This window comes from Candidatus Omnitrophota bacterium, assembly GCA_028716565.1.
GTDB lineage: Bacteria > Omnitrophota > Gorgyraeia > Pluralincolimonadales > Pluralincolimonadaceae > Pluralincolimonas.
Genome location: JAQUPL010000006.1, coordinates 1 through 101,325, shown reverse-complemented (window position 1 = coordinate 101,325; position 101,325 = coordinate 1). Strand labels below are relative to the sequence as shown.

The following is a 101,325-nucleotide window of genomic DNA, read 5'->3' as shown; positions in this document are numbered from 1 at the left end:
CTCCCACCTATCCTACACATACTGGACCAAAATCCAATACCAGAGTACAGTAAAGGTTCTGGGGTCTTTTCGTCTATTCGCGGGAAGACGGCATCTTCACCGCCACTACAATTTCGCCGAACCCCTCTTTGAGACAGCGATCAGATTGTTACACCATTCGTGCGGGTCGGAACTTACCCGACAAGGAATTTCGCTACCTTAGGACCGTTATAGTTACGGCCGCCGTTTACTGGGGCTTCAGTTCTAGGCTTCGTTCGATTGCTCGGACTAACCCTTTCCCTTAACCTTCCAGCACCGGGCAGGTGTCACACCCTATACATCGTCTTGTATCGACGACTTAGCAGAGTGATGTGTTTTTGCTAAACAGTCATCTGATCCTCTTAACTGTGATCCCCGTCAGCTTGCTTGTACAGCTTACCAACGGAGACACCCCTTTTCCCTAAGTTACGGGGTCATTTTGCCGAGTTCCTTAAAGAGGGTTCTCTCGATCACCTGAGCATATTATGCCCGTCTACCTGTGTCGGATTGCGGTACGTGCATCTACTTGACTCGTAACAGAGGTTTTTCTTGGCAGTATGGTGTGGGCCAGTTCTCCCGTTCCGTAGATTGGGATCCTCGCGCCCCTTGTATCCCGCTTGCGCGGAATACTACGAGCGCAACCCCGGATATCCAAAACCGGGTAGACTTAACCTCCTGCGTCGCTCTGTACTGATAGCGCCAAATAGATGGTGTGGGAATATTTTGCCCCACTGTCCATCGCTTACGCCTTTCGGCCTCAGCTTAGGCACGACTAACCCTGGGCGGATTAACCTTCCCCAGGAAACCTTAGACTTTCGGTGAGCACGTTTCGCACGTGCTTTTTCGCTACTCATTCCTGCATAATCTCTTCCACTTCGTCCAGTAGTCCTCTCGGTCTACCTTCACTCTAACGTGGAATGCTCCCCTACCACTACATCATCCGAAGATGATATAATCCGCAGCTTCGGTTATACGTTTAGCCCCGATCATTGTAGGCGCGGACTCGCGATCGACCGGTGAGCTGTTACGCACTCTTTAAATGATGGCTGCCTCTGAGCCAACATCCCGGTTGTCTGTGTAAATCCACATCCTTTGCCACTTAACGTATATTAGGGACCTTAGCTAGCGGTCTGAGATGTTCCTCTCGCGTCCACGAGGCTTATCCCTCGTAGGCTGACTCCCGTGATAAGGTACGACAGTATTCGGAGTTTCGTTGGGTTCAGCAACCTGGTGGGGTCCTTAGCCCATCGAGTACTCTACCCCTGTCGCCCATTTACACGAGGCTAACCCTAGAGTTATTTCGGGGAGAACCAGCTATTTCTGGGTTTGATTAGTCTTTCGCTCCAATTCTCAGCTCATCCCATAGTTTTTCAACACTAACGGGTTCGGCCCTCCACGTGATTTTACTCACGCTTCAGCCTGGCCAAGAATAGATCACCCAGCTTCGGGTCTACTGCATGCAACTGGACGCCCTATTCGGACTCGCTTTCGCTACGGCTCCTCAGCTTAATGCTGATTAACCTCGCTGCACACAAGTAACTCGCAGGATCATTATGCAAAAGGCACGCCCTTAGACATTTCTGCCTTGCGGCAGACATAGTCCTCAGACAGCTTGTAGGCTTACGATTTCAGGTACTATTTCACTCTCCTTAAAGGAGTTCTTTTCAACTTTCCCTCACGGTACTTTTGCGCTATCGGTCACAAACTAGTATTTAGCCTTGGCCCGTGGTCGGGCCGGATTCCAACAGGGTTCCACGTGTCCCGTTGTACTTGGGTGCCAAATCCAGCCTCGGTATATTCATTTAATTTACAGGACTATCACCTTCTTTGGTCAGCCTTTCCAGGCTGTTCAACTATGAATATACACAAAGCCGGCCTTACGGCCAGATTTGGTCCCGCAACCCTCCGCATTGCTGCGGAGTTTAGGCTATTCCCCTTTCGCTCGCCGCTACTGAGGGAATCAATGGCTTTTTCTCTTCCTCGGGCTACTGAGATGTTTCAGTTTGCCCGGTTTTGCCTCCCGCCCCTATTTTTAAATTTTCAGAGCGGGATACTGGGAGATGAATCCCAGTGGATTGCTCCATTCGGAAATCCTCGGATCAGAATCTGTTTGCGATTACCCGAGGCTTATCGCAGCTTACCACGTCCTTCGTCGCCTGTTTGTGCCAAGTCATCCACCATAAGCCCTTTGTAGCTTGACCACAATTCTCGAAATTGTAGCCAAAAAGACCTTACTACTATGCAGTTGTCAAAGAGCATATTCGTAAGCTAATGCTTACGAAACTAAATCCGCTCTAATTCATATATTTTGGTGGACCTGAGGAGGATCGAACTCCTGACCTCCTGAATGCAAATCAGGCGCTCTCCCAGCTGAGCTACAGGCCCGATAATTGGTGGGCCCAAGTGGATTCGAACCACTGACCCCAGTCTTATCAGGGCTGTGCTCTAACCAACTGAGCTATGGGCCCAATTCGGTTATCGTATGGTTCACCAAAATATGGATAAAATTGAACAGCCAAGTCCTCGCGGACGAAAAAGCAAAGGATTATTTACTGCATTATAACTTTCTTAGGACAATTCTCCTTAGAAAGGAGGTGATCCAGCCACACCTTCCGGTACGGCTGCCTTGTTACGACTTAGCCCTCCTCACCAGTCACACCTTCGATCCGCTTGCGCGGGTCTTCGGGTGCAGCTGACTCGGTTGGCTTGACGGGCGGTGTGTACAAGGCCCGGGAACGTATTCAGCGCGGCGTAGCTGATCCGCGCTTACTAGCGATTCCGGCTTCAAGAGGGCGAATTGCAGCCCTCTATCTGAACTGGGGAATGCTTTAGAGATTAGCTCCGCCTTACGGACTTGCATCTCTCTGTACACTCCATTGTAACACGTGTGTAGCCCAAGGTATAAGGGCCGTACTGACTTGACGTCGTCCCCACCTTCCTCCTCCTCATCGGAGGCAGTCTCGTTAGAGTGCTCTCTTGCGAGTAGCAACTAAAGATAGGGGTTGCGCTCGTTGCGGGACTTAACCCAACATCTCACGACACGAGCTGACGACAGCCATGCAACACCTGTGTAAGCTCCTCTTGCGAGGTCGTTCCGCTTTCGCTTCACTACCACTTACATGTCAAGCCTTGGTAAGGTTCTTCGCGTAGCGTCGAATTGAACCACATGTTCCACCGCTTGTGCGGGCCCCCGTCAATTCCTTTGAGTTTCAACCTTGCGGTCGTAGTCCCCAGGTGGAGCACTTAATGTGTTAACTGCGGCACCGGCCCAATGAAGGACCAACACCTAGTGCTCATCGTTTACAGCGTGGACTACCAGGGTATCTAATCCTGTTTGCTCCCCACGCTTTCGCTTCTCAGCGTCAGAAACGGGCCAGAGAATCGCCTTCGCCACTGGTGTTCCTCCCGATATCCACAGATTTCACCCTTACACCGGGAATTCCATTCTCCTCTCCCATCCTCAAGTCGCGCAGTCTTGAATGCAGTTCCACGGTTAAGCCGTGGGATTTCACATTCAACTTACGTAACCGCCTACACGCCCTTTACACCCAATGAATCCGAGTAACGCTTGCCACCTCCGTATTACCGCGGCTGCTGGCACGGAGTTAGCCGTGGCTTCCTTCAAGGGTACTGTCAACCTTTTGGGTTATTAACCCAAAAAGCCATCATCCCCCTCGACAGAGGTTTACGATCCGAAAACCTTCATCCCTCACGCGGCGTCGCATTGTCAGGCTTTCGCCCATTGCAAAAGATCCTCGACTGCAGCCTCCCGTAGGAGTCTGGGCAGTGTCTCAGTCCCAGTGTGGCTGACCGACCTCTCAGTCCAGCTACCCGTCGTCGCCTTGGTAGGCCATTACCCCACCAACTAGCTGATAGGACGTGGGCTCATCTTCAAGTGGCAGGACCTTACGGTTCCCCGCCTATTCTCACAGCACCATGCGGTGCCGTGGTCTTACCCGGAATTAGCACCCGTTTCCAAGTGTTATGCCAGTCTCGAAGGTAGATTACCCGCGTGTTACTCACCCGTTTGCCGCTAATCTAGACCAACTCTTGCAGCCTTGCGGCCACTCAAGTCAATCTAGATCCGCTCGACTTGCATGCCTAAACCACGCCGCCAGCGTTCACTCTGAGCCAGGATCAAACTCTCCAAAAAATAAGAGTTAACCCCAACTTTCTCGCTCGGTTGAACTTGGCTATTCAATTTTCAAAGATCGGAAAATTTAGGCAACAAAAAAGGCATCGAAGACGATGCCTGAATTTACAGGGACGACTGCATCCTCTCTTTTTCTACTTCATCCAGATCTGTCAAAGAGTTTTTTCAAACTCTTTTTTCTCCTTCCTGGCAGCGAAGTGCAGTTATTTTGCCATCCCAAAAAACCGGTAACAAATACAAGTTGCCGCTTTGGTAACTGACAAGGATACCATCATAGGAGAAGCTTGTCAAGCACTTTTTTAATTATTTTTCCCTACGAAAGATCGACATTAAGGAAATGGCGGCCTATCTTCAGGAGATGGCGCTTGCCGGGCACGAAAGACGGGCTGGCCGCGTCGCTTACCTTCTCCCCGTCGAGCTTTATGGCCCCCTGCCCCAATAAAGAGAGCAGCTTGCTGCGGGAGTCTATGCCCATGGCCTTGAACTCTTCCCTCGCGCCGTCAAAAACCTGGTTCAGGCTAAGCGGCCCGCCGGAAAGTTTTTTTACCGGAGCGTCGGCCGGGTCCTTCCTTTTCTGGAAAACATCCTCAAAGCTTTTCTTCTCCGCCGCCGCGGCTTCTTCACCATGGTAATCTTTTACGATAAGATACGCCAGGTTCTTCTTCGCATCCATCGGATGCATAGCTTTGACCTTCTGCATATCCTCATCGGTCAACAGCTCATAATAGCCGAACATCAGCTCATCCGAGACCGACATCACTTTCCCGAAGATCTCTTTAGCGGTCTCGTTTATGCCGATATAATTACCGTAGGACTTGGACATCTTCTGGACGCCGTCGGTCCCGACCAAAAGCGGCATCGTGATGACGACCTGCGGCTCCTTGCCGTAGGCCTCCTGAAGGTCGCGGCCGACGAGCATATTGAACTTCTGGTCGGTGCCGCCGATCTCGATATCCGCGTCAAGAATGACCGAATCGTATCCCTGCATCAGGGGGTAAAAGAGCTCGAGAAAGCTTATAGGCTTGCCCTCTTTCAGCCTCTTCTGGAAATCATCCCTTTCAAGCAGGCGCGCCACCGTATAGCGCTGGGCGAGCTGGACGAGGTGCTCAAAACCGAACTTCGCGAACCACGAGCTGTTATGCATGCGCTCGAAGAGTTCCTTATCGCCGGTCTTGAGTATCTTGCTGACCTGCTTCTCGTAGGTCTTGGCGTTCTTCTCTATCTCTTCCCTGGTGAGGACCTTCCTCGCCTGGTTTTGGCCCGATGGGTCTCCGACCAGGGCGGTCGCATCCCCTATAAGGAAGATGACCTTGTGGCCGAGGTCCTGGAAATGCCTCAGCTTCCTTAATAAGACGGTATGGCCGAGGTGGATGTCCGGCGCAGTCGGGTCGAACCCCGCCTTGATGACAAGCTGTTTCTTCTTTTTCAGCTTACCGGCCAAGGCGGATTCGTTTATTATCTCTACCGCGCCGCGCTTAATTATCTCAAGCTGTTTTACTGTGTCCATTTTAGGCCTTCAGGCTTAAAGCGATCCTTCTTTCGGCATCATCGACGCGCAGGACCTTGACGGTCACCTTGTCGCCGACTTTATATGACTCTTCAAGCTTGCCTGTCGCCTCGACCGGGAGCTCGGATATATGGGCAAGGCCCTCGAGGTCCGGAGAGAGTTCGACAAAAAGCCCGAAGTTCGTTATCTTCGTTATCGTCCCTTCGGCGACAGTGCCGGGTTGGAACTTCGCGACGAATTCCGGCCAAGGGTCCGGCACCAACTGTTTCATACCTAGCGCCAGTTTCCTGTTCTCGGCGTCGACAGACATGACCACCGCGTCTATCTTCTGTCCCTTCTTCAATACTTCCGAAGGATGGTTGATCTTCCTGGTCCAGGAGATATCGGTATTATGGAGCAGCCCGTCTATCCCCTCTTCCAGTTCTATGAACGCGCCGTAATCGATGAACGAGCGGACCTTGCCCTTGACCTGCGTGCCGACGGGATACTTTCCGGCGACCTCGGTCCAGGGATTCATCTCGGTCTGTTTGATGCCGAGCGCGATCTTCTGGCTGTCCTTATCTATATTGAGGACTACCGCCTCTATCATATCCCCGATAGCGAGGACTTCGGAAGGATGTCCTATCCTCTTGGTCCACGAGAATTCGGAAATATGGACGAGTCCTTCGATGCCTTTCTCGAGCTCGACGAACGCGCCGTAAGGGACGAGGTTTACCACTTTGCCCTTGACCCTGCTTCCCACGGGATACTTGGTGACGACTTGTTCCCATGGGTTCGGCGTCTTCTGCTTGAGGCCGAGAGAAAGCTTGCCGGTCGTCTTATCGAGCGACAGGAGCACAACCTCTATCTTGTCGCCGACAGCGACCAACTCGCTAGGATGGGATATCCTTCCCCATGACATGTCGGTGATATGCAATAGCCCGTCGACACCGGGAGCTATATTGATGAACGCGCCGAAGTCGGTGATGTTCTTCACGACGCCGGGGATCAATTGTCCCGGTTTGAGCTCTTCCATCATCTTGCCTTTGGCTACGTCCCTTTCCCTGATTATGGCGTCTTTACGGGAAACGACGATGTTCTTCCTGGGCTTGTTGATCTTTACTATGACAAAATTAAGGACCTGGCCTAAAAGCTGGTTCAAGTTGCCGAAGCCCTTTAAAAAGACCTGGCTCGCCGGCAGGAACGCCTCTACTCCGATATCGACCGTGAGTCCGCCTTTTACCTTCTTGGTGACGCGGCCAGGGACCATATCGCCTTCCTTGCGCTCGGCGATTATCTTCTCCCAGACCTGCATGCGCTCGGCCTTCCTCTTCGAAAGGACGACCATGCCCTCGTCATTCTCCTTCGCCTCGATGAGGACATCCAGCTCGTCCCCGACCTTTATCGATTTCGGGTCGTTGAACTCCTCGAACGAGATAACGCCTTCGGACTTGTAACCGATATCGATGACAAGATCCTTCGCCGTGATGCCGATCACCCTGCCTTTTACGATATCGCCTTCCTTTATGTCTTTAAAACTGTCCTCGTAGATCTTGGACATTTCTTCATGCTTCTCATCAACCATTTCCGTGTAACTCCCTTCTTTCTTTTGGATTTTTTAGTTCTTATTGCTTTTCGGTTTTACTTCTTTACTGAGTCTCCCAGGCGCTTGATCTCCCCGGCGACGTGATCGGCCAGTTTTTGCGCGGCCTCCTTCTTGTCGCGCGGAAGATCGAGTTTTTTGGGATCGATCAGATCTCCTATATGTACGGCTATTGGCGTACGTATTATGCGTTTCGCGCCCTTGGGCAGGGCCTTATCCGTTCCCTCTACATAAGCCGGAACGATAGGCGACCCTGTCATTAGGCTCAAATAACCGATGCCGGGTTGGGCCTCGTTCATCTGTCCGGTCTCGCTTCTCGTCCCTTCCGGGAATAGAAAGACTGCCTTACCGGATCTGAGGAGGCGGATCGCCGTCTTCATAGCTCCGATATCCCCCTTGTCCCTGTTTACAAGGATCAAATTGCACCTGCCGACCACCTGCCTGAACAACCAGTTATCTGACAAGGTACGCCTCGCCATAAAACGAAGCCTGCGCGGCGAAGCGGCCGACATAGCCGGCGGGTCGAGATGGCTTACGTGGTTACTGGCCAGGATAAAAGCCCCCTTCTTAGGGATATTCTCCTGCCCGTAAACCCTGAAACCCATATACATGGAAAGGAACAGCTTGCAAGTATTTCTTACAAGGAAATACATCATTATCTATAAGGCCTTTATAATACTCAAGACTTTATCCACGACGCCTTCTATCGTCAGGTCTGTCGTATCTACGACTATCGCGTCATCGGCTTTCTTCAACGGGCCGATAGCGCGGTTGAAATCGCTCTCGTCGCGTATTTTAAGGTCTTTTCTTACTTCCTCTTCGGTTAAGGCGGCGCCGTTCCCGTTCAATTCCTTGTGCCGCCTGGCCACCCTGACGTCAAATGAGGCGTCGATATAAAACTTTTTGTCCGCGTCCGGAAGGACTACAGTCCCGATATCGCGGCCCTCCATCACCGTGCCGCCTTCTTCTCCAAGCTTGCGCTGTTTGGCGACCATGCATTCTCGGACGGGTTTCGCGCGCGCGATATATTTGACTTTGTTCGTGATCTCAGGCGTCCTTATTTCGGAGGTCACGTCCTCGCCGTCAAGATAGACCCTCGCACTAAAATTTTTGGTGTGAGGGTAAACTTTCAATGAACCGCTGGACTGCTCTAACTTTATATCGGTCGCCCTTGCGAGCGCGCCGAGCTTCGTTTCGTCGTTTAAGTCAGTTTTTGTCTGCAGCGCCTTAACGGTGAGCGCGCGGTACATCGCCCCGGTATCTATATATAGGAAGCCGAGCCTCTGCGCTACGAGTTTCGCTACGGTGCTCTTCCCTGAACCGGCAGGGCCATCGATAGCGATAACTGGACGCCTCAACTTAGCTTCTCCCTCCTCGCTTTAGAACGCTCGAATTCCCTGCTCAGGCGGGAGGCCGAGCCGCTCTTTATCAGTTTCTTAAGCCTGGCGATATTGCGCTCATATCTTTCAAGCGCCTTTAATATCTCTTTCCTGTTCGTCACGCATATATCGCGCCATATGACGGGATCGCTCGCCGCGATGCGGGTCGTGTCCTTGAATCCGCTCGAGGCGAATTCCAGCGACTTGTCGCTTGCCGTATTGATGATCGCGGCGGCGGCAATATGCGGAAGATGGCTTATCTCCGCGACTATCCTGTCGTGTTCCTCAGGTGATTTTATTACGACCCTCTCCACGCCGAGGGACTTCCAGAACCTGCTCAATTTAGCCAGCGCCGCTCTTTTTGTCTTCTTTGTCTTGGTCATTATGACGATCGAACCCCTAAATAAATTATCCTGCGCGAATACGATGCCCCGTTTCTCCGAACCGGCCAAAGGATGCGAGCCGACAAAATCCACGCCCTTCGGTAAAATACGTTCAAGCGAGGCGACTATCTCGGCCTTAGTGCTTCCGGCATCGGTGACGATACAGCCTTTTTTCAGGGAACGCGATATCTTCTTCGCGGCCCCGGGTATAAGGCAGACCGGAGTCGCTATTATCACGAGATCGGCACCGGCGACGCCCCTAACTGCATCGAGCGTCCCTTTATCTATCGCGCCGCGGGCCAAGGCCTCATTTATCGAGGAAGCCCTGTGCCCTACGCCCACCACTGTCCCGGCCAGGCCCTTCTTCTTCAAGGCCTCGCCGATGGAGCCGCCGATAAGGCCGACCCCGATTATCGCCACTTTTTTAAATATCACGCCCGACCGCCTTAGCTACGGACTTAAGATCTTTCATCATCTTGTTAAAATTATCCGGGACGAGCGACTGCGCGCCGTCCGAGAACGCCTCTTCGGGTTTAGGATGGACCTCCACTATCAGCCCGTCGCAGCCGGCGGCTATAGCGGCCCTAGACAAGGCGGGGACATATCCCCACTTGCCCGCGGCATGGCTGGGATCGACTATGACCGGCAGATGCGTCAGTTTCTTAAGGACCGGGACGGCGCTCAGGTCCAGCGTGAAACGCGTCTGGTCCTCAAAAGTCCTTATCCCCCGCTCGCAGAGCATGACGTTGAAATTCCCGTTAGACAATATATATTCGGCCGACATCAACAGCTCGATTATGGTCGACGACATGCCGCGTTTCAGGAGCACCGGCTTCTTCGATAATCCCACTTCCTTTAATAGATTGAAATTCTGCATATTCCTGGCGCCGACCTGGAGGATATCAACGTATTTCTCGATCAGGGCGATGTCGCGGATATCCATTACTTCGGTGATGACAGGCAGGCCGGTCTTCTCGCGCGCTTCTTTCAGGTATTTGAGCCCTTCCTCGCCTAATCCCTGGAAACTGTAAGGCGAAGTGCGGGGCTTGAAGGCGCCGCCGCGCAAAACCGAGGCGCCGGCCTTCTTTATATCCTTCGCTATATGGATAAGCATCTCGCGGTTCTCGATAGAGCACGGCCCGGCCATGACCGCTATCTTCTTCCCGCCCACTTTGACTTTGCCCACGTTTATTACGCTGCTCTCGTGCTTGAATTCCCGCGAGACGAGCTTATACGGCGCGAGGATCGACATGACCTTCTCGACGCCGGGAAAGACATCGAGCGGAGTGGAGCGGAGCACGTCTTCCTCGCCTATCAGGCCTATGATGGTGCGCTCGACGCCCTTCGATATCATCGGCTTCAGGCCGAGCGCCTTGACCTTCTCTACTATATGCTTTATCTGCGATTCTGTAGCTTCGGGTTTTAAGACGATTATCATCCTATATCTCCTTCGATACCTTCTTAAGAGCTTCCAAAAATTTCTTGTTCTCTTTATCGGTCCCTATCGTGACGCGGATATAGCTCTCCAGCTTATACGGCTTCATATCCCTGACTATCACGCCGTATCTCAGGAGCTTCTGGAAAAACTCCCAGCTGTCGCGCTTTACGTCTACGAGCACGAAATTAGTCTGGCTCGGGACATACGCGACGCCCATCTTATCCAGTGCGCTACAGATAAACTTCTTACCTTTAAGGACCGTCTCCCTGGTCTTCTTCAGGTGATCCGCATCATCGATGGCTGCCTGCGCCGCGACCTGCGCCAATGAGTTCACGTTAAATGGCTGCCTGACCCTGTTCATACATTCTATAAGTTCGGTACTCGCCAGGGCGTAGCCGACCCTAAGGCCTGCGAGCCCGTATGCCTTCGAGAAGGTCCGCAATATAATGAGGTTCTTGTCCTTCAGGTGCCTCATCGTGTCCGGATAATCCTTCGCGTCGACAAAATCATAATATGCCTCGTCCATCACGGCGATGACATTATCCGGGATATTCTCGAGGAATCTCGTTATCTGCTTGTCGCTGATATACGTCCCGGTCGGGTTGTCAGGATTCGCGATAAAGACAAGCTTTGTCTTGCCGTCTATCGCCTTCCGCATCCCGTCGAGGTCGTATTTGAGGTTGACGCACGGGACGACTTTTACCTCCCTGCCGTATGCCTCGGTTATCAGCCGGTATTCAAGGAACGTGGGATCCGCGATGACCGCGTTCTCGTCCTCGTTCATAAATGCCTGGACCATCACGGCTATCAGCTCGTCCGAGCCGTTGCCAAAGGTGATGTTCTCCGGTTTTACCTTGAGCTTCTTCGCAAGTTTAGTCTTGAGGTAAAAGCAGTTGCCGTCAGGGTAACGGTTCAGGCTTTTGAGCGCCTTGGTTATCGCGGCCACCGCCTTGGGCGAGGGGCCGAGCGAGTTCTCGTTTGAGGCGAGTTTATAGACCTCCTCCAGCAAGAGCTCCCTCTTGACCTCGTCTATAGGTTTGCCCGGTTGGTAGGGCTCTATATTCATTACGCCTTTTTTAGCTAACCTGCTCATCCTCTTCCCTTTTATGGTATCGGGTAAGACCCGAGTATCTTTAAGTTCGTGCAGACGCGCTCAAGTTCCTTAAGCGCCTTCTTTATGGCCGCGTCTTCATGGTGGCCTGTCATATCGACGAAGAAGCGGTACTCCCACGCCCTCTTCTTCGACGGCCGCGACTCTATCTTCGTCAGGTTTATCCTGCTCTTCTTGAACGGCACCAGCATATCGTGAAGCGCGCCGACCCTGTCCTTTACCGCGAACATTATCGACGTCTTGTCCTTGCCGGTCTGTTTGTTCTCGACTTTTCCTATTACCAGGAACCTTGTCATATTATGCGGGCTGTCCTCTATCGAACGCGCGAGGATATTGAGCCCATAGCAATCGGCGGCCAGGCTCGACCCTATCGCGGCCGTGCCCCTCTCCTTGACCGCCATCTCCGCCGCCTTTGTAGTCGATGAGACCTCTATCAACTCAACGCGCGGCAGGTTCGCCTCGAGCCACATCCTGCATTGCCCGATGACGCTCGGATTGGAATATATCTTCTTTATCCGGTCCATCCGGCACTTCGCCAAAAGATTATGCGATATCTCTATCGAGATCTCCGAGCATATCTTTAAGTCGGATTCCATGAACATGTCGAGGGTGTAGTTTATCGCGCCCTCTATAGAGTTCTCTATCGGGACGACACCGTAATCCGCCCTGCCGTGCTCGACTTCGGCGAAGACATCCGTGATCGTATTTACCGGAAGGTACCGGACCGATGAGCCGAATTTCTTGAGCGCCGCGATATTGGAGAAACTTGCCGGCGGCCCCATATAAGCTATCTTCAGCGGCTTCTCGAGCGAGAGCGAGCCTGACATTATCTCCCTGTATATCGCCTGTAAAGACTCGTTCGAGAGCGGCCCTCCGTTATGCGCGGAGATCCCCTCGTATACGATCCTCTCCCTGTCCGGCGAATAAACGGCCTTACTTGCTTTCGCCTTCAGGCGGCCTATCTTCTGGCTTAGGCTCGCCCTCCGGTTCAGCAGGTTGACCAGTTTCGAGTCCAGCAGGTCTATCTGCTTGCGCAACTTCTCCAGTTCCATCATTTACCTCCTGGCTTTCGGTTCCTTCGATTCCTTCTTTTGCCAGTCCCTGTTTCAATTCGTTTACATCGATGTCGGCTTCGGTGAATTCGCCGAGCTTCGGCAGCTCGTTCAACGAACTCAACCCGAACCTGTCCAAAAATTCCTTCGTCGTGCCGTAGAGTATCGGCCTGCCCGGCGCGTCCTTCCTGCCGGTTATCCTTATCATCATCCTGTCCGCGAGCGTCTCGACCACGCCGTCTACGTTGACGCCGCGGATGTCCTCTATCTCGGACTTGGTTATCGGTTGGCGGTAAGCTATTACCGCAAGGGTCTCGAGGGCAGGCTTGCTGAGCTTATCCTTCGACTTGACCCTGTAAAACTTCTTCAGGTAATCCGCGAACTCGGGCGCCGTGACCATCTGGTAACCGCCGGCGACCTCGTAGACCTTAAAACTCCTGCCGAGCGTCTCGTATTCTGTCATAAGCTCGACGAGGGCGGCCCTTATATCCTTCGTTTCGACTTCCTCAATGACCTCTTTCATCTGCTCTACGGCTATCGGCTTCTCGGAAGCAAAAAGAAGCGCCTCTATTATTTTTTTCAGCTCACTCGATTCCACTCTGTGTGGCCTCCCCCTCGCTTTGCGAGGGACCTTGCCCTCCGCCTGCTATCGCCTTCAGTTTCGGGTTGATCTTGTCCGCGTTTCGGACGACCTCGATCTCGCCGAACATGCTGCGCTGCCTTACCGAAACTTCCTTGACCCTTATGAGCTCTAAAAGCGCCAGGAAAGTCGCTATAAGCTCGAGCCTGTTCTTCGACCTCTTGAACAGGTCCCTGAAATTTATTACCGGCTGTTCGACGAGGAGGTGGAATATCTCATGGACCTTCTCCTCGACCGTGTATTCATCCTTAACGACCTCGAGGAAAGCCTCCCTCGATACCGACTTCAGTATCGTCGAGAAAGCGTTTATGAGGTCGAATATCGACGCCTCGAAATACGGCCCCTCGGTCTTGTCGATATACTGGGCCTCATCCACCGAGCGCGGGAATACCAAAGACCTTCTCCGCTCCATCTCCGAAAGTTCGCCGGCCGCTTCCTTGAACTTCTTATATTCGATGAGCCTGCGCACGAGTTCGGCGCGCGGGTCCTCTTCTTCCTCTTCAAGCGGCGGCTGCTCATCCGGCGGCAATAAGAGGCGCGACTTGATGTGCATCAATGTCGCGGCCATCACGATAAATTCGCCGGCGATATTAAGGTCCAGCAATTTCATGTACTCGATGTACTGGAGGTACTGCTCGGTGATCTTCGCGATCGGGATGTCAAAGATGTCGGCTTCTTCTTTTTTTATCAGATAAAGCAGAAGGTCGAGCGGGCCTTCAAAGACATCAAGTTTTACCTTATAGGTCATATACCGACTGCCTTCTTTACCTCGTCCATTGTGCCGCGGGCGAACTCACGGGCTTTCCTGTCGCCTTTCTCAAGGACGGCTTCGATCTCTTTCCTGTCTTTGATAAGCTTATTACGTTTTTCCTGTATGGGCCTCAGTAGCTCGACTATGCAGTCCGCGAGCTTGCCCTTGTCCTCTACACAGCCGATATTGCCGGCCTTGCACTCCTCGGACAGGTTCCCTATCTCTTCGGGGAAGAAAAATTTATAATACGAATATACGTTGCATATGTCGGGATGGCCCGGGTCATCCTTCCTTATCCTCTTCGGGTCGGTTATCATCGACTTTATCTTCTTCTTTATCTCTTCCGGGGAGTCCGAGAGGTTGACCGCGTTGCCGTAGCTCTTCGACATCTTCCTGTTGTCCACCCCTAACAACCTTGGTGTGGCGGTCATTATCGCCTCCGGCTCCGGGAATATCTCCTTCTTGTAAAAATGCCGGAACCTGCGCGCTATCTCTCTCGTGAGCTCGAGGTGAGGCAACTGGTCCTCGCCCACAGGGACCGCATTTGCTTTATATATCAAAATGTCGGCCGCCTGTAAGACAGGGTATCCGAGGAACCCGTATGTCGCGAGGTCTCTCCCCTCGACTTCCCTCAGCTGCTCCTTATATGTCGGGCAGCGCTCGAGCCACGATAACGGCGTTATCGCCGAAAGTATCATATCCAATTCAAGATGTTCCGGCACGTGCGATTGAACGAAGATCACCGACTTGTCGGGATCGAGGCCGCACGCGAGAAAATCCGCGACGTTATCTATCGCGTTCTCCTTCATGGCGGATGGATCCGCATACTCACTCATCAGCGCATGATAGTCCGCCACCATGTAGAAGCAGTCGTATTTCTCCTGCATCCCGACCCAGTTCTTAAGCGCGCCTGCCAGGTGCCCCAGGTGTAATTTTCCGGTCGGGCGCATCCCGCTTAAGATGCGTTTCTTCATCCTTACAATTTCCTCGCTGTCTTTTTCAACTCGTATATCTCTATCACGTCGCCGGCGTTTATGCCGCTGAAGTTATCGAGGGATATGCCGCACTCGAAACCTTCGGCGACTTCCTTGACATCGTCTTTAAACCGCTTCAATGAGCCGATCCTTCCCTCATAGACCTTATCCTTGTCCCTCCAGAGGCGGCACAACGCGCCTCTTACCGCCTTTCCCTTGGCAAGGAAGCAGCCGGCTATCGTCCCGGCCTTGCTGACCTTGAAGACCTGCCTGACGTCGGCGCGGCCCATGAAGACCTCGGAGATCGTCGGCTCGAGCATACCTTCCATGGCGCTCTTTATGTCGTTGATCGCCTCGTAAATTATCCTGTATAACCTGACATCGACCTCCTCGAGCTTCGCCTTCGGCGCGGCCTCGGGCGTAAGGTCGACGTGGAAACCGATTATGATGGCGTTTGAAGCCGCGGCGAGCATGATATCCGACTCGTTTATGCTGCCGACAGCGGAATGTATCACATCGAGCTTGATGTCTTTAGTCTCAAGGTTCTTTATCGATTGTTCGAGAGCCCCGGCCGAACCCTGCACGTCGGCCTTGAGGATCACCTTTAATTCCTTGGCTTTCCCTTCCTTTACCTGTTGGGAAAGTTCCTCGAGGGTTATCCTCTTTACAGGCTGCAAGTGGTTAGCTTTCGCAACGTCCAGGCGCCTGTTGACGATCTCCCTCGCGGCCTTCTCATCGGCCACTACGAAGAATACATCGCCGGCCTCAGGTACACCGGCCAGGCCCAATATCTCTACGGGTTTTGACGGCGGCGCTTCATTTATCCTGTGGCCGAGGTCGTTTATCATAGCCCTGACCTTGCCGTAATGCTGTCCCGCGACGACCGTATCGCCGGGGCGCAATGTGCCTTTCTGGACGAGGACGGTAGCGATAGGCCCGCCGCCCTTCGATAACCTTCCTTCGATGACGACGCCCTTTGCCGCCCTGGTAGGGTCGGCCTTGAGCTCGAGCATCTCGGCTTCAAGCAGGAGCATCTCCAAAAGCTCATCGATGCCCTTGCCGGTCTTCGCCGAGACTCCGACGGCGATAGTCTTGCCGCCCCAGTCCTCGGTCATGAGGCCTATATCCATCAACTGCTTCTTGACCCTGTCCGGGTTCGCTTCCGCCTTATCTATCTTATTCATCGCGACGATTAACGGCACTCCGGCCGCGCGCGCGTGGTCTATGGCTTCTTTTGTCTGGGGCATGACACCGTCATCCGCCGCGACGACTAAAATTACGATATCGGTCGCCTGCGCGCCGCGCGCCCTCATGGCTGTAAACGCTTCATGTCCCGGAGTATCTAAAAATGTGATATGGCCCTTTCCGACAGCCACTTCATACGCGCCGATATGCTGGGTGATACCGCCGGACTCCTGCTCTGTCACGCGGCTCTTCCTTATCGCATCGAGCAGAGACGTCTTGCCGTGGTCGACGTGGCCCATCAATGTGATGACCGGCGCGCGGAAGACCAATTTGGCCTTATCCTCGACATCAAGCGCCTTTGTCAATTCCTCTTCCTGCGTCAACGGTTTTACAAATTCAAATCCGTAATCGGCGGCGATAAGGCTCGCCACGTCATAGTCGACCGCCTGGTTTATCGTCGCCATGACCTTAAGTTTCATTAGTTTCATTATCAATTCATTGGGCCTGGCGTTCAATTTCACGGCGAGGTCTTTTATGGTTATGGGGAATTTGCATTCTATCTTTACGGGTTCTTTTTTGACCGGAGGAGCCGCTGGTACCTGCTTAATCTCAGTTTTAGGTACGGGGGGAACAGGCGGAGCCGGAGGAGTTACTTCTGGCTTCCGGACCGTTTTTTCTTCTGCTTTTGGAGACGGCCTTTCGGCCCTCGGTGCCTCAAGCTTCGGAGCAGGCTTTGGCGCCTCAACTTTCGGCGCAACCGGAGGCTGCACAGGCGCGGGCTTGACCTCTGGTTTCGGGGCCTCAAGCTTCGGAGCTGTGATCTTGGCCTTAACGACTTTCTTTTCCTTGGCCGGAATCGCGAGCTTGATCTTCTTAACCGCGACCTTTGGTTTAGCCGACGCCTTGACAGGCTTCTTTTTTACTTCCTTTTTCTTCTCTTCTTTAGCCTTCTTCATATTTTATTTTGCCAGCCCCTTCGCGCTTTTTAATATTTTTTCTGCCGTTTTCTCGCCTATGCCTTTTATCTTGGTAAGTTCCTCTACGGAGGATGCGGCTATCTTCTCTATTGAATCGAGGCCGGCTTCCTCAAACAACCCTTTGGTCTTCGGCCCTACTCCCTCGAGCGATGATATATCCGGAACTCCCTCTTTCTCTTCTTTACCCGCTTCCTTCGCTTCTTCCGGCTCCGCCGCCTTCTTCTCTTGCGCGAGCGCACCTTCAAGGAGCGCGGCCTTCGGCTTGATATCTATCTCCCAGCCGGTCAGCTTCGACGCCAGCCTGACGTTCTGGCCTTTCTTCCCGATGGCGAGGCTTAATTGGTCATCGTCGACCGTCACCTGCGCCCGCCTCGCCTCTTTATCCAGCTTTACAGTGGATATCTTCGCGGGATTGAGCGCCGCCAGTATATATTCCTTTGTGTCATCGCTCCACCGGACGATGTCTATCTTCTCGCCCTGGAGTTCCTTGACTATATTCTTTACGCGCGAACCTCTCATGCCGACGCACGCTCCCACGCAGTCTATCTTCTCGTCTTTTGAGAATACGGCGATCTTCGTCCTGTCCCCGGCTTCCCTCGAGATGGACTTTATCTCAACTATGCCCTCGTATATCTCGGGTATCTCGAGCTCGAAGAGTTTCTTCACAAGGCCGGTATTGGCGCGCGATAAGACTATCTGCGGGCCTTTGCCGGTCTTCTTTACCTCAACGACATACGCCTTAATGCGGTCGCCCTGCCTGAAATTCTCTTTGGATGACTGCTCGCTCTTAGGGATGAAACCCTCTGTCTTGCCGAGGTCAACGATTATGTTCCCCTTCTCGAACCTGTATACGGTGCCGGTCACGACGTTGCCGACGCGGCTGGTGTAATCGGTGAATATGACGTCGCGCTCGGCCTCGCGGATCTTCTGGATGATGATCTGCTTGGCTGTCTGCGCGGCTATGCGGCCAAAATCCCCGGATTTTACCTCTTTCCCGCCCGAGAATACCGTTACCTCGCCGGACTTCCTGTCCATCTTTACCTCGACGTCCTCGGTCTGCGATCCGAGCGCCTTCTTTGCGGCGCTCACCAAAGCGCTTTCGACGGCCGCTATCAGGACCTCGCGGTCGATGCCTTTTTCTCTTTCCAGATGGTCCAAAACCGACAAAAGTTCTCCGTTCATATCTTTTCCTTTTCTAAAATTCGAAGTGAAGCTTCGCTTTCGCTATCATGTTACGGGGGATCGTCACCTCACCGCCCGCAGGAAATTCTAACTTTATGCTCTCCTCGCCTACCCACTTCAGTTTCCCGGTGAACTCCCTCTTGTTCTCTACCGGGCCGTAAGTGACCACAAATATATCCTTGCCTATCGTCCTCTCGAAATCGCTCGTTTTGACGAGCTTCCTGTCGAGGCCCGGAGACTGCACCTCGAGCACATAGGGACCGTCTATCGGGTCCGCCTCGTCGAGGATGTCCGCTATTTTACGGTTCAGGGCGCCGCACTCGCCGACCGTTATCCCGCCGGCCTTGTCAACCGTGAAGCGCAGGATCATCCCGCCCGTCTCCCTGCGGTAAATCAGGTCGACCAGCTCTATACCCGCTCCGGACAGCAGCGGCGCGGCAAGCTCAATTACCTTTTCCAGTATAACTTTCTCTTCCATGGCTATTTGGGGCTTTTTTCAGGAAAAAGACAACAAAAAAAGCGGGTAGTTTTTTACCCACTTCTCCTTTTAAAAAGTGGTGCTAAATGTAAGGTTAGTATACTACGGCTAAGCTATGGTGTCAAGGGGATTTTTGGCGTAGACCTCTCGGGTCGCGGCCCCGATACCCTTCATTTGACGCTGAATATCACGTGCCTTTCATCAAGTTTGTCTATCTCGATAAGCTTATCCCTAAATGCCGGATATTCCTCTTTCTTTATCAAGGGTTTCTTTATCGAAAATACGCATTTCAGTTTTAAGACGTTGCCTTTCAGCTCGTAAGACCTTTCGAAAGAAACTATTTCATTGTCGATCTTGACGTCCTCCGGGGTAGAGACGATCTTAAAGTTCTCGGGCATAGTTAAATTTTCTTCATTAACCTCGGTAAAGGCATAATAAATATCCAGGTCGTTCACCCTTTTTTCCAGAGGCGCATAATCCTGCATCGACCTGAGGGCGAATACGGGCGCCAACTCATATTTTCCCGCCTCAGCTTTTTTAAAAGGCGATGCGGCTGAAAATTCGGCATACACCGTAAAAGGCTTGGTCATGTCCGATCCGTTATCGGTCCGGTCCTTCAACGACGATATCCCCTGTATATATTTGCCCAGATAATGAGACGAGACAAGGCGGTCGCTCCAATTATCCTTACGCGCTTCCGGTCTTAGCATGCCTGCTGCCTGGCCGTAGCACTTTATCTCCACCTTGAATTTGCTTTGGTCCCCTTTTGACAGGATAATATCCGCCTTCGTGATGAACGCATTATCATCCGCTCTTGACCACGGTATCCGGGCTAATTCATATCCGGGCCGCTTAAGGATTATGGCCGTTACCCCCTCGTCCCACCACGGGACCGTGCCGTAATTATATGATGAGGCGGCCGTGACATCGATAAATAATCCCGTTTTTTTGCCGTCGAGCTCGGGAATGTAGACTATAGCGTGATTCGCTACGGGGATCGGGATGTCCGTGATCATGTCATAATACGGCTTGGTGTCTAAAAGCGCCAAATACGCGTCTATTCCTAAGCTCTTCAGCATCGCTATCATCAAAGTAGCCATATCTTTGCAATCGCCGTACCCGTCTTTGAATATCTTTGTGGCCCTGTTCGGTTTCCAGCCAAAAACCGCGTGTTTAAGGGACAGGTAATGGATATTATTGCCGAGATAGCTGTATATAGCCGTCACCTTTTCTTCCTGGGTCTTTTTATCTTTTGTAAGCTGGTCTACCTGCGCTTTGATCGAAGGGTCCAGTTCCAGCTGGTCATCTATAAGATTATTTTCCCAATCCGCCAAATAGTCCCACGAGGGGATATCCGATACCGCGATTATCGAACAATAGCTGTTGAAAACCGGCATGAAGGGTTCCAATTTTATGGGATCCCTGTAATCGCCCCGCCACACATGGGCTATTTTATCTTCGAGCGCCTCCGTAGAGTAACCGACGCTTTCATCCTTTTTATATACTTTAACTTCTTTTCCCTTCGGGACGATGACGACTACTTCCGCCTTGTAGACCGGAAAGAGGTTGTTAAAAGGAAGGAACGTGTAGTACCGGCCCCTGAGGAGGCCGCCGGAATGGTTGGCCCTGCATTTAAACTCGATTATCGACCCTTCTTTCAGGCCGGCGGGGTATAATTTCCCTTTTTTGAAATCTATCTCGGTGATCTCGGTATCCGTCTTGCCCGGGTTCCTGACCACTGCTTTTTCTATCTCCAGGTTGCTGCCCCCAGGCAAGTCGATGGCCGTAAATTTGTCGATCCCCTCTTTGGTCATTATCTTGATTATGCGATGCGTCAGGATTTCGCTGGAGCCGTCATCGTGGACATCGTGGATACTCTTATCCAGGATAAACACCGCGTCCGCGAGAGGGTATTTCTTTGAAATATCACCGGCCTTAAGCAGGTCCTCCGCTGAACCCTCGGTTTCGGCATACTTGTCAATTACGGTCTTTTCTTCCCCTTTGACAAATTTTATTTTATCCCTTAACCAGGTGTAACCCGGGTTCAGTTCCAGGGCTTTCTCCCATTCCCGTATCGCTTCTTCTTTTTTGCCCATCAAATAATAAGTCGATCCCTTCGTCACATAAAACACATAGTTATCCGGCGATATCTCCGATCCTTTATCGCAATATTCTATGGTCTTTTGATAATCCCCGGCTTTCCGGGCAATATCGGCCAACTCATCATAAAATGAGGAATCGAAGGTATAAAGGGCGGCCCTTCCTTTATAGATCTCTTCGATCTTCGGCAACTCCCCCCTTGAAACGCACAGATCGACAAAATCCCGATACCGGCTCGGCCAGTACCAGGCATTCAATTCCATGATCTTTTCGTAATATCTCATCTCTTCGTCCACTTTAAAAAGATCGGCGGCGCAGTTTGCCATGCGGGCTAACAAGCGCGTCGACTCGGGATATTTCGCAAGCCCCGTCTTCGCCGTATCGTAAGCGTCCTTGTACCAATCTTTGTCGGAATATATCAACGAGGTCAGGATGTAGTTTTCTATGTATCCGGGAGAGGCGCTTTCGGCCTTTTTTATGTAGTCAAGGGCCTGTTCGTTCATTTCGTTGTGATAGAAGTGATGCGCCATATCTATCAGGGCTTCCGCGTGTTCGGGGTTATCGGTTATCGTTTCTTTATAGTTTGCCAAGGCTTTCTCGTCATCGCCGTAGTTCGATTCCGCCTTCGCCAACCCGAACCTGAAGATAGCGCAATGGGGCTCTTTCTGGACGAGGGGCGCGAATTCGTCTATCGATTCTTTCTTTAGATCAAGGGTGCGCAGCCATTCCCCGAGCATGTAAGCGCTAAAATAATTACCGGGATCTTTGTTTGCCTTTTCCCTTAAAATATTTTTTATCGTCCTTATAACGGGTGTTTTGCCGGGAAGCGTAAGCGCGGCAGCCTCGCTCGTATAAGGTTTCGGTTCGGCGGAATAACCCAGAGCTTCCAGCGGACGCCCGTTGACATCGGTGATGCGCAGTCCGAACATCCAGTCTCCCCATCCCTCGCAGACCTTTACTAAAATTTTATTCCAGCCTTTACGCAGGATAGCGCCGGCCTCGCTCTGGTCGGGGAACCAGGCCTGGTATTTCTCGTTCTGTATGATCAACTTATCATTAAGCCATACCTTGACGCTGTCATCGCTTCCTACCCTTAACGCGACATCACGGTCCTCGCCGGAGAAAACATAAGTCAGGGCGTATCCTGTCGCCGACTCGTTCGGATAGCACACGCTGTCAAAATCCACCAACTGCGAAGTAGACAGCCCCGCCAGTTTGCGCCATTTCACTTTTACGCTTTTTCCGTCGTACTCTTTTACGAGGTCGATCTCGGTTTCCGGAGGGTAGACGGCGTTAAACCCGGTATTCTCCTTATTATCGAACGACCCTATCACGAGCCAGTCCTTGATGTAACCCAGCTTCCCGTAGGCTTCTTTCGCTTTGGCCGCGTCCCCGAGGACGGCGTAATAATACCCCAGCCAGCAATATGCGTGGGGCTTGATCAACTCTTCTTTGGTAGACCCTATAATACGCTCATATCCGGCCATTATCTTCCTGACGTTATCAAGAGAAAACATGAAGGAGTGCACATAATAGACCAGTACGGCGTTTTCCGGGCGGTCAGAATCGAAGCACTTAAGCCAGTGTGGGAGGGCCTTTTCGTATTCCCCTTTAGACTTATAAAGCAAGCCTAAGAGGAGATGCGCCTCGTAGAGGCCGGGGTCTTTTTCAAGCGCTTTTTCAAGGTTTGCCGCGCCTTCTTTCACGTCGTTCTTAAAAGCGTAATACGCCCAGCCCAATGTCAGATAATCGTCCGCTGTCTTGTTTTCTTTCTGGGAGAGTTTTTGGATAGTCGAGGAGGCAGTGCCAGAGGTGACGTTAAAATCGAAAGACTGTGCGGAACCGGATGTCGAAAAAATAAGTACGGAGACAAGAACGGCTTTTAATATATTTCTAAGCATGATTTTATGACCTGTTTACCATAACGGGTACTTTGCCTTTTTGGAACGTCCCCTAATTATATAAGCCGGCTTACGGCATCAAGCGTATCATCGGCGTAAGCCATATGGTAAAAATGCCCCTGTCCGGGTATTAAATTAAGTTTTGAGTCCGGGAGGGTCTTTGACAGGTATTCGCTGAACATCGGGGGGATCCAGCGGTCCTCAGTCCCCTGGCGTATCTCTACGTGCGTCTTTATATTACGCAGGTCGAAACCCCAATCGAGGTAGATCAATTGCGCGTCGAACGCAGCCCCTTTCGCCCCCTGCCGGAACAATTCCTGGAAATCCCGCATGAAGATATAAGCCATTTCCGGAATGACAAATAATTCCGAATCGGCCGGGCACATGCTCGAGCCCATCATCTTGACGAACGCCTGGGGATTTTTCATGACCTTCTGCTGGAACCCAAGGAGCGAGAAGGGTATCTGGAAGAGCCATAGCGGGAGTTTTGCGCCGATTTTCGCGTAAAAACGGTCCATGGCCCCCAGTTTGCTGAGCGCCTTAGGGTCGGTATAGAGCGGGACCGCGCCGGCAAGGTCAACGGCGAATAAAAGACGGTCTGCCAAAGCGTAAGCGCACGCCAATACTGTCGGCCCGCCTCCGGAGATCCCCATTACGCCGAATTTCGCGATGCCGAGGTGGTCCGCGAGGGCCGCGATATCTGCCGCGCCGTCGAGCAACTTACGGCCGGGCTGGAAATCCGACTGCCCTACCCCCGGGCGGTCCGGCACGATTATACGAAAATTATGCCGTTTGGCCGAGTAGTGCAGGAGCATGACGTGGACATGCGAACCGGTTCCATGGCAAAAGATCACCGGCAAACCGGAAGGGTCGCCGTATTCGTAAAACGCGATACGGCGGCTGTCTTTCAGGGGCAGGAATTTTACCTGCGCCTGGAGCGCCTCGATCTCTTCGCGGCCTATTATGTCGGGTTTAGTGTTCATGGCCTGACAAACCCCAGATACATCAGCCCGAGGCCGATCGCCAAGGGTATAACGGCGTAGAGACGGATGTTCTTGACCTTCTTCGTCAGTTCCTTTGAAAATTTCATCAATTCCCTCGGGAAGAGGAGAATGCCAACCGCCTTTATAAGGATAGCGTAACCGACGATGGTAATTATCACCGGCCAGCCCGCGACCCAAACATTATGGAAGGTCACAAGGACAAACCCCGCCACGATCATTATCAACGACGTGATATAGATCAGCGCGGGATTATTATCAAAAGAATCAACTATCTTCTTATAATAGTCGGGATTGATGAGCATCCCGAGCCCTGCCGCCGTATAGACAACGCCCATTAACTGGAATAACTGCGAGTCGGTCATATTTGCCTCCTATTTTAGCCGAAAACTTAAAAACAGTCCAATTATGGCTGGCAGCAAAAGAACTACCCACCCCACAAATGCAATTAAGAACGCCGGGGTTTTATTAGTAAGCGGAGCTGCTCGTGTCACCGGACCGGTATAATTGCCTATCGCCTCGCTGAACCAGATGAATCCGATAGGAATGATAAGGAAGGCAAAAATTTTGAACGCCATCTTCGCCCCTCCCGCTGAATATGCGAGAACGATATAACAGGCCGCTATTGCCGCAGATATTATCTTTCCCATTGTCATTTTACTTCTTATCAAGTGTACCACGCGTCTGGTGAAGGTCAAACAGCAATTTTACTGCGGGATATTAGATCGGCGTGTTCGCAGGGCGTCCTCTATTTAATCCCTTGCTGTTTATATTGCTGCGCTTTGTCCCGGTACATCTTGGCCTTTTCGGCTTCGCCGTCTTTTGCGTACATCTCGCTTAAATAATAGTAACACTCATAACATACGGAACCCAACTCCGCTGCTGTTTCAAGCGACTCTTTCGCCATTAAATATCTCTCCGTCAGGTAATACGATATACCTATATTATCCCAGGCATCCACGTCATAGGGATTAAGTTCAAGGGCCGCGGAATAGTCTTTTATCGCGGATTCATTATCGCCTTTCAGGAAGTAGCCGTATCCCCGGTTATTATAAGCGGCGTTATCACGCGGATTCTCCCTTAACAATTTGTCGTACTCGGATATCCCCCTGTCGATGTCTCCTTTATTTAAATAGGCGCTCGCGCGCTCAAAACGCGCTTTGTAGTACTTGGGCGATAAGCTCAGTGCACTGTTAAAATTCGCGACGGCCTTGCCGTATTCCCCTTTAGCGCTGTAAGCCTTGCCGCGGCGATAAAAAGCGCGGGCGTTATCGGGCTCAAGTTCGATTATCTTCGTAAAATCCGCTATCGCCTTGTCGTATTCGCCGACATCCGCGTATACCATACCCCGGCCTTCATAGACCATAATAAAGTTGGGGCTGATCTCCAGCGCTTTGGTGTAATCGGCAAGGGCTTTTTCGGTATCACCCTTGTTGCGATATGCGGAACCGCGGTCTAAATAGAGGTTCGGGTATTTAGGATTAAGTTCTATCGCGTAGTCGTAGTCCCAGATCGCGCGGTCGTAATCACCCAATTTAAGGAATGCGTTCCCCCTCTGCTTGAAGGCATCGGCAAACTGTGGGTTCATCTGGATGGCTTTGGTGAACTGCAGGATTGAGTGGTCGTAATTATGCCTGTTATAATAAACCATGCCCTTGTTAAAATGCTCACGGGCGGTCAACTCCTCGTCTATCTCGTATTCCGCATAGCAATTACAAACTATCGAGGATATGGCTAAAGTCAAAATGAATATTCTTTTCATGGATACCATTTCGCCTCGAAACGTTTTTAATGCCATGAGAAAAAAATGGCTAATTCAGCCGCTGTTCTTTCCTCTAAAATACGCTCTCGTCCCCTATTTATCCTCTATTATTAGGCGCCGTTTACCATAGCCCAGGCAGCAGCTAAAAATAACCATAAAAAGAGTGAACAGACTAGGCCGCCAATTGGAAAATATAAATAATTCCTGGGTATTTTTCGATTAGAAATCTCAATAATTCCCGCAATTGATGAGAGCACGCAAAGAATAAGTGCCAAGGGACTAACTGTCCAAAAGATTTTAGCTGGTAAGGCAGTACTTCTAATAATAAAACAAAAAGCGAATGATATTAATGGCGTTAAAGCTCCAACGGCAAAAAAGTACATACTGAATAATCGGATTTTCGATTTTACTATTATAAGTATCATAATAATGGTTGCCAGTAAAAATAAAATGAACATTTTCTCCATATTAATTTGCTCCTTCTGCTCTAATTTAGATCACGCTCTCCAAACAAAAACATGTAAGCTCCTGTTCCTTGCGCCACTCCCTGCAGGTGGACTTGTTCCTGCATTCGGGGCACAACCGGGCAATGTCGTCCCTATTTATATCAAGTGTACCACGCGTCTGGTGGAGGTCAAACAGCAATTTCAGGTACTTGCCGGCCACGAGGCGGTGGAGGCCATCCTTCTTCTTGAGCCCCAACCATTGGAAGACGCCGCTGTCGCCCCGCGAGGCGTTGCAGGCGGGACACGACAGGACCGAATTATCCGCCGAATCAGGGCCGCCGCGGCTTCGCGGGATGAGGTGGTCGACCTGCAGGCCTTCGAGCGCGCCGCAAAAGACGCACTCCTTATCCATCTCCTGCTCCCTCTGCCACTCCCTTATCGTGCCGGACATCGTAGCGTTGCCGTCGCGCAGGGCTTTGAACCGGTCCGTGACAAATCCGTAGTTGATGCTGCCCTTGAACGCGCTGCGGGATATGAGCTTGGCGTATTCGTAGAGGATTTCTTCTTTTATGGTCTTAACGTAGCGTGGGGGCATGTTATTATTTCGGTTAGGGAATTAGGTATATTGTCACCGAAATTATCTATTTATTTGAAGGTTCAGATAATGCAAGATTTATAGTTTCTACAATAAAATAACTCGGTACCACAGCTGCAAGCTTACCGCCTGTTGGATCCGAAAGTGTTCCATGCATAATACCAACTAATTTTGTACCAGAACCAGTAGTAGATAATGCCCCGATTTTATACATGGAAACATCAAAAACCGGGCCACCACTGTACCCTGTAATGCTTGGATCTTCTAATATATAAAATGTAGTCACCTTGCCATTGTCGAATCGAGAAAGCTGCATCAAACTACTTGCTGTATGACTTGTTTTTGTTAATGGAGAAAATGTATCTACAGCACCAAAACCAAGAGGAAATCCAAAAACAGTTAGGGGAATATCTCTTGAAGGCGGAACCTTTTCAGATGAAATAAGACTTTGCGGAAGAAAGTGGTTTTTGAAATACTTTATTAAAATAACATTCTCAGGGAATAACGGTAACACCGCAACATCTGCTTCTGGATGATAAACCCAAGGCAATTCTTTTTTAAAACCACTTGCCTCTGATAGAGCTAAACTAATTGGGGCATCATTTTCTCCCTTGAAAGTAATCTGCGCTGACGGTGTCATTGTAAGCGCTACATGGGCTGCTGTTACTAGGAAAAGTTTATTATTTTCAGAAGAAACCAAAAATCCAGTACCCTGAAAAAACTCATAACGCGGTTTAGGTTCAGCGCTACCTGGTTCTTTATACCACAATTCTGATTTTACTCCGTTGATACTGATTGAAGCAATATTACTTTTTTGCTCTAATAAAACAACGCAGGGAACAATATTTTCTCTTGAACAAATTTCACCAGCATAACAAAAGGATGCTGAAGTAAAATAGATAACACAAAGTAGGCTAATTCTTTTTTTCATAATACCCCCTTCTCTATGACTAACAATTAATAGACGAAATGCATAATATATGCTTTTTGCTTAAGATTTCTTCGGAGCTCAGAGCCTAAGGCTACGAACCTAGAGCCGATAAAAATTCCTTAATCGCGGAAACGATCTTGTCACTCATTAGTATTTTTACCTCTTTCGTCTTGCGGTCTTTAATCTCGACTTCGCCGTTGGCGATTCTTTTTTCACCTATGATTATTTGGATCGGGAAGCCGATGAGGTCGGAGTCTTTGAACTTTACGCCGGCGCGTTCGGGGCGGTCGTCGAGGATGCATTCGATTCCGGCGGAGGCCAGCTCGGCGTAGATCTTCTCGCCTGCCTCCATCGATGCTGGATGTGCGGTGTTGAGCGGGAGTATTGCGACTGTGTAGGGCGCTATCGACGGGCACCAGATGATGCCGTCCTTGTCGTGGCTCTGCTCGATCAAAGCGGCGATTATCCTGTTGACGCCGATGCCGTAGCAGCCCATTATATATATTCTTTCCTTGCCGTCCTCGCCGAGGAAATTGGCGGACATCGCCTTTGAATATTTAGTGCCGAGCTTGAATACGTGACCGACTTCTATCGCCTGTTCAAGCTTTATCTCGGTGCCGCATTTAGGGCATTTGTCGCCTTTGTCTATCTTCTTGATATCGTCAAGAGTCTCTATCTTGAAATCCTTCTTTACGTTAAGATTTAAAAGGTGCTTATCCAAACTTGCCGCGTAGCCGCATTTCGCGCAATGGGCGAGCGTATCTTCGCCGCTCTCGGATAAGACCATGAACTCGTGCGAGACATCGCCGCCCATTACGCCGGTATCGGCCTCGACGGCCAAAAATTTCAGGCCGCAGCGGGTGAATATCGCGCAGTAGGCGTCGTACATTTTTTTATAGTTTTTGTCTAGGCCGGCGGTGTCGCGGTCGAATGAATATGCGTCCTTCATAATGAACTCGCGCGAGCGCAAAACGCCGGAGCGCGGGCGTATCTCGTCGCGGAATTTGACCTGTATCTGGTAAAGTATAAGAGGAAGTTCTTTGTAGGACTTGACACTGCCCCTGACGAGGTCGGTTATTATCTCCTCGTGGGTCGGGCCCAGGATAGTCTCCTTGCCGTGCCGGTCGGTGAACTTGATCATATCTTCGCCGAGGGCAGTATATCTTCCGGATTCCTTCCATAATTCGGAGGGCTGGAGCGCGGGCATCAGGATCTCCTGCGCGCCTTTGGCGTCCATCTCTTCGCGGATTATATTTTCCACTTTGTTGAGGACGCGCCATCCGAGCGGCAGGTAGGTGTAAGCGCCGGCGGTGAGCTTGCGGATAAGCCCGGCGCGGATCATTAGCTTGTGGCTTATTATTTCCGCCTCTGCCGGGTCTTCTTTAAGCGTCGGGATCAGTGCCTGGGTCCATCTCATGTTGTCAACCCCTCAGTATTTTATTTATCTCGGTGACTATCGCGCTGACGAACTCGCTCTCTTTTATTTTACGCGCGGGCTTGCCTTTAATAAAGAGAAATCCGCTGCCCTTTCCCGCCGCGATGCCGAGATCCGCCTCTTTCGCTTCACCCGGGCCGTTGACTACACATCCCATCACGGCGACGCGCAGGCCCGAGAGCTTGCCTTTTTCGTCTTTAATCTTGCCGAGCGCCTGCTCGACTTTATTCGCGATGCCGATAATGTCTACCTCTGTCCTGCCGCAAGTCGGGCAGGAAAGGACCTCGGGGCCGAACCTGCGAAGCCCGAGCCCCTGGATTATATTTTTCCCGACGATGACTTCCTGGACCGGGTCGCCGGTAAGCGATACGCGTATCGTATCTCCTATCCCCTCTGCAAGCAGGATACCGATACCAAGTGTGGACTTGACCGTCCCGGAAAGTTCAGGGCCTGCGGCAGTTACGCCCAGATGGAACGGGTAGTCACATTTCTTGGCCATGAGCCGGTAAGCATCTATCGTTTGCCCTACGTCGGAGACCTTAAGCGATACCATCAAATTCCTGAAATTGAGATCTTCGATCATCTTGATATAATCGAGCGCGGCCTTGACCATAAGCGCAGGGAACTTCTCTCTCGATACGCCGCCCTTCGGGATGCGCACCGAACCGGAGTTTACGCCGACGCGCACGGGAATACTGCGTTTTTTCGCGAGATTTATTACCGCGGCGACTTCGTCTTTCTTACAGACGTTGCCGGGGTTGAGCCTGACGCCGTCGACACCCGCCTCTATCGCTTTTATAGCGAGCCGGTAATCGAAATGTATATCGGCTTCGAGCGGGATGTTTATCTTTTTCATTATCCTGGCGAGGGCATCGCAGCACGAGGCGTCCTTGACCGCGGTGCGCACGATATCGCAGCCGGCGAGCTCAAGCTTTTTTATCTGCGCGACTGTCGCGGCGACGTCGAGCGTATCGGTCTTTGTCATCGACTGCACCGATACCGGGCTCGTCCCGCCTATCTTCACCCCGCCCAAGTTTATAGTCCTTGTCTTGCGTCTTATTATCTTCATTTACCCATCATCCTGAATATGTCGCCGTATGTCGCAAAGAGCATCAAGGCGATGAAGAACATCCAGCCTGCCTGCATAGCTACCTCCTGCACCCTCCTGCTGAGAGGCCTGCCCATTATTTTTTCTATGCCGAGAAATAATATCAGCCCACCGTCGAGCGGCGGGACCGGAAGCACGTTGAACATCCCGAGCAGGGCGCTGATCAGGGCGGTCAGCAGCAGGAACGGGACAACGCCGATCTTCGCAGCCGCGTTCATCGTCCCGAAGATGCCTACCGGGCCCATCACATTCTCCTTGAACGGGAGTTTGCCGGTTATCAGGCTCCAGAGGCCCTTATAAGTCATATAGGTAAAATTGACGAGTTTCTTTCCGCCCGCCGCGAATGATCCGAAGAAACCGTATTTCTGGACGCTGCGCTCGTCGGAGTTCATTATGCCGACCTGGGCGATGCGGACCTTGTTGCCGAAGACATCCTTTGTCTCGCGGACCATGGGCCTGATGACAAGGTCTAATTTCTTCCCGTCCCTGTCGATGATCAGCTTGACGTCGCCTTCGGTCTTCTTATGCATAATACCGGTGAGCTCCTCCCAGTCGCCGACGGCTTTGCCGTCGATGGCAAGGACCCTGTCGCCGACCTGCATCCCGGCTTTTTTGGCCGGGTAATCCTCGACCAGCGCGCCTACTTTTGTCGTTATTACAGGATAACCTATCATGAACACGACCGAAAGGAGCACGTAGCCGAGAAGGTAATTGAGGGCCGAGCCAGCGGCAAATACTTTGAACCTGTTGCCAACAGGTTGGGAGGCCAATTCGCTTTTATCCCCTGTCAGCTTTTCCGAAGGGTCTTCCCCGAGCAATTTTACATATCCGCCGAGGGGCAAGGCGCCGATCCTGTATTCGACCCCGCCCTTTTTGACGGAAAAGATCGGCGGGCCGAACCCGATCGAGAATGTCTCGACTTTTATCCCGACCCTCCGGGCGACCAGGAAATGCCCCAACTCATGTATGATTATCATCACGGAAAACGCGAGTACTACAAGTATCCAGGATAGCATCAGATCAAGCTCCTCGCCTGTTGTCTTGCCCAGGCGTCTATTTGAAGTATCTCATCGAGCGAAGGATCCGCCTTTGACCTGTGCTTGGCCAGAACTCCGCCGATGATCTTCGGTATCTGTGTGAATTTTATCTTCTTGCCGAGGAACGCCAACACGGCTTCCTCGTTCGCGGCATTTAACACTGCGGGCTGAGAGCCGCCGTTCTTTGCCGCCTCGTATGCCATTTTAAGGCACGGGAATTTCCCAAAGTCCGGCGGAGAGAACGTGAATTTTCCGAGCTTCACGAAATCGAGCGCGGGAAGCGTCGATTTCACGCGGCGCGGATACGAGAACGCATACATTATAGGCAGGCGCATATCCGTCTGCGACAACTGCGCCATTATCGAGCCGTCGATGAACTCGACCATCGAATGTATTATCGCCTCGGGATGTATCAGGACGTCTATCTTGTCGACGCCGACGCCGAAGAGCCATTTCGCCTCTATTATCTCGAGGCCCTTGTTCATAAGCGTGGCCGAGTCTACCGATATCTTCTTGCCCATCTTCCAGCGCGGGTGGTTTACGACCTCCTCGGGAGAAAGGGCTTCAAACTTTTTCGCGTCCAGGTTCTTTAGCGGCCCGCCCGAACCGGTAAGGTATATCTTCTTCAGGTCTTCCCTGTCGTGGCCGTTCAAGCACTGGAATATCGCGCTGTGCTCGGAATCGACCGGGATTATCTTCGTGCCGCGTTTTTTCGCGCGCGCTGTTATTATCCCGCCGGCCATGACGAGCGGCTCTTTGTTCGCGAGCGCAACGGTCCTGACCGAATCTATCGCGTATAATGTCGGAAGCAGCCCTGCCGCGCCGACTATCGAGACGAGCGTGATATCGGCATCCTTATGCCCGGCGAGCTCGTTTATGCCTTCGTAGCCGCCTAATACCCTTATCCCGGCGCCGGATAGCGCCTTCCTGACACCGTTGACCTTCGCTTCGTTGCATATCGCGACGGCCCTTGGGCGGAATCTCTTCGCTTGGCGGACGAGCAGTTCGGCATTGGAATGCGCCGCGAGCCCAACCACAGAAAATTCGCGCGGGTGCCTGCCGATGACATCCAACGCGTTAGTGCCGATAGAGCCCGTTGAGCCCAGTATATTTATCTTTTTCATGTGAGGAACTTAAGGGCGTAAAAATATAAGGTCGGCGCCGTGAACAAAATGCTGTCGATGAGGTCCAGCATCCCGCCCATCCCCGGAATAAGCACCGCCGAATCCTTGACCTGGCTGTCGCGTTTTATCAATGACTCGGTCAGGTCGCCTACCTGCGCCAGCACCCCCAGGATACAGCCCAGAATAAACAGGTGGTGCAGCGGGACAGACGGCAAAAACGACTTGCTTATAAGGGCGGCGGCAACACTGCATACGAACCCGCCTATCGCCCCTTCCACGGATTTCTTCGGGCTTATCCTCGCTATGAGGGTGTGCTTGCCGAAATACGTCCCGACAAAATAAGCGCCTATATCGCCGATCTTCGTGACCAGGAGCAGGAACGCTACCAGCAGGCTCCCGTCCGGCAGGCCGTCAGGCTCTATGAGTTTCAACTTCATGAGGAAACTGAACGTCCAACTGATATAAAGGATGCCGAATATCATCGTCGAGACGCCGACTATCGCCTGGTCGCTCTCCCTGCGGGTGAACTGCAGGATGAATATGATAAGGAGTACGGCGATGATGAAAAGCAGTTCCCATCCTTTCGTGGGCTCGAAGGTGAAGTATATCGACGTCGGGACGAGGATGGCTATCGAGATCCCGCTTATCTTGAATATCGGTATCCCCTTCTTCTCGACGAGCGTGTAGAACTCGTTGAGCGCCATCGCTATCATGACGGTGAGGACGAGGCAGAAGAACCAGTCCGGCCAGACGAGGACGGTAAACAGCACGAATAATATTATCAGGACCGAGCTTACCAGCCTCGGTATAAGGTTGTTATGGCTATCGTGGTTTTTGTCCGACTGTCCGGTCATGCCCCGAACCTTCTTTCGCGTTTTTGGTATTCCTTTATAGCGTCTACCAGGTCGCCGTTCTTGAAATCGGGCCAGAGTTTCGGCGTCACGTATAATTCGGCATAAGATATCTGCCAGAGGAGGAAATTCGATATCCGCATTTCGCCCGAGGTGCGGATCAGCAGGTCCGGGTCGGGCTGGCCGGCGGTATACAGGAACCCGCCGAATGAATCCTCGTCGAGATCGTCGACGCCGAGCTTTCCGGCCTTTACCTGCGAGGCGAACCTTTTAGCCGCGTCCACGATCTCGCCCCTGCCGCTGTAATTGAGCGCAACGTTGAGCGTCATTTTTCCGCAATCGGCGGTCGCTTCCATCGCCTTTTTCAATTTAGGGCGCACGAAATCCGGCAGGGCGCCCATCCTGCCGATAAAATTAAGCCTTATGCCGTTCTTTAAAAAGGACTGTAATTCCTTTTCTATATATTCGTTGAGGAAGCGCATGAGCGCGTCGACTTCCGCTTTAGGGCGTTTCCAGTTCTCCGAGGAGAACGCGTAGAGCGTCAGGTGTTTTATGCCCAGTTCGCGGCACGACTTTATGACTTCCCTGACGGCCTTCATCCCGGCGCGGTGGCCCATGACCCGCGGCAGCCCGCGCTTTTTGGCCCACCTGCCGTTCCCGTCCATTATGACGGCGATATGCAAAGGAAGAGTGTTCTTATCGGGCATCTTTAGGTATGGACTCTATAGTCTATCTCCGGAAAGATATTGTCCTTCCATTCGATATCGGCGAGCCATCCTTCGTTGATGCGGTCCGCCTTTATATCCTCATAGAGCCGGGTAAATCTCAATATATGGTCTTTGGTCCTCTTGACGGCGTACTGGACGACCGTGCCGGTCTTCATTATGAACGCCCAGTCGCTCGACTGCGCGAGCAGAAGTTCGCGCAGCGCCTGGTTTAGGGCGCGGCGCTGCAGGCCAGTCGCGTCCTTGTAAGTACCGGCCAATTCCGTCATGCGGTCCGAGGCCTTATGCAGGTGCCTGTATATCCAATCGTTAGAGCCGTCGAGCCAGTGCTCGGCGTATCCCTTATAGCCCCAGCTCGACATCGACGGGGTCGAGACCTGGTTCCGGGGATTCTGCTCGAGGTACTCCGAAGGCGTTATCGGCTTGACGGTCTTCTGGTCGTAATGCAGTTTCCTGAAAAGGAAATCGAGGAACATCGGCCCCTCGTACCACCAGTGGCCGTATAGTTCGGCGTCGTAAGGGGCCACGATGACCGGCTTCTTCCCCATCACGTCGAAGAGGTACTCCGCCTGCTTCTCCCTGTTGTGCATGAAATTCCCGGCGTGCGCGCCGGCAGAGTCGCGGGCCCAGTCGGGATTATACGGCTCCTTCTGGTCGGTCTTGCCGGTTATCCTGTAATATTTTATGCCCGTGTTTATGCGTATGCCGGCCTCGTGGATGTAGGGCTTTATGTAGTCGAAGTCGAGGTCAAAACCGATATCGCGGTAGAAGTCGCGGTAATTAAAATCGCCGGGATAACCCTCGATCGAGCTCCAGACCTGTTTTGACGACTCGAAATCCCTTCCGAAGGCGGCGACGCCTGACTTGCAGTATATCGGCGCGTAGACGCCGTATTTCGGGCGCGGGCTGGCGTGGAGTATCGCGTGCGTATCTACGAAGAAATACCTTATCCCCGCCTCTTTCACGTACCGGTCGACGCCGGGGTAATATCCGCATTCGGCGAGCCACGTGCCGCGCGGGCGCCTGCCGAAAAACCTCTCGTAATTGTTCGCGCCGACCTGGACCTGCGCCTGGACCGATTTCGGGTTTACCTCCATAAGCGGCAGGAAGCCGTGCGTGGCGTTGCAGGTTATGATCTCGAGTTTGCCCATATCCTGGAATTCCTTGAAAGCGGCGAGGATGTTCTTGTGGTACTTGTCGGCGAATATCTGCCGCGTCTCGATGAATTTTGCCTGGTACATCAGGGCGAGCCGGTTGAAGGCGGGTTCCCATCTGGTGCGTTCGATCTCTTTATTGGAGAGTTCTATGAGGGATTCGATATGCTTTAAGTACCTGTCCTGCAGGAGCGGGTCGGCGAGCATCGAACAGAGCGTCGGCGTGATCGACATAGTTATGCGGAAATCCACGCCGTCTTTGACCAGCCCGTTATAGACGCTGATGAGCGGGATGTAGGTCTCGGTTATCGCCTCGTAAAGCCAGTCCTCCTCGAGGAAGTCCTTGTACTCCGGATGCCGGACATAAGGAAGATGGCTGTGCAGGACTATACAGAGGTAGCCTTTTTCCATTTATTTTGTGTATTTCTTGACTATTGGTGTTATCGTGCGCTCTTCAGCCTTGTCGTGCGAGACGCCCTTTACCGGTATCACCTGCTCCCCGTCGGGAAGCGCGAAACGCAGGGAAAACGACCCGTCGCGATTGAGCTTTATGGGCCTGCCCTGGACCGTGACCGCCGCGTCAGGCTCGGTCGCGCCGTATACTATCAGCTCTGTGTTGACGACCATCCAGAAGCCGCGGAATTTCTCCGGGCGGACGAACGAGCTGATGCCGCCGGAGGCGAGCGCCTGCTGGAGGCGTTCCTTCATTATCTTTTTTATCCGGGCCTTGCCCGGCGACGCGCCGGCGAACCCGCCCCATAGGCCGTAGAGCTTCAGGAACTGTTCCTCGATCGACATCCACTCTTCGTCGATGACGTCCGAGGCGCTGTCGCGCGGCGTGGAAACGATATTCGAACGGGCTATGAGTATGAACTTCCCGCTCGAGGTAATGACGCCCAGGTCCACGCACCAGGACCTGTCCGCCTCGCCGACGTTTATGTACCAGTTGGCCGCGGCCGAATTTATGTCTATATCAAAAAACCTGTTGGCGTTCGAGCCGTTAAAACCCTTGCCGGTGACGTCATAGACGCGCAGGACCTTCCTGAGGTTGTCCCAGGATGCGCTTGCCTCGCGCTCTATCTGCATGCGCCTTTCGTCGCCGACCTCCCAATAAGCGAATATCCAATGGGGGTCCCTCGTCATCACGACGATGCGCGTATCGCCGTATTTTGACGGCAGCTCTTCATGCTCCCATTGCCGCGGAGGCAGATACGGCGTTGGGCGCGGATAATATTTTGACTCCTCGGCCCTGTCGCGGCCCAATTCGACCCTTTGGGCCACGCCCGCAGTTATTTTCCTGACGGCGCGCGCTTTTTTGGCCTTTTTTAAGACGGGCCTGGTTTTCTTTCCCGCGGCCTTCACCGTTTTTTTCTTCTTTTTCACGATCTTTTTGACGGCCCTGGTTCCGGCCTTTGCCTTCTTCTTCATGAAAATCCGCCTCCCTTCCAATAATCAAACGTCGTCCCCGGATGATGAGGACGACGTTTTTTTCGCTTCCGCTATCTAAAGCCGTCCTATTTAGTGTATTCCGACTCCTTCTCGTGTTCCTTCAGGAATTCGGATTCCGCTTTCGACATCCTGGGCAGTATTATTATCTCCACCCTTCTGTTCTCCTGCCTGCCTTCGATCGTATCGTTGGAGGCCACGGGGCGGTATTCGCCGTAACCGGTAGCCTGCAATTTCTCGGGCGCGATACCCTTCTCCTCCAGATAATGGAGGACGGACGTCGCCCTCGCCGTAGAGAGTTCCCAGTTCGATTTCCAGCCGGATTTCTTTATCGGCTCGTTATCGGTGTGGCCCTCTACCGCGATGTTCCTGTCCGGGGCCTTCTCGGTTATTACCTTCGCGACTTTATCCAGCACTTCATGCGCCGGCGTCTTTACCTTCGCCTTGCCGGAATCGAAGAGCACTTCGGCGAGGAACGTCACGACGAGGCCGCGTTCGCTCATCTCCACGCTGACGCCTTGTTCGCCCTTCAATCTCCTCTCGAGCTCGGCCCTGGCCGCATCAAGTTCCCTGTTCTCCTGGTCCCTTAATAACTTGAGGCGCTCGACCTCGGCCTTGAGGTCCTCTATCTTCCGCATATCGTTGGGGCTGCGCTTGTAGAAACCTACCGCGCAACCGGAGGCCGCAAATACCGCGGCCAATAATAACGCGACGACGCCTAATCTCGATATCTTAAACATTATCTGCCTCCTTTTTTCGGGGTGCCCTTTTCGAAATTGGTATCCGGGGCCGAAATGTTATCGGCGGAGCCGGCCTGCAAAATATATGTGCTTAACTTCGCCCACGTCTTAGCGCCGACTTTTCCGTCTGCCTTAAGGCCGTTCGCGGACTGGAATTCCTTTATCGCCTTCTTGGATTTAGCTCCTAATTTCCCGTCTATCGCGCCGGGATCGTAGCCTGCATTTTTAAGGGCGGCCTGTATCTGCCTGTTCTTCGTAGCTTCATCGGGGGCCAATTTGATGCCGGCTTCCTGGGGCCTGATCTCTTTCATCTCTTCGGTTATCGGGGGATTGGGCTCGAGTTGTTCGGGTTTTACGAGTTCTATCTCCGGCTGCGAGGTGCCGAGCGACGCGGGCTGCTGTTCTGCGGGTTTTACTTTCCTGCCCATCGCCAAGACGACGCTGGACAGCAGAAATATCGAGATCACGGCCACTAAGGCTACTACGGTTCTTCTTGACATACCCTCTCTCTCCTTTAGTTGTTAGGCCCCTTCGCGGGTACCAAACTTTGTTTTATATTTTTCGACGGAACAAAACGCGTAAGGTCCCAGTTCGCCTTTCCGCCATAGACCGCGAATGAAATACCCGTTATCCTGGTGCCGTTGAGATCGAGGTCTTCCGGGTCGATCGTCCATTTTTCCCACTTGCCCGCCTCCGGCAAAGTGCCGTCGTATATCACCGGCTCGTCCTCGTTGAAGACAAATACCTCTTCCTCTCCCTCACGGTAGAGGCCGATCTCGCCTTCCCTGCCCTCCGCCTCGAACCTGAACGTCAACATTATGCCGGACGGGGGATCGTTGGGATCGAGATATACATATTGTTCCAATACATAGCCGTCGGGGACGTCGACCGGGGCGGACCTGTAAGAATGCTCGGCCAAACCTTTTGCCGCCGGCTGCGTGTGGGACTTTTCACCCCTGTATTTTACCGCAGTATCCCAATCCCATGTCCCCTGGGTCACCGCTCCGGCGGGAAGAAAATCGTCGAAGATGACTATTACTTCTTCTTCTGCGGGTCTCGCCTGCGGGAACTCGGCCGGCTTCTCAGGCTGCGCTGCCGCCGGTGTTGCCTGGGGCGGCACGATCGCCTCTGCGGCCTCCGCCGTCGACGATGTCGCGGCCAAGGGCTCAGCATTCATTGCCCTATCTTCAGGATTTGCCGAATTGAAAAAAGAAATCAAAGTGAGGGCTAAAACCGCTGAATAGAAAGGCCTCCGCACCGTAAACTCCTTTTTTAATCTTATCAAAAAAGCGCATCTATGTCAATTAAAAGCGGGTTCTTGCCAGGTGTGTAACGTAATAAGTCAATGCTGATATGGCCGCAGAGCAGGGAATGGTCAGTATCCATGCCCAAATTATCTGGCCCGCAACGCCCCATTTGACCGCGCTCAATCTTTTTAGCGAACCGACACCCATTATAGCGCCGGTGATGGTGTGAGTCGTGCTCACCGGGATGCCGAACGCCGAAGACATGAATAACGTCGCCGCCGCGCCTGACTCGGCGCAAAAACCGTCGACCGGCTTAAGCTTTGAGACCTTCTGGCCCATAGTCTTGACGATGCGCCATCCGCCGAACATCGTGCCGAGGGCAATGGCCGCATGGCATGCCAGCACGATCCAGAGAGGGATGTGAAATGTCGGTCCCAGGTAGCCCGCGCTGAAAAGAAGGCTTGCGATGATACCCATCGTTTTCTGCGCGTCGTTGCCGCCGTGGCCTAAACTGTAAAGGGCGGCCGATACCAACTGCCCTTTCCTGAAAACGTGGTCGACCCTTGTCGGGGAACTTCTGCTGAAGAGCCAGTAGACCGCCACGCCGAAGGCCAGGCCCAGGAAAAACCCGAGTATCGGCGACACAAAAATAAAAGTCACCGTCTTAATAATACCTTTCCATACGAGCGCGCCGGTGCCGGCTTTTACCAATGCCGAGCCGACCAATCCTCCGATGAGCGCGTGGGAAGAGCTTGTCGGAAGCCCGAAATACCAGGTGATGATATTCCAGCCGCAGGCGCCCACGAGCGTCCCGAAGATGACCGTCTTATCTATGATCGCGATATCGATTATACCCTTGCCGATCGTGTTGGCGACGTGCAGGCCGAAGAAGAGGAACGCGATGAAATTAAAGAACGCCGCCCACATTACCGCGAAACGCGGGGAAAGCACTCTCGTTGAGACGACCGTTGCTATCGAATTTGCGGAATCGTGGAAACCGTTCAAAAAATCGAAGATAAGCGCAAAAGCGATTACCGGTATGATGAGCAGGAGGCCGTCATGCATGCTTAAGGACTATACCCTCTATGATAACAGCTATGTCTTCGCATTTATCGGTGGCTGTCTCGAGATATTCGTAGATATCCCTCCACTTGATGACTTCAAGCGCGTCGGCCTTCTCGTCGAATAATTTCGCTACGGCTTCCCTCTGTATCCTGTCGCCCTCGTTCTCGAGGCGGTTTATCTCGATGCAATGCTCCATGACCTGGGAGTGTTTCAATTGCTTGAGTTTCGGCATCACGTAATTTATCTCTTCCGCCTGCCTCAGGATGACATCGGCCATCTCTTTTATCTCCGGCGTAGGGGCCTTTAATTTATACAGGACCATACGCTCGGTAGCGGCCTCGATGAAGTCCATGACGTCATCGAGGGCCGCCGTGAGCTCGTGTATGTCTTCCCTGTCCAGGGGGGTCACAAACGTCATGTTGAGTTTTTCCATTATCTCATGCGTGATCTGGTCGCTGTCGTGCTCGAGCCTTTCGAGCTTCGCGGCGTCCTCAGCCAAAGTGCTGAAATCATCCGATATCTCCTTCAAGAGTTTCGCGCCCCTTAACAGGTTCTCGGCGCTTCTGACGAACATATCGAAGAACTTCGCTTCTTTAGGTATCAGGCTGAACATGAGATTCCTCCGCGATGAGTTTGTGGTTTATCGTTGTTCTATTGTGTGTCGCCCAGGGACATCTCCTTTGAATCTCTTCTAGACCTCAAAATGACCCAAAGTATGACCGATATCCCGGCGATGCCTATAACTATGATGCCGGGGGTCAGGGCCTCGTTCTTTATCATGATGCCTACGATCAATAAAGCGACCATGTTCATGACTTTGATAAGCGGGTTCAGGGCCGGGCCGGCCGTATCCTTCAAAGGATCACCTACGGTGTCTCCGGTTACCGATGCCTTGTGCGCCTCTGATCCTTTCCCGCCGTAAAGCCCGTCCTCGATCGTTTTCTTGGCATTATCCCAAGCGCCTCCTGCGTTAGACATGAATACCGCCAACAGCTGGCCCGAGAGGATCATTCCGGCCAAGAAACCGCCGAGCGCCTCTTTATGGAGCAAAAGGCCGACAAGTATGGGAGCGAGTATCGCCAAAAGTCCCGGGCCTACGAGTTCGCTCTGCGCGGCAGCGGTGCAGATGTCTACCACGCGCCCGTAATCCGGCGTCTTCTTGCCTTCCCAGATCTCTTTATCCTTGAATTGGTTCCTTACTTCATGGACTATGAGGAAAGCGGCCCTTCCGACAGCCCTTATCGTCATCGAACTGAACAAGAACGGTATGGCGCCGCCGATCAAGAGGCCGATGAAAACGTTCGGTTCCGATATCGAAAGTGAAGCCGCTATCTGCTCGTAAGTAGAATGAGTGGCTTTCGCGATGTCCGTGATATAAGCATTAAAAAGCGATACCGCGGCGACGACCGCCGAACCTATCGCGATACCTTTTGTGATCGCTTTCGTGGTATTGCCTACCGCGTCGAGGTCAGCAAGGGTCTGGCGCGCGCCCTTATCGAGGTGCGCCATCTCGCCGATGCCGTTCGCGTTATCCGCGACCGGCCCGAAGACGTCCATCGAGATATTGTTCCCGGTCAACGTCAACATGCCGATACCGCACATCGCGACGCCGTAAGCAATATACGTCGGGTTCGTGCCGGCGTAGATCAGGACCGAAGCGCCGATGGCAGCCGCGATGATCAGGATGGCCCACACCGTCGACTCGTATCCGACGGCGATGCCGGTGATGATCGTGGTCGCGTGGCCGGTCTGCGTCGCTCTCGCGATGGACTTTACAGGCGCGGCTTCGGGTTTCGTGAAATATTCCGTCACGCGGTTTATGGTGATGGCCAGGATGATACCGACCATTGTCGTGTATACGGGCCTCATGTCAAGTCCCGGCACGCCGAGACTCGCCCAACTCGCAAGCTGCGTCTTCTCCGGGAACCTTAGATAATAGAACCCGATGGCGCAGAAACCGATGATCGAAACAGCGGCAGATGACCAGAAACCGATATTAATAGCGCGCATGGCGTTCCTGACCTTATCGCTCGTGCGAACAAGGTAGGTGCCGAATATCGAGCTCAACACGCCGACCGCGCGGACCAACAGCGGGAATATGACGCCTTTATGCCCGAACGACGCCCATCCGAGGATCATCGCTGAAACGATCGTGACTTCATATGACTCGAAGATGTCAGCCGCCATGCCCGCGCAGTCGCCGACGTTATCTCCGACGTTATCGGCGATAGTCGCGGCGTTCCTTGGATCGTCTTCCGGGATATTTTTTTCGATCTTTCCGACGAGGTCCGCGCCGACGTCAGCGGCTTTAGTGTAGATACCGCCGCCGACCCTCATGAACAAAGCCAGGAGCGTGCCGCCGAAACCGAAACCGAGCAACACCTCATACGCCTGCTCGCCGTATATCATGAATATCACCGTGCCGCCTAACAGCCCGAGGCCGTCGGTGAGCATACCGGTGATCGTTCCCGTGCGATAGGCGATCTTAAGCGCCTGGCCGAAGCTCGTCCTCGCGGCCGCGGCTACGCGGACATTCCCCTGGACAGCCAGGTTCATGCCGACGAAACCGACCATCGCCGAGAAGAACGCGCCCATCAAAAACGCGCACGACCTTCCTATCTGTATGTGCGTGGCGCCCGCGGTGAAATACAGCGCGGCCGTCAGGATGAACATTAAAAATACTACCGCCTTGAACTGGCGGCTTAAGTACGCGTTCGCGCCGACGCGGATGGCATCGGAGATCTCCTGCATCTTCGGCGTTCCTTTGTCATAGCGGAGCACCTGAGCCATCAAAAACCCTGCATAGAGAAGGCCGAGAATGGCGACGCCGAGGATCGACCATAGCGCGAATTTTTCCATCACCGAAAAAGCCGGGCTGTACATGAAAGCGAACGCCTTGAATCCCTCGACCGCGGGCGCAGCGGCTTCCTGCGCCAGCGCCATATTGGACAATAATACCAGAGCGGCCACAACTAAGAATAACTTAGACGACCTTTTCATTTTATTACTTCTTTCCTCCCATCTTGAATACCTGCTCACGCCTGCTACCAACAGAGACGAGTTCTATCTTTACGCCAATAAGGCTCTCGAGCTTCCTGAGGTACCTCTTGGCGTTAGTTGGTAATTTCGAGAAGCTCCCGGTGCCCGAGGTATCCTCTCCCCAGCCCGGAAGTTCTTCATAGACCGGCTCGACATCCCACAGCATCTCGATGTTCGCCGGAAAATCTTTATATGTCTTTCCTTTATACTTGTACGCAACCGCGATCTTTATTGTCTCCAACTCGTCTAAAACATCGAGTTTCGTGACCACGATGGCATCGAGGCTGTTGACCAGCGCCGAGTGCCGGACTATCAGGCTGTCGAACCAACCGCATCTCCTGGGCCGGCCGGTCGTCGCGCCGAACTCCTTGCCCTTCTGCCTTATGACTTCCATCAGGTCCGGGCCGAATTCGGTGGGAAAAGGCCCTTCCCCGACGCGCGTAGTATACGCCTTTACCACGCCGACTACTTTGTCGATCTTCGACGGGCCGAGGCCTGTGCCGGTGCACGCGCCGCCGGCTGTCGCGTTGGAACTCGTGACATACGGGTACGTGCCGTGGTCGACGTCAAGGAGCGTCCCCTGCGCGCCTTCGAGCAGGAGCCTTTTTTTCTTCTTGACCGCCTCGTTTAAGATTATGGTGGTATTGCAGGCGTACTTCGCTATCTTCTTCCTGTATTCGACGAACTGGTTATAGATCTCGTAGAATGAGAACCCCGAATGGCCATATAATTTCTGCAGGGTCTCGTTCTTTGCCGCGATATTCTCGCTTAATTTCTTTTTGAATAACTCGTCATCTAAAAGGTCTGCGAGCCTGATGCCGCACCTGCCGACCTTGTCGACATAACACGGCCCGATACCGCGGCCTGTCGTGCCGATCTTCTTGCGGCGCTCGCTTAAGCGGTCGATCTCCTTGTGATAAGGAAATATCAGGTGGACCTGGTCGCTAACCTTAAGGTTATCATCGACTTCTATCCCTTTGGAGCGCAAATTTTCTATTTCGCTTATGAGCGCCTCCGGGTCTACGACGACGCCGTTGCCGATGACGCAGATCTTGCCTTTATGCAGTATACCGGACGGGACAAGATGCAGGATGAACTCCTCGTTGCCGATGACCACGGTGTGGCCGGCGTTATTGCCGCCCTGGTACCGCACGATATAATCGGCGTCGCGGGAGAAGATATCTATTATCTTCCCCTTGCCCTCGTCACCCCACTGCGCGCCTACTACGACTGTGTTTTTTTCCATATTAGAATTTTATCAACCTTGCGTCCAATACATGTTTCGCCGACCGTATCTCTTTCATGACCGGCGCCGGGACTTCCTCATCGAGGTTAAGGACGGTCATCGCATGGCCGCCGATCTTTGTCCTCCCGAGAGTCATGCCGGCTATGTTTATCTTGTGCTGCCCTAGTATCGTGCCTATTTGGCCGATGATCCCCGGCTTATCTTCATTGGAAAGTAGCAGAAGGTACCCGACCGTCGAGGCCTCGACATAGAAATCGTTTATCTTGACTATGCGCGGGTTCTTCCTCGGCGAGAGCGTGCCGGCGACCACCACCTTGCCCTTATCGGTCTGAGCCTCGGCGATGATGAGATTGGCGAACTCTTCGGTCTGCGAGGTCTTCGTCTCGACGATCTTTATCCCGCGCTCCTTGGCTATGAACGAGGCGTTGACGAAATTTACCGTCTCCTGGAGAATGGGCGTCAGGAGGCCTTTAAGGAATGCTATAGTCACCGAAGCAAGGTCGTGTTCGATGATGTCGCCCGAATACTGGACCTTCACTTCCCCTATCCGCGCATCGGCCATCTGGCCGATGACAAGCCCCATCTTCTCGGCGAGGGTGATGTACGGCCGTATGACCTTGTATATCTCCGGATCGACGCACGGGACGTTTACGGCGTTCCTGCAGCCGCGGCCCAGGAGCGCGTCGGCGACCTGCTTGGCGACCTCGATAGCGACGTTTACCTGCGCCTCCTCGGTGGACGCGCCCAAATGCGGCGTCGCGACGAGCTTTTCGTTCTTGAACATCGTGAAATCTTTCGGCGGCTCCTCCTCGTAGACGTCGAGGGCCGCGGCCGCGACCTTGCCAGACTCGAGGGCCTTGATGAGCGCCTTCTCGTCGATTATGCCGCCACGCGCGCAGTTGACCAGACGAACCCCTTTTTTCATCTGCTCGAATTCCTTTTCGCCTATCAAGTGTTTCGTCTCGCTGGTTATAGGCGTGTGGACGGTGATGTAATCCGATTCCGTAATAATATCTTTTATTTCGACCAGCTCGACGCCGAGGTCGTTTGCCCTCGCGACCGTAAGGAACGGGTCGTAAGCGATGACCCTCATGCCGAACGCCATGGCGCGCTTGGCGACTTCCGTGCCGATGCGGCCAAGGCCGATGATGCCGAGCGTCTTTCCGTAGAGCTCGACGCCCATATATTTATTCCTGTCCCATTTGCCTTCTTTTAACGAGGCGTTCGCGTTCGGGACGTTGCGCGACATGGAGAGCATCAAAGACCACGTGTGCTCGCAGGTGGATATCGTGTTTCCTGCCGGCGTATTCATAACGATGATGCCATGTTTCGAGGCGGCATCCGCGTCGACATTATCCAATCCTACGCCCGCGCGCCCGATGACCTTAAGTTTCGTCGCGGCTTCTATAATATCCTTGTTCACCTTCGTGCTGCTGCGGACGACGAGCGCGTCATAATCTTTTATGATCGCCTTCAATTCCTCCGGAGGAAGTTTTAACTTCACATCCACCTGGAGCTCTTTCTCGTCTTTTAGTACTTTTAATCCTTCTTCAGACAGCGCGTCGCTTACGAGCACTTTGTACATAGTCACGCTCTCCTAATTATATTATGCTGCTTCTACGGGCCCCCTGTCGCGGCCCTCAAGCAGGACTTCCTCGGCAGCCTCGACTCCTACTCCGGGTTCGCCCCTGAATCCCATCTCCGCGAGCGCCATGCCGAGCACGGCGATCGTCATGAGTATATCCGTATCTGTTATATAACCCATATGCGCGATGCGGATAACCTTGCTCTTGAGCTCGGCCTGTCCGCCGGCTATGCCAACGCCGTATTTATCCCTCATATGTTTTACGAGTTTCTCGCCGTCTATCCCTTCGGGGACGCGCACGGCCGTCACACCGTTCGAAGGCGCGGTCGGGGCGAATAGCTTAAGCCCCATCGCTTCCATCGCCTCGCGGGTCGCGAGAGCCAGTATCTTGTGGCGGTTGAATATGACGTCAAGGCCTTCCTTCTTCATCATCCTCAGCGTCTCGCGCAGCGCGATGACGAGCGATATCGCCGGTGTAAAAGGCGTATCCGCGGCATCAATGGCCTTCTTCGCCTTCTTGAGGCTCAGGTAATACCTCGGGCTCTTGGATTTCTCGACCTTCTCCCACGCCTTTTTGCTCAAAGATATGAATGCGAGACCCGGGGGTATCATGAGCCCCTTCTGAGAGCCCGACACCACGACGTCTATTCCCCATTCGTCGGTCTTTATCTCTTCTGCTCCGAGGCCGGAGATCGCGTCTACGGCCAGGACCGCGTTATGGCTTTTTGTCACCTGCGCGATAGCTTTTATGTCAGTCAGGACGCCGGTCGAGGTCTCGCACAGCGTCGTAAAGACCGCCTCTATGCCCGCGTCCTTCTTTAATTCCGCTTCAATGGCTTTCGGGTCGACTGCCTTGCCCCATTCAACGTTTATTATTATAGGAGTAATGCCGTATGCTTTGCAGAGTTCGGTCCACCTCTCGCCGAATTTACCGCCCTGGACGCATATCGCTTTGTCGCCGGGTGAAAGCAGGTTGGCGACCGCGGCTTCCATGGCGCCGGTGCCCGAGGAGGTCAACGTTATTACGTCATTTTGCGTCTGAAAAACAAACTTCAGCAGTTCGCATACTTCCTTGAATATCTCCATGAATTCCGGGGTCCTGTGATGGATTATCGGTTCTGCCATGGCGAGCAATGCCTGAGGCGGGACAGGCGTTGGTCCCGGCGTCATAAGATAATTCTTTTTCATTCCTTACCCTCCTAGGTTTGTATTGGTAAACGTTGGTACACGGTCGGCTTCGGAGCCATCTTCCCCGGCGCAACCTTCGGCGCCTTACTGCATTTCTTCTCGAGCGCTATGTCCAGGACCTGGTCCATATACTCGACGGGTATTATCTTTAAATCCTTTAATACGGCCTTCGGTATCTCAACGAGGTCCTTTTCGTTCTCTTTCGGTATTATGACCGTCTTGATGCCGACCATGTGCGCGGCGAGTATCTTCGACTTGAGCCCGCCTATCGGCAGGACTTTGCCTCGCAGGGTTATTTCACCCGTCATCGCGACGTCTTTTTTTACCGGGCATTTCGTCAGGCTCGATACAAGCGCGGTCGCCATCGTGATCCCGGCCGACGGGCCGTCCTTCGGTATCGCGCCCTCGGGTATATGTATATGGATATCCAGTTTCTTATAAAAATTATCGTCTATGCCGAATTCCCTGGCGCGCGAGCGGATATAGCTCAACGCCGCCTGCGCCGATTCCTGCATGACCTCGCCGAGTTTTCCGGTCAGGGTCAATTTCCCTTTTCCGGTCATGAGGGTCGATTCTATGGAGATGATATCGCCGCCCGCCTCTGTCCAGGCAAGCCCCGTGGATACACCGACCTCGTTCTTCTCTTCCTTCTTCGGCTCGGTAAACTGGACCGGGCCGAGATATTTCTCGATCCGCTTTCCGGTAAGGCGAAGCTTCAGGTCCTTTTCTTTCTTCACGACATCCTTGGCTATACGCCTGCAGACGCGCGCTATCTCGCGTTCGAGATTGCGGACGCCCGCTTCGCGCGTATACCTGCGCACTATCCTTAATATGGCATCCGCGGTAAATTTTATATTCTCTTCCTTGAGGCCGTGCAGTTTTATCTGCTTAGGGATAAGGAACCCCTGCGCGATCTTCACCTTTTCGTATTCGGTATAACCCGAAAGCTTTATCATCTCCATCCTGTCCTGAAGCGGGATGGGTATATTGTCCTGGAAGTTCGCGGTCGTGATGAACATGACATCCGATAGGTCGAACTCCACTTCGAGATAATGGTCGGAAAAGGTCGAATTCTGCTCCGGGTCGAGCACCTCGAGCAGCGCCGCGGCCGGGTCGCCCCTGAAATCCGTGGACATCTTGTCGACCTCGTCGAGCAAAAAGACCGGGTTCCTCGATTTTGCTTTCCTTATGGATTGTACGACGCGGCCCGGGAGCGAGCCGATATATGTCCTGCGGTGGCCGCGTATCTCGGCCTCGTCGCGCACGCCTCCGAGGGAGACGCGGACGAAATTGCGGCCGAGCGCCCGCGCGATGGATTTCGCCAATGAGGTCTTTCCAACGCCGGGAGGCCCGACGAAACAGAGTATCTGGCCCTTCATTGACTTTACGAGCTTGCGGACGGCAAGGTATTCGAGGATCCTTTCCTTCGGTTTCTCGAGGCCGTAATGGTCCTCGTTCAATATCTTCTCGGCGTTCTTGATGTCGAGGTTGTCGTCGGTCCTGACAGACCACGGCAGCGCGACTAGCCAGTCGATGTAATTACGCGAGACGGTCGCCTCCGGGGAGGTCGGGTACATCCTCGAAAGTTTTTCGACCTCGCGCAGCGCTATATCCAGCGCCTCCTTCGGCATCTTCGCCTGTTTTATCTTCTCCTTGAGGTCATCGAGCTCGTTCTTGTAATCGTCCTTCTGGCCGAGCTCCTTCTCGATGGCCTTGAGCTGTTCCTGGAGGAAATATTCCTTCTGCGCCTTCTCTATCTGCTTCCTGACGGTAGATGATATCTTTTTTTCTATCTGGAGTATACCGATCTCGGAATTGAGGACTTCGGTAAGCTTCTTTATCCTTTCGACCGGGTCTATGATCTCGAGTATCCCCTGCCTCTCCGCGACCCTCATCGTGAGATATGAAGCGACCGTGTCCGCCATCTGGTCCGGGTCCGGGATGTTCGCGATCGTCGCGAACGCCTCGGTCGGGACGCGCTGGTTCAGCTTGACATACTCCTCGAACTGGTTGACCAGCGAGCGCATCTGCGCCTCGACCTCGATCGTCTTCTCGACCGGCACTGAGGCGTATTCGATCCCGGCATTAAGATATTCCTTGGTAGGCAGGAGTTTCTTTACCTTCGCGCGGTAGAGCCCCTCGACGAGCAACTTATATGAGCCATCCGGCAGTTTTACCGACTGGATTATCTGGCCGACCGTGCCGGACTGGTAGATATCGTCAAGCGAAGGTTCCTCTACCTTTACCGATCTCTGCGCGCAGAGGAGGATCGTCTTATCTTTGGATAAGGCCTCCTCGACCGCCGCGATGGACTTCTCGCGCCCGACCACAAGGGGGACGACCATAAAAGGGAATACTACCATGTCCCTCAATGGCAAAAGCGGCAATGACTCTTTTATCTGGTGTTCTTTTTTCATGTCCTATTTCTATATATCGGGAATAAAGTTATTTCTTCTTTCCGGTTATGACTTCATCGACCAGGCCGTAGGTCTTCGCCTCCTCGGCGCTCAGGAAATAATCCCTGTCCGTGTCTTTCTTTATCTTGTCGAGCGGCTGGCCGGTGTGCTTGGCGAGTATCTCTTCTATCCTGTCGCGCATCCTCAATATCTCTTTCGCCTGGATGCTTATATCCGCGGCCGCGCCCTGCGTCCCGCCCCAGGGCTGGTGCATCATTATGCGCGCGTTCGGGAGGGCGAACCTCTTGCCCTTCGTGCCGGCGGCTAAAAGTATCGCGCCCATAGAGGTCGCCTGTCCGATGCAGTAAGTGCAGACATCGGGTTTCAAGAACTGTATGGTATCGTAGACCGCGAGTCCGGAAGTCACGACCCCGCCCGGCGTATTTATGTATACGCTGATGTCCTTATCAGGATCTTCCATCTGCAGGAAGAGCAGCTGGGCGATGACAAGGTTGGCAACGACATCGTCTATCGGAGTGCCGATAAATATTATCCTGTCCTTAAGGAGCCTCGAATAGATGTCATACGCGCGTTCCCCGCGCCCTGACTGCTCGACTACCATGGGAACAAGCGTCTGCGACCGTTCTCTGTCTGCCATTTTAAGCCTCCTCTATTTTCGCGTTCTCTATGAGGAATTCCATAGCCTTGTCCTGCGTTATCTCGGCCCTGATGTCTTCCATGAGGTTATTTTCTTCGAGATATTTTTTCGCTTCCTCTGCCGTCTTCTTGGAGCGCGCCGCCAAAAGCTCGACGCGCTTGTTGATATCCTCCTCGGAAGCGGTAAGTTTCTCGAGTTCTGCCACCTTATCGAGGATAAAATACGACTTCACGCGCCTGACCGCTTCGTCCCGGAACTTCTGTTTCATGGCGGCCTCTTCCTTCTCGATATCCTCTTTCTTATATCCCATATACTGGAGCCTGTTCTGCGCGTCTTTTAACAGGTGCTCGGCCTCCGTGTCCACCATCATCTCCGGGGCCTCGAAATTCGCGCCCTTGATGAGCTGGCCTACGAGGTCCTCTTCCACCTTGAACCTCGCCTCCTGTTCCTTCGCCTTGGTGAGCTCTTCGCGGATATTCCCGCGAAGCTCGAGCAGGGACTTGAACCCGCCGACGTCCTTGGCAAACTCGTCGTCGATCGCCGGCGCTATCTTCTCCTTGACCTGGTTGACGGTTATTATGAATACGGCCTGTTTTCCAGCCTGCTCCTTGCGCGGATAATTCAGCGGCATTATGGTATTGACCGTCCTCGTATCGCCGGGGACCGCGCCCAAAAGCTGGCTCATGAACTCGGGTTTCGTAGATTTCGGGTTGAGCGGGAACCACACGTTCTCGTTCTTCTCGCCGGGCTTGGCCTCTACCGATATCTCGACGTCGCAAAGGCACCAGTCGTTCTCCTTCGCCGGGCGCCCCTCGACATCCTTAAGCTGGGAGTGCCTCTCCTGGAGGTCCTCTATCACCTTATCGACATCTTCGGTCGCGACCCGGGCTTTCTGCCTCACGGCCTTGAGGCCTTTATAGTTCTTCAATTTCACTTCGGGACGCACGTGGACCTCCGCCTTGAACGAGAGCTGCTTCTCCGCCTCGAAAATTATATCGGTAACCGACGGCATGCCTATCATGTCGATGCCGGCGTCTTTTACCGCTTTCATCACCGCCTCGCCGATGAGGCGCTTCTTGACCTCCTCGCCGGCCTTGTCCTTATAATGCGTCTCCACGAGATAGCGCGGGGCCTTGCCTACCCTGTAACCCGGCACCTCGGCGTATTTCTCGATCTCGCCGATTATCTCTTCGTATTTATTTTTTATATGGTCCGCGGGGACCTCTATCTCGAAACCCCTGCGCGAACCTCCAAGGTCTTTGCTTTTAACTTTCATAATGATCTCTTCAGGTCTTTATCAGACCGAAGTCACCGTCCTTTCTCTTATATATTACATTTATCCTGTTGTCCTCGGCGCTCCTGAATACAATGAATTCGCTGTTCGATATCTTCAACTCCTCCACGGCCTCCTCGACCGACATAGGTTTCTCGGCGACGCGCTGGGTCTCGACTATCCTCGGACCGGCGGCCTCCCTTTCAGGCCTGAAGACACCCCTTATCGCGGATAGCGACCTGGCCGCGAGCTCCCTGATCTTGCCGGAAGAGCCTTTTACCCTGTGCTCCTTTATCTTGTCGTGGAGTTTCCTCAACTGTTTTTCGAGGGAAGCGATCGCTGCGTCGATCGACGCATACATATCCGAGGTCGTCTCGGTCGCGGTCAACTTAAAGTGCTTGCCGATGACCGTCAGCTCGGCTACGTGGCGGAACTTCTCGACCGAAAGGATGACGTGCGACTCGAGAATCTTGTGGTAGAATTTGTCCAGCTTCGTTATCTTATCGTTTACGTGGGCTTTCATGCCTTCCGTGACATCAAAATGCCTGCCTGTGATGACTACGTCCATTTTGCCTCCTTATTATCGGCTGCTCACCTTCTTCTTCCTAAAACATTTTTAGGGTGAGCAACTTCTTTGCTCACATCCTGAACTTTTCGCCCAGATAGATCTGCCTCGCCTTCGGGTCGGAGATGAGTTCTTCCGCGGTGCCGGATATAAGGACCTTTCCGTCGGACATTATATAAGACCTGTCGGTTATGGAAAGCGTCTCTCGGACATTATGGTCGGTCAAAAGTATGCCGAGCCCTTTCTCCCTCAGCGAACAGATTATCTCCTGGCACTCGGCGACAGCTATCGGGTCGATACCCGAGAACGGTTCATCCAACAATATGAAAGTGGGTTCGGTCACGAGGGCGCGGGTTATCTCCAGGCGCCTTCGCTCGCCGCCGGACAAAGTATAGGCGTAGTTCCTGGCGAGATGCGATATCCTTAATTCACCCAGGAGCATCTCAAGCCTCTTGCGGCGCTCCTTTTTAGATATCCTTAGCGTCTCGAGGATGGCCATGATATTCTCCTCAACGGTAAGTTTCCTGAATATCGACGGCTCCTGCGCAAGGTATCCTATTCCGCAGCGGGCGCGCCTGTGCATCGGCAGGCCGGTTATCTCCTGGTTATCAAAGAATATCTGGCCGCTATCCGGCTCGACAAGGCCGACTATCATATAAAAGGTCGTAGTCTTCCCCGCGCCGTTAGGCCCGAGCAGTCCCACTATCTCTCCGCGCCTGACCGATATATCGACCCCGTTGACAACGCGGCGGCGGTTATATGTCTTTTGGAGACCCTTCGTCTCGAGGAGGTGCATCAAAGATCCTTATTTTTTCTTTTCTTTCTTATCTTCGGGATATATCATTACCTTGGGAGATCCCGTGAGGATGACCTTTTGCTCAGGCGCGAGGTAAATCGCCTCGTCGCTGTACGTCCAGCTGCCTTCCCTCATTATCTTCACGTTTCCCCTGGCTACTATTTTTGAGACCTGTTTTGTCTTCGTGTCGTAATATGCCGTCGCCGTGTCGCAGAATACCTGGCCGCGCTCGTCTTCTACCTTGACGTTCTTATTGAAGACGGCGTAACTTTTGCCGTAATCTATCTCCATCGGCCCGTCGCAGGTTATGGTCGTAGGCGTTTTGGTGGCGAACTCGCCTACGCTCTTTCCCTTTGCGTCGGACTTCATCACGACCGGCTTATCGGTCACTACCTTCTGTTCGGCGTTCTTCCAATCGAGAGCGTCCGTCTTCATCTCCGTGCCGTTAGTGCCGCTGACCACGACGTTCGACTCGAAGTGCGCGTCGTTTGTGGCCCTGTCGAACGAGCCCTTGTCGGCCGTAAGCGTCATGTCGCTCTGGTCGCCGTAGGCCTTAGCTACGATATCGGTAAGATTGACCACCTCGGAGACTATATCCGCAGATTTGCCCTGGACCTCCCATTTCTTCTTGCCGGTCTTCTCGAAACCTGACAGCGAGAACGCCATCATCTTCTGGTCGCCCGAGATCTCCGCCTCTTCCTCGGGCGGGGCCGGCGCTTTCGCCTGTTTGCCTTCACAGCCCGTGAACAAAAACACCACCAGCAGTGCGGTCGCGACCTTATTTAGTCTCATTTTGGGCCCTTCATTTCATTCGGGACGAACCCTTTCGCAGTCTGGGGGTTCGTCTTCCATCTGTTATGCATCCAGACCCATTGCGAAGGATACTTCCGTATATACGACTCGACGACCTTCGACCACTTTTCCGTATTTATTTTTGTATCGTTCTCTTTATTGCCGGTTATCTCGAGCTCGAGCGGCTCCTCTACATATATGGTGTGGCTATTCCCCTCGCGCACTATGAACATCGGTATTATAGGCACAGCCGTTGCGAGGGCAAGTATGACCGGCGCGGTCGGCGTGTAAGCCGGACGCCCGAAGAAATCCACAAAAACCCCGTCGAGGGAGGATATATCCTGGTCGGCAAGTATCGCGATCGATTGCCCGCCGCGCAACAGCCTGAGCATCGTCTTGGCCGACTCGTCCCGCATCACGACGTTGACGTCCATCTTCCGGCGCAGGCCGTTCATCCAATTGTCAAACTTCACGTAACGCAGCCTGCGGGCGAGGACGTTCACCGGGTATTTCTTGAGCCCGAACCACCCGGCAAGGAGTTCCCAGTTTCCTAAATGCGCCGAGAGGACTATAAAACCCCTCTTCTGTGAAAGAGCCTTGTCTACGATCCCGAGCCCTTTTATCCTTACGTGCCTGTCTATGTTGCGGGGGGTAAGTTTCGGGGCGCTTAATATCTCAAAAAGGTTCTCCCCCAGGTTACGGAAGACGCCCCTAGCGACAGCCCTTATCTCGGCTTCGGTCTTCTCGCCTTTGAACGCGATCCTGAGGTTCTCTATCGCGCTCTTCCTGTGTCCGGGCACCAAAAAAAAGGCGAACTCTCCCATTCGCCTGCCTAAAAATTTGTTAATTTTTATCGGGAAGAGAAGAGAGATAAAACTGGCTGTCCTAAGAAGGTAATAAAGATACCTTCTCCTGATTCTGTGCTTCACAACGCGTTATGATAGCAGAAGATAGGCCCCGAGTCAAGTTTTAATGGCCGATCCTGAGGGTCCTTATCTCATCACCGGACTTGACGGTCACGGTGTCTTTCGTTATCTCCAATATCTTGTATCCCGATACCTGGTCGCCCACTTTCGCCACCTTGCCGTCTATTATGCAATAGCTCTTCCCGGGGTCGCAGAATATCCCGCTGAGAGATGCCGGGCCTGCGCCGACCTCGGCCGGCCCGCCGCCGATCGCGAACGGGTCCCTGCCCCAGGATTTGAACAAGCTTGTCATACGCTCTTTTTGGAAGACGGGTTTTTGGGCCGGGGCTGCGGCCGCGGGAGCGGCCTTTGCCTCCTCCGGCTTTTTAGCGCGCGGCTTCAGGACGGCCATCGCGGTAACGGCAATAAATATCGCGATGACTACCCCAAGGATGACTAATTGCTGCTTATTCTTGTCCACTTTCTGCCTCTTCCAGTGTATACGTGAACACCTTCATATCCACTATCAATTTCGGGAACGTCCTCTCATCTTTCGCAATCCGGAATTCCGGGACGGCCGCAAAACTGCTTTCGAAGCTATCCAGCGATCCGAGATAATCCCCGAGGCTCTTATAGGCCGCCCTCATCTTTATGTCTATAGGTAACGCCTTGCAATTGAATGCCGCGGTCATCTCCGGGAGCGGTTCGGCCGGCTGGGGCGTTATCGAGATGAAATCTATGTTGAGCTCCTTGCCCTTCTTCGCTAATTCCTCGAGTATCGCCGGCGTCGGGCTCTTTGAAGGGAGCCGCTTGCGCAGGTCCCCGACTTTCGCCTCTACCCCGGCCTTATCCAATTTGAACGCGGAAAGTTTATTGCGACCGGCGGTAAGCTGGGCATTGAGCTCGCGCCAGGTCTTCTTCTTCTCGGCCAGTTCCTTCCTCGCCGGAGCGAGGACCACCGCGAACAGGATAAGGAATATAACGATCCCGGCGATGACCGCCACAGCCGTCTTATTCTTCTTCAGTCCTATATTTTTCAGAACAGGCATTTGATATCGAACTCCGTATTTGAATTCGTGCCTTCGCCCATCTTGGCGTTCAATAGCGTCACGCTCTTGAACATGCCTCCTTCAAGCGACGATATGATTCCGGACAGGGCCTTTTCGCGGTCCTTGACGTCGCCTGTGATCTGGCCGCTTATCTCTAAACCGGACGCGTCAGCCTTAAGGCTCGAGAGGACCGCGTATTTCGGGAGCCTGTTGCTGAGTTCTTTTAACGTCTCTTTCCACGGCGGGATGCCCGAGAGGACCGAGTCGATAAACGCCTTCCTTTCGGAGAGCTCCGCGGCTAGGCGCTCATAATGCGATGTTATCTCCAGCTGGGGTTTTATGACCTCCATTTCCTTTATCCCGTAGCTTATCTTCTTGTCGTAGTTAGCCAGCTGCACCCTCATGCCGATAAAAGAGAGTACCAGGGAAACTGCGACCGCGGCTACTACCGACTCGACCGCCGCTTTCTCGAATGTGCGTATGGTCTTTTGTTTTAATTCCGGCGGCAAAAGGTTTATCCCCCGGCCTTCGCTTAAGGCCGCGCCTACGGCGCCGGCGAAGATGCCTGATGCCGGGGCCGGATCTGCGAGCGCTCCCTTTTCCAAAGAGATCCCCTTAAATGGGTCTCCCTGAGAGACCGGAACGCCGAGGTTCTCCTGTAAAAATTCCGCAAGTCCCTTTATCGACGCGCCGCCGCCCGTGAGGACGACCGACCTGACCTTGTCGCCGGACGATTCGTCCCCGTAATAGTGGAGGGACCGGTCGATCTCCTGCGCCAGCCGTTCCGCCGCCGGGCGGTTCAGGTCTTTAGTGATCGCGGCGGCGCCTGAATTGACATTTCTTGTGAACGCAAGATAACCGTCTTTTGTGATATTTATCCCGGTATAATTATGCCCGATATCCACGACCGCGGCGGCCTCGCCTCCCTGAAGGCCCATGCGGTTCGACAGCTTCTCTATGGCAAGAGGCGGCGGGAAGAGCGCGGCCGGGCTGATGGCCGCCCCGGCGAGGGCTCCTACTATACTGTCTACCGCCTTTGCCGGCATAACGGCCAGTTTTACTTTGTATTTGCTTATGCCGCCCTCGGCGGTCTCTTGCAGTTTGTAATCCATGAAAAGCTCGTCAAGCGGCAGGGATACCTTCTCTTTCACCTGCCATCTCACCGCCTCGGGTATCTCCCGGTCCGACATCTTTGGTATCGTGAAATAACGCAGGCATCCTTCCGGGCAATCGGCTACGCAGGTGACCCTGGCGGATTTGACATTCATGCCGGCCACAGCCTTCTTTACGCCTTCCTCTTTCGGGACGAGGCCGGCTTTTTTTAAAATGATATCTCCGGCAGGCCCGGTCCCTATCTCGACCGCCTTTATCGCCGAGGAACCGATATCTATGCCTATATATATCTCTTTCTTTTTGAAATTCATTGCTCGTAACTCTCTTTCCAGGAAGAGCATGCAAGGAACTTGCCGCTTCCGTCGTCCGTATAGACAGCGACGAGGCGCGCTTTTACCTCTTTCCCTGATGCGGGGCGGTCCAGAGGCATCTTGCCCCGCACATCGATAGTTAACGTATCGGAAACGCGTGTGACCGCTACATACTCGACCGTCCCGTCGCCGAGCGGTATGGGCGCGGGAACGGCCGCTACCGGACGCCCGGCCCGCACATCGCTCAATATATTGTCAACGCCTGCCTGGGCCAGATATAACGCCTTCGTATCGTCAAGCTGAAATCCGGCGGACCTTGTATTGGAAGAGACCATGGATATTATAGCCATCGTCATGACGGCGAGGGCCGTCATAAACACAAACGTTACTATCAGCGCGAAACCACGCCCTCTCATATGCCCCTCGGCCTGACTTTAGCCGTGAATTGGATCGATTCCGCCCCGCTCGCAAATGTCAGGTCGATCTCCACGACCCTTATCTGGGACGGGACTATCACGCGCATCGGGTTGGTGTTATCATCGGGCCTGTAATACCTGAACGCCAGCGACTGGACGTTCCGCGCCACCACCGGCGCCCCGGCGCCGTCCTGCGTGCGCAGCAGGTTGCCGCGCGACAGCCGGTAACGGATAGTCTCCTGACTGCCGTCGCCGTCGACATCCGCGAGGAAAGTCAGGCTGCGGGTGTCCGTCGGCGCTATAAAAGACGTGGCCTGCCTCAGGTCGCATGACATAGTATTCAGTCCGTAAGATATATCTTTAATGAAGCCGCCCCTCGTCATTTCTTCGCCCAATACCCTTAACCCGACCATATAAGTAAGGGCTATGGCGCACATTAAAACGGAAACGAGCGCCATATTAAAGACGACCTCTATCAGGGTGAGGCCGCGCCCGTCCCTAATTGACATCCGAGACATACGTGACTAAGGATATCTTCACGTCTCCCGACCTTTGCCTACAATAGATATTGACCGTTACCTGTTTAAGGTTCGGTTTAGCGCCCAGGACCAGGACCTCCATATCAAATAACGTGTAAGGGCTGCCTGCTATCGTCCTCGCCTCGGGGACTATCGAGGCATACGGGACGTTGCGCATCTCTTCCATCTTCACCTGCGCAAGCGCGGTAGCGAGCACCGTATTCTCGTTCTCGACGCTGCCGTAAATGCCCATACTTAATATTTGCAGCAGCACTACCGCGCCGGCCGCGAAAAGCGCGATCACGATCAGGATCTCTATCAGCGTAAAACCGCGCGCGCCGACCTTGGCCAAAAGCTAAAAACCTCCTGAACCCGGAGTCCCGTTTGAGACGAAGATATCATCGCCTGTCGCGCCTGCGGGATTAACCGTTCCCGTGTTGCTGATACCTGTTATCGTAGCCGTCCTGTTGGGGCCGAGAGACCAGATCACATAATAGGCGCCGCTGACCGCATATCTGTACTGCGTCGTCGCCGAGGCGCCGAACGGGTCATACAGAACAGATCCGAGTATCTGCGGGATGGCCGTCGTTAACTGGGTCTCCCAGCTGCCGCCCGCAGCCGGATACGTATGCGGGTTGCGGTGCATATACCACGATTCGACCGCTGCCTGCAACGTCCTCAACTCCGCGGAGGCCTTGGTCGTGTTGCCCTCGTCGCGCATGCCTCCGAACCTCGGCAACGCGATGCCTATTAATATCGCGATGACCATGATGACGATAAGAAGTTCTACAAGCGTAAACCCCTTCCTCATCTTACTTCCCCCTTTCCGGTAGACGCTCTAGCGTCTACCATTCGCGGCAGATGTTAATCATCTACCACTTATTTTCTTAGTACTTTTACTAAATCGAACATCGGAACCAGTATCGAGGCCATGATGACGGCCACGACACTACCCATTATCAATAAAAATGCCGGCTCGAGAAGGGACGTGAGCCTCTTTATGTGGTAAGCGACAGCCGCCTCGTAGAGATCGGCGACCTTATTCAGCATTATGTCGAGGTTGCCGGTCTCTTCGCCTGCCGCGATCATCTGGACCGTATCCGGAGGGAACTCCGCGCTCGCTTTAAGCGGCTCTGATATCTTGCTCCCGCCGCGCACCGCCTCGCGCGCTTTCGCGACCACGCGCGACAAAACCTCGTTGCCGATAGTCGCCTCGAGTATCTCCAGCGATTCGAGTATATCCACGCCGCTCGCCGAAAGCGTGGAGAGCATCCGGGCGAACCTGGCTATGGCCGCCTTGCGGATGAGCGGACCGACCACCGGGACGGAAAGTTTAAGGGCGTCGACCTTGAAGCGCCCTCCGCGGGTATCCGCGTAGATACGCGCGGCCAGGAAAAGCGCGGTCAGGCCAAGGACGAAAATGTACCAGTAATCCTTTATCGCCATCCCCGCGCCGTAGAGTATGCGCGTGACGATCGGGAGCGGGATATTTGCCCGCAAGAATATATCCGCGAACTTCGGTATTATGAACGTGACTATGAATAATATGACGACGGCCGCGGCTACGGACAGGACCGCGGGATACAATAACGCGCCGCTGACCTTCTGCCTAAGGTCCATCTCGTTCTCGCCGAAATCGGCCAGCCTCTTCAACACGAGGGAGAGGTTGCCGCTCGCCTCGCCCGCCTTGACCATGCTTATCGTGAGCCTGGGAAAAGCCAGCGGGTGGGCCGTAAGCGCCTCGGAGAACGAAGAACCTGTCTCCACCTTGACCGTGACGTCTTCCAGTAATTTTTTAAGCCTCCTGTTCTCCGTCTGCGCGGAGATGGTCCTAAGCGATGTCAGCAGGGGCAACCCCGCTTCGAGCATATTCGATAACTGGATATTAAAAAAGATCATATCCTCGGGTTTTATGCCCCCGAACCCGCCGATAAAGTCGCCGACAGAAAATCTGCCGGAGGCGATCGAGACCCCGGTTATCACGTATCCCATCTTGCGGAGTTTTTCGACGAGATCGGCTTCTGCCGGGGCTTCCATCACCCCCTCCACGAATTTCCCCGATTCGTCTCTCGCCTTATAGCGGTATAAGGACATGCTTATCCTTCCTGCTGGGTCACCCTCATGACTTCCTCGAGGGTAGTTATGCCGGCCTTGACCTTCTCTATGCCGTCCTCCTGCATCGTCTTCATGCCGCTCTTGATGGCGGCCTTCCTTATCTCTGTGGAAGAGGCTTTTGCGACGGTAAGCGCCCTTATCGCGTCGTCGGGCTGCATCAATTCGAATATGCCGACCCTGCCTTTATACCCGGTATGCAGGCACTTGTCGCAGCCCCTGCCGCGGTAAAACTTTACCTGTTTCGATGATGACAGGCCCACTTCTTCCAATAATTTAGCGGAGGGAACGTAGTTCTCCCTGCAATCCTTGCATATGACGCGGACGAGCCTCTGGGCTATGACGGCCAGCACCGAAGAGCTGACCAAGAACGGTTCGACGCCCATGTCCACCAGGCGCGCGACCGCGCCGGGAGCGTCGTTGGTATGGAGCGTAGATAATACGAGATGGCCGGTAAGCGCCGCCTGTATCGCGACCTCGGCGGTGTCGAGGTCGCGGATCTCGCCTACCATTATGATGTCCGGGTCCTGCCGGAGGATGGAACGCAGGCCGTTTGCGAAAGTGAGCCCGGCCTTCGTATTTATCTGCATCTGCCGCACGAGCTTCAACCTGTATTCGATCGGGTCTTCTATCGTCACGATATTCTTTTCCGGGGAATTTATGGTGCTCAACGACGAGTATAGCGTGGTCGTCTTGCCGGAGCCGGTCGGGCCGGTCACGAGTATTATGCCGTAAGGCCTGCGTATAAGTTTCTCGTATACGTTAAGCATCTCACGGGAGAAACCGAGTTCGCTCAACCCCAAGAGGATGCTGTTCAGGTCGAGGAGCCTCATGACCACATTTTCACCGTAAACGGTGGGAATAGTGGAGACCCTGCAGTCTATCTGGCGGTTCTCGATCTTCAGCTGGAACCTCCCGTCCTGCGGGACCCTCTTCTCCGCGATATCCATTCCCGAGAGGATCTTTATCCTCGATATTATCGCCGACTGGAGGTCTTTCGGCGGGGACATGACCTCGTGCAGGACGCCGTCAACCCTGTATCTCGTCCCCAGGAAGATCTCGTCGGGTTCTATGTGTATATCCGAGGCCCCGGCCTTTATCGCCTCGCTTATCAGGAGATTCACGAGCTTGACTATCGGCGCCTCCTCGACTAGCCCCTGCAGGGCCTTGAGGTCGGATTCCGCGCCTTCTTTTATCTGAAATTTATCTTTATCGACGGATTTTACGATATCATCCATCGTCCCGCGCGCGCCGTAATACTGGTCGAAGGCCCTTATAAGTTCCTTCTCCGGGACGACGACAGGTTCCACTTCGCATTTGGCCTTAAGGTGGGCTTCGTCCAGGGCAAAGATATCCAGCGGGTCTACCATGGCGATGGTAAGGGTCCCTCCGATCTTGAATAAAGGAAGGATCATGTTCTTTCTGCAGAAATTTTCGGGGAGGATATCGATGACTTTGGGGTCGATGAAATAATTCGAGAAATCTATGCGCGGGATGCCGAGCTGCTGTTCGAAAAAGGAGATGATGGCGTCCTCTTCGACCATGCCGAGCCTTGTCAGGACACGGCGAAGTGGCTCTTTTGTCTTGTCGGCCTCCTCCTTAGCCTTCTTGAGCTTCTCCGGAGTAACAAGGCCGCGCTCGACCAGAGCTTCGCCAAGAGACTTCTTCTCTCCCTTCGGCATCACCACTCCTTGTAAGAAGGGCTGCTTTTTTACGACTTTTTAAATTGTTAACTTATTCCGATTAAATAGTATACGTGAGCGGGATTTTTTTGTCAACGTATTTTGGGCTGGGGCCTATTACGGCCATTTATTCTGGGCCTTGAGGATGATCTCTATAAGCTCGCGTATCGCGCCGCGGCCGCTTCCGGCATTCGTGGTGTAATGGGCGGCTGATTTGACCTCGGGCCTGCTGTAAGGGACTGCGACGGCGAGGCCGGCGCGCTTCATGATCGGCATATCTATCAGGTCGTCACCGATAAAGCACGCCTCTTCATCGGTAAGTTTGAATATCCTGAGGATCTTTTCATAGACCGCGCCCTTGTCTTTCACGTTCATAAAGGCCTTGGTGATATGGCAGATCTTTGCCCTGCGGGAGACTATGCGGGATTTCTTGGCGGTCACTATCGCGGACTTCAGGCCGGCCCTCCACCAGAGGGTCAGGCCATACCCATCTTGAACGTCGAACGCCTTGAACTCGTCGCCGTAGTTGTCGTATATTATCTTGCCGTCTGTCATGACCCCGTCGACGTCCAGGATAAGCAGCTTTATCTTGGCGGCCCTTTCCCGGATATCCATACTAAACAAGCCCCGCCTTCAAGAGATCCTGCACGTCGACAAGGCCTATGGGCTTCCTCTTATTGTCGACGACCGGTATTTCGTCTATCTTCCTCTCGCGCAGGATCCGGAACGCGTCCGCGGCGAGCATCTCTTCCGATATCGTGATAGGGTTCCTGGTCATGACCTCCCTGACCTGCCTAAGGGGAAGCGCAGCGTCCTTACCCAGATGCCGCCTCAGGTCGCCGTCGGTGAATATGCCGACTAGGACGCCGTTCTTGTTCACGACGCTTGCTGAACCGGCCCGCGCCTCGGTTATTCTAAGGAGGACGGCCTTTACCTTCGCGTCATCTTTTACTACCGGGTTTGCCTTGCCTTTCCTCATTATATCCCCGACCTTCAAGATAAGCCTCTTGCCGATAGATCCGCCCGGGTGATAGAACGCGAAATCCTCCTCTCTAAAGCCGCGGCGGTCGAGCAGGGCTATCGCGAGCGCGTCTCCCATCGCGAGCATCGCTGTCGTCGAAGCAGTAGGCGCAAGATTCAAGGGGCACGCCTCCCTCTTGACCGCAACGTTAAGCACGACATCGCTGTACCTCGCGAGCGAAGATTCAGTATTCCCTACCATTGCTATGAGCTTCGCGCCGATCTTCTTTAAAGTGGGAAGGAGCCTTATTATCTCCTCAGTCTCTCCCGAATTTGATATGGCCAGGACGACATCATCTTTCGTGACCCTGCCGAGGTCTCCGTGTATCGCGTCGGCCGGATGCAGGTAGAGGCTGGGCGTCCCGGTCGACGACAATGTCGCCGAGATCTTCGCGCTGATAAAACCGGGTTTCCCCATTCCGGTAACGACTACCTTTCCCCTGCAGGCAAGCATGAGCTTGACCGCCTTTTCGAAATTCGCGTCGACCCGCTTTATGAGCGAAGAAATAGCGTCCGCCTCGATCTTAAGGACTTCCTTAGCCCGCCTCATCATATCTTATATCCCTTTTCTTTTTACGGCCGAATCTATCTCTTTTACGGTCACCAGTAACTCTTCAAGGTCTTTAAGCGCCAGAGAATTAGGCCCGTCGCATAAGGCGCATCTGGGGTCCTCGTGGACCTCGAGGAATAAGCCGTCGCATCCCGCGGCAACCGCCGCGCGCGCCAGGACCGGGATGAACCTGCCCTCGCCGCCCGACGCCTTGCCCATCCCGCCGGGCAATTGGACCGAATGCGTGGCGTCGTATACGACCGGATAACCCAGCCCGGCCAGGATCGGCAGCGCCCTCATGTCGCTTATGAGATTATTGTATCCGAAACTGACGCCCCTCTCGGTAATTATTATGGACCTGTTCCCGGCCGATTCGACTTTTTCTATCGCAAATCCTACGTCCCACGGCGCCATGAACTGGCCCTTTTTTATATTTATCGTTTTTTTAGTCTTGGCTGCCGCGATTATGAAATCGGTCTGGCGGGAAAGGAACGCCGGTATCTGGATGACATCGAGGACCCGCGCCGCGGCGTCGAGTTCCTCCTTGCAATGGACATCGCTCAGCATAGGAAGGCCGGTCTCCTCCTTTACCCTTTTAAGGATCCGTATCCCCTTTTTAATCCCCGGGCCGCGGTACGACCTCATCGACGTCCTGTTCGCCTTATCGTAGCTCGACTTATAGATGTACGGGATATCTAGGCGCTCCGCTATCGCTTTTATCGCCTTCGCGTGGCGCACAGCCGATCGTTCGCTCTCGATGACGCAAGGGCCCGCTATTAAAACGAGCGGCCCCCTGCCGCCTATCCTTATCCTGCCTGCCGATACGGTCTTTGTCATTGGCTATTGTCCCTTTTTGATCCGGACTCTATCGAGGCCCGTACAAATTCCCTGAAGAGCGGCTGGCAATTATCCGGCTTCGATTTGAACTCAGGGTGGAACTGGCATCCTATGAACCACGGGTGCCCCTGTAACTCGATGATCTCCACAAGCCTTGCCTTAGGGAAGACGCCGGTCACTATAAGCCCGCATTTCGCCATCGCGTCCTGGTATTTGTTGTTGAATTCATACCTGTGGCGGTGCCTTTCGTATACAAGAGGCTTTTTATACGCCTCGTAGGTCTTCGTGTTCTTCCTGATCCTGCAGGGGAATTTCCCGAGCCGCATCGTCCCGCCCATCTGCGTAACTTTCCGCTGCTCCTCCAGGAGGCTTATCGCCGGATGCGGGGTATTCTTGTCGAACTCGGTGGAGTTTGCCCTATCGAGTCCGCAAACGTTTCTCGCAAACTCGATAGTGGCGCACTGCATCCCGAGGCATATCCCGAAGAACGGGATCTTATTCTCGCGCGCGAACTTCACCGCCCTGATCTTCCCCTCTACCCCCCTCGTCCCGAACCCCCCGGGGACGAGTATGCCGTCCACGGCGCTGAGCAGTTTCTCGGCGCCGTATCTCTCAAGGCTCTCGGACTCGACCCTTTTTATATCTACGCGCGCGTTATTGGCGATACCGCCGTGGCGCAGCGCCTCGTAGATAGATTTGTACGCGTCCTGAAGTTCAATATATTTCCCCACCACCGCGATCGTGGTATTTTTCGACGGGTTGAGCGCGGGCTTGATGACCTTCTCGACCCAGTCCTTCAACCCCTTGTCGCGGCCATGCAGGCAGAGCATCTTCACGATCGTCTTGTCGAGACCCTGCTCCTTGAACATCAGCGGGACTTCGTATATATCCCTGACGTCCTTCGCCTCGAAGACTGCGTCCTCATCGACGTTGCAGAATAGCGCGATTTTTTCTTTTAATTTCCTGGAGAGGGATTTTTCCGTCCTGCAAAGGAGTATGTCGGCCTGGATCCCTATCTCGCGTAATTTCTGGACCGAATGCTGGGTGGGTTTCGTCTTGAGTTCGCCGGCGGCCTTGATATAAGGCACGAGGGTAAGGTGTATGTTCAGGACACTGCCGCGGCCCTTCTCGAGCCTGAGCTGCCTTATCGCCTCGAGGAAAGGCAGCGACTCGATATCTCCGACCGTACCGCCTATCTCGCATAACACGACATCTACGCCCTTGCCCCTGCCGACCCTTTTTATCGAATCCTTTATCTCGTTGGTTATGTGCGGGACAACCTGGACTGTCCCGCCGAGATAATCGCCGCGCCGCTCTTTTGTGATGACCGAATTATAGATCTTGCCGGTAGTGACATTGCTGTCTTTTCCGGTGACCACGGAAGTGAACCTCTCGTAATGCCCCAGGTCTAGGTCGGTCTCGGCGCCGTCATCGGTCACGTAGACCTCGCCGTGCTGGAAAGGGTTCATGGTACCGGGATCGACATTTATGTAAGGGTCTAGCTTCATCATCGTTATCTTTAACCCTTTCGTCTCAAGAAGTTTCCCTATCGAGGCGGAAGCAATGCCTTTACCCAGGCTGGAAACGACTCCTCCGGTTATGAATATGTATTTTGTCATTTACTCCTCGATATTAATACTTCTTTAGCGCGATCGAGGTCTTCAGGCGTGTCGATGCCGATGGTATCGAACTGCGTCTCGGCGACTTTTATCTTGTAGCCGTTCTCGAGGACGCGCAACTGCTCCAGCCCCTCTATGTTCTCCAGGGCCGAAACAGGGAGGGTAGTGAACGTGAAAAGAAATTCTTTTTTGAAACCGTAAAGCCCGATGTGCTTGTAAAAGACGACGCCGTCGTGGAAACGCGGGAACGGGATCGGCGAACGCGAAAAATACATCGCGTAGCCGTTCTTATCGGTGACCACTTTTACCACGTTGGGATTCCTGAGGTCCTCGGGATCGGTTATCTTCTTCTTAAGCGTCGTCATCGAAATGCCCTTGTCCTCGAGGAGCGGCCTGACGATATCGTCTATCATCGACGGATGCAGGAGCGGCTCGTCGGCCTGGATGTTCACGACGACTTTGGTATCGATCGGGTTGACGACCTCCCTTAACCTGTCTGTCCCTGTCTTATGCTCCTTCGAGGTAAGCACTACTTTTCCCCCGAAACGCTCCACCTCTTCTTTTACCTTTTCGTCGTCGGTCGCCACTATCAGGTCATTGAGGGTTGAAGCCCTCCTCGCGTTCTCCCAGACATGCTGGATCACGGGTTTGCCCATGAGGTCGGCGAGGACCTTGCCCTCAAACCTCGTTGCGCCGTATCTTGCCGGTATTATCCCGATAGCGTCCATTACTTAAGCCTGCCAATGGTGGTCTTTTATGCGCGCCTTCAATTCCGCCTGCGATGTCGTCGCGACGCCGACCTTGCCTACTACTATCCCTCCGGCGAAATTGGAAATATGCGCGGCCTCTATCATCTTCGCCCCGGCGCATAAGGCCGCAGCGAAGACCGCGATCACCGTATCCCCGGCGCCTGATACATCAAATACCTCCTGCGCGACTGTCGGGATATGCGTTATCCTGCCTCCGCGCTCGAAGAGCCTCATGCCCTGCTCGCCCAATGTGATCAGCGCAGCCTGCAGTTTTAACCTCTGAAGGAGGGACCGGCCCAGCCTGTTCAATGACGCGTCATCCGACGCCTTTATGCCACCCATCGCCTCCGCCTCTTTGCGGTTGGGAGTTATGACGGTCACCCCTTTATAATATGAAATATGCTCTTCCTTCGGGTCGACGGCTATCACTTTCCCGCGTTTCTTCGCGAGCGGGATCACCTCTTTCAGGACGGCCGGGGTTATGACCCCCTTGCCGTAATCCTCTATTATTATGCCGTCAACCTCTTTTATCTTTTCCTTTATGTAATCCGCGAGCTCCTTATGGACCGGCCCGCTCAAATGGCTTGAATTCTCCCGGTCTATCCTCACAACCTGCTGGTGGCGCGCGACAACCCTCGTCTTCAATGTCGTGGGCCTCTCCGGATCCGAGACGATGCCCTCGAGGTTTACGCCCTTCCTCTTCAGGATGGTCTCGAGCTGCCTGCCATGCTCGTCCTTACCGATCACCCCGGTGAGATACGCTTTGGCCCCTATCGCGCTGATATTGTTCGCCACGTTAGCCGCGCCGCCCGGCATAAGCGACTCGCGCTCGACCAGGACGACAGGCACCGGCGCCTCGGGCGAGATCCTCGATGAATCGCCCCAGATGAACTCGTCGAGTATCAGGTCGCCGACGACCAGTATCTTCACGCCGTTAAATTTCGATATCGTATGCTCTATTTTCGAGAGGTCGTCATGTTTTAACATATCAGCGCCTTTTCTTTTTTTTGAGGACGGATACGTAATCTTTTATCCCCTTTTCGAGGCTGTATTGGGGGATGAATTTAAGCTCGGCCCTGCTCCAGGACATATCCGCGTGCGTCCTGTCCTGGTAAAAACCGTAGGGGTTGTCGAAATACTCCGGCCGCAGGTCTTTTTTCATCGCCTTATTCAGGACTTCTATCACTTTATTGAAAGTATTCGGCGCGCCCGTCCCGGCGTTGAATACGCCGCTCTTATCGTATTTTAAGGCTTTCAAATTCGCGCCGACCACGTCTTTGACATATATGAAATCACGGTACTGCTCGCCCCACTTGAATATCCTCGGGTTCTTCCCGGCCGCCATCTGCAGGTAGAGCTGGTATATCATGCTCGCCGCCTTTTTCTTGTGCGTCTCTCCCGGGCCGTATACGTTGAAATAGCGCAGGCCGATGACCGAGAAATCCGGGTTTTCTTTCACGAAGGCCTTCGCGGCCTGTTCCATCCTGACTTTGCTGTCGCCGTATATGTTCGCCGGCGCAGGCCTGTCGGTCTCCTTCATCGGGACTTTGCCTTTCCCGTAAGTCGCGGCGCTCGAAGCATAGACTATCTTTTTGCAGCCTATGGATTTCGCGTATATGAGGAGGCGCTTGAAGGCGTCGACGTTAACCGAGAACATCAGGTTCCTGTCGGTCACGGTAGTGTCGGTTATCGCGGCCTCATGGAATATGGCGTCGCATTCTTTGAGGAATTTCGGGTAATTCGCGTTGCGGATGTCGGCGTGCATGAAATCGCCCTTGTAGCGGGCGAGGTTCTCCCTCTTCCCCTCCGAAAGGTCGTCCAAGGCGATGACTTTGCCGTGTTTCTGGAGCTCTATTGCGAGGTTGGAGCCGATCAATCCGGCGGCTCCGGTAACCAGGAATTTCATTATTGATAACCCCTTGTTCTTACAAAGTTTACCACCAACCCGCCGGTATGTCAATTCATATCCGCCGGCGGAAGTATTTAGGTCTTTGTGAGGAGGCTTTCGGCGGCGGAGAAGACTTCCTCGACTGTGATGGCGTCGAGGCATTTGAAGCTGAGTTTGCAGTTGTGCGCGAGGCACTCCTCGCATCCGACATCCTTATGGATGACGATGTCGTCCGGTCCGACCGGGCCCCACCTCTGCGGCGAGAGGCCGGGGTCGAGGCGGCCGAAGATCGAGACCACGGGCGTGCCTACGGCAACAGCTATATGGACCGGCCCGGAATCGTTGGAGATAAGGAGCTTGCACTTTTTGAGCAGCGCGGCTACTTCGCCGAGCGAATGCTCTTCGGACAGGACCAGGGGCTTTTGGAGCATCCCTGTTTCGACCTCCTTTACGGTGTTGACATCCGACGGCCCTCCGATTATCACTATCTTAACGTTGTGCTTGTCGATAAGCTCGTCGGCCACGCGCCCGAACCTGTATGCCGCCCAGCGTTTCGACCGGCAGCTCGCGCCCGGATGCACCGCGACGATGGTATCCTTTACGCCTAGGTCGTTTAACGCCATAAACCTGTCGATAACCCTTTCATATTCCGGCTTCACCGGCATATACAGCGTCCTGTCTTTCGCGGCTATGCCGATCGCGCGCAGGACATCAAAATTATAATCTATCTCGTGCTTCTCGCCCAGGTGCTTCGTGTCCTTAAGCCGCTTCGTCAGTAAAAAACCCCACCTCTTGTCATAACCGGCGCGTTCCGGTATACCCGCCAGGAAAGGTATGAGGTTCGACCTTACGGTCGGGTGCAGGATTATCGCGAGGTCAAAGCCTTTTCTCCTCAACTCAAGTATGAACTTGAGGCTGCCGAAGAACCCTTTATGCTTATTATCCTTGTCGTAGAGTATGACCTCGTCCAGGTGCGGGTTCCCGTCAACGATATCCTCCACATACGGCCGCGCCATGAACGCTATATGGGCGTTGGGATACGCTTCCCTGACGGCCTTTATCGACGGGGTAGAAAGGAGCACGTCGCCTATCCTGTCCGTCCTGATGATGAGTATCCTGTATTTTCTTTTATTTGCGTTCATCGAGTATCTTCTTCGCCGCGTCAAAGACTTCGTCGGCGCTCACCGCCTTCATGCATTCGAGGTTATACCTGCACAATGCCGTCTCGCACGGCGAACAATGGAGCTCCTTAAATACCGCGGTCCCGGCCCCTGCCCTCGGGCCGTACTTCGCGGGATCTGTCGGCCCGAATATCGCGACCGCCGGCGTCCCGATCGAACCGGCTATATGCAGCGGCGCACTGTCGTTGGTCACCAGGAGAGAGGACCGTTTTATGATGCACACCAGCTCGCGCAGGTCCGTCATCCCGGCTACCGATACCGCGTAATTCCTCATCTTTGCCAGTATCCTTTCGCAGATCTCTTTGTCGGAATCGTCGCCAACGAAGATTATCTTTACCTTGAAGGCGTCGATGAGCATATCGCAGGCCCCCGCAAACCCGCCTTCCCTCCATCTCTTTATATGGCTCTTCGCGCCCGGGCTCACGCATATATATTTATCGTCGCTGAGTATCCCTTTTGCGGTCAACAGCTTAGAAGCCCTTTCGGAGTCGTCCCTGCCTATCCATACGGGATACGGACCGCCGGCAGCCGTGATACCGAATTCCCTGATCTTCGCCAGATGCTCGTCTATCTTATGGCATACTTCCCCTGCCCGGCCCTTCATATGTTTATTGCAAAACCGGGCGCCCACGAAAAAACCGAACAGGCTGCTGCGCAGGTCGATAAGAAGGTCGTACCTGTTGCGCCTGAGACGGACCAGAAGCCTTATCTTGGAAACCGGCGGCTCGGAGTTATGGTAGACATACATCTTCCCTATGCGCGGATCGCCCTCGAATAACTCCGCGGCGCGGGGCCCTGCCACAACATCTATCGCCGCGTCCTTGAAATTTTCCCGCAGCGCGCCGATGACCGGGAACGTCAGGACGACGTCGCCGATATTGCTTAACGTCACGACGAGTATCTTCTTTATGTTTTCCATTTGAGGAGCTTTTCCGCCTCGAGCATAACATCTTCCACGGTAACGGCCTTCATACAAAGAGCCTCTTCGCACCTCAGGTCATAGCAGGGTATCTTGCAACCGGGCTTTCCCGAATCCTTCTGGATGACCCCATATATCCCCTCCCCGTACGGCCCGGTGATCTTGGGGTCGGTGGGTCCGAATATCGCTATCGTCCTGGCGCCCTGGCTCACCGCTATATGCATAGGGCCCGAATCATTGGAGATAACAAGGGAAGCGCGTTTCATTATCGCGGCCAGCTGCCTTATAGTAGTCTCGCCGGCGGCGATGACGGGCTTATGCTTCATTATGCCGGATATCTTATTAGCCAACTCAACGTCCTTTTGCGCCCCGGTAATGATAATGGGGACCTTATATTTTTCGTTTAACCTGTCGCCCAGTCCGGCGAAATCCACGGCCGGCCAGCGCTTGGGGTCCCAGTTCCCGCCGGGGTTCAATATGATGAACCTGTCGCCCTCGCCTATGCCGTGCGACTTCAAGAACTCGCCGGCAAAGGCTTCGTCTTCCTTGCCGGTGAATAATTCCATGCTCTTCCCGTCGTCTTCACCCGTTATGACCTTTACGATATTAAGGAACTGCTCGACCTTATGGATATCTGACGGCTGGGGCTTTATCTTCTTCGTAAGGAGAAAACCCCTTTTCGGGTTGTCTATGCCTACTCGCTCCCTGATCCCGGAGAGCGCGACCATGAGCGTCCGCGTAAGCGACCTGTGGAAGAGAAAGACGCAGTCGAAACGGCGCGCCCTTAACTCCGAGATAAGCTTGAGCTTGCCGATCAGCCCTTTATTCCTGCCCTTCTCGTCGTATATTATCAGTTCGTTCAAGTGCGGGTTTAGTTCGAGGATCTCTTCGCACCGGGGCACGACCATGCACGCTATGTGGGCCCCGGGAAAATGCTTCCTGAGCGCCCTGATGGCCGGCGTCGAGAAGAGGACGTCCCCTATCCAGTTCACATTGACTATCAGTATTTTGTCGATTTTTTCTTTTTCCATCTGTGCGCCTTAAACCACATGTAATATCCCGATGTCTTTAACCTAAAATCCAACGAGCTGAACGGGCCGGAAGCGATCTTTACGCGTTTCAACCGGTAGGCGTCCAAAGCTATAGAGTTGTCACGCGGCATGGTCACGAAACCCGCCTTGTATCCCGCGTCCCTGAGTATGTCCCTCGTATAATCGTTAAACCCGCCGTAAGGGAAACAAAAGGTATAGACAGGTTTCCCTGTGATGGCCTCTATCGCCTTCTTGGATTCGACGGCCTCCCTCTCGAAACCCTCTTTCGTGCTCCCTTCGATAAACGGATGCGTGACCGAATGGCTCTCAATATCGATGCCCGCGTCAGACATCTCTTTCATCTGCGCGGCATTAACGAAATCCGGCTTCCCTATAGAACCGGAGATGACGAAGATGGTAGCCGGGATCTTATATTCCTTGAATACAGGAAAAGCGTTCAAGTAATTGTCCAGGTAGCCGTCATCGAAGGTCACCGCAACGATATTGCGCGGGATCTTTTTCCCGCTATTTATCATATCGGCGAGCTGGGCGGACGAAACGATGTCATATTTCCTGTCCCTGAGGTATTTCATCTGGGCGCGGAACTCTTTTACCGGGACGCTCAATTTAAGTTTAAAGCCATGGTCGTCGACCGAGTGGTACATGAGTATGGGCGGGTAATAACACTTCTCGAGAAAACTTCGCCCGCAAAAATAGAGGGTTACGGCCGCGGCCAAAACAAGGGCTAATATTATTTTTTTCGGATTACTTAGAGCCATCTATCACCTCTCTGTATACTTTTTCCACCTGCCGGGCCATCTTATCCGCCGAAAAATGCGTCTCCGCGTATTTTTTCGCGGCGGCGCTTATCTTTACGGCGAATTCCCGGTCGGTCAAGACCTTCTTTATCGCTTTTCTAAGGTCCCGGCTGTCCAGCGGGTCTACCAGGATCCCTATCCCCGCATCTTTGTTCATCTCCTTGAAATCGCCTACGTTGGATGAAACAACGGGAACGCCCATCAGCATAGCTTCGACGATGGTCAAGCCGAACCCTTCGCTTGTGCTCGGCCTCGCGAACACATCCATCACGGAAAGGAGATCGTGGGTATCCAGGGTGTTCCCCACGAAACGCACATTCCCTTCGATGCCGAGCTCCGAAACCCTGGCCTTGATCTTATCCTCGATCCTTCCGCCGCCTACTATCAACAGTTGCGCATCCCGGATATCATCGAGCAGGCCCTTGAAGGCGTCGAGGAGGATCAAATGGCCTTTCTCTTCCGAAAGCCTCGCTATTATACCGACAACAAGGCCTTCTTTCAATCCATATCTCTTCCTTATCTCCAGCTTTTCCTGCGCTGTATATACGTGCTCGAACCTTGAAAGATCCAACCCGTTATGTATCAGCCGGATCTTCTTCTCGTCCCTGTTGAAATCATTTTTCAGGTGGTCGACGACCGACATGCTTATGGCTATCGTCTTCTCTCCCCAGCACGGCAGGAGCTTCCTGAAAAAATGAGGCTTGTAGAAACCGTGCCACGTGGCTACATAAGGGACCTTGGTCGCACCGGAGAGCATGCACGCGGCGAACTGTGCTACCCTGGTCTGCGCGTGTATGATCTCAATTTTCTCCTCCTTGACCAATTCCCGCAATTTAAAAACAGTCGCGGTTATCTTCGGGCTGGCGATCGATTTGGTCCCTAAAGGGATTTTCACCGCCTTTATCTCCGGCAAGAGCTGTTTCCCTAGTTCCCCTCCTGCCGAAGCCACGAAGACCGAATGCCCCATCTGTTGCAGGGCATTAGCCAGGGTAACAGTGTACCTCTCGATACCTCCTACATGCAGGTTGCTTGTTAAAAGTAGTATCCTCATTTCGGCAATATCACCCCGTCTATCGCTTTTAAGACGTCTTCCACGGTGATTTCCCTCATGCATCTTATATCCGAACAGACCGGCTTATAGCACGGCGAACATTTCAGGTCCCTCATTACTACCGCGCAATTTTCCGAAGGAGGCAGGTGGCGGTCCGGGTCCGTTGGGCCGAAGAGCGCGACAAATGGCACGGCCATCGCCGCGGCAATATGCATCGGCGCGCTGTCGCTTGTCACGAGGCATTTAAACCTTTTCATCAGCGCCGCGAGTTCGGGAAGAGATGTCTTCCCGACCAGGTTTATCGGCTTGGACCTCGCCAGGGACAATATCTCGGCGCTCGCGTTCGCATCGGTTTCCGACCTGCCGCCAATAAGGACAGTTCTTATCTCGCGCTCGCCTAACAGGTCGCAAAGCCTCGCGAAATTCTCGGAGGGCCATTTTTTTGTGGCCCAGCGCGGGCTCGCGGACGGATTTATCCCGACTATCGTCTGGTTCTCTCCTACCCACTCCGCCTCAAGCATCCTTTTTATATTTTCCGTATCCGGGGCCGAGGGCCAGAGTTCAAGTTTCTTCGACGCGCCCTCTATGCCCATCATCGACAGGACCCCGAACTGGTGGTCCACCGGCGGGAGCGGCCCTTTGGCATCCCTTATGGTCCTGTTAAGCAGGAACCAGTATTTACCTTTCCTGTAGCCGTACCTGCGCGGGGCCGCGCTGAGGAAAGCGAACAGGTGGCTCTTGGAACTATTCTGGAGGTCGACCACTTCTTCAAATCCGTACCTCCTTACCTCGGCCGCCAATTCAAAAAACCTGAGCCATCCCTTATCCCTGCCTTCCCTGTCATATATTATCATCTCGTCTATATAAGGGCATCCTTTAAGCGCCTGGCTCTCGACCCTGCCTATCAGCAGGGCTATATACGCCTTCGGATATTTCTGGCGGATCGCGCGGATCGAAGGCGTAGCGAGGACGCAGTCGCCGACAGCGCTTATTTTCATTATAAGTATCCTCTTTACCCCCAGCGCCTCCTCGTATACCCTCAGCGTCTCGGTCACCAGCCTGTCAAGGTTGAACTTCTCCTCGACGTCTTTCCTGGCGCGCTGCGTGACCTCCCTGGCGAATTTCCGGTCCTTGAGCAGTCTCACAATCGCCTCTGCCATAGGCTGCGGGTCTTCCGGCGGTACGATAAGCCCGTTCTCGCCGTCCCTCATTATCTCCATAACGCCGCCTACGCCGGTCGCCACGACCGGCACGCCTGAGGCGAACGCCTCTATTATCACCATCCCGAACCCCTCCGGCACTACGCTCGCCATGACGAGGAGGTCGAGCCTCGCGAGTATATCCGGGATATCGCTCCTCGCGCCGAGGAATTCGACATACCTGGAAAGCCCGAGCCTGTTCACCAGGCTCTCGAGCTCCTGCTTATATCTCTCCTTCTCCGGCGGGGCATCTCCCACGATGACGACCTTAATGCGGGGGACGTACCTCACAACTTTAGATACCGCCCGTATGAAATATTTATGGCCTTTTATCGGCGAGAGCCTGCCTATTATCCCTATCGTATATTCATGTTTTACCGATTCGTCCGGCTCCCTGTATTTGAATTTTTCCACGTCCACGCCCCTGTAGACCAGCCTTATCCTGCGGAACGGGACCTTGAAATTATCCATCATGTGCTTGGCTACCACCTGGCTCACCGCGATGACGAGCTTGCCCCATCCCATTACCTTGCTGAAACTTAAAAATTTCTTCGAGTAATGGGCGTGGCAGGTGGTGATGAACGCAACGCCAGCGCCCCGCGCGGCATAATAGCCTATTATGGCCGGGACCCTGCTCTCCGCGTTGAGGACATCCGCCTTCTCCTGCCTCAATATCCTATTGACCGCGGGTATCATCCTGAGGACGGTAAGCGGGTTCTTGCTGTGGACGGGAAGGCTGTAATGTTTTATCCCGTTCGCCTCAAGGCGCTTTACCATCTCCCCGCCGTTGGATATGACGGTTATATTATGGCCGAGCTTGACCATCCTAAGGCAGAAATTGATCACCCCCATCTCAACTCCGCCCGAATTCAACCTCGGTACTATATGGATTATCTTCATAGTATCTTATCGAGCCCCGCCCGGATAGCCCCCATGTCCCCGCTTAATATATCGGCCTGCTTGTGGTTTATCAGGTGTTTGATATCGCCGCTTATATCCGCCGGGGCCGACACCGCGAGCAGTCCCTCCTTTTCCAGGTTGCGTACGGAAACTTCCTGTTTCGTCCCCGAAAATTTATTTATTTTTTGCGGCATGAATACCGCTACGGGTTTCCCGGAACTCACGGCTTCGGTCACCATCGCGACCGACTCGCCGGAAACGACGATCACATCCGACAGCGCGAGGATCCCTTCCACCGCCCCTTCGAAATTATTATCGTTCGCGATCAGTAGGAGCTTGACCCTTTCCGATTTGCCGTAACGTTCCTTCAGCGCGAATTCGACCGCCCTCGGAGTCCTCCTCGAGGTCGTGATGAGCACGTCGGCTTCGATATCTCCGGCTGCCTCCATGACCCGGTCTACCACCTCCACCGCCAATTCTTTCTCGAACGCGTAAGACTTGGAATCTCCGCCCAGCAGCACGCCGATGACCCTGCCCCTGTTCACGACGGCATGTCTTTTCAGTTTCTCGCCGTATTCGCGCAGGGAATTTTTATCAAGGTCGGTCACCGCCCCCTTGGTGAAGACGGCATTACCGTAATCCCCGGCTTTGTCGTGGACCGGGATAACGCTGAGGCTAAAATCCTTTATGTTGTACATATTCGGCTTCATGATGACCACGGCCTTTGAGCCGAGCTCTCTCTTGAAAGCGAGGTTAACGCCGGCGAGCGATGCGCCGCATGATACCACATAATCGGCATAGGCGGCCCTCAGGTTGGCATAAACTTCTTCCGGGAAACAGAACGAGAGGCTGTGAAGGCCCATGCCAAGGAGTGAACCTATGTCGAAGACCGTCCTCGCGAGACCGCTCCTGAATTTTACCTCAAGCGTCTCTATCGCCGTATCTTCCGCGGAAAAACCTCTTTCCATGCGGGCTTTCCTGATCTTATTGGCGAGGGCGCGGGATTGCTTGAGATGACCCGCCCTTCCGTCGCTTAACACGAGGACATACCTGGCCGGGGTTGATTTCCAGCGCTTGTGCAGCCATAGCCATTGCCCGGGGTATTTCTCAATATAGCCCGCGAGCTTATTCGCGAACCTCTGGAGTATTTCGTGTATATCCTTCTTTATATCTTCCGACTGGAGGACAGAGATATCATCCTCGATCATTACCGTATGATACGGGCCTTTTTGCCGTATTATGACGACCGGGAAGATCGAGGCTCCGGTCCTCAGGGAAAAATTAGCCGCTCCCTTAGGCGTGGATGCGGGCCGCCCGAGAAAATCCACGAATTCCCCGCGTTTTCCGCCGTCCTGGTCGGACAATATCCCGACCGTTTCCTTTCTCCTCAAGGCGTCTGTTATCTCTTCTATTGCGTCGTCCTTGAATATGACGTTCGCGCCTTTCGAACCGCGCATCTTATTCAGGTAATCGTTGAGCCTCTTAAGTTTTTGGAAACGGACAAGGACGTTCATCTTGAATCCGAAGGTAGAACCCGTCAAGGAACACAGTTCCCAGTTGCCGAAATGGGCGGTAAGGAAGATGACGCCCCTGTCCTCCTCCTTTGCCGCGCTCCTTACCTTATCGAGGCCTTCCACTCTGATGTATTTGCTAACGTAATCCTCATCGAACTGCGGGAACTTCAGGAGTTCTATATAGGACTGCGCGAGGTTCTGGTATATTTCTTTTATTATGCGGTTCGCCTGCGAAGGCGTATATCTGCCCCTGAACGCGGCGCGCAGGTTGGCGTAAGCTACGGTCTTGCGCCTGCCCATCGTATAATATATGAGGCTCCCGAACCGCCTTGCTATCCAGAGTGAAAGCTTAAGCGGAAGCAGGCGGAATACGAACGCCTCAAGCCTTACGAATAAATATAGGATCCAGTCCGCCAAAAAAGTGCTCCTCATCATTTATTTTTATTTCCACCGCCAGAGCCAGCATCTTCACGCCCAAACCGGGATCCGCCGCGCCGGCCTGTTTTATACGCGGCAGGTCTTTCTCGGTCGTTACTATCGTATCTATTCCCTTGCCCTTGCACTCCGCGGCGATCCTGCCGATCTCGCGCGAAGAAAAGATATGGTGGTCCATGAAAAAATACGCCGCGGCAATATTCGCCCCGAGCGAGACCACGCTATCCTCAAAAGAAGCAGGGTCGCCTATCGCGCATAAGAGCGCGACCGACTTGTTATTCAGGCAATCGATCGGGGCCTCAGCGTCCCCCATCGCGTCATAAAGGCGCCGCGGCTCGTATGAGGCGTTAAATATCGCCGCATCGGGGTTGACATCCCTTATTCTGTCTTTCAATATCTCCGCCCTGCCCTGGCTTGCCTCTTCCGGGAGGACCTTGGTCACTACGATGATATGGGCCCTCTTAAGCGCCGAGACCGGCTCCCTGAGTATGCCCCTCGGGATCAATTTCCCGTTGCCGAAAGGGTTGTCCGAACTGACCGCGACCACATCGACGTCCCTCTTGAGCCTCAGGTGCTGGAAACCATCGTCAAGCAAAATAATATCCGGCGCGTATTTCTCCTCGGCCTCTTTTGCGGACGCTATCCTGTCGCGCCCCACGAGGACCGGGACGCCGTCAAGCGAGCTCTTGAAGACCTCGGCTTCGTCGGCCATGCCCGTATCCCTGTCCTTCATGTAACCTCGCGTCAGTATCACGACCTTCTTCCCTTTTTCCCTGAATCTACGCGCGATCTCCATGGTCAAAGGGGTCTTGCCTGTCCCGCCCAGCGTTATATTCCCGACGCTTATTACCCTGCATTTGGGACGATAAGACCTGACGATCCTCCTCTTCAAAAGGAGCCTCGTGACCGCTAAAACAGAGGCGTAGTCAAATGACAGCACGTAAAGGAGCAGCTTAAGCGTCGCGGCTGCGGGGCCTTGCGCCTCATCGGTCATCAACGAATAAAAATACCGCCTGATCTTCTCGCTCATATCCTTCCAAGAAACGGTTTGATAAGATCGAAATCTTTTTTAGCGGCGCCGGCCTTAGACTCCAGCGTCCGCCTCGCGTTCTCGCCCATCTTGCGCCTCTCGGCATCATTCTCTAGCAGGACGCGCAGCGAGGCGACTAGCTCAGCTTCGTCACCGACCTTCACTGCCCCTCTCGCCGAGATGAGGTCGTTCGTTATCTCCTCAAAATTATGCGTATACGGGCCGAATAGCACTACTTTCGAATGGCACGCGGCCTCGAGGGGGTTCTGCCCGCCTTTATTTATCAGGCTCCCTCCGATGAAGACGATATCGGCGGCGGCGTAGAGATGGGCGAGCCTGCCCATCACATCCAATATCAATACCTCTCCGTTTCCCGGCGCCCCTGCCCCCGGGCTCGAGATGAGCCGCGGCGTAAATCCGGCCCCCCTGACAAGGCCGGCCACGCTGCCGGTCCTATCCGTATGCCTCGGCGCGATGAGCAGCCTCAACTCGGGAAATTCCTCCGCCAGCTCCTTATAACAGTGCAATATCTTCTCTTCTTCGCCGGGGTTGGTCGAGCCCGCGATCAATAATTTCTCTCCGCCTTCCAAACCCAGATTTTTCCTTAAAACATCCGGGGCGTCGCCCGCGCGCCTCATCAAAGCCGCGTCATATTTCAGGTTCCCGGTTGCCTTGACGTTCTCTACGGGCGCGCCAAGGGAGATGATCCTGTCGGCGTCGGCCTGGAACTGCATAAGGTAAAGGTCTATTTTTTGCAGCACACCCTTAAGCAGCGGCCTTACCATGCCGTAGTTCCTGAACGAGTTGGGTGAGACCCTGCCATTGAATATCACTATTTTTGCGCCGTTCTTTTTCAAAGAGGTTATCAGGTTCGGCCATATCTCGGTCTCGGCGATGAGAACAAGCCCGGGCCTTATCAGTTTCACGACACTGTCCGTTATACAGCTCATGTCGAGCGGCAGGTATATTATCGCGGCAGCGTCTTTGAACCTTTCGCGGGCTATTTTATTGCCGGTAGCGGTGACCGTCGAGACGATTATCTTACTGCCCGGGAGGATCCTTCTCAACTCCTCATAAAGCGGGACGCTCGCCATCACCTCGCCCACCGAAACGGCGTGCAGCCATACAGCCCCTGAGCCTTTTATCCTTGAAAGTGTTTCGTTGTCAAAGATCCCGAGCCGCTGGCGGCTGAAACTCCGCCATTTGCCTGAGAGCAAAAAATACGGGAGATAAAAGACGGAAAATATTATAAAAAACAGGTCGTAGAGCATCTCTTTTGGGTTTTAAGCCCGCGGGTGCGCCTTCGTATACGCGGACTTGAGCCTTTCGGTAGTTATATGGGTATAGATCTGGGTCGTCGAGAGGTTGGCGTGGCCAAGAAGCTCCTGCACGCTCCTCAAGTCGGCGCCGTGGTCGAGCATATGCGTAGCGAACGAATGGCGCAGGGTGTGCGGCGATATCTTTTGTTGTATGCTCGCCTTCGTTATATATTTATTTATTATCCTTCTTATCGACCTGTCGGTGAGCCTGCCGCCGTTCTTGTTGAAGAAGAGCGCCTTGTCCCGCACTTCCATGGAAGCGCGGGGCTTCGTATCCTTCGTGACCGGCCGCCTCGCCTTCAGATAATCCCTTATCGCCTGGAGCGCCCTCTCGCCTATCGGCACGATCCTCTCTTTTTTGCCCTTGCCGAACACTTTTATGATCCCGCCTATCTGGTCGATGTGGTCCATATTCAGGCCGACGAGCTCGCTCACCCTTATCCCGGTCGAATAGAGCGTCTCGAGTATCGCCCTGTCCCTGAGCCCCACCTCGCCCTCCCTGTCGGGCGATTCCAGGAGCAGGACTATCTCTTTTTCGTCCAGGAACTTCGGGAGGTGCTTGTCCCGCTTAGGCGTCGAAAGCGACGACGCCGGGTTGTTCTTTATTATCCCTTCCCTGAAGAGGAACTTGAAAAAAGACCTTATCGAGGCGATCTTGCGCGCGATAGAAACCTTCGACAGGTTCTGTTCCTTGACATGCGCCAGGTACCTGCGCAGCGAAACGTAATCGACCTTTTCTATCGGCTCTTCCTTAAGGAATTCACTCAATGATTTGAGGTCGACCGAATAGTTTATGAGGGTATGCTTCGAGGCGTTCCTCTCGATCTCAAGATATCTTATAAATTTCTCTACATATCTGTCTATCAAGGCTGCGGCTCCTGGGGCGGCTTCTCCCTGTCTGAGGACAGGGACTGCGCCCCTTCCTCTGATTGCTGGGGCTTGGGTTTATCCCCTGCGGGGGACTGCACCTCGCCTTCTTGCGAAGGCTTCGGCTTGTTCTCTACGTGGCGGCAGGTGGGGAAACGGGAACAGCCATAGAACGCGCCGCGGCGCGACCTGCGCTCTACGAGCTCGCCGTCGCATCCCGGCTCCGGGCACTTTATACCGGTCGTGACCAAAGGTTTGGCGTTCTTGCATTCTGGAAATCCTGAACAGCTCTTGAACCTGCCGCGCCTGCCCCACTTTATTATCATCTTCCGTCCGCACTTCTCGCAGACCTCATCGAGCTCCTCGACGTCTTTCTTGACGTCTTTCATCTCGACCTGGGCCTTTGAGAGCCACCGCGAAAAAGGCCCGTAGAAATCCTTGAGGGCTTGCGCCCACTCGACTTTGCCTTCTTCTATCTCATCGAGCTCTTCTTCCATCTTGGCGGTGAATTCCTCGTCAATAATGACCGGGAAGCTTTGGGTGAGAAGGTCATTGACGACCGTGCCCAATTCCGTAGGCCATAGCGCCGAGCCTTCTCGCCTGACGTAATTGCGGGCGACGACCGTCTCGATGGTGGGCGCGTAAGTGGAAGGGCGGCCGATGCCGTCTTCCTCGAGCGCTTTTACCAGCGAGGCGTCGGTAAATCTTGGCGGCGGTTTCGTGAAATGCCGGGTCGGGTCGAGTTTTATAAGGTCGACCGTATCGCCTATCGCGAGTTTCGGTATATATGCCTTCTTTTTGTCCTTCTCTTCCTCTTCATCGTCATACGCGGCCTTAAAGCCGGGGAATATTACAGTCGAGCCCGAAGCCCTGAACAGGCACTTTTCCGCCTCTATGTCTATGGATACGACAGACATGACCGCAGGCCTCATCTGGCTGGCGATGAATTTCGCCCATATCAATTTGTATAATTTATACTGGTCGGGCGTGAGATACTGCTTTATCGCGTCCGGCTCCCTGGCGGCCGAGGACGGCCGGATCGCCTCGTGGGCTTCTTGCGCGGCTTTTTTGGACTTATATACATTCGCTTCGGGAGGGAGATAATCCTTCCCGAACTTGTCTTTTATGTAGAACCTTGCTTCCTCTATCGCGGAGAACGCTACTTTTACCGAGTCGGTCCTCATGTAAGTGATGAGGCCAACGGTGCCCTCGGTCCCGATATCGAGGCCTTCGTAGAGTTGTTGGGCTATCTTCATCGTCTTCCCGGCCCTGTAATGCAGTTTATTGAAGGATTCCTGCTGCATCTTCGAGGTAGTGAAAGGGGCCTGAGGATTCAGCCTCTTCTCGGTTTCCTTTATATCCTTTACCGTATATTTCGCGCCTGAGAGCTCCGCAAGTATCTTATCCGAAGACGCTTTATCTTTAACCTCGGCCTTCGCGTCATTGATCTTATCCAGCTGCGCGAAAAAGGATTTCTTATCTTTTTTCTTCTTGAGTTCCGCTTCGAGTTCCCAATATTCAACCGCGACGAACGCCTGTATCTCGCGCTCGCGGTCGACGATGAGTTTCACCGCGACCGACTGGACCCTTCCCGCGCTCAATCCGCGCGTTATCTTCTTCCAGAGGAGCGGGCTTAAAGAGTAGCCGACTATCCTGTCGAGGACGCGACGGGCCTGCTGGGCATTTACCAGCTTGATATCTATCTCGGCGGGATTATCGAAAGCTTCGAGTATCGCCTTCTTCGTTATCTCGTGGAATACGACCCTCTTGACCTCTTTGTTCTTCCCGAGATACCCGGCCAGGTGCCAGCCTATCGCTTCGCCTTCGCGGTCAGGGTCGGTCGCGATATAAATGGTGTCTTTGTCCTTCGCTTCGGCCTTCAACTCGCTGAGCAATTTTTTCTTTTTAGCGATCACTTTATAGGTAGGCGTGAAATTATTCTCTATGTCAATGCCCATCTTTCGCATGGGCAGGTCGATGACGTGGCCCATGGATGAGCGGACGGTGTAACCTTTACCGAGGAATTTTTCTATCGTTTTGGCTTTTGCCGGCGACTCGACTATAACCAGGGCACCGCCCTTGCCGCCGCCTACAGGCAGGATTATCTCGACCTTGTCGCCTTCTTTAAGTTTCACGGAATCATATTTCGACCTGTCGAGTATATTGAGGTTCAATTCGACGGCCGCGTATTTCACGTCGGCCTTAAGGTCCGAGATGAGCCCGGCGACAGTAATGCCGTCATCGGCCTGGATATCTTTTCCGTTCACGCATATCTTTATCATCAACTTTTCCTTACGTACGATTTGCCGGGCAACTGCGCGATGATGCCTTTGATCTCGAGCTTGGTAAGGCTGTGCATAACTTCGGCGACGGGAAGCCCTGTCCCGTCCACTATCTCATCTATATTTACGGGTGTCCCGCTTAATCTCACGAATACATCCTCTTCCTGCCGGCCCAGCCCGCAGGGAATATGCTCCGGCTCTTCCGGCCTTTCCGCCTTCATATGGCCTCTGATGACATCGCCCAGTTCCTCGATGACATCATCGGCCGACTCGACGAGTCTGGCGCCCTGCCTTATCAGCATATTCGTCCCGGCCGCGGTCGCCGCGCGCGCCTGCCCGGGGACAGCGAACAGCTCCTTCCCCTGCTCCAGCGCGAAATCCGTTGTAATCAAGGCGCCTGAATTCTTCGCGGCCTCCACGACTACCACGCCCAGCGAAAGTCCGCTTATTATCCTGTTCCTTCTCGGGAAATTATCCTTATACGGTTCCATCGCCATCGGGAACTCCGAGACGACCGCGCCGTTCTTTGAGATCTCTTCGGCCAACCCCGTATGCTCTTCCGGATATATATTAGCGAGGCCGCTGCCGAGCACGGCTATGGTCCTGCCTTTGGCTTTCAGCGCGCCCTTATGTCCGGCCGCGTCTATGCCGCGCGCCAATCCTGAGACGACGGTCATGCCGCGCGCCGCCAATTCATAGCCCAGCCTCTCGGCGGTCTGCAGGCCGTAACGGCTCGCGCGCCTTGAGCCGACTATCCCTATCGAATACCTGTCCTCGGCTGTCAATTCCCCTTTTACGTAAAGAATGATCGGAGGGTCATAGATATCTTTCAGGTTCATCGGGTAATCTTTATCTAGACAAGAGATTACTTTGACGTTGCGTCTATCGATATATTTCAACTCGTCCCTGAGTATTTTATCTTTATCGCAACTTATTATCGCACTTGAAACCTTCGGGCCTATCTGGTCTACTTTCGCCAATTCGGCCTTCGCGGCGGAAAATATCTTTTCAACTGCTCCAAAATGCCGCATAAGATTGTTGAATCTGATAAAACCGATATCTGGAATACAATTTAAGACTATCAAAAGCTCTTTTTCGTTCATTAAGAGATCGCCCCATCTTCTTTAAGCAGGGATATTATTTTTTCCGCGACTTCATCGACGCTCAAGTTGTTTGTATCTATCCTGTGGTCAGCCTGAGCATAAAATTCCGCGCGTTTCGCTAACAGCTCGGAGATCTTTTCCTCGGGATCGCTTACATTGAGCAAAGGCCGGTGGGTGTGGCCTTTTGTTCTTTCCAGGATCTTTGTCGGCGATGCGTCAAGATAGAATAAGATGCCGTTAGATCTCAAATTAACGACATTTTCTTTGTCGATAACGGCGCCTCCGCCGGTGGCGGTAACCAGGCCCGTAAACAAGGAGGCCTTTTTCACAACCTCCCTTTCGGCTTTCCTGAAATACTGCTCACCTTTCTTGGTAAATATCTCGCTGATGGGCATACCTTCGCGCTCCTCGATCTTCTCATCGAGGTCAACGAATTTCCTCTTGAGTAATCTGGCAAGGGTCTTTCCGACCGCCGTCTTGCCTGCACCCATGAATCCGACTAATATTATGTTTTTCATCTTTTAAATATTTCTATGTTGAAATTTAAGTCTCGCTTGGCCTTATTTATTACTCGCTTCAACCAAACTCTACTGCGTCATAAACCGGCTCTGCGCAAGACATTAAATTTCAACTTCGACATATTTAAAATCCTTTCACTTGCTTTATGTATCCGTCGAAATTGCGCTTCATCTCGCCGAGGCTGTCGCCGCCGAACTTCTCGGCCATCGAGCAGGCCATGACGAACGCGAGCACCGCTTCCCCTACCACGGATACGGCATGCACCGCACATACGTCGTGCCTCTCGACCTGTGCCTCGGCCTTCTTCTTCGTCTTTATGTCTACGGTTTCCATCGGGGTCCCCAGCGTAGCGATAGGTTTCATCGCTATCTTTACTATTATGGGCTCGCCGTTGCTGATGCCGCCTTCTATCCCGCCCGCGTTATTGGACTTGTGCGAGAAACCGCCTTGTTTGTCCAGAATTATCTCATCGTGGACTTTCGATCCGGGGAGCCTCGCCGCGGCGAAACCGAGGCCTATCTCCACGCCCTTTATCGCCTGTATCGACATCATCGCGCCGGCGATCTTCGCGTCGAGCCGCCTGTCTGACTGGACATGGCTTCCAAGGCCGATAGGCACACCCGCGGCCGTTATCTCGCATATGCCGCCGATGGTATCGCCGGTCTTCGCGCATTCCTCGACTTTCTTCAACATACCCTTCTGGTTTACGGCGCCGCCTATCTCGATGACATGGCTGGCTATCCTTATGCCGAACTCCTCCAAAAGCATCTTGCAGATGGCCCCTACGGCGACGCGCATCGCCGTCTCGCGCGCGCTCGCCCTCTCCAATATGTCGCGGATGTCCTCCCTATCGTATTTTATTACCCCGGCCAGATCGGCGTGCCCGGGCCGCGGCCTTGTGACGGCCGGAAGGCTGTCTATCGAGGCATCCTTGTTCTCAATAGATAATGCGATAGGACTGCCGATAGCGATGCCTTTTCGCAGGCCGCCAAGTATCTGGACGGTATCCGACTCTATGGCCATCCTGGCCCCGCGCCCGAAACCGGACTGCCTGCGTTTGAGCTCGAGGTTTATCTGCCCTCTTTCTACCTTAAGGCCGGCCGGCATACCCTCGAGGATGCCGAGTAAAACCTTACCGTGAGATTCTCCAGCGGTCAAATATCTTAACATTTCACATCCCTCCTGTTTATAGTTGGCGCTCTAGCGACAACTATACGGGAAATAAAAAAAGTATGTCTTCCCTGAACATGACGCATACAAAAGCCGCAAGGACAAGGAACGGGCCGTATTGTATCGTGTCCTGCTTTTTCATTAATAATTTCGGGACGCCGACGATCGAACCGAATACCGGCGCGAGAAAGAAAGCCGCGACGGTGAGCTTCCATCCCAGGAAAGCCCCGATGAACATGAACAGCATCAGGTCCCCGCCGCCCATCGCCTCTTTCTTGTAAGCTATCTTCCCGAGCACGCCTATGAGGTAGAGCGAAACGAAACCGAAGACCATCCCGAAGAACGAATCGCCTAAGGCCCAGAGCCTCGAGGCCTCCCCTTGGAGCCTCGGGTACGCCGCGCTCAAGATCAGCCCTAAGACCGCCCCGGGTATGGTAAGTTCGTCGGGTATTATCCAGTGCTCTATATCTATGAACGATACTATTATCAGCACAGAAAAAAGCGCCGCGTATATCACGAAGTCTTGCGTAGCCTTGAACCGCCAGTAGACGGCAATAAACATCAGCGCTGTCAGCGCCTCGACCGCGAAATACCTGAAAGAGATCTTCGTCTTGCAATAGGCGCACCTGCCGCGGAGCATCAAATAGCTCACGAACGGGATGTTCAGGTACCACGGTATCGGCCTCCGGCATCCCGGGCAATGCGACGCGGGAAATACTATCGACTCGCCGCGCGGCATCCTGTATATGCAGACATTAAGAAAACTGCCGACGATTGAGCCGAATAAAAAAACGAAGACGTAGATTATCGCCGCCGTCATTATCTTATGGCTTTCTTTAGCGCTGCGCGCATCACCGGGACAGGCGCCTTCTTCCCGGTAAAGAATTCAAATGAAAGCACGCCCTGGTATAAAAGCATGCCCAGCCCGTTCGATACTTTTATCCCCCTCTTTTTGGCCTCTTTCAACAACGGCGTCGCCGGAGGGTTATATACGATATCGTAAACCGCCAAATCCTTATGCAGGGCCTTGGGGTTTACGATACACGGGTCGCCCTTATGCATTCCCACCGGGCTCGCGTTGACCAGCAGGTCCGAACCGAGGGCTTCCTCGTCTATGCGCGACCTAAGGAACGGGATATGCTTCGTCCCGCAGCGCGGGAAATCTTTTTTGGTCTTTGCCGCGAGCTCTTTCGCCCTCTTCTCTATCTGGTCGACAAAAGTGACGGACTTCGCGCCTTCCCTCGCGAGGACGAACGCGATAGCCTTCGCCGCGCCGCCGCAGCCGAACAACAAAACCGACCTGCCTTTGGGGTTTATCCTCAGGTCATTTTTCAGCGAACGGATGAACCCCTCCCCGTCCGTGTTATAGGCCTTGGCTTTCTCTTTCCTGAAGACTATCGTGTTCGCGGCGCCGATCCCCTTTACCTCAGGCGAAAGTTCGTCTACAAGGTGCAAGACCGCTTGTTTATGCGGTATCGTCACGTTGATACCCGAGACCCCAAGCGCCTTCAGGCTCCGGAACGCGGACTTAAGCGCGTGCGGCGGGACTTCGAACGGGATGTATACGGCATCTATCCCCAGAGAAGCGAATGCCGCATTTTGAAAATGCGGCGATAACGTGTGCTTGACCGGGAACCCTATTATCCCGAAGACCTCGGTCTTTCCGCTTATTTTTTTAGATCTCAATTTTCAATCTCTTGTTTTCCTTATGCAGCAATTTGTTCACCGCGTTGAGGTACGCCTTCGCGCTCGCCTCGATGACATCCGTGGAAGCCGATTTGCCTATCGCCTCCTTATCCTTCGAGCGCACGCGCACCGTGACCTCGCCCAACGCGTCCTTGCCCTTGGTCACCGCCTGTATCGAATAATCCATCATCTCGCCTTTGGTCCTGGTTATCTTGTCTATCGCCCTGCAGCAGGCGTCGACAGGGCCGTCTCCCCCGGCCCCGGCGGTCTTTACGCCGGCCTTAGAGCGGAGCTTCACTTCGGCGACAGGGGCGACATCCGTCCCCGCGGTCGTATGGAAAGAGATCAATTTCCACGTCTCGCTGAACCCGCCGGTCCCCTCTTCCATCAAGGTCTCGAGGTCCTCGTCATAGATGAACTTTTTCTTATCGGCCAATATCTTGAAACGCCCGAACGCCTTCTCCATCTCCTGCTCGCTCGAGGCGTATCCGAGCTTTTTGATCTTCTCGATAAAGGCGTGGCGGCCCGAGTGCTTGCCCAAGACGAGGCTGGAGGCGCTCAAACCTATCTCCCTCGGGCTCATTATCTCGTATGTCGTGCGCTTCTTCAATACGCCGTCCTGGTGTATGCCGGACTCGTGCGCGAACGCGTTCTGTCCGACTATCGCCTTGTTCGGCTGGACCAGGATGCCGGTCAATTTCGAGACGAGCCTGCTCGCCTTCGAGATCTCTTCTGTCACTATGCCCGTAGAGAAGTTTTTGAAGAAATCGTTCCTCGTCTTTATGATCATGACGATCTCTTCCATCGACGCGTTGCCGGCGCGCTCGCCGATGCCGTTTATCGTGCACTCCACCTGCCTTGCGCCGTTCTTTACCGCGGCGATAGAATTCGCGACGGCAAGCCCGAGGTCATTGTGGCAATGGACGCTTATCACCGCTCTGCCGATGTTCGGCACGTGGTTCTTTATGTCGCGTATCAAGGCGCCGAACTCCTCGGGTATCGCGTATCCGACCGTGTCGGGGATGTTTATCGTGGTCGCGCCGGCGATTATCACCTGCTCGATGACGCGGTAGAGAAAATCCTTCTCGCTCCGCGAGGCATCCTCGGGCGAGAACTCCACGTCATCGGTAAAGTTCCGGGCGTATTTCACCCCTTCTACGGCGAGCTTTACTATCTCGTCCCCTGCCTTGCGCAACTTATACTTCATGTGTATTTTCGACGTCGCCAGGAATACGTGTATCCTCTTATTCTTCGCGGGCTTGATGGCCGCGCCGGCCGCTTCGATGTCCTTCTTCATGCACCGGGCGAGGCCGCATATCACGGGCCCCTTTATCTGCCGCGCGATGGAGTTCACCGCGGCAAAATCGCCTGGCGAAGATACCGGGAAACCGGCCTCTATCACGTCCGCCTTGAGGCGGACGAGCTGCCTGGCGACCTCGAGCTTTTCATGGTCCTCGAGTGAGGCGCCGGGGCATTGTTCGCCGTCGCGCAACGTCGTGTCAAATATTATGATCTTTTCCATGGTTTCTGGTGCTTTGCACCACCTCGCTATTTTATCCAGGGCATCATCTTACGGAGTTTCTTGCCGACAACCTCTATAAGATGGTTTTCATCCCTCTTCATTAACTTGTCGAAGTTCTTCCTTCCCGCTTCGTTCTCTTCTATCCATTCCTTCGCGAACGCGCCGGACTGTATATCCTTTAGTATTTTCTTCATCTCGGCGCGCGCCGCGTCGGTCACTATCCTTTTGCCGCGCGTAAGGTCGCCGTACTTTGCGGTATCAGAGACACGCTGCCTCATACCTTGTATGCCCTGCGAATAGATCAGGTCGGTAATCAGCTTCAGCTCGTGCAGGCACTCGAAATAAGCGATCTCGGGCTGGTATCCCGCCTCGACCAGCGTATCGAAACCGGCCATGATGAGCTCGGTCACGCCGCCGCACAGGACTACCTGTTCGCCGAACAGGTCTGTCTCGACCTCTTCCTTGAACGTCGTCTCGATGACGCCTGCCCTCGTGCCGCCAATGCCTTTGGCGTAAGCGAGCGCCGTCTTCAGGGCGTTGCCGCTGTGGTCCTGATATATCGCGACCAGGCACGGGACGCCTTTGCCTTCCTCAAACTGGGTCCTTACAAGCGCGCCCGGCCCTTTAGGCGCTATCATAAAGACATCGACATTCTTCGGCGGGACTATCCCCCTGAAATGGATGTTGAAGCCGTGAGAAAAATTGAGCGCCTTCCCCTCGGTCAGGTGCTTCTCGACGAACGCCTTGTATATCTTCGCCTGGAGATGGTCCTGCGTAAGTATCTGGATCACGTGCGCCTCTTTCGAGGCCGTCTCGGCGGACATAGGCTTGAAGCCGTCCTTGACCGCCTGCTCGTAATTCGGCGTTCCCTCAAGTTCGGAGACTATGACCTCTACGCCGCTATCCCTCAGGTTCAGCGCCTGGGCGCGGCCCTGGTTACCGTATCCGACTATCGCTACTTTCTTCCCCTTCAAAAAGTTCAGGTCCGCGTCTTTGTCATAATATATCTTCAACATTTATTCCTCTTCCTCCTTTATTGTTTTTGGTTTTTCCTTGGACTCCGTCTCCATCGCTATCTTTCCCGTCCTGACGATCTCCTTGATGCCGAACTGCCTCAGGAGCTCGATAAGGTCATCTATGTGCGAGGTCTCGCCCACGGCCTCTACGGTTATCGTATGCAGGCCCAGGTCCGCGACGTTCGCTTTCATCGTCTCCGCGATCTCGATTATCTTAGTGCGGTCGTTCTGGGCGTGGATGCCGACTTTTATCAATATCAGTTCGCGGTCGATGAATTTCGTCTTCGTCAGGTCGGTGATCGTAATGACATCTATCAGCTTGTTCAGCTGCTTCTTTATCTGCTCGAGAGTGCGCTCGTCGCCCTCGGCGATTATCGTCATCCTCGAGACGCTCGGGTCCTCTGTCTCGCCGACAGCGAGCGAATCTATGTTGAATCCGCGCGCCGAGAAAAGCCCTGATATTCGCGCGAGGACTCCCGGGTGGTTCTCGACAAGCACCGATATTGTCTGTCTCATGCCATGCTCCCTATCATATCATCGAGGCGTTTACCGGCCGGGACCATCGGGTAAACATTCTCCTCCGGTTCGACTATAAAGTCCATGACGACGGTGTTCTTTGTCCGCATCGCCTTTTCTATCGCTGGACGGACCTCTTCTTTTTTGCTGATCCGTATCCCGACCGCGCCATACGCCTCGGCTATCTTGACAAAGTCCGGGTTCTCGAGCTTCGTGTGGGAATACCTCTTCCCGTAGAAGAGCTCCTGCCACTGGCGGACCATGCCGAGATACGAGTTGTTGAGTATCGCTATCTTGACGTCTATCTTATTGACGACCGCGGTCGCGAGTTCCTGTATATTCATCTGTATCGACCCGTCGCCGCTTATGACGAAGACTTCGGAACCGGGCTTGCCGACTTTCGCGCCGATACCGGCCGGAAAACCGTAGCCCATCGTCCCGAGCCCGCCGCTTGAGAGCAGCTCGCGCGGACGCATGAAATTATACCACTGCGCCGTCCACATCTGGTGCTGGCCGACGTCGGTGGCAATTATCGCCTCTCCATTCGTCGCCTCGCAGATCTGCTGTATGACATACTGCGGGCGAAGCTTATCATCTATTTTGTAATGGAGCGGGTGCTTCTGCTTCCACTCGAGGATCTTCTCGGTCCACTCCTTGTCGTGCGGCCTGTGGACTACCTTCAAAAACTCGTCCAGGACGCACTTGACGTCCCCGACTATCGGGACATCGACCGAGACGCTCTTCGATATTGCCGACGGGTCGATGTCTATATGGATCACCTTCGCGTGCGGGGCGAACTCGTCTATCTTGCCGGTGACGCGGTCGTCGAACCGCGCGCCTATCGCTATAAGCAGGTCGCAGTTCTGGACAGCGTGGTTCGCGTATCCGGTCCCGTGCATGCCGAGCATGCCGAGCGAGAGCTCGTGGTTGCCGGGGAACGAACCCAGGCCGAGCAAAGTCATCGTGACCGGGGAATTTATCTTCTCGGCAAACTCCTTCAATTCTTTCGCCGCGCCTGAGAGGATGACCCCGCCGCCCGCGTATATGACGGGACGTTTCGATTCCGAGACCATCTTGACCGCCCTTTTGATCTGCCCGGGATGCCCGCAATACGTCGGCTTGTAGCCGCGGACATTGATCTTCTCCGGATAATGGAACTCGGCCTCGGCCAACTGGACATCTGACGGCAAATCTATGAGGACAGGCCCGGGCCTTCCGGTCGAGGCGATATGGAACGCCTCCTTGACCGTCCGCGCGAGGTCCTTGACGTCCTTGACGAGGTAATTATGCTTGGTTATCGGGCGCGTGATGCCGATAATATCGGCCTCCTGGAACGCGTCGTTGCCGATCATGAAGGTCTTGACCTGTCCTGTTATCGCGACCATAGGTATCGAATCCATATACGCGGTCGCGATGCCTGTGACGAGGTTCGTCGCGCCCGGCCCGGATGTCGCTATACAGACGCCGGGTTTGCCGGTCGCGCGCGTATACCCGTCGGCTGCGTGCGCGGCAGCCTGCTCGTGCCTGACCAAATAAAACTTCAAGTCAGAGTGATATAAGGCGTCGAAGAGCGGCAATGCCTGCCCGCCCGGATAGCCGAATATCGCCCCGACATTCTCTTTTTTGAGCGATTCGACCAATATCTTCGCCCCGTTCATTTTAGTTGTCATTTAATTATTAACCTTTCATAACGGCGCCTGTGCCCGCAGATGTGACGAGTTTCGCGTAACGCGCGAGGTAGCCCTTCGTTATCTTCGGCTTATGCGCCTTGATTGATCTCATCCGTTTTGTCAATTCGGCCTTCGAGACCTTCAACTCGAGTTTCCTCTTGTTGATGTCGATCTCGATGGTATCGCCGTTCCTGATAGCGGCGATAGGCCCGCCCTCGGCCGCCTCAGGCGCTATATGCCCGATGCACGGCCCCTGTGTGCCGCCGGAGAATCTTCCGTCTGTGATCAAAGCGACTTTATCGGCTAATCCCATACCGACGATGGCCGCGGTCGGGGACAACATCTCCCTCATACCCGGCCCGCCCTTGGGGCCTTCATAGCGGATGACAACGCAGTCGCCTGCGGTTATCTTCTTCTCCATGATAGCCCTCATCGCGTCTTCCTCGGAATTAAAGCATTTCGCCTTGCCGGTGAAATGCTTTATCTTCTCCTGAACGGCGCTCTGCTTGACTACGGCACCGTCCGGGGCAATATTGCCCTTCAGGACGGCTATACCTCCTTCTCTATGATATGGCCTGTTCAACGGCCTGATGACCTCCTCGTCGTCTATGCGCGCGGCGTCGGCGATCTGGTAGATCGTCCTGCCGCTGACTGTCGGGAGGTTGCTCAATTCCGGTTTAAGCCTCTTCATGACAGCGGGTATACCTCCGGCAAACTCGAGGTCTTCCATGAAATATTTGCCCGAAGGCAGTATGTCCGAGATATGCGGCGTCTCCCGGCTTATCTTATCGAAGACATCGAGCGGCATTTTTATGCCCAGCTCATGCGCGATAGCCGTGACGTGTAAAACCGTGTTCGTCGACCCGCCGAGCGCCATATCGACGCGCAGCGCGTTCTCGATCGCCTTCGGAGTCAAGATCTTTTTGGGCGTTATACCCTTTTTGACAATCTCGACGATACACTCGCCGCTCAAATAAGCTATCCTCTCCCTCTTCGCCGATGCCGCGAGGGCCGTAGCCCCGCCCGGCATGGCGATACCGAGCGCCTCTGAGAGACAGCTCATAGTATTCGCGGTATAAAGGCCCTGGCAAGCGCCTGCGCCCGGGCAAGCGTTGCACTCGAGTTCTTCGAGCTCTTCTCTTGTAATCTCTCCGGCCCTGTGCCTTCCGACCGCCTCGAACGTATCCTTGACGAGCGAGAGGCGTTTTAACCCCGAACGGCCCGAAAGCATCGGCCCGCCGGTGACGACGATAGCCGGGATATTCATCCTGCACGCCGCCATCATCATTCCCGGGGTGATCTTATCGCAATTCGTAAGCAAAATAAGCCCATCCAAGGCGTGGGCTGTCGTGACCATCTCAACTGAATCTGCTATGAGTTCCCTCAACGGAAGCGAGCAATGCATGCCCAAATGGCCCATGGCGATGCCGTCGCAGATGGCGGGTATGCCGAAGACAAAGGCTGTGCCGCCGGCCGCGTAGATCCCGTGCTCTATCGAGCGCTCAAGCTCGCGTAAATGGACATGGCCGGGGACGAGGTCTGTAAAGCTGGAGGCTATGCCGATGAACGGCCGCTCCATCTCAGACTTCGTCATACCAGTGGCATACATAAGCGAACGACTTCCGACCTTCTCGAGGCCTTTCTTGACCCTATCGCTTCTTAACATGATATATCTCCTTGGATTACCTAGGGATACGAAACCCTATGGGTTGGCACAAAGGAAAGTTTAAGCCATTGTAAACCAGAATTATAGCATATCGACCGGATATGTCAATAATATTATAGGACGTCAAGCCGGGGGCCAAATACCATCCTTCACCCCTATAGACGTAAAATGGCGGGATTTTCTTTCATAAATTATTTGACGTATTTTGTGTCGTCAGGGCCGATAGCGTTAAGCTGGAGGACTACATCCCCCTCTTTGGCCACTGCGTAGTGCGGCATCTCGCCCGGCTCTGTAAAGAAGCTACCGGGAGGGAGTCTCTTTAGTTTCGACTCGTCGAACTTATCTCCGTAGCCAAAAAAGAAAGTTCCTGACAGGACGGTGACCATTCTTCCCTTATTCGGGTGCGAATGGGGTTTCAGGATGGTATTGGCGGGTATCCTGATGCGCTGGGTGTATGTCGCCGCGATGCTTGGGTCTCCTGCCAGGACCGCAGTCTGAAGGCCGTGCAGTTTGGGGTCTGTATTCCATATTATGTCGCCCGGCACAAGCCGTACAGCAGGCATGTTGGCATTATTCGCTCCGGTAAAATGGCAAACCGCGGCGCATGCCAGGATTATCACTGCGGATATAACGAGATATTTAAGATATTTCATATTGCTCCTTTATCTTAACCTCGGTAAAAATCGCCCCGTTTTTTTCTGATACTCAAGATACGTCTCCCCGAAAACTCCGATCATAAGTCTTTCTTCATATCTTACCACGTAATGCCATATCGGGTGCAAGAGTGCTGCCCACAAAACAAAAATGTAGCTGTTAAGGTAGACGGCTAATCCAAAATCAAATATCGATAAAAATGCGGCGTAGAGCGGATGGCGGACATACTTAAACGCTCCGGTAGTGCAAAACTTGTTGCCCCTATCAGCCGTGGGCAATGACTTAACACTCCAGACGATTAACACCAGCGTCATTAAAATCGAAACTAAGAATACTGAATTCAGAAGAAGCTGATTATTTGATATTGGAGGAAGATCGATCCGTTTGTTGAGCCAATTAGCAACGAAGAGCAGTACAAGGCTGATCAGTAATCCGGCGGGACCACTGCCGAAGACCTTGCTTAACCTTGTGGGTTGCTTGTCCATCCGGGCAATCTCATTTGAGTTTTTCCGTTCGTATGAGTTCTTCCTTTTCTCGGTGACCGCCACTTTCCTTGCCGTCTTGGCTAACCCATGTGATCCAATTCTCATCGCGATAGAAATTGACCACGATTGGTCGTCTAAGGCTTCGCTCTTTCTGATACTGGCGCAGAAGATCGAGAATCTCATCCTGACGTTGCTTGTCCGTGACCGTATAAACAATGACACGGTGAGGCGTTGGTCCGAATATGCCGCCGCCGCCACCCGGGCTGCAGAATACCGGTGAACCATCCGGCCTCGACTTTGATTTCTCAGCGAAGACGAAATGATCAGCCACATACCGGGCAATCGCTCCGGCTTCTCCTGCGTCCGATGCGGTTGGTATCCCGTACATAAAAATTCCCGGAATCATTCCGTGCGACCACCACATCACTGCGCCAAACGCAGCAAGGATGACTACGATGACAAGAACTGCTCTTTTCACGCTTACCCCTAACGTTTAAACTCAGCGGCTGCCCCAATTGGTCCTGATTTGCTTGTAATTAAATATATATAGTAACGTCAATATGCCCGCCGGCAGTATGCCAAATATCGCGCCCGCGTATACAACCAGGATCGTAGCCGGTGAATCTATATAAAGCGGATGATTAGTAAAGAAAGCGTAATTATTTAAGAAGAAACTTACTATTGCTTGCCAGCCCATTGTCAACCAATACAGGGTCATTAAAAATATTGATGCTATCCAGGCATACTTGCGATTTAAGATTATCCCCCTTGTTGAAAATACGAACGATAAGGCAAACAAAGGTACTATGATCTTAACTATGGAAAAAAGCGGATGTAATACTACTATGAAGGAAATGAGGATTAATTGTATCGTCCAAATTACTTGGACTATCCTAAGCAGCGATATTCCGGCATTATCCTTCATTTCTTCTCTCACGTTTGAGCTCAGCGGCGGCGACCCTAAAACAGGATGCCAGCGCCGTCCGCTGGAGTGAAATGTTAGGCACTTTTTTGTTTCTTTAATATTTCTTCGGCAGTATGGAAACGTACCTTTTTGTTTCTCTCTTTTTCTTCATACTTCGCAATAATTTTTCTATCGATCAGGGTTTCGCGCAGTTCAATTAGCGCATCCTTTTTCCTGTACGCAATCGCTTCCGATACGGCACGGAATTCGTTCTCCGAGACAGGATTATAAACCCCGGCCAATAAATCTTTTTCTATTATTCTTTCTTCTGAAGTCAGTTTAATCTTTTCCATTTTATCGATATACATCTTTACGATGGCCTAAATCTAAAATGATAACCATCAACTTTGAGTGATAAACTTCGTATATAATCCTATAGTTTCCCATTCTGTGAGAATACAAGCCCGAGAGCTTACCATGAAGCTTCTTCCCCTGTTCAGGAACTTTCGCTATATCGTTAAATGCGTTTATAAATCTTTGGTATAGTGTCTTGTCGGAATGGTATACTTTCTTTAGATCCTTTTCGACCTGCCTGGCAAATTCTAGACTATACACGCTCAATCCGACGCCTTAATTCTGCAAGTGTGACGGTTTTTCCGGATTCCGCTTCTTTCCTTGCTTTTTTTATGCGTCTTAAGGCAGTTTTGTCGGAAAGGATCTCTATTGTTTCGATAAGCCCTTCATAATCTTCCGGATTAATGAGCATCATGACGGGATTGCCGCGTTTTGTGACAATATAGCGGTCATATTTAGACGCTATGGCATTAGCTACTTTAGGTAATCCGGGACGTAAGGCTTTCAATGTAATAGTATGGGTCATTGTCTTACCCTCCTTTATCAAAGGTAAGTATACACATTAATGTATACTATGTCAAGATATATTTTATTGGCCTAACGTCTGAACTCAGCGGCTGTGCCCTGCTAACAGACGGCTAGCAAAGTCCGCTGGAGTGAATTGTTAGGTTTCATTATTTTGTTTCCTGGGTAGAAAGAACCCGCATAAGTGCTTCGAATGCCGCTTCGCCAATTTTCTTCCCAGCCTTAATGCTTTCATGATATGTGAATATCGCCGAAATAAGATACAAACTCGCTATTAAAATTATGATTTTTGGCATTTTAGCATACCGAACCCAAAGATATATTCCTAAAATACTAGAAAGAGAAAGGGCAATTATCATAGGAATTTGTCCAAATTCAAAATATACATAAATTCCTAGGAAAAAAATTACTAAAACCGTACCAAGAATTATAGATAACCTTATTATCCAGATCATTTTCGTTATTTAATTTTTCAACCTAACGGGTGAACTCAGCGGCTGGCACTTTAAAACAGGACGCTGGGACAGTCCGCTGGAGTGAAATGTTATGTGCCATTATTTGTTTTAACGGGGAATCTCTTCCTAAGTTCATCTAATTTCGTTTGATATGTCTTTGCTTTTATGTTGATAACTCTTGATATTTCTTCCGGCGCTCTCTCCTTAAAGAATTCCGCCCAAAACAAACCAAATATCATGAAATAGCTGAATAAAATCTTAATAAGCCACTTTTTATAACTATCATCTGTTTCTTCATAGTCAAAATAATTTGCCTCTAGAGTCATCTTTTCTTTGTCTTCTACGTACCTTCCCAGAACATCAAGGGCATCAGAATGCTCAAAGATGCTGCAGAATTCATGAATCTCTATTAATTCTTTTGCAAGAGGGAAATCAGTTATATTCTTTTTTATCGTTGCCTTAATATTTCTAAAAATAGCATCCCATTCTGCCTCTTCTTCTGAGCCCAGTTTAATGTTTGCCTTATATACGTTTTCTTTATCTGGATTTTTCAATAAATAATAAGCAGTAAATGTGCTATCAATCGCCGATCTAAGATTGCAAAAAGATTTGCCTTTATGAAGGCGAAGAAAATTTGTCATACTTAAATATAATTCTCGATGAACGTTAAGAAATAGAAAAGCGGGGATTTTATGTTCTTTTTTATCAACTTTAATCTTTAGAGCTTCTTTGTATAATATATCTAGATTATGGATTAGAAAGAAATATTCGCCTAGATTTACAGAGCTCTTAATTTGATTTTCTTGTTCTATTCCTAAAAAATGAATGAAATCACGTATATTTTCTGCCATATTTCCGTTCTATTTTTCTCACATAATGTTTCGGGTTACTTCAAGTTTGCCGTAATGAAACAAGGGCAAATTTTAATAAGTGAACTAAAAATATTTCAACACTTTTTCAATAAGTAAGATATATCCGATACTTAATATCACTGGGTACGCTAAATCTATTAAGTACCAAACGGTAAATAACGTTAACACAATAACATTATTTGTTTTAGGTACGATTTGATGTTTTTTGACTTCTATCCAGAAGGTTGGAATTGACGCAAATGATATTATAAATATTCCCGGAATGACAAGAAGAAGGGTAGAAAAACTTACTAGGTTTGATCGATAAATATTATAAATAACCCCTGAAATAAGCCACAGAAAGATATTGGCTTTGGAATGATTACTAGCCATTTGATTATATTTTGTTTTATCGAGACCACATATTGTATTTTCCATAGTATTATTTTTAAATTTTTGTTAGCTCACTGATCAAATAGCTCGTGTTATGTTGTATACGAATATTTGGAATTACCTCACATAACGTCTGAACTCAGCGGCTGGCACCTTAAAACAGACGGCCGGGACAGTCCGCTGAAGTGAAATGTTATGAGCCTTTCTTAATCTTATTTTTCTTTAATTTATAAATCTGTATTTCTTTCGGAATACTGCTCAATTTATCAAATTCATTCTGTGTCATGTTTTTATATGATTTGGTTTTCGCTCTCCGCGCATTCCACGCTATATTAAGATGGCGATATATATGTTCTAGTAATATTTGATACTCAGGTTCTGCCGAATAATCTTTTCTTTTTATTCGTTCCTCAATTTCCTCAATTTGCTCACGGGCATCTTTCAGATCGCTATTTATTATCTTCCAATTCATTTTATCATCTCATAACGTTTGAACTCGGCGGCTGGCACCTTAAAACAGACGGCTGGGACAGTCCGCTGGAGTGAATTGTTATGAGCCTTTATATTTGCCTTTTTTCTCACGATGATTTTGCTTAACAATTCTAGTATATCTTTTCGGAGGATACTTTTTATCGTAATTTCCAAATCCACGCCCTTTTATAAAAGCACCACAGAAAGGACAATAATATAAGTGTGCAAATCCATCTATCGCCCAGTCTGTTTCATCGATTTCATGGGTATGTTCATAAATATATTGTATCAAGCCCTCATTATAGAATTCCTTAAACCTTTCGCAGCAGAAAGTCAGGATTTTATTATTAATTATTTTTCTCATAACAATTATTAGACCTTTTTATATTTGTTCTTAATGTTCATTCCGATTCCTATTAATATACATGCAACTCCGCCTGATAAACAAAGCCAATAGCCCTTATTATGTAATGCGGTTCCAATTTTATCTTCCACGTATATTTTTTGCTCATTTTTCACAATTTGTTGTCCGCTTGAATCAAGCATTGGCTTCATAAGAATTCCATTGTATAAGAATTGGGGACTTAATAAAATTAGAAGTATTCCCGCTATTATGATTGTCCATCCATTTTTCATTTTATAATCTTTCAGTTTAACGCTTGAACTCAGCGGCGGCGACCCTATTAAACACGCTGGCGCTGTCCGCTGGAGTGAATTGTTAGGCTTTAATTATTAATGAAAAATCGCCTCATCGAAATCATTTTTGTTTAGAACGTGCCCCTTAGTAATTGTATAGATTAAAAGATCTGAGAGTAATACAAAAGATTTGCTCAAAGCTTTGGAAATATTTTCTTCAGATAATTTTTCTCCATGAACAACTTTGCTACGCAGGCTGTAAAGATTTTTTATTTCGTCAAATTTTTCGCGCCTTAATGGGCCACGCGGAGATAGAAGGCAAGCAGAAATAAGAGAAATACGATAAATCAATTCAGATGTAATACCAAATATTGCCTCAATTCCCGACCATAATCTAGAAACCGCGGATCGTGCATCTTTTGCAAATCTCCAATCAGTAGCAGCTTCTAAAGCAAAACGAAACGACTCGCTCTCGGACGCAAGACGGTTAAAGGTATTATAATACTTTCTTATCCATGAAATGTCTTCTTCTGATGGCATGCCTACCTTTGCGTTTGAATGAGTTAAAATTTCCAAATGAAAATCTAAAAGATTGCCTTCAAAGCTTGGCAAATCCTTCTTTGGTCGAAAAACAGCTGATTCAACCCCCTCTGCTTTTATTTGTTTTCTAAACGATTCTGCCGATTTTGGTTGATGTCCTGCAATATAATTCCAAGTGTAGGAACTACAAGCTACGCAGATATGTCGCGTGTAGCCTTTCAAAACCAAAAGCGTAGAAGCTAACCAAGCACAATTTAGAGTGTCATATCCTGGTAATATGTCGGAATCTTTAGCGCTCTCGATTTCAACCGTCAGAGCTGGAGCAATTGGTTCTAAAACAGACCAGCCATGAAAACCAACAGCACCAGCAGAAGCTAAATCAAAGACTGTGATAGGAGATTTAATGGGAACAAGCGTAATGCCGGGGGTTAAAGTTAAAGGCTTAGTTGGTCTAGGAAATCCTGCGATTAAAATGTACCAATTTTTGTTTGATTCGGATATTTTATTTGTTTTTGTCATTTGATTATTATTAATTTATAACGCCTAACATTTGAACTCAGCGGCGGTGCCCTTTAAAACAGGTGGCTGGCGCAGTCCGCTGGAGTGAATTGTTAGGCATCTTTGTAATATTTTCTAAGTACCATTATCAAATCCAGAACGTCTCCTTTGCATCCACTTGCCGAAAAATCTAATGGACCTGCCCCAATAACCCTGCCTACCTCATCGCAATACTGTTGAAGATTGGCAATAAAATCGCTCAACGATTTTTCATCATGATCGCCAAGCGTAATCCCACTCGCGGCATTATCTCGATCAAAATGAGCTATTCTTTTGTTTCTAGCTGGTTTAATTAAATCACCATAGGCCAATATTTGACTTGATAGCTTTTTGATTTGATCCGTTAGTAAATTTTCTTTACTCAGTTGAGTATTCAACAATTCTATTGATATTGTTTCATATGTAACCCCTTTTATTTTTATTGTCGACGAATCCATTATCTTGCATACCTGTAACAGCCAATCTCTATGCATTATTTCAGCTATATCATTAAAAAAGGTGGGGGCGGTTTTAGTTAACAACTCATCTACCCCAGAAAAAAACAACTGGTTATAGGTATTGTAATCTCGTCGAATTATAATGCAGTGGTCTCGAAACATGCAAAAATCGTCAATCAGTTTTTGTGATGCCATAATTTTTCACCTAACGTTTGAACTCAGCGGCTTTGCCCTTCACCGAATTAAGTCTACTTTCATTGTAATTATTTCATGATTATTTTGTTAAGCTTATGTCAGAAAGAACCACGCAGCTACTAGGATGAGTCCACACACATCGCCGACCACTGTGCTCCATGGGTTCCCGATTTCATTCACCAGTAACTGCTTCCCTGAAGCCTGGAAATTTGCTCGCATTTGAGCACGATTCTTCGCCTGCCGAAAGTCCTTAGGGATAGAAATGGTCACTAGTAACACGGATGCGAGAAATGGTACGAACGTAAATGATCCGGGTCCCACGACCCACCCAAAGACATACCATCCAAATGCCACTGCAACAATGACTCCTCCGACACATCCTATAAAACCAGCGATTGTGGAACGGAGCCAAACTGATGTTCGGCTGAGTATAAAAGCTATTGGCCCGCCGGTAGCAATCGCTCCCACCCTTGACGCTAAAAAGGATAAAGGTACTACTAAAATATATGCGATTATCGTTTTCATACTTTATCTTTATTTAGCCTAACATATAATATACGAATTCGTAGTTTATGGGTCTTCGTACTGCCTAAACGGAAGTATACCATTTTCGCCTGACTTTACAACACAATTTTTGTTGACAGATTTCGCCTTTGGCCTATAATAGC

General features: G+C 52.5%; 93 protein-coding genes, 2 tRNA genes and 2 rRNA genes. All 97 read right to left on the bottom strand.

The window, feature by feature from the left end:
- Positions 1–2,219, bottom strand: a 23S ribosomal RNA gene (locus PHO67_06860); the annotation flags it as partial.
- A 108-nt stretch (positions 2,220–2,327) separates the two neighbouring features.
- A tRNA-Ala gene (locus tag PHO67_06855) sits at positions 2,328–2,403 on the bottom strand.
- Between the two features lie 6 nt (positions 2,404–2,409).
- Positions 2,410–2,486 (bottom strand) — tRNA-Ile (locus tag PHO67_06850).
- A 119-nt stretch (positions 2,487–2,605) separates the two neighbouring features.
- A 16S ribosomal RNA gene (locus tag PHO67_06845) occupies positions 2,606–4,171 on the bottom strand.
- A 313-nt stretch (positions 4,172–4,484) separates the two neighbouring features.
- Positions 4,485–5,678: a tyrosine--tRNA ligase gene (tyrS, locus tag PHO67_06840; protein ID MDD5546853.1), complete on the bottom strand. Its 1,194-nt coding sequence runs from the start codon at positions 5,676–5,678 to the stop codon at positions 4,485–4,487.
- Between the two features lies 1 nt (position 5,679).
- Positions 5,680–7,242, bottom strand: a complete 1,563-nt coding sequence (gene rpsA / locus PHO67_06835; protein ID MDD5546852.1) for a 30S ribosomal protein S1 — start codon at positions 7,240–7,242, stop codon at positions 5,680–5,682.
- 56 nt (positions 7,243–7,298) lie between these two features.
- The gene (locus PHO67_06830) at positions 7,299–7,916 is read right to left on the bottom strand and encodes a lysophospholipid acyltransferase family protein (GenBank protein ID MDD5546851.1); all 618 of its coding nucleotides are present in this window, start codon (positions 7,914–7,916) and stop codon (positions 7,299–7,301) included.
- A gap of 3 nt (positions 7,917–7,919) precedes the next feature.
- Positions 7,920–8,618: a (d)CMP kinase gene (cmk, locus tag PHO67_06825; GenBank protein MDD5546850.1), complete on the bottom strand. Its 699-nt coding sequence runs from the start codon at positions 8,616–8,618 to the stop codon at positions 7,920–7,922.
- The gene (locus PHO67_06820; GenBank protein ID MDD5546849.1) at positions 8,615–9,457 is read right to left on the bottom strand and encodes a prephenate dehydrogenase; all 843 of its coding nucleotides are present in this window, start codon (positions 9,455–9,457) and stop codon (positions 8,615–8,617) included. Before PHO67_06820 ends, cmk begins: the two co-directional genes overlap by 4 nt.
- Positions 9,447–10,460 carry a 3-deoxy-7-phosphoheptulonate synthase gene (gene aroF / locus PHO67_06815; protein MDD5546848.1) on the bottom strand — a complete coding sequence of 338 codons (1,014 nt, stop codon included), beginning with the start codon at positions 10,458–10,460 and terminating at the stop codon, positions 9,447–9,449. The genes PHO67_06820 and aroF overlap by 11 nt, the downstream gene beginning before the upstream one ends.
- Before the next feature lies 1 nt (position 10,461).
- Entirely contained in the window at positions 10,462–11,553 is a 1,092-nt protein-coding gene (gene hisC, locus PHO67_06810; GenBank protein MDD5546847.1) for a histidinol-phosphate transaminase, read from the bottom strand.
- 11 nt (positions 11,554–11,564) lie between these two features.
- Positions 11,565–12,623 (bottom strand): prephenate dehydratase, encoded by a 1,059-nt coding sequence (gene pheA / locus PHO67_06805; protein ID MDD5546846.1) that lies wholly within the window; start codon positions 12,621–12,623, stop codon positions 11,565–11,567.
- Positions 12,505–13,221 (bottom strand): SMC-Scp complex subunit ScpB, encoded by a 717-nt coding sequence (gene scpB / locus PHO67_06800; GenBank protein MDD5546845.1) that lies wholly within the window; start codon positions 13,219–13,221, stop codon positions 12,505–12,507. Before scpB ends, pheA begins: the two co-directional genes overlap by 119 nt.
- Complete coding sequence (locus PHO67_06795; protein ID MDD5546844.1) at positions 13,208–14,011, bottom strand: segregation/condensation protein A; 804 nt, start codon at positions 14,009–14,011, stop codon at positions 13,208–13,210. Before PHO67_06795 ends, scpB begins: the two co-directional genes overlap by 14 nt.
- On the bottom strand, positions 14,008–14,988 hold the full coding sequence (trpS, locus tag PHO67_06790; GenBank protein ID MDD5546843.1) for a tryptophan--tRNA ligase: 981 nt from the start codon (positions 14,986–14,988) through the stop codon (positions 14,008–14,010). Before trpS ends, PHO67_06795 begins: the two co-directional genes overlap by 4 nt.
- A gap of 2 nt (positions 14,989–14,990) precedes the next feature.
- Complete coding sequence (infB, locus tag PHO67_06785; protein MDD5546842.1) at positions 14,991–17,129, bottom strand: translation initiation factor IF-2; 2,139 nt, start codon at positions 17,127–17,129, stop codon at positions 14,991–14,993.
- A gap of 3 nt (positions 17,130–17,132) precedes the next feature.
- Positions 17,133–18,332, bottom strand: a complete 1,200-nt coding sequence (nusA, locus tag PHO67_06780; GenBank protein MDD5546841.1) for a transcription termination factor NusA — start codon at positions 18,330–18,332, stop codon at positions 17,133–17,135.
- A 13-nt stretch (positions 18,333–18,345) separates the two neighbouring features.
- Positions 18,346–18,810, bottom strand: coding sequence for a ribosome maturation factor RimP (locus tag PHO67_06775; GenBank protein MDD5546840.1), 465 nt, complete (start codon positions 18,808–18,810; stop codon positions 18,346–18,348).
- A 170-nt stretch (positions 18,811–18,980) separates the two neighbouring features.
- Positions 18,981–22,811, bottom strand: a complete 3,831-nt coding sequence (locus tag PHO67_06770; protein MDD5546839.1) for a tetratricopeptide repeat protein — start codon at positions 22,809–22,811, stop codon at positions 18,981–18,983.
- Between the two features lie 56 nt (positions 22,812–22,867).
- On the bottom strand, positions 22,868–23,794 hold the full coding sequence (locus PHO67_06765; GenBank protein MDD5546838.1) for an alpha/beta hydrolase: 927 nt from the start codon (positions 23,792–23,794) through the stop codon (positions 22,868–22,870).
- The gene (locus PHO67_06760) at positions 23,791–24,177 is read right to left on the bottom strand and encodes a hypothetical protein (protein MDD5546837.1); all 387 of its coding nucleotides are present in this window, start codon (positions 24,175–24,177) and stop codon (positions 23,791–23,793) included. Before PHO67_06760 ends, PHO67_06765 begins: the two co-directional genes overlap by 4 nt.
- A 9-nt stretch (positions 24,178–24,186) precedes the next feature.
- Positions 24,187–24,462 carry a hypothetical protein gene (locus PHO67_06755; GenBank protein ID MDD5546836.1) on the bottom strand — a complete coding sequence of 92 codons (276 nt, stop codon included), beginning with the start codon at positions 24,460–24,462 and terminating at the stop codon, positions 24,187–24,189.
- Positions 24,463–24,560: 98 nt separating this feature from the next.
- Positions 24,561–25,574 (bottom strand): tetratricopeptide repeat protein, encoded by a 1,014-nt coding sequence (locus tag PHO67_06750; GenBank protein MDD5546835.1) that lies wholly within the window; start codon positions 25,572–25,574, stop codon positions 24,561–24,563.
- A gap of 492 nt (positions 25,575–26,066) precedes the next feature.
- Positions 26,067–26,615, bottom strand: a complete 549-nt coding sequence (locus PHO67_06745) for an HNH endonuclease (protein ID MDD5546834.1) — start codon at positions 26,613–26,615, stop codon at positions 26,067–26,069.
- A 46-nt stretch (positions 26,616–26,661) separates the two neighbouring features.
- Positions 26,662–27,546 carry a serine protease gene (locus PHO67_06740; protein MDD5546833.1) on the bottom strand — a complete coding sequence of 295 codons (885 nt, stop codon included), beginning with the start codon at positions 27,544–27,546 and terminating at the stop codon, positions 26,662–26,664.
- Positions 27,547–27,637: 91 nt separating this feature from the next.
- Positions 27,638–28,963 carry a proline--tRNA ligase gene (gene proS, locus PHO67_06735; protein ID MDD5546832.1) on the bottom strand — a complete coding sequence of 442 codons (1,326 nt, stop codon included), beginning with the start codon at positions 28,961–28,963 and terminating at the stop codon, positions 27,638–27,640.
- A gap of 4 nt (positions 28,964–28,967) precedes the next feature.
- Positions 28,968–30,050, bottom strand: coding sequence for a flavodoxin-dependent (E)-4-hydroxy-3-methylbut-2-enyl-diphosphate synthase (ispG, locus tag PHO67_06730; GenBank protein ID MDD5546831.1), 1,083 nt, complete (start codon positions 30,048–30,050; stop codon positions 28,968–28,970).
- A complete protein-coding gene (gene rseP / locus PHO67_06725; protein MDD5546830.1) occupies positions 30,047–31,105 on the bottom strand; it encodes an RIP metalloprotease RseP in 1,059 nt (352 codons plus the stop codon). Before rseP ends, ispG begins: the two co-directional genes overlap by 4 nt.
- Positions 31,105–32,250 carry a 1-deoxy-D-xylulose-5-phosphate reductoisomerase gene (locus PHO67_06720; GenBank protein MDD5546829.1) on the bottom strand — a complete coding sequence of 382 codons (1,146 nt, stop codon included), beginning with the start codon at positions 32,248–32,250 and terminating at the stop codon, positions 31,105–31,107. The genes rseP and PHO67_06720 overlap by 1 nt, the downstream gene beginning before the upstream one ends.
- The gene (locus PHO67_06715) at positions 32,247–33,104 is read right to left on the bottom strand and encodes a phosphatidate cytidylyltransferase (GenBank protein ID MDD5546828.1); all 858 of its coding nucleotides are present in this window, start codon (positions 33,102–33,104) and stop codon (positions 32,247–32,249) included. Before PHO67_06715 ends, PHO67_06720 begins: the two co-directional genes overlap by 4 nt.
- Positions 33,101–33,808, bottom strand: a complete 708-nt coding sequence (locus tag PHO67_06710) for an isoprenyl transferase (GenBank protein MDD5546827.1) — start codon at positions 33,806–33,808, stop codon at positions 33,101–33,103. Before PHO67_06710 ends, PHO67_06715 begins: the two co-directional genes overlap by 4 nt.
- 2 nt (positions 33,809–33,810) lie before the next feature.
- Entirely contained in the window at positions 33,811–35,391 is a 1,581-nt protein-coding gene (locus PHO67_06705; protein ID MDD5546826.1) for a DUF1957 domain-containing protein, read from the bottom strand.
- Positions 35,392–36,408: a DUF4912 domain-containing protein gene (locus tag PHO67_06700; protein MDD5546825.1), complete on the bottom strand. Its 1,017-nt coding sequence runs from the start codon at positions 36,406–36,408 to the stop codon at positions 35,392–35,394. It lies immediately after the preceding gene.
- A gap of 86 nt (positions 36,409–36,494) precedes the next feature.
- The gene (locus PHO67_06695; GenBank protein MDD5546824.1) at positions 36,495–37,166 is read right to left on the bottom strand and encodes an OmpA family protein; all 672 of its coding nucleotides are present in this window, start codon (positions 37,164–37,166) and stop codon (positions 36,495–36,497) included.
- Positions 37,166–37,666 carry a peptidoglycan-binding domain-containing protein gene (locus PHO67_06690; GenBank protein MDD5546823.1) on the bottom strand — a complete coding sequence of 167 codons (501 nt, stop codon included), beginning with the start codon at positions 37,664–37,666 and terminating at the stop codon, positions 37,166–37,168. Before PHO67_06690 ends, PHO67_06695 begins: the two co-directional genes overlap by 1 nt.
- A 14-nt stretch (positions 37,667–37,680) precedes the next feature.
- Entirely contained in the window at positions 37,681–38,343 is a 663-nt protein-coding gene (locus PHO67_06685) for a hypothetical protein (GenBank protein ID MDD5546822.1), read from the bottom strand.
- Between the two features lie 127 nt (positions 38,344–38,470).
- Complete coding sequence (locus tag PHO67_06680) at positions 38,471–39,478, bottom strand: inorganic phosphate transporter (protein MDD5546821.1); 1,008 nt, start codon at positions 39,476–39,478, stop codon at positions 38,471–38,473.
- On the bottom strand, positions 39,471–40,091 hold the full coding sequence (locus PHO67_06675; protein MDD5546820.1) for a DUF47 family protein: 621 nt from the start codon (positions 40,089–40,091) through the stop codon (positions 39,471–39,473). The genes PHO67_06680 and PHO67_06675 overlap by 8 nt, the downstream gene beginning before the upstream one ends.
- A 38-nt stretch (positions 40,092–40,129) precedes the next feature.
- Positions 40,130–42,361 carry a sodium-translocating pyrophosphatase gene (locus tag PHO67_06670; GenBank protein MDD5546819.1) on the bottom strand — a complete coding sequence of 744 codons (2,232 nt, stop codon included), beginning with the start codon at positions 42,359–42,361 and terminating at the stop codon, positions 40,130–40,132.
- A gap of 121 nt (positions 42,362–42,482) precedes the next feature.
- Positions 42,483–43,763 carry an adenylosuccinate synthase gene (locus PHO67_06665; protein MDD5546818.1) on the bottom strand — a complete coding sequence of 427 codons (1,281 nt, stop codon included), beginning with the start codon at positions 43,761–43,763 and terminating at the stop codon, positions 42,483–42,485.
- Between the two features lies 1 nt (position 43,764).
- Positions 43,765–45,348 (bottom strand): phosphoglycerate dehydrogenase, encoded by a 1,584-nt coding sequence (serA, locus tag PHO67_06660; GenBank protein ID MDD5546817.1) that lies wholly within the window; start codon positions 45,346–45,348, stop codon positions 43,765–43,767.
- 21 nt (positions 45,349–45,369) lie between these two features.
- On the bottom strand, positions 45,370–46,536 hold the full coding sequence (locus PHO67_06655; protein ID MDD5546816.1) for an alanine--glyoxylate aminotransferase family protein: 1,167 nt from the start codon (positions 46,534–46,536) through the stop codon (positions 45,370–45,372).
- A gap of 11 nt (positions 46,537–46,547) precedes the next feature.
- Positions 46,548–48,953 (bottom strand): endopeptidase La, encoded by a 2,406-nt coding sequence (lon, locus tag PHO67_06650; protein ID MDD5546815.1) that lies wholly within the window; start codon positions 48,951–48,953, stop codon positions 46,548–46,550.
- A 28-nt stretch (positions 48,954–48,981) separates the two neighbouring features.
- Positions 48,982–49,590, bottom strand: a complete 609-nt coding sequence (gene clpP, locus PHO67_06645) for an ATP-dependent Clp endopeptidase proteolytic subunit ClpP (protein MDD5546814.1) — start codon at positions 49,588–49,590, stop codon at positions 48,982–48,984.
- 1 nt (position 49,591) lies between these two features.
- Positions 49,592–50,866 (bottom strand): trigger factor, encoded by a 1,275-nt coding sequence (tig, locus tag PHO67_06640; GenBank protein ID MDD5546813.1) that lies wholly within the window; start codon positions 50,864–50,866, stop codon positions 49,592–49,594.
- Between the two features lie 10 nt (positions 50,867–50,876).
- Complete coding sequence (raiA, locus tag PHO67_06635; protein ID MDD5546812.1) at positions 50,877–51,431, bottom strand: ribosome-associated translation inhibitor RaiA; 555 nt, start codon at positions 51,429–51,431, stop codon at positions 50,877–50,879.
- Between the two features lie 70 nt (positions 51,432–51,501).
- Positions 51,502–52,224: an LPS export ABC transporter ATP-binding protein gene (gene lptB, locus PHO67_06630; protein MDD5546811.1), complete on the bottom strand. Its 723-nt coding sequence runs from the start codon at positions 52,222–52,224 to the stop codon at positions 51,502–51,504.
- A 9-nt stretch (positions 52,225–52,233) separates the two neighbouring features.
- Positions 52,234–53,016 carry an LPS export ABC transporter periplasmic protein LptC gene (gene lptC / locus PHO67_06625; GenBank protein MDD5546810.1) on the bottom strand — a complete coding sequence of 261 codons (783 nt, stop codon included), beginning with the start codon at positions 53,014–53,016 and terminating at the stop codon, positions 52,234–52,236.
- Positions 53,013–53,945, bottom strand: a complete 933-nt coding sequence (locus tag PHO67_06620; protein MDD5546809.1) for a lysophospholipid acyltransferase family protein — start codon at positions 53,943–53,945, stop codon at positions 53,013–53,015. The genes lptC and PHO67_06620 overlap by 4 nt, the downstream gene beginning before the upstream one ends.
- Before the next feature lie 40 nt (positions 53,946–53,985).
- A complete protein-coding gene (locus tag PHO67_06615; GenBank protein ID MDD5546808.1) occupies positions 53,986–54,402 on the bottom strand; it encodes a hypothetical protein in 417 nt (138 codons plus the stop codon).
- Positions 54,389–54,970, bottom strand: coding sequence for a type 4a pilus biogenesis protein PilO (gene pilO / locus PHO67_06610; protein ID MDD5546807.1), 582 nt, complete (start codon positions 54,968–54,970; stop codon positions 54,389–54,391). Before pilO ends, PHO67_06615 begins: the two co-directional genes overlap by 14 nt.
- Positions 54,958–56,394, bottom strand: coding sequence for a pilus assembly protein PilM (gene pilM, locus PHO67_06605; protein MDD5546806.1), 1,437 nt, complete (start codon positions 56,392–56,394; stop codon positions 54,958–54,960). The genes pilO and pilM overlap by 13 nt, the downstream gene beginning before the upstream one ends.
- Entirely contained in the window at positions 56,391–56,810 is a 420-nt protein-coding gene (locus PHO67_06600) for a pilus assembly PilX N-terminal domain-containing protein (GenBank protein MDD5546805.1), read from the bottom strand. Before PHO67_06600 ends, pilM begins: the two co-directional genes overlap by 4 nt.
- A complete protein-coding gene (locus PHO67_06595; protein MDD5546804.1) occupies positions 56,807–57,319 on the bottom strand; it encodes a hypothetical protein in 513 nt (170 codons plus the stop codon). The genes PHO67_06600 and PHO67_06595 overlap by 4 nt, the downstream gene beginning before the upstream one ends.
- Positions 57,309–57,680, bottom strand: coding sequence for a type II secretion system protein (locus PHO67_06590; protein MDD5546803.1), 372 nt, complete (start codon positions 57,678–57,680; stop codon positions 57,309–57,311). Before PHO67_06590 ends, PHO67_06595 begins: the two co-directional genes overlap by 11 nt.
- Positions 57,681–57,683: 3 nt before the next feature.
- Complete coding sequence (locus PHO67_06585; protein ID MDD5546802.1) at positions 57,684–58,139, bottom strand: type II secretion system protein; 456 nt, start codon at positions 58,137–58,139, stop codon at positions 57,684–57,686.
- A gap of 68 nt (positions 58,140–58,207) precedes the next feature.
- Positions 58,208–59,422 carry a type II secretion system F family protein gene (locus PHO67_06580; protein MDD5546801.1) on the bottom strand — a complete coding sequence of 405 codons (1,215 nt, stop codon included), beginning with the start codon at positions 59,420–59,422 and terminating at the stop codon, positions 58,208–58,210.
- A gap of 2 nt (positions 59,423–59,424) precedes the next feature.
- Entirely contained in the window at positions 59,425–61,122 is a 1,698-nt protein-coding gene (gene gspE, locus PHO67_06575; protein MDD5546800.1) for a type II secretion system ATPase GspE, read from the bottom strand.
- 117 nt (positions 61,123–61,239) lie between these two features.
- Positions 61,240–61,737, bottom strand: coding sequence for an HAD-IIIA family hydrolase (locus PHO67_06570; protein ID MDD5546799.1), 498 nt, complete (start codon positions 61,735–61,737; stop codon positions 61,240–61,242).
- A 1-nt stretch (position 61,738) separates the two neighbouring features.
- Positions 61,739–62,695 (bottom strand): KpsF/GutQ family sugar-phosphate isomerase, encoded by a 957-nt coding sequence (locus PHO67_06565; protein ID MDD5546798.1) that lies wholly within the window; start codon positions 62,693–62,695, stop codon positions 61,739–61,741.
- A gap of 3 nt (positions 62,696–62,698) precedes the next feature.
- A complete protein-coding gene (kdsA, locus tag PHO67_06560) occupies positions 62,699–63,529 on the bottom strand; it encodes a 3-deoxy-8-phosphooctulonate synthase (GenBank protein MDD5546797.1) in 831 nt (276 codons plus the stop codon).
- The gene (locus PHO67_06555; GenBank protein ID MDD5546796.1) at positions 63,526–65,148 is read right to left on the bottom strand and encodes a CTP synthase; all 1,623 of its coding nucleotides are present in this window, start codon (positions 65,146–65,148) and stop codon (positions 63,526–63,528) included. Before PHO67_06555 ends, kdsA begins: the two co-directional genes overlap by 4 nt.
- Positions 65,145–65,876, bottom strand: a complete 732-nt coding sequence (gene kdsB, locus PHO67_06550) for a 3-deoxy-manno-octulosonate cytidylyltransferase (protein MDD5546795.1) — start codon at positions 65,874–65,876, stop codon at positions 65,145–65,147. The genes PHO67_06555 and kdsB overlap by 4 nt, the downstream gene beginning before the upstream one ends.
- A 3-nt stretch (positions 65,877–65,879) precedes the next feature.
- The gene (gene rfaE1, locus PHO67_06545) at positions 65,880–66,884 is read right to left on the bottom strand and encodes a D-glycero-beta-D-manno-heptose-7-phosphate kinase (protein MDD5546794.1); all 1,005 of its coding nucleotides are present in this window, start codon (positions 66,882–66,884) and stop codon (positions 65,880–65,882) included.
- Between the two features lies 1 nt (position 66,885).
- Positions 66,886–67,803 carry an ADP-glyceromanno-heptose 6-epimerase gene (gene rfaD / locus PHO67_06540; protein MDD5546793.1) on the bottom strand — a complete coding sequence of 306 codons (918 nt, stop codon included), beginning with the start codon at positions 67,801–67,803 and terminating at the stop codon, positions 66,886–66,888.
- A gap of 77 nt (positions 67,804–67,880) precedes the next feature.
- The gene (gene waaF, locus PHO67_06535; GenBank protein ID MDD5546792.1) at positions 67,881–68,927 is read right to left on the bottom strand and encodes a lipopolysaccharide heptosyltransferase II; all 1,047 of its coding nucleotides are present in this window, start codon (positions 68,925–68,927) and stop codon (positions 67,881–67,883) included.
- The gene (locus tag PHO67_06530) at positions 68,914–69,885 is read right to left on the bottom strand and encodes a glycosyltransferase family 9 protein (protein MDD5546791.1); all 972 of its coding nucleotides are present in this window, start codon (positions 69,883–69,885) and stop codon (positions 68,914–68,916) included. The genes waaF (PHO67_06535) and PHO67_06530 overlap by 14 nt, the downstream gene beginning before the upstream one ends.
- Positions 69,873–70,916, bottom strand: coding sequence for a lipopolysaccharide heptosyltransferase II (gene waaF / locus PHO67_06525; protein MDD5546790.1), 1,044 nt, complete (start codon positions 70,914–70,916; stop codon positions 69,873–69,875). Before waaF (PHO67_06525) ends, PHO67_06530 begins: the two co-directional genes overlap by 13 nt.
- Entirely contained in the window at positions 70,886–71,695 is an 810-nt protein-coding gene (locus PHO67_06520) for a polysaccharide deacetylase family protein (GenBank protein MDD5546789.1), read from the bottom strand. Before PHO67_06520 ends, waaF (PHO67_06525) begins: the two co-directional genes overlap by 31 nt.
- A complete protein-coding gene (locus PHO67_06515; GenBank protein MDD5546788.1) occupies positions 71,682–72,785 on the bottom strand; it encodes a glycosyltransferase family 4 protein in 1,104 nt (367 codons plus the stop codon). The genes PHO67_06520 and PHO67_06515 overlap by 14 nt, the downstream gene beginning before the upstream one ends.
- Positions 72,782–74,884: a lipopolysaccharide heptosyltransferase II gene (waaF, locus tag PHO67_06510; protein ID MDD5546787.1), complete on the bottom strand. Its 2,103-nt coding sequence runs from the start codon at positions 74,882–74,884 to the stop codon at positions 72,782–72,784. The genes PHO67_06515 and waaF (PHO67_06510) overlap by 4 nt, the downstream gene beginning before the upstream one ends.
- A complete protein-coding gene (locus PHO67_06505) occupies positions 74,881–76,815 on the bottom strand; it encodes an ELM1/GtrOC1 family putative glycosyltransferase (GenBank protein ID MDD5546786.1) in 1,935 nt (644 codons plus the stop codon). The genes waaF (PHO67_06510) and PHO67_06505 overlap by 4 nt, the downstream gene beginning before the upstream one ends.
- Positions 76,778–77,863: a tetraacyldisaccharide 4'-kinase gene (gene lpxK, locus PHO67_06500; GenBank protein ID MDD5546785.1), complete on the bottom strand. Its 1,086-nt coding sequence runs from the start codon at positions 77,861–77,863 to the stop codon at positions 76,778–76,780. The genes PHO67_06505 and lpxK overlap by 38 nt, the downstream gene beginning before the upstream one ends.
- Complete coding sequence (locus PHO67_06495) at positions 77,860–79,134, bottom strand: 3-deoxy-D-manno-octulosonic acid transferase (protein ID MDD5546784.1); 1,275 nt, start codon at positions 79,132–79,134, stop codon at positions 77,860–77,862. The genes lpxK and PHO67_06495 overlap by 4 nt, the downstream gene beginning before the upstream one ends.
- A 12-nt stretch (positions 79,135–79,146) precedes the next feature.
- Positions 79,147–80,046, bottom strand: coding sequence for a tyrosine recombinase XerC (xerC, locus tag PHO67_06490; protein ID MDD5546783.1), 900 nt, complete (start codon positions 80,044–80,046; stop codon positions 79,147–79,149).
- Positions 80,046–82,331 carry a type I DNA topoisomerase gene (topA, locus tag PHO67_06485; protein ID MDD5546782.1) on the bottom strand — a complete coding sequence of 762 codons (2,286 nt, stop codon included), beginning with the start codon at positions 82,329–82,331 and terminating at the stop codon, positions 80,046–80,048. Before topA ends, xerC begins: the two co-directional genes overlap by 1 nt.
- Positions 82,331–83,434 (bottom strand): DNA-processing protein DprA, encoded by a 1,104-nt coding sequence (gene dprA, locus PHO67_06480; protein MDD5546781.1) that lies wholly within the window; start codon positions 83,432–83,434, stop codon positions 82,331–82,333. The genes topA and dprA overlap by 1 nt, the downstream gene beginning before the upstream one ends.
- Complete coding sequence (locus PHO67_06475; protein ID MDD5546780.1) at positions 83,434–83,952, bottom strand: shikimate kinase; 519 nt, start codon at positions 83,950–83,952, stop codon at positions 83,434–83,436. The genes dprA and PHO67_06475 overlap by 1 nt, the downstream gene beginning before the upstream one ends.
- A gap of 124 nt (positions 83,953–84,076) precedes the next feature.
- Positions 84,077–85,123: a chorismate synthase gene (locus PHO67_06470; protein ID MDD5546779.1), complete on the bottom strand. Its 1,047-nt coding sequence runs from the start codon at positions 85,121–85,123 to the stop codon at positions 84,077–84,079.
- Between the two features lie 40 nt (positions 85,124–85,163).
- Positions 85,164–85,943: a prepilin peptidase gene (locus tag PHO67_06465; protein MDD5546778.1), complete on the bottom strand. Its 780-nt coding sequence runs from the start codon at positions 85,941–85,943 to the stop codon at positions 85,164–85,166.
- Positions 85,943–86,809 (bottom strand): shikimate dehydrogenase, encoded by an 867-nt coding sequence (locus PHO67_06460; protein ID MDD5546777.1) that lies wholly within the window; start codon positions 86,807–86,809, stop codon positions 85,943–85,945. Before PHO67_06460 ends, PHO67_06465 begins: the two co-directional genes overlap by 1 nt.
- Positions 86,799–88,331 (bottom strand): 2-isopropylmalate synthase, encoded by a 1,533-nt coding sequence (locus PHO67_06455; protein MDD5546776.1) that lies wholly within the window; start codon positions 88,329–88,331, stop codon positions 86,799–86,801. The genes PHO67_06460 and PHO67_06455 overlap by 11 nt, the downstream gene beginning before the upstream one ends.
- 26 nt (positions 88,332–88,357) lie before the next feature.
- On the bottom strand, positions 88,358–89,347 hold the full coding sequence (ilvC, locus tag PHO67_06450; GenBank protein ID MDD5546775.1) for a ketol-acid reductoisomerase: 990 nt from the start codon (positions 89,345–89,347) through the stop codon (positions 88,358–88,360).
- Positions 89,348–89,863 (bottom strand): acetolactate synthase small subunit, encoded by a 516-nt coding sequence (gene ilvN / locus PHO67_06445; protein ID MDD5546774.1) that lies wholly within the window; start codon positions 89,861–89,863, stop codon positions 89,348–89,350.
- Positions 89,860–91,533, bottom strand: a complete 1,674-nt coding sequence (gene ilvB, locus PHO67_06440) for a biosynthetic-type acetolactate synthase large subunit (protein ID MDD5546773.1) — start codon at positions 91,531–91,533, stop codon at positions 89,860–89,862. The genes ilvN and ilvB overlap by 4 nt, the downstream gene beginning before the upstream one ends.
- A gap of 7 nt (positions 91,534–91,540) precedes the next feature.
- Positions 91,541–93,199 carry a dihydroxy-acid dehydratase gene (gene ilvD / locus PHO67_06435; GenBank protein ID MDD5546772.1) on the bottom strand — a complete coding sequence of 553 codons (1,659 nt, stop codon included), beginning with the start codon at positions 93,197–93,199 and terminating at the stop codon, positions 91,541–91,543.
- Between the two features lie 191 nt (positions 93,200–93,390).
- Positions 93,391–93,852, bottom strand: a complete 462-nt coding sequence (locus PHO67_06430; GenBank protein ID MDD5546771.1) for a cupin domain-containing protein — start codon at positions 93,850–93,852, stop codon at positions 93,391–93,393.
- Between the two features lie 9 nt (positions 93,853–93,861).
- A complete protein-coding gene (locus PHO67_06425) occupies positions 93,862–94,338 on the bottom strand; it encodes an isoprenylcysteine carboxylmethyltransferase family protein (GenBank protein MDD5546770.1) in 477 nt (158 codons plus the stop codon).
- A 10-nt stretch (positions 94,339–94,348) separates the two neighbouring features.
- Complete coding sequence (locus tag PHO67_06420) at positions 94,349–94,816, bottom strand: hypothetical protein (protein MDD5546769.1); 468 nt, start codon at positions 94,814–94,816, stop codon at positions 94,349–94,351.
- A gap of 521 nt (positions 94,817–95,337) precedes the next feature.
- Positions 95,338–95,595: a hypothetical protein gene (locus PHO67_06415; protein ID MDD5546768.1), complete on the bottom strand. Its 258-nt coding sequence runs from the start codon at positions 95,593–95,595 to the stop codon at positions 95,338–95,340.
- 254 nt (positions 95,596–95,849) lie between these two features.
- Entirely contained in the window at positions 95,850–96,122 is a 273-nt protein-coding gene (locus tag PHO67_06410; GenBank protein ID MDD5546767.1) for a type II toxin-antitoxin system Phd/YefM family antitoxin, read from the bottom strand.
- A 543-nt stretch (positions 96,123–96,665) separates the two neighbouring features.
- A complete protein-coding gene (locus PHO67_06405) occupies positions 96,666–97,427 on the bottom strand; it encodes a hypothetical protein (GenBank protein MDD5546766.1) in 762 nt (253 codons plus the stop codon).
- Positions 97,428–98,013: 586 nt separating this feature from the next.
- Complete coding sequence (locus PHO67_06400) at positions 98,014–98,292, bottom strand: hypothetical protein (GenBank protein ID MDD5546765.1); 279 nt, start codon at positions 98,290–98,292, stop codon at positions 98,014–98,016.
- A gap of 78 nt (positions 98,293–98,370) precedes the next feature.
- Positions 98,371–98,655, bottom strand: a complete 285-nt coding sequence (locus PHO67_06395; protein MDD5546764.1) for a hypothetical protein — start codon at positions 98,653–98,655, stop codon at positions 98,371–98,373.
- A gap of 8 nt (positions 98,656–98,663) precedes the next feature.
- The gene (locus tag PHO67_06390) at positions 98,664–98,927 is read right to left on the bottom strand and encodes a hypothetical protein (GenBank protein MDD5546763.1); all 264 of its coding nucleotides are present in this window, start codon (positions 98,925–98,927) and stop codon (positions 98,664–98,666) included.
- Positions 98,928–99,023: 96 nt separating this feature from the next.
- On the bottom strand, positions 99,024–99,986 hold the full coding sequence (locus PHO67_06385; protein MDD5546762.1) for a HEPN domain-containing protein: 963 nt from the start codon (positions 99,984–99,986) through the stop codon (positions 99,024–99,026).
- Between the two features lie 92 nt (positions 99,987–100,078).
- On the bottom strand, positions 100,079–100,657 hold the full coding sequence (locus tag PHO67_06380) for a hypothetical protein (protein MDD5546761.1): 579 nt from the start codon (positions 100,655–100,657) through the stop codon (positions 100,079–100,081).
- Positions 100,658–101,325: the final 668 nt, after the last annotated feature.

Coding starts and splice junctions, on each gene's coding strand:
- tyrS (MDD5546853.1), bottom strand. CDS start 5,678: ATGGACACAGTAAAACAGCTTGAGATAATTAAGCGCGGCGCGGTAGAG.
- rpsA (MDD5546852.1), bottom strand. CDS start 7,242: ATGGTTGATGAGAAGCATGAAGAAATGTCCAAGATCTACGAGGACAGT.
- PHO67_06830 (MDD5546851.1), bottom strand. CDS start 7,916: ATGATGTATTTCCTTGTAAGAAATACTTGCAAGCTGTTCCTTTCCATG.
- aroF (MDD5546848.1), bottom strand. CDS start 10,460: ATGATAATCGTCTTAAAACCCGAAGCTACAGAATCGCAGATAAAGCAT.
- hisC (MDD5546847.1), bottom strand. CDS start 11,553: ATGAGCAGGTTAGCTAAAAAAGGCGTAATGAATATAGAGCCCTACCAA.
- pheA (MDD5546846.1), bottom strand. CDS start 12,623: ATGGAACTGGAGAAGTTGCGCAAGCAGATAGACCTGCTGGACTCGAAA.
- PHO67_06795 (MDD5546844.1), bottom strand. CDS start 14,011: ATGACCTATAAGGTAAAACTTGATGTCTTTGAAGGCCCGCTCGACCTT.
- trpS (MDD5546843.1), bottom strand. CDS start 14,988: ATGAAGAAACGCATCTTAAGCGGGATGCGCCCGACCGGAAAATTACAC.
- infB (MDD5546842.1), bottom strand. CDS start 17,129: ATGAAGAAGGCTAAAGAAGAGAAGAAAAAGGAAGTAAAAAAGAAGCCT.
- nusA (MDD5546841.1), bottom strand. CDS start 18,332: ATGAACGGAGAACTTTTGTCGGTTTTGGACCATCTGGAAAGAGAAAAA.
- PHO67_06775 (MDD5546840.1), bottom strand. CDS start 18,810: ATGGAAGAGAAAGTTATACTGGAAAAGGTAATTGAGCTTGCCGCGCCG.
- PHO67_06770 (MDD5546839.1), bottom strand. CDS start 22,811: ATGCTTAGAAATATATTAAAAGCCGTTCTTGTCTCCGTACTTATTTTT.
- PHO67_06765 (MDD5546838.1), bottom strand. CDS start 23,794: ATGAACACTAAACCCGACATAATAGGCCGCGAAGAGATCGAGGCGCTC.
- PHO67_06760 (MDD5546837.1), bottom strand. CDS start 24,177: ATGACCGACTCGCAGTTATTCCAGTTAATGGGCGTTGTCTATACGGCG.
- PHO67_06755 (MDD5546836.1), bottom strand. CDS start 24,462: ATGGGAAAGATAATATCTGCGGCAATAGCGGCCTGTTATATCGTTCTC.
- PHO67_06750 (MDD5546835.1), bottom strand. CDS start 25,574: ATGAAAAGAATATTCATTTTGACTTTAGCCATATCCTCGATAGTTTGT.
- PHO67_06745 (MDD5546834.1), bottom strand. CDS start 26,615: ATGCCCCCACGCTACGTTAAGACCATAAAAGAAGAAATCCTCTACGAA.
- PHO67_06740 (MDD5546833.1), bottom strand. CDS start 27,546: ATGAAAAAAAGAATTAGCCTACTTTGTGTTATCTATTTTACTTCAGCA.
- proS (MDD5546832.1), bottom strand. CDS start 28,963: ATGAGATGGACCCAGGCACTGATCCCGACGCTTAAAGAAGACCCGGCA.
- ispG (MDD5546831.1), bottom strand. CDS start 30,050: ATGAAGATAATAAGACGCAAGACAAGGACTATAAACTTGGGCGGGGTG.
- rseP (MDD5546830.1), bottom strand. CDS start 31,105: ATGCTATCCTGGATACTTGTAGTACTCGCGTTTTCCGTGATGATAATC.
- PHO67_06720 (MDD5546829.1), bottom strand. CDS start 32,250: ATGAAAAAGATAAATATACTGGGCTCAACGGGCTCTATCGGCACTAAC.
- PHO67_06715 (MDD5546828.1), bottom strand. CDS start 33,104: ATGACCGGACAGTCGGACAAAAACCACGATAGCCATAACAACCTTATA.
- PHO67_06710 (MDD5546827.1), bottom strand. CDS start 33,808: ATGCCCGATAAGAACACTCTTCCTTTGCATATCGCCGTCATAATGGAC.
- PHO67_06705 (MDD5546826.1), bottom strand. CDS start 35,391: ATGGAAAAAGGCTACCTCTGTATAGTCCTGCACAGCCATCTTCCTTAT.
- PHO67_06700 (MDD5546825.1), bottom strand. CDS start 36,408: ATGAAGAAGAAGGCAAAGGCCGGAACCAGGGCCGTCAAAAAGATCGTG.
- PHO67_06695 (MDD5546824.1), bottom strand. CDS start 37,166: ATGTTTAAGATATCGAGATTAGGCGTCGTCGCGTTATTATTGGCCGCG.
- PHO67_06690 (MDD5546823.1), bottom strand. CDS start 37,666: ATGTCAAGAAGAACCGTAGTAGCCTTAGTGGCCGTGATCTCGATATTT.
- PHO67_06685 (MDD5546822.1), bottom strand. CDS start 38,343: ATGAATGCTGAGCCCTTGGCCGCGACATCGTCGACGGCGGAGGCCGCA.
- PHO67_06680 (MDD5546821.1), bottom strand. CDS start 39,478: ATGCATGACGGCCTCCTGCTCATCATACCGGTAATCGCTTTTGCGCTT.
- PHO67_06675 (MDD5546820.1), bottom strand. CDS start 40,091: ATGTTCAGCCTGATACCTAAAGAAGCGAAGTTCTTCGATATGTTCGTC.
- PHO67_06670 (MDD5546819.1), bottom strand. CDS start 42,361: ATGTACAGCCCGGCTTTTTCGGTGATGGAAAAATTCGCGCTATGGTCG.
- PHO67_06665 (MDD5546818.1), bottom strand. CDS start 43,763: ATGGAAAAAAACACAGTCGTAGTAGGCGCGCAGTGGGGTGACGAGGGC.
- serA (MDD5546817.1), bottom strand. CDS start 45,348: ATGTACAAAGTGCTCGTAAGCGACGCGCTGTCTGAAGAAGGATTAAAA.
- PHO67_06655 (MDD5546816.1), bottom strand. CDS start 46,536: ATGAAAAAGAATTATCTTATGACGCCGGGACCAACGCCTGTCCCGCCT.
- lon (MDD5546815.1), bottom strand. CDS start 48,953: ATGAAAAAAGAACACCAGATAAAAGAGTCATTGCCGCTTTTGCCATTG.
- clpP (MDD5546814.1), bottom strand. CDS start 49,590: ATGGCAGACAGAGAACGGTCGCAGACGCTTGTTCCCATGGTAGTCGAG.
- tig (MDD5546813.1), bottom strand. CDS start 50,866: ATGAAAGTTAAAAGCAAAGACCTTGGAGGTTCGCGCAGGGGTTTCGAG.
- raiA (MDD5546812.1), bottom strand. CDS start 51,431: ATGGACGTAGTCATCACAGGCAGGCATTTTGATGTCACGGAAGGCATG.
- lptB (MDD5546811.1), bottom strand. CDS start 52,224: ATGCACCTCCTCGAGACGAAGGGTCTCCAAAAGACATATAACCGCCGC.
- lptC (MDD5546810.1), bottom strand. CDS start 53,016: ATGAGACTAAATAAGGTCGCGACCGCACTGCTGGTGGTGTTTTTGTTC.
- pilO (MDD5546807.1), bottom strand. CDS start 54,970: ATGCCTGTTCTGAAAAATATAGGACTGAAGAAGAATAAGACGGCTGTG.
- pilM (MDD5546806.1), bottom strand. CDS start 56,394: ATGAATTTCAAAAAGAAAGAGATATATATAGGCATAGATATCGGTTCC.
- PHO67_06600 (MDD5546805.1), bottom strand. CDS start 56,810: ATGAGAGGGCGTGGTTTCGCGCTGATAGTAACGTTTGTGTTTATGACG.
- PHO67_06595 (MDD5546804.1), bottom strand. CDS start 57,319: ATGTCAATTAGGGACGGGCGCGGCCTCACCCTGATAGAGGTCGTCTTT.
- PHO67_06585 (MDD5546802.1), bottom strand. CDS start 58,139: ATGAGGAAGGGGTTTACGCTTGTAGAACTTCTTATCGTCATCATGGTC.
- PHO67_06580 (MDD5546801.1), bottom strand. CDS start 59,422: ATGTCCTTATACCGCTATAAGGCGAGAGACGAATCGGGGAAATTCGTG.
- gspE (MDD5546800.1), bottom strand. CDS start 61,122: ATGCCGAAGGGAGAGAAGAAGTCTCTTGGCGAAGCTCTGGTCGAGCGC.
- PHO67_06570 (MDD5546799.1), bottom strand. CDS start 61,737: ATGGATATCCGGGAAAGGGCCGCCAAGATAAAGCTGCTTATCCTGGAC.
- PHO67_06565 (MDD5546798.1), bottom strand. CDS start 62,695: ATGATGAGGCGGGCTAAGGAAGTCCTTAAGATCGAGGCGGACGCTATT.
- kdsA (MDD5546797.1), bottom strand. CDS start 63,529: ATGACAAAGACCGTATCGGCAGGCAGGATAAGGATAGGCGGCAGGGGG.
- PHO67_06555 (MDD5546796.1), bottom strand. CDS start 65,148: ATGACAAAATACATATTCATAACCGGAGGAGTCGTTTCCAGCCTGGGT.
- kdsB (MDD5546795.1), bottom strand. CDS start 65,876: ATGGACGCTATCGGGATAATACCGGCAAGATACGGCGCAACGAGGTTT.
- rfaE1 (MDD5546794.1), bottom strand. CDS start 66,884: ATGTTAAAACATGACGACCTCTCGAAAATAGAGCATACGATATCGAAA.
- rfaD (MDD5546793.1), bottom strand. CDS start 67,803: ATGAAATTCCTGGTTACCGGAGCCGCCGGATTGATCGGCTCCAACCTC.
- waaF (MDD5546792.1), bottom strand. CDS start 68,927: ATGAACGCAAATAAAAGAAAATACAGGATACTCATCATCAGGACGGAC.
- PHO67_06530 (MDD5546791.1), bottom strand. CDS start 69,885: ATGGAAAACATAAAGAAGATACTCGTCGTGACGTTAAGCAATATCGGC.
- waaF (MDD5546790.1), bottom strand. CDS start 70,916: ATGGAAAAAGAAAAAATCGACAAAATACTGATAGTCAATGTGAACTGG.
- PHO67_06520 (MDD5546789.1), bottom strand. CDS start 71,695: ATGGCTCTAAGTAATCCGAAAAAAATAATATTAGCCCTTGTTTTGGCC.
- PHO67_06515 (MDD5546788.1), bottom strand. CDS start 72,785: ATGAGGATACTACTTTTAACAAGCAACCTGCATGTAGGAGGTATCGAG.
- waaF (MDD5546787.1), bottom strand. CDS start 74,884: ATGAAGATAATCCATATAGTACCGAGGTTGAATTCGGGCGGAGTTGAG.
- lpxK (MDD5546785.1), bottom strand. CDS start 77,863: ATGAGCGAGAAGATCAGGCGGTATTTTTATTCGTTGATGACCGATGAG.
- PHO67_06495 (MDD5546784.1), bottom strand. CDS start 79,134: ATGCTCTACGACCTGTTTTTTATAATATTTTCCGTCTTTTATCTCCCG.
- topA (MDD5546782.1), bottom strand. CDS start 82,331: ATGATAAAGATATGCGTGAACGGAAAAGATATCCAGGCCGATGACGGC.
- dprA (MDD5546781.1), bottom strand. CDS start 83,434: ATGAACGAAAAAGAGCTTTTGATAGTCTTAAATTGTATTCCAGATATC.
- PHO67_06475 (MDD5546780.1), bottom strand. CDS start 83,952: ATGAAAAACATAATATTAGTCGGATTCATGGGTGCAGGCAAGACGGCG.
- PHO67_06470 (MDD5546779.1), bottom strand. CDS start 85,123: ATGTTAAGATATTTGACCGCTGGAGAATCTCACGGTAAGGTTTTACTC.
- PHO67_06465 (MDD5546778.1), bottom strand. CDS start 85,943: ATGACGGCGGCGATAATCTACGTCTTCGTTTTTTTATTCGGCTCAATC.
- PHO67_06455 (MDD5546776.1), bottom strand. CDS start 88,331: ATGGAAAAGATCATAATATTTGACACGACGTTGCGCGACGGCGAACAA.
- ilvC (MDD5546775.1), bottom strand. CDS start 89,347: ATGTTGAAGATATATTATGACAAAGACGCGGACCTGAACTTTTTGAAG.
- ilvN (MDD5546774.1), bottom strand. CDS start 89,863: ATGAGACAGACAATATCGGTGCTTGTCGAGAACCACCCGGGAGTCCTC.
- ilvB (MDD5546773.1), bottom strand. CDS start 91,533: ATGACAACTAAAATGAACGGGGCGAAGATATTGGTCGAATCGCTCAAA.
- ilvD (MDD5546772.1), bottom strand. CDS start 93,199: ATGTTAAGAAGCGATAGGGTCAAGAAAGGCCTCGAGAAGGTCGGAAGT.
- PHO67_06430 (MDD5546771.1), bottom strand. CDS start 93,852: ATGAAATATCTTAAATATCTCGTTATATCCGCAGTGATAATCCTGGCA.
- PHO67_06425 (MDD5546770.1), bottom strand. CDS start 94,338: ATGGACAAGCAACCCACAAGGTTAAGCAAGGTCTTCGGCAGTGGTCCC.
- PHO67_06415 (MDD5546768.1), bottom strand. CDS start 95,595: ATGGAAAAGATTAAACTGACTTCAGAAGAAAGAATAATAGAAAAAGAT.
- PHO67_06410 (MDD5546767.1), bottom strand. CDS start 96,122: ATGACCCATACTATTACATTGAAAGCCTTACGTCCCGGATTACCTAAA.
- PHO67_06405 (MDD5546766.1), bottom strand. CDS start 97,427: ATGGCAGAAAATATACGTGATTTCATTCATTTTTTAGGAATAGAACAA.
- PHO67_06400 (MDD5546765.1), bottom strand. CDS start 98,292: ATGAATTGGAAGATAATAAATAGCGATCTGAAAGATGCCCGTGAGCAA.
- PHO67_06395 (MDD5546764.1), bottom strand. CDS start 98,655: ATGAGAAAAATAATTAATAATAAAATCCTGACTTTCTGCTGCGAAAGG.
- PHO67_06390 (MDD5546763.1), bottom strand. CDS start 98,927: ATGAAAAATGGATGGACAATCATAATAGCGGGAATACTTCTAATTTTA.
- PHO67_06385 (MDD5546762.1), bottom strand. CDS start 99,986: ATGACAAAAACAAATAAAATATCCGAATCAAACAAAAATTGGTACATT.
- PHO67_06380 (MDD5546761.1), bottom strand. CDS start 100,657: ATGGCATCACAAAAACTGATTGACGATTTTTGCATGTTTCGAGACCAC.